Below are 95,391 nucleotides of genomic sequence, written 5' to 3' on the forward strand. Positions count from 1 at the left end.
CAATGGATGAAGGGTTACGTTTTGCAATTCGGGAAGGTGGCCGTACTGTTGGCGCCGGTGTTGTCGCTAAAATTATCGAGTAATAAGGTAAGATTGATGGCATGCGTGATAAAATGACGCATGCCAAATAATATAGGCCAGTAGCTCAATTGGCAGAGTGGCGGTCTCCAAAACCGCAGGTTGGGGGTTCGATTCCCTCCTGGCCTGCCAACAAACAAGTGACTATGAAAAGTTCGAACGAAGCTCAAAGTAATACTAAAGATATACTATCTTGGATGGCTATAGTTTTAATAACTTTAGCAGCCTTTTTTTGCACCTATAATTACACTTTATCGGCACCTATAGAGTCCATAATATGGCTTGTATGGTTTCTGTTAGTTATATTTTTGGCTTATCTAACCTCAGTAGGGAAGAAGGTGTTTCATTTTGCTCAAGAATCAAAAGTTGAGCTATTAAAGGTCGTTTGGCCTACACGTCAAGAAACAGTACAAACAACAACTATCGTTATTGTCATGGTTGCATTAACCGGATTTATACTCTGGGGAGTGGATTCAATAATGATGTGGGCAATTGCTAAAATAACTCATTTAGGGTGAATTCGGTGGAAGAACAAAAATCGAAACAATGGTATGTTGTACATGCCTATTCAGGCTATGAAAATTTTGTTATGCGCGAAATTGTATCACGCGCAAAACACCATAATTTACAAGATAAAATTGGTGAGGTTGTCGTACCTTCAGAAGAAGTTGTTGAGATGCGTTCAGGCCAAAAACGTAAGAGCACACGAAAGTTTTTTCCAGGTTATGTATTAGTGAACATGGTTATGGACGATCAAACGTGGCATATGATAAGAGCAATACCCAGAGTTTTGGGCTTTATTGGTGGAACAAGCCAAACTCCCACTCCTATTACGGATAAGGAAGCTCGAGCGATTATGCAGCGAGTTGAAGATGGAGTTACAAAACCAAGACCTAAGATTTTGTTTGAACCTGGTGAAGTGGTGCGCGTTAAAGAAGGTCCATTTGTTGACTTCAATGGTGTTGTTGAAGAAGTTAACTATGAGAAAAGCAGATTGAGAGTAGCTGTCCTTATTTTTGGACGCTCAACTCCAGTTGAACTTGAGTTTAGTCAAGTAGAGAAAACTTAGTTCGCTAAGGTGTTCCGATTAATAATCGCTTTACAAAAGATAAAGGTAATTACTTAATTCGGGGCTGTTTTATATATAGGGGAGCTAAGACTTAAGTAATTTATTAATTACTAAAAGCTAGCGTTTAACCCATAAGGAGTAATCATGGCAAAAAAAGTAGAGGCTTATATTAAATTACAAATTCCAGCAGGTAAAGCAAATCCAAGCCCACCTGTAGGGCCTGCCTTAGGTCAAAGAGGTGTTAACATTATGGAATTTTGTAAAGCATTTAATGCAGCTACACAGCAAATGGAGCAAGGGTTACCTACTCCTGTTGTAATAACTGTTTATAGTGATCGAAGTTTTACGTTTGTTACTAAAACTCCACCTGCATCAGTTCTTTTGAAAAAAGCTGCAGGTATTCAAAGCGGAAGTGGTACACCCAACACTAAGAAAGTGGCAAAACTTAACGTCAAACAGCTTGAAGAAATTGCGAAACTTAAAGAACCCGACTTAACTGCTGCAAGTTTAGCAGCAGCAGTTAGAAGTATTGCAGGTACAGCTCGCAGTATGGGTATTGACGTTGAAGGTTTGGAATAAGGGGGGGCGCCATGGCAAAAGTATCTAAGAAACAAAAAAATATTTTAGAGGTAGTTAAAACTGGTCACTTGTATAGTGCAAATGAAGCAATAAACATTTTAAAGCAGTTTGCTTCGACTAAGTTCCGTGAAAGCCTTGATATTAGTGTTAACTTGGGTGTAGATCCACGCAAATCAGATCAAGTTGTTCGTTCATCGACTAATTTGCCTAAAGGGACAGGAAAAGTAGTTCGAGTTGCTGTTTTTGCACAAGGCGACAATGCAACTAAGGCAAAAGATGCGGGGGCTGACATCGTTGGTTTTGAGGATTTAGCCGAAAAAATTAAAGGCGGAGTGATGGATTTCGATGTTGTCATCGCTACCCCTGATGCAATGCGTATTGTGGGCCAGTTAGGTCAAATTTTAGGGCCAAGAGGCTTAATGCCAAACCCTAAAGTTGGAACTGTGACTACCAACGTTGAAGCAGCAGTAAAGGATGCTAAGTCAGGACAAGTACGTTACAGAACAGACAAAAATGGGATTATTCATTGTTCTGTTGGAAAGGTTGATTTTACAGCAGAAGATATCATTGAAAATATTGTTGCATTGATTAATGATCTGAAAAAAGCAAAACCATCTTCATCTAAAGGACAATACTTAAAGAAAATCTCATTATCAACTACAATGGGTCCCGGCTTAGCTATTGATATTTCATCAATACCTGTGTAATATAGTCACCCATTTTTTAGGAATTCACGGCATAGATTTGGGTCCATGCCGTCGAAGACCGCAGGTGCTTATGCTTAATTTCCTGCGCAGACGGTGAACCGACTCCAACTTAGTTAAAGAGACGGCCACCATAACTGGCAAATCCTTGCGATTTGTATAAATTAGGAGGGTCAGTAACGTGACATTAAATTTAGCTGAAAAGAAAGCTGTTGTTGAAGAAGTGACTGCGGTCGCCTCAAAGGCTATTTCGGCAGTAGTTGCTGATTATCGAGGGTTAACTGTTAATCAAATGACGCATTTACGTAGTGAAGCACGTAAATCAGGTGTTTATCTTCGTGTTGTAAGAAATACTTTAACAAGAAGAGCATTTAAAAACACTGAATTTGAGTGCTTAAATGACTTGCTGGTAGGCCCGTTGTTTGTAGCTTTGTCATTAGAAGCTCCTAGCGATGCCGCAAGACTACTTAAAGAATTCGCAAAAACATTTGAAAAACTTGAAGTTAAAGCATTATCAGTGGGAGGCAAAGTATATTCAGCAGATCAAATTGATGCTGTTGCAAGCTTGCCAACACGCGATGAAGCTATAGCCAAGTTGATGTATGTGATGAAAGCGCCAGTTGAGAAATTTGTCAGAACTCTTGCTGAGCCACATGCTAAATTAGTAAGAACCTTAGCAGCAGTTAAAGATAAAAAAGCAGGTTAAGTCCTTTTTAATCAATAAATTAATTTTAAATCAGGAGCTAGTAATGGCTGTGTCAAAAAATGATATTTTAGAAACCATAGCAAATATGTCTGTTATGGAAGTAGTTGAGCTAATCGAAGCAATGGAAGAGAAATTTAATGTTTCAGCTGCCGCTGCTGCTGTTGCAGTTGCTGCGCCTGTAGCAGGTGCTGCTGCCGCTGTTGAAGAACAAACTGAATTTACAGTTGTTATGACTAGCTTTGGCGCAAACAAAGTAAACGTTATTAAAGCAGTTCGTGGTATAACAGGTCTTGGCTTGAAAGAAGCTAAAGATTTAGTAGAAGGTGCTCCTTCAACAATTAAAGAAGGTGTATCTAAAGATGAAGCTGCTAATATCAAGAAAGAACTTGAAGAAGCTGGTGCTTCAGTAGAAGTTAAATAATAAGGTTATATCAATGAGATAGGAACCCAGCCATGTTTTCATGGCTGGGTTTACGTGTTTGAAGTCATCAATAATTTACAGAGGAAACACCATGGCAGTTGCAGAAGCTAAACCTCAATATTCGCATGCTGAGAAAAAACGATTTCGCAAAAGCTTTGGTAAGCAGGCCGATAAAATGGCAATACCAAATCTGCTTGAAATTCAACTTAAATCTTATAGAGATTTTCTTCAAGCCGATAGCAAAGCAAATGAACACTTTAATACAGGACTACATGCTGCATTTTCTTCTGTGTTCCCAATAGATAGTTTTTCTGGTAATGCAAGGCTTGAATATGTTAGTTACAAGCTTGGTGAGCCAGCATTTGATGTTCGTGAATGCAAATTAAGAGGCTTAACTTATTCTGCGCCATTAAGGGTCAAAATAAGACTTGTTATTCTTGATAAAGATGCAAGCGAGGATCCTAAACCAATCAAAGATATTAGAGAGCAAGATGTATTTATGGGTGAAATACCTCTAATGACTGATGTTGGAACCTTTGTCATAAATGGTACTGAAAGAGTAGTTGTTTCACAATTGCATCGATCGCCTGGTGTTATATTCGAACATGATAAGGGTAAAACGCACTCATCGGGAAAACTGCTCTATTCTGCACGAATTATCCCTTATCGTGGCTCTTGGCTTGATTTTGAGTTTGATCCTAAAGATTGTGTATATGTTCGAATTGATAGAAGACGAAAGCTACCTGTTAGTATTTTACTTCGTGCTTTGGGATATGAGACTGAAGATATTCTAAGCGAGTTTTTTGAAATCACTAGCTGTCATCTTAAAAATGGTGAATATCATATTGATTTAATCCCACAACGATTACGAGGTGAAATCGCCTCATTTGATATTCTTGTACCCGAAACAGGTGAGCTCATTGTTGAGCAAGGGAGAAGAATTACTGCGCGCCATATTAAGCAAATGGAAAAAGCGCAAATGCAAGATTTGATCGTGCCTCGTGATTATTTGTCGGGTAAAACATTAGCAAAAAATATTATTGATACATTAACTGGTGAACTGGTTGCACAAGCAAATGATGAAGTCACTGATGAATTACTTGATGCTATGATCACTAGTGGTATTCATCAATTTGATATGATTTATACAAATGATTTAGATCATGGCTCTTACGTTTCTGATACGATAAAAATTGATCCTACTTCGAGTCAATTGGAAGCACTTGTAGAAATTTATCGCATGATGCGTCCTGGTGAGCCTCCAACTAAAGAAGCTGCTGAAGCTTTATTTAAAAATTTATTTTTTGTAGAAGAACGTTATGATCTATCTGCAGTTGGCAGAATGAAATTTAATCGTCGTGTTGGTAGAAAGAATGATGATGGTCCAGGTACACTGACCAAAGAAGACATCATGGCAGTTATCAAGACATTGATAGACATTAGAAATGGTATTGGAATGGTCGATGATATCGATCATCTTGGCAACCGTAGAGTGCGTAGCGTCGGTGAAATGACCGAAAATCAATTTAGGGTTGGTTTGGTTCGTGTTGAAAGAGCTGTTAAAGAACGATTAAGCTTAGTAGAGTCCGAAAATCTAATGCCACAGGATTTAATTAATGCTAAACCTGTGTCTGCTGCGATTAAAGAGTTTTTTGGCTCAAGCCAACTATCCCAATTTATGGATCAAGTAAATCCACTATCAGGAGTAACTCATAAACGAAGAGTTTCAGCTTTAGGACCAGGCGGTTTAACTCGTGAGCGTGCTGGCTTTGAAGTTCGTGACGTCCATACTACACACTATGGCCGCGTATGCCCAATTGAAACACCAGAAGGTCCCAATATTGGGTTAATTAACTCATTATCTGTTTATGCAAGAACAAATGATTATGGGTTTATTGAAACTCCATGTAGAAAGGTAATTGATGGTCGGGTTACGGATGAAATTGAGTATTTATCAGCTATTGAAGAAGTTGACCAGTATATTGCTCAATCAAGCGTAGCTCTTGATGAAGATGGAAATATTTTAGCTGATTTAGTTCCTTGTAGACATCAAAATGAATTCTCGTTAACTACACCCGATAAGATTAACTACATGGATATTTCGCCCAAACAGATCGTATCCGTGGCTGCTTCGCTAATTCCATTTTTAGAGCATGACGACGCAAACCGTGCGTTAATGGGATCAAATATGCAGCGACAAGCAGTCCCAACTTTGCGTTCTGAAAAGCCACTAGTGGGTACTGGTATGGAGCGTATAGTAGCTTCGGATTCAGGGGTTTCTGTTGTTGCCAAACGAGGTGGAATAATTGATTTAGTTGATGCTTCGCGTATTGTTGTGCGTGTGAATGATGATGAGACCACAGCGGGTGAAACAGGTGTTGATATTTATAATTTAACTAAATATTTCCGTTCAAACCAAGATACATGTATCAATCAACGTCCTATTGTTAAAACGGGCGACATTATTCAAAGAGGCGATGTTTTAGCTGATGGACCTTGTACTGACATGGGTGAGCTTGCACTAGGGCAAAACTTGCTGGTTGCTTTTATGCCTTGGAATGGATACAACTTCGAAGACTCTATCCTTATATCTGAGCGTGTTGTTCAAGATGATCGGTTCACAACGATCCATATAGAGGAGCTAACTTGTATTGCTCGCGATACAAAATTAGGGGCAGAAGAAATCACTGCTGATATACCTAATGTAGGTGAGTCAGCACTATCAAGTTTGGATGAATCCGGTGTTGTTTATATTGGAGCTGAAGTTAACGCGGGCGATATATTGGTAGGAAAAGTAACACCAAAAGGTGAAACTCAGCTTACTCCTGAAGAAAAATTATTGCGTGCTATTTTTGGAGAAAAAGCGTCTGATGTGAAAGACTCTTCGCTAAGAGTTCCATCGGGTATGAATGGCACTGTAATTGATGTGCAAGTTTTTACTCGGGATGGATTGGAAAAAGATGCACGTGCAAAAAGCATCGAAGAAGAACATCTTGCACGAGTACGTAAAGATCTTGTTGATGAGCGCCGTATTCGCGAAGAAGATATTTACCATCGCGTATCGAATATTATCCTAGATAAAGTAGCTACTGGCGGCCCAGGAAATTTGCGGCCCGGATCCAAAATAACGCAAGATTACTTGGAAAACATAGGTAGAAATAAATGGTTTGATATTCGCTTAGAAAATGATGCAATTAGCCAACAGCTTGAGCAACTCTCTAAGCAACTTGAACTATTGACTAAAGAGATGGAGAAACGCTTTAACGATAGTAGGAAAAAAATTATCCAAGGTGATGATTTAGCTCCTGGAGTATTGAAGATTGTTAAAGTCTATCTTGCTGTTAAACGAAGGATTCAGCCAGGTGATAAGATGGCTGGTCGTCATGGTAATAAAGGGGTTATCTCTATTGTTGTACCTGTAGAAGATATGCCACATATGGAAGATGGCACAGCTGTAGATATCGTATTAAATCCGTTAGGTGTACCTTCGCGAATGAATATTGGTCAGGTATTAGAAACACATCTTGGATTAGCTGCAAAAGGATTAGGAAATAAAATTGCACAGATGTTGGATTTAAAACAAAGTTCAGCTGAAATTCGAACTTTTTTGAATAAAATATATAATCACGATGGCATACAAAGAGTTAACCTCGATTGTCTAAACGATGATGAACTGTATCGATTGGCGGATAATTTGCGTGCGGGCGTGCCAATGGCAACACCAGTTTTCGATGGTGCTTCCGAAGCAGAAATAAAAAGCATGCTGCAGCTGGCAGACCTATCACCAGATGGAAAAACTATTTTGTATGATGGTAGAACAGGTAACCAATTTGATAATCCAGTAACTGTTGGATACATGTATATGCTAAAGCTAAATCATTTAGTTGACGACAAAATGCATGCCCGCTCAACTGGCTCATACAGTTTAGTCACTCAACAACCACTTGGTGGTAAAGCACAGTTTGGTGGACAACGTTTTGGAGAAATGGAAGTGTGGGCGCTAGAAGCATATGGTGCCGCATATACATTACAGGAAATGTTGACTGTGAAATCAGATGACGTTGGAGGTAGAACAAAAATCTACAAGAATATAGTCGATGGAGACCATCGCATGGATCCAGGAATGCCTGAATCTTTCAATGTACTATTGAAAGAAATTCGTGCCTTGGGAATAGATATAGAACTCGAACACGATTAACTTTTCAGCGATACATACTGATTAACAAATTTTTGGAGGCATAGACTTGAGTACTCTAAACGACGACCCAATGATTGAACCAATGAGAAAAGCTCCTGTAATGAGTGACCTACTAGGTATCCTCAAACAACAGGGACAAAGTGAAGAGTTTGATGCAATTAAAATCGCTTTGGCATCTCCTGAACTAATTCGTTCATGGTCCTATGGTGAAGTAAAAAAACCAGAAACTATTAATTATCGTACCTTTAAACCAGAGCGAGATGGATTATTCTGTGCTAAAACTTTTGGTCCAGTAAAAGATTATGAATGCTTATGTGGTAAATATAAACGATTGAAGCATCGCGGTGTTATTTGCGAAAAATGTGGTGTTGAGCTAGCTTTAGCAAAGGTACGTCGTGAACGGATGGGACATATCGAGCTTGCAAGTCCTGTTGCACATATTTGGTTCTTGAAGTCTTTGCCTTCTAGAATCGGTCTGCTTTTGGATATGACTTTAAGAGATATAGAGCGTGTTCTATACTTTGAAGCATTTGTGGTTGTTGATCCAGGTATGACTGAGCTTGAGCGTGGTCAATTGCTAAATGATGAAGCGTATCTGGATGCAATGGAACAATATGGAGACGAATTCGATGCACGTATGGGTGCAGAAGCGATTCGTGATCTACTTCGTCAGGTTGATCTGGAAGATGAAATCAAGAACTTACGTGAAGAGTTACCAACTACCAGCTCAGAAACGAAAATCAAAAAGATAACTAAGCGATTAAAGCTGCTGGAGGCTTTTTATGATTCAGGTAACAAGCCAGAATGGATGATCATGGATGTTCTACCGGTTCTTCCACCTGATTTAAGGCCTTTAGTTCCATTAGATGGTGGACGCTTTGCTACTTCTGATCTAAATGACTTATATCGACGTGTTATCAATCGAAACAACCGCTTAAAGCGTTTGTTAGATCTTAATGCCCCTGACATCATAGTTCGCAATGAAAAAAGAATGTTGCAAGAATCAGTTGATGCTCTTTTGGATAATGGTCGTCGTGGTCGTGCAATCACTGGTACAAATAAGCGTCCTCTGAAATCATTAGCTGATATGATTAAAGGGAAGCAAGGTCGTTTCCGTCAAAATCTTCTAGGTAAGCGTGTTGACTATTCAGGTCGTTCAGTAATTGTGGTCGGGCCTACTTTAAAACTGCACCAATGTGGACTGCCTAAAAAAATGGCGCTTGAACTCTTTAAGCCATTTATTTTTAGCAAATTAGAATTTAGAGGGTTAGCGACAACGATTAAAGCAGCTAAAAAGATGGTTGAGCGCGAAGAATCAGTTGTTTGGGATATTTTAGATGATGTAATTCGTGAGCATCCTATCCTACTTAACAGAGCGCCTACATTACACCGCTTGGGTATTCAGGCATTTGAACCAGTGCTAATTGAGGGTAAAGCGATTCAACTTCATCCTCTTGTTTGTACCGCATACAACGCGGACTTTGATGGTGACCAGATGGCTGTGCATGTGCCGTTGACATTAGAGGCACAACTAGAAGCTCGCTCACTTATGATGTCAACAAACAATATTTTGTCACCAGCTAGCGGAGAGCCAATTATCGTTCCTAGCCAGGACGTTGTGCTTGGTTTGTACTACTTGACTCGAGAAAAAGTTAATGCTTTAGGTGAAGGGAAAATTTTTGTAAGCGCTCAAGAAGCCCAGAATTTTTATGAAGCTGGACATCTTGATATCCATGCCAAAATCAAAATTCGTATGCCTAAAGAAAATGAATCGGGATATCATCTTGTTGAAACTACGGTCGGGCGTGCGATTCTTGCCCAGATCCTGCCTAAGGGTATGTCATTTGTGCAAATAAACCGTACTATGACTAAAAAGGTGATTACTAAGGTCATCGATACTTGCTATAGAACTTTTGGTTTGAAAGAAACTGTAATCTTTGCCGATAAGCTAATGTACACCGGTTTTAAGTACGCAACCCGTTCCGGTGCGTCTATTGGTATCGAAGATATGGAGATACCCGACGATAAAGCAAGTATTATCGATCATGCATATAATGAGGTTCGAGAAATTGAATCACAATTCCGTTCCGGTCTAGTAACTAATGGGGAGCGTTACAATAAAGTTATTGATATTTGGTCCCGTACTAATGAGTTAGTTGCCAAGTCAATGATGAGTAAGATCGCGACCGAACAAGTTACTAATGTGAAAGGTGAGCTAGTAAGACAGGAATCCTTTAACCCCATATTTATGATGGCTGATTCAGGAGCGAGAGGTTCTGCTGCACAAATTAGACAGCTTGCTGGTATGCGTGGATTGATGGCTGCTCCAGACGGTTCAATTATTGAAACTCCAATTACAGCAAACTTCCGTGAAGGATTAAATGTATTTCAATACTTCATTTCAACTCATGGTGCTCGCAAAGGTTTGGCTGATACGGCATTGAAAACAGCTAACTCTGGTTATCTGACGCGACGACTTGTTGATGTAGCTCAAGATGTGGTCATTACTGAGGATGATTGTGGTGTTGATACAGGTATTTTAATGCAACCATTGATTGAAGGTGGTGATATTGTTGAGCCACTTCAGGAGCGCGTATTAGGACGAGTAGTAGCTGCTGATGTTTACATTCCTAACCAAAGTGAACCTGTTGTCACTGCAGGAACCTTATTAGATGAGGCATGGGTTGAAAAGCTAGAAAAGCAAAGTGTCGATCAAATCTTAGTACGTTCGCCTATTACATGCCAAACTCGTTATGGATTATGTGCGAAGTGCTATGGAAGAGATTTAGCAAGAGGACATCTTGTTAATACAGGTGAAGCAGTAGGAATTATTGCCGCCCAATCGATTGGTGAGCCTGGAACACAGTTAACCATGCGTACTTTCCATATAGGTGGTGCAGCTTCAAGAGCAACAGCAGCCAATAATATTCAAATCAAAACTAAAGGGGTTATTCGTTTACATAACATTAAAACAGTAACTCATGAAAATAAAAATTTAGTTGCTGTATCACGTTCTGGCGAAGTGACCATAGTTGATGAATTTGGACGTGAACGCGAACGTTATAAAGTACCTTATGGTGCTGTAATTACAGTCCAAGATAATTCAAGTGTTGAAGCAGGACAAATTATCGCTACTTGGGATCCACATACACATCCTGTTATTTCTGAGGTTGGTGGTTATTTGAAATTTGTTGATTTAATTGATGGTATCACTATGAATCGACAAACCGACGAATTAACTGGTTTAAGTAATATTGTTGTTATTGATGCGAAACAAAGAAGCGCCGCAGGTCGAGACTTAAGACCGATGGTAAAATTGGTGACTGAGAGTGGCGATGATATTTATCTTGCAGGTACTAATGTTCCAGCTCAATATTACCTTCCTGTAGATGCGATCGTAAACTTTGAGGACGGTGGCCATGTAGGAATTGGTGATGTTATCGCCCGTATTCCTCAAGAACGATCTAAAACGCGCGATATTACTGGGGGTTTACCTAGGGTTGCTGATTTATTTGAAGCGCGCAAACCGAAAGATTCTGCGGTAATGGCGGAAGTTTCGGGAATGGTAAGTTTTGGTAAGGAAACAAAAGGTAAGAGAAGATTAATTATCAATGTTTCTGAAGATCAATGTCATGAAGAGCTCATTCCAAAATGGCGTCATATCTCTGTCTTCGAAGGTGAGCATGTAGAACGCGGAGAAATTATCGCGGAAGGAGCACTTAATCCTCATGATATATTACGTTTACTTGGTGTTGGTGCATTAGCAAATTACATCGTAAATGAAGTACAAGATGTATATCGATTACAAGGTGTGAAAATTAATGACAAACATATCGAAGTAATTGTAAGACAGATGTTACGTAAACGGGTTATAACTTTTGCTGGAGATTCAAAATTCTTGGCAGGTGAGCAGATCGAAGAAAGTGCTTTGCTGCAAGAAAATGACAGGCTTATTGCAGAAGGAAAACAAAGCGCCAGAGGTATACCTATATTATTGGGTATTACGAAGGCTTCCTTGGCTACCGAATCATTTATCTCAGCTGCTTCATTCCAAGAAACAACAAGAGTTCTAACGGAAGCTGCTGTAAGTGGTAAAGTAGATGATTTACGTGGCTTAAAGGAAAATGTGATGGTCGGACGTCTGATCCCTGCTGGAACAGGTTATGCCTATCATCAAGGTCGTAAAGTGAAGAGAGCTAAGGCTGCAGCTGGTGAGTACCCTGTACATACCGTAACTGCAAGTGATGTTGAGCATGCGTTGAGTGAAGCATTAAACGCAGATAATCAAGAACACTAGTTCGGATCGAAAACGGCAGATTAAAACTTGACAAATCTGCCGTAGCTATATAGAATCCGGCCTCCTTATGTATTCGAAATAATCAAAGAGACAGATCGGAGTTAAGTATAAATGGCTACTATTAATCAGTTAGTAAGAAAGCCTCGTGTGGACGTAAAGAAGAAAAGTAACGTACCAGCACTGGAATCATGTCCACAACGACGTGGAGTATGTACACGGGTTTACACTACTACACCCAAAAAACCTAACTCAGCTATGCGTAAGGTTGCTCGTGTGCGTCTAACCAATGGGTTTGAAGTAACATCATATATTGGTGGTGAAGGTCATAATCTTCAAGAACACTCAGTAGTTCTTATAAGAGGTGGTCGTGTTAAAGATTTACCTGGTGTGCGCTATCACACTGTTAGAGGTAGTTTAGATACATCAGGGGTTAACGATCGTAAACAAGGTCGTTCAAAGTACGGTACTAAAAAGCCAAAAGATAAAAAATAACTGATTGTAGGAAATTGAAATGCCTAGAAGAAGAGAAGTTCCCAAAAGAGAAATTTTGCCAGATCCAAAACATCATAGTGAACTGCTAGCAAAGTTTATTAACGTACTTATGGTTAGTGGTAAAAAATCTGTTGCTGAAAAAATAATCTATGGCGCTTTATCTGTTATGGAAGAGCGTCTCAAAAAGATGAAAAAAGCAGATGATGAGAGTGGTGAATCTGGTAGCACAAGTGGTTCAGCTACAGTTCTTCGCTACTTTGAAGAAGCCTTAAATAATGTTCGACCAAGCGTTGAAGTTCGTTCACGTCGAGTAGGTGGTGCTACATATCAAGTACCAGTTGAAGTCCGAAATGATCGAAGCATTGCCTTAGGTATGCGATGGATTGTTCAGGCTGCACGAACTCGCGGTGAAAAGGGAATGATGCTACGCTTAGCCGGGGAGCTGCTGGATGCTTATGAGAGTAAAGGTTCTGCAGTAAAAAAACGCGAAGATACTCATAAAATGGCAAAAGCTAACCAAGCATTTGCGCATTTTAGATGGAACTAAAAGAGAGGTAGTCAGTGTCTACTCCATTAAAACTATATAGAAACATAGGGATTGCAGCGCACGTTGATGCAGGAAAAACAACAACAACAGAGCGTGTGCTGTATTATACTGGTATGTCTCATAAGATTGGTGAAGTTCATGACGGCGCTGCAACGATGGATTGGATGGTTCAGGAGCAGGAACGCGGTATTACTATTACCTCAGCAGCAACAACATGCTACTGGTCAGGTATGGACAAGCAATTCGAACGACACCGCATTAACATTATCGATACACCAGGACACGTAGACTTCATGATTGAAGTAGAACGGTCGCTACGAGTACTTGATGGTGCAGTTGTGGTATTCGATTCAGTAGCTGGTGTAGAACCCCAATCAGAAACAGTATGGCGGCAAGCGAATAAATATGGTGTGCCGCGAATTGTATTTGTTAACAAAATGGATAGAATGGGTGCAAACTTCCTTAGGGTGGTTGGCCAAATCAAACAGCGTTTAGGATCTAATCCTGTCGTTGTTCAGCTGCCGATTGGCGCAGAAGAAGAATTTAAAGGAGTTATTGATCTCATCAAAATGAAGGCAATTCATTGGGATGAAGAAAATAAAGGTATGACTTTTGTGTATAAAGATATACCTGCTGATTTGAAAGAGCAATGTGAAGAATATAGAGCAATGCTTGTAGAAGCTGCTGCTGAAGCTACTGAAGACTTGATGGAAAAATATCTTGAAGGTGAAGAGCTTTCTGAAGATGAAATTAAAAAGGCACTACGACAATTAACTATTAGTAATGCGGTAGTTCCTGTATTCTGTGGTTCCGCCTTTAAAAATAAAGGTGTGCAAGCTGTTTTGGATGGTGTTATTGAATATTTACCTTCACCTACCGATATACCTGATGTTCAAGGTATCGATGAGCACGGTGAGGAAGCTTCTCGAGAAACAAGTTATGATGCACCATTTTCAGCTTTGGCTTTTAAAATTGCTACAGACCCATTTGTCGGAACTTTAACTTATTTTAGAGCATATTCCGGTGTTCTTAAAAGCGGCGATACTGTCTACAATTCAGTAAAAGGTAAAAGAGAGCGTATTGGTCGTTTATTACAAATGCATGCTAACTCACGTGAAGAAATTAAAGAAGTTAGAGCAGGTGATATTGCAGCAGCAGTTGGTTTAAAGTCAGTGACTACTGGGGATACATTGTGTGATACTGAAAAAGTAGTGATATTAGAAAGAATGGATTTTCCAGATCCTGTTATTGCTGTAGCAGTTGAGCCCAAAACAAAAGCAGACCAAGAAAAAATGGGTATTGCGCTTGGAAAGCTAGCTCAAGAAGACCCTTCTTTCCGTGTACATACTGATGAAGAATCAGGACAAACCATTATTGAAGGTATGGGTGAGCTTCATTTGGAAATTATTGTAGACCGTATGAAGCGGGAGTTTAATGTTGAAGCCAATGTTGGTAAACCTCAAGTTGCTTATCGAGAAACACTAAAGCAACCTATAGAACAAGAAGGCAAATTCATTCGACAATCAGGTGGTCGTGGTCAATATGGCCACGTCTGGTTGAAGATTGAGCCCCAGGAGCCGGGTAAAGGCTATGAATTCGTCAACGCAATTGTTGGTGGTGTCATTCCAAAAGAATATATACCTGCAGTTGACAAGGGAATTCAAGAGCAAATGCAAAATGGTGTTATTGCTGGGTATCCAGTTGTGGACGTTAAAGTTACATTATTTGACGGTTCCTTCCACGAAGTGGATTCTAGTGAAATGGCATTTAAAATTGCTGGTTCTCAATGCTTCAAACAAGGTGCATTACGAGCTAAACCAGTATTACTTGAACCAATAATGAGCGTCGAAGTTGTAACCCCAGAAGATTATATGGGTGATGTTATGGGTGACCTTAACAGACGACGTGGCTTGGTTCAAGGAATGGAAGACTCACCAGCAGGAAAAATAGTTAGAGCAGAAGTTCCACTCGCAGAGATGTTTGGTTACTCGACCGATTTACGTTCTGCTACTCAAGGAAGAGCAACTTATACTATGGAATTTTCTAAGTATGCGGAAGCACCAACTAACATTGCTGAAGCGATTATTAAGAAACAATAAAAAGTTAACGAGGTTATTGAAATGGCGAAGGAAAAATTTGAACGTAAAAAGCCACATGTGAATGTGGGTACGATTGGTCACGTAGACCACGGTAAGACCACATTAACAGCGGCGATTACCACAATTATGGCAAAGAAATTTGGTGGTATAGCGAAAGCATACGATCAGATCGATGCAGCACCAGAAGAAAGAGAACGAGGAATTACAATATCTACAGCGCATGTTGAATATGAATCAGCAAACAGACACTATGCGCATGTGGATTGCCCAGGACATGCTGACTATGTGAAGAACATGATTACGGGTGCAGCGCAAATGGACGGAGCGATACTGGTAGTATCAGCTGCAGATGGTCCAATGCCACAAACCAGAGAGCATATATTGTTGTCACGCCAAGTAGGTGTACCGTACATTGTAGTATTTATGAATAAAGCGGATATGGTAGACGATCCTGAACTGTTAGAACTTGTTGAAATGGAAGTTCGAGATTTGTTAAGCAGTTACGATTTTCCTGGGGATGACATACCAATTGTTGTTGGTTCTGCATTGAAGGCGTTAGAAGGAGATACTAGTGATATTGGTGTACCAGCGATAGAGAAGCTAGTAGAAACGATGGATTCATACATACCAGAGCCAGTACGAAACATTGATAAGTCCTTTTTACTACCGATTGAAGACGTATTTTCAATTTCTGGTCGAGGAACAGTAGTAACAGGACGTATCGAAAGCGGAATTATCAAAGTAGGCGAAGAGATTGAGATTGTAGGAATTCGTGATACGTCAAAGACGACCTGTACTGGTGTTGAGATGTTCCGTAAGTTGTTAGACGAAGGCCGAGCTGGAGATAACGTAGGTATATTGCTCCGTGGGACTAAGCGTGATGAAGTTGAACGTGGTCAAGTATTAGCAAAACCAGGTACAATTAAACCTCATACAAAATTTGAGGCGGAAGTATACGTTTTATCTAAAGAGGAAGGTGGACGACATACTCCATTTTTTAATGGATACAGACCACAGTTTTATTTTAGAACAACGGACGTAACAGGCACTTGTGACTTACCTTCTGGAGTAGAAATGGTAATGCCTGGAGATAACGTGCAGTTGACTGTAAATTTACATGCACCTATTGCAATGGATGAAGGGTTACGTTTTGCAATTCGGGAAGGTGGCCGTACTGTTGGCGCCGGTGTTGTCGCTAAAATTATCGAGTAATTAGAATGAGTAGCAATCAAAACATTAAAATAAGATTAAAGTCCTTTGATCATCGGTTGATTGACTTATCAACTCGAGAAATTGTGGAGACAGCAAAACGTACTGGTGCACAAATTCGTGGACCAATACCTTTGCCGATCCGTAAGGAAAAATTTACTGTATTGACTTCACCGCATGTTAATAAAGATGCACGAGATCAATATGAATTACGTACTCATAAACGCCTGGTCGTAATCGTACATCCAACTGAAAAAACAGTAGATGCTTTGATGAAATTGGATCTGGCTGCAGGAGTTGATGTTCAGATAAGCCTTGATGACTAAATTTTAAGGTGAAGAATATTAAAGAGGTGTTACAATGATGATCGGTTTATTAGGCCGTAAAGTCGGTATGACTCGTGTCTTCATGGCAGATGGAGTGTCAGTTCCTGTTTCTGTTGTTGAAGTACACCCTAATCGAGTTTCACAAGTTAAAACTCAGAGCATAGATGGTTATTCTGCGATTCAGTTAACAGGTGGTACGAAAAAAGCAGGAAAAGTAAACAAAGCTTTAACAGGGCATTTTGCAAAGGCTGAAATTGAAGCAGGCGATATGTTAGCTGAATTTTTAGTTGACTCAGAAGATACATTTAAGGCAGGTCAAGTGATTTCGGTTGCTGATGTTTTTACTGCAGGCCAATTCGTTGATGTATCTGGAACTACTAAAGGTAAGGGCTTTGCAGGTACTGTTAAGAGATATAATTTTAGAACACAAGATGCTACTCATGGTAACTCTAGATCACATCGTGTTCCTGGATCAATTGGTCAAAACCAAACTCCTGGCCGTGTTTTTAAAGGCAAAAAAATGGCAGGGCATATGGGGAATGTTCGTTGTACAGTTCAAAGTCTTGAACTCGTACGCGTAGATGCTGAAAGAAATTTACTTCTAATTAAAGGTGCTATACCTGGTGCACCTGGTTCAAGAGTAGAAATTAAGCCTGCAGCCAAAAAGCAAGCACGAGGTGAGTGATGGAAATTACTACTATAGATACAAAATCAACATTAGCACTAAACCAAGATGTATTTGCATACAGTTACAACGAAGGCTTGATTCATCAAGCAGTTGTAGCTTATATGAATAATGCTCGTAGTGGTAATAGCGCTCAAAAAACTCGCTCAGAAGTTAGAGGTGGTGGAAAAAAACCATGGAATCAAAAAGGTACAGGTCGTGCACGTGCTGGAACGATTAGAAGTCCTATTTGGAGAAGTGGTGGAGTAACATTTGCATCTAAAAAAAGAGATTATTCACAAAAACTTAATAAAAAAATGTACAAACGTGCATTACGTAGTATAATCTCCGAACTTTGCCGCACAGGCAACCTGTTAGTCGTTAGTGACTTTCAATGTGAAAGTAAGAAGACTAAAGATTTCATCAACAAAATGAATCAGCTAAATGTGACAAATGCTCTGATTATAATGACTGAAGTTGGTGAAAATGAATATTTTGGATCAAGAAACTTAATTGATTATGATATTTGTGACGTTACAACTGTAGATCCAGTATCCTTATTAAGATTTGAAAAAGTTGTTGTTACAGAAGCTGCAATTAAAAAAATTGAGGAACAGTTACAATGAACGCTGAAAGATTGTTGATGGTTCTACGTGAGCCACATACTTCTGAAAAAGCTACTGTCATAGCGGATAAGCTTAAACAGTTTACTTTCAAAGTATTGAAAACTGCAACTAAGACTGAAATTAAAATGGCGGTAGAAAATATATTTAACGTAAAAGTTAAAAATGTATCTGTTGTTAATGTGAAGGGAAAAACAAAACGTTTTAAACAAATGAATGGAAAGCGTAGTGATTGGAAAAAAGCTTTTGTAACTCTTCATGCAGATCAAGATATTGACTTTACAGCTACCGAATAAGGCAGATTAAGATGGCACTATTAAAATCTAAACCTACATCGCCAGGAAAGCGTGGCGAATTACGTGTGGTTCATCACCACATTCATAAAGGGAAACCTCACGCAGCTTTAGTCGAAAAGCTAAAGAAAACTGGCGGAAGAAATAACCAAGGTAGAATCACTGTAAGACATATTGGTGGTGGGCAGCGTAATCAATACCGTATTATTGACTTTAAACGAAATAAAGATGGTGTTGAAGCACGTGTAGAGCGCATTGAGTATGATCCAAATAGAACTGCTCTTATTGCTTTGATTGTTTATAAAGATGGTGAACGAAGATATATCATTGCTCCAGCCAATTTGAATGTTGGTGATAAGGTTGTTAGCGGAGCTGATTCACCTATTAGTATTGGTAACTGCTTACCATTGAAAAATATTCCTGTGGGTACTACGATTCATTGTGTTGAAATGAAACCAGGAAAAGGAGCACAAGTATTACGAAGTGCTGGTGCTAGTGGTCAAATTGTTGCGAAAGAAGGTGTTTATGCAACCTTAAGACTTCGTTCAGGTGAAATGCGTAAGATACATGTTTTATGTAAAGCTGTAATTGGAGAAGTTAGCAATAGCGAACACAGTTTACGCGCTTTAGGTAAAGCTGGAGCAAAACGTTGGAGAGGAATTCGTCCAACTGTACGTGGTGTTGCTATGAACCCTGTTGATCATCCACATGGTGGAGGTGAAGGACGTACTTCTGGTGGACGTCATCCAGTATCACCCTGGGGAGTACCAACTAAAGGATATAAAACCAGAAGTAATAAGCGCACTGATGGCTTCATTGTCAGAAGACGCAAGAAAAAATAATTATTGAGAGGATATCAAGTGGCTCGTTCTATAAGAAAAGGTCCTTTTGTTGACCATCATTTGATTAGCAAAGTTGAAGCTGCAATCGAATCAAAATCGAAAAAACCAATTAAAACTTGGTCAAGACGTTCAACAATTGTTCCTGAAATGATTGACCTTACAATTGCAGTTCATAACGGTAAAGATCATATCCCTGTGTATATTACAGATAATATGGTCGGTCATAAATTAGGTGAGTTTGCCATGACTCGAACATTTAAAGGTCATTCTGGTGACAGAAAGGCTAAAGGCAAATAAGAGGATATGATGGAAGTTACAGCTAAATTGAAAGGTGCTCCCTTATCCGCTCAGAAGGGCAGATTGGTAGCAGACATGATACGAAATATGAAAGTATCTGGTGCGCTTGATGTCCTCAAGTTTACACCAAAAAAAGGTGCACAATTAATGCTTAAGTTATTAGAGTCAGCTATAGCTAATGCTGAAAATAATAATGGAGCAGATATTGATGATTTAAAAGTGGGTATGGTCTGTGTTGATGAAGCAATGACTTTAAAACGCATTAGTCCCAGAGCTAAAGAACGTGCAAATAGAATTTGCAAACGTACCTGCCATATCACGATTAAAGTATCTGACGAGGAATAGCGATGGGACAAAAAGTTAACCCTATAGGCATACGCCTTGGTATTATTAAAGATTGGAACTCTAAGTGGTTTGCTGGTAAAAAATATGCTGAATTTTTGATTCAAGATATTAAGCTACGTACCGAGTTAAAAAAGAAACTTATGGCTGCTGCCGTGAGTAAAATTCTTATAGAACGTCCTGCAAATAATGCTGTAGTGACAATTCTTACCGCAAGACCTGGTATCATTATCGGTAAAAAAGGTGGTGGTATTGAGGCTTTACGTGCTGAAATATCAAGCAAATTAGGTGTTCCTGTTCACCTCAATATAGAAGAAATCAAAAAACCTGAGTTGGATGCTACGCTTGTAGCTGAAAGTATTGCTCAACAATTAGAGCAACGGGTTATGTTTAGACGTGCCATGAAACGTGCAGTGACTGGAGCACTTAAAGCAGGTGCTAAGGGAATTAAAATTTGCGTTAGTGGTCGACTCGGTGGAGCAGAGATTGCGCGAAGTGAATGGTATCGCGAAGGTCGTGTACCATTACATACCTTTAGAGCAGATATAGATTATGGTACAGCGGAGTCTAAAACTACCTACGGTATTATTGGCGTAAAAGTCTGGATCTTCAAGGGTGAAGTGTTACCACAAAAGAAAAGATCAACTGACAGTGCGCAGTAAGTGAGGATTAAGAATCATGTTACAACCGAAACGTACAAAATACCGAAAACAGATGAAGGGCCGTAATAGAGGTTTAGCTTTACGAGGCAGTAACATCAGTTTTGGTGAATTTGGTTTAAAGGCGTTAGAGCGTGGCCGTTTAACAGCACGACAAATTGAAGCTGCACGTCGAGCAATGACACGTCATATTAAACGTGGTGGAAAGATTTGGATTAGAGTATTTCCTGATAAACCGATTACCCAAAAGCCTTTAGAAGTAAGACAAGGTAAAGGTAAAGGAAGTGTTGAATACTGGGTTGCTCAGATACAACCAGGTAAGGTTTTATTTGAAATGGAAGGTGTGTCCAGAGAGCTTGCGATGGAAGCCTTTGATCTGGCTAAAGCAAAACTTCCTTTCAAAGTTATATTCGAGGAAAGGAAGGTGATGTAATGAAAAAAATTGATGAATTACGCAGTTTATCAATTGAAGAACTGCAAAACGAATTACTTACATTACGTAAAGAACAGTTAAATTTACGAATGAAAAAAGCAAGTGGCTCACTAGATAAAACACATCTTATCACTATGGTGCGTAAATCAGTGGCAAGAGTAAAAACAATGTTGACTGAAAAGGCAGGTAAGTAACATGTCTAATAGTGAATCGAATGCCAGAACATTAGTTGGAAAAGTTGTTAGTGACAAAATGGATAAAACTATAGTCGTGATGATTGAGCGCTCAGTGAAACATCCAAAATATGGGAAAATTATTAAGCGTAGATCTAAATTACATGCCCATGATGAAAATCAAGTATGCCAAATTGGTAATATAGTTAAAATTCGTGAGTCAAGACCACTCTCTAAAACAAAAAGCTGGGTATTAGTTGAAGTAATTTCTTAATCAACATTGTTGATTTACTTTTAAAACCCTAAAAGGCCTGATATAATCAGCAACCTTTTTCTGGTCGAAATCAGAGCTGGAGAATAAAATGATCCAAATGCAGACAGTGCTCGAAGTTGCTGATAATAGCGGAGCACGAAAAGTAATGTGTATTAAGGTACTTGGTGGATCACACCGAAGATATGCCCGAGTTGGGGATATTATTAAAGTGAGCATTAAGGACGCAATACCAAGAAGTAAAGTTAAGAAAGGTGCGGTGATGAAAGCTGTTGTTGTTCGAACAGCACAAGGTGTTCGTAGAGATGATGGATCTTTAATACGCTTTGATGGTAATGCAGCTGTGCTTTTAAATAATCAAAACGAGCCCATTGGTACTCGTATTTTTGGCCCTGTTACTCGCGAGCTACGAGAGAGATTTATGAAAATAATATCTCTAGCTGCTGAAGTTTTGTGAGAAGGATTGAGATATGAAACGTATTCAAAAAGGCGATGATGTAATTATAATCGCTGGTAAAAGTAAAGGTCATAGAGGAAAAGTCTTACGTGTGACTGAAAATGGTGTTGTTGTTGAAGGTGGAAATTTAATTAAAAAACATGTTAAAGCAAATCCACAAAAACCAGAAAACAAAGGTGGTATTGTAACTATTGAATCACCTATACACGTTTCAAATGTTGCTCATTATAATCCAAACAAAAAGAAAGCAGATAAAATCGGATTTAAATTTATTGAGAGTAACGGTATAAACAAGAAGGTCAGATATTTTAAGTCTGACAATGAAATAATTGACCGTGTTTGATTAGGTGATTGAAATGGCAAGACTTAATGAATTATACAAAAAAGAAATTGTCCCTATGATGATGAAGCGGTTCAACTATTCCAGCGTGATGGAAGTTCCTAAGTTGCTCAAAATCACTTTAAATATGGGTGTTGGAGAAGCAGTAGGCGACAAAAAAGTAATGAACCATGCAGTTGAAGATATGACCCTAATTGCAGGGCAAAAGCCAGTTGTTACAAAAGCTAGAAAATCAATCGCTGGATTTAAAATTAGGGAAGGATGGCCAATAGGGTGTAAGGTTACGCTCAGACGGCAACGTATGTATGAGTTTTTAGACAGATTGATTTCAATAACTTTACCGCGTGTAAGAGACTTTCGTGGTTTAAATCCTAAGTCCTTCGATGGAACTGGTAACTACAGTATGGGAATACACGAGCAAATCGTATTTCCTGAAATTGATTATGATAAAACAGATGGTATTCGTGGTTTAGATATTTGTATCACTACAAGTGCAAAAACTAATGAAGAAGCTAAAGCTTTATTAGAGGCCTTTAACCTTCCATTGAAAGATAGAGATAAAAAATAAGGGTGAAATTGTGGCTAAAAAATCAATGCTTATGAGAGAGCTAAAGCGAAGCAAACTCGTAGAGAAGTACCGAAAACGCAGAAGTGAATTAAAGAAGTTAATTAAGTCGTCAGATGATTTCCAAGTGATTATGGATAGTCAAGCTAAGTTAGCTAAACTTCCTGTTAATTCAAATGCGGTTCGTTTTAAAACTCGATGCCAACAATGTGGTCGTCCACATGGTGTTTATCGTAAATTTAGCCTTTGTAGAATTTGCTTAAGACAACAACTAATGGTTGGTAATATACCAGGCGGAAGAAAATCTAGCTGGTAATTTTTATTGGAGAACGATTGTGAGTATGCATGATCCAGTTGCTGATATGCTGACCAGAATTAGAAATGGTCAACAAGCAAAACATCAGCAAGTAACTTTAACATCTTCAAAACTGAAGGAAGAAATTGCGCGTGTTTTAAAAGAAGAAGGATATATCGAAGACTTCTTTATTGAATCACTAGATAACAACCTTAAATTAATGACAATTAAACTGAAATACTATCATGGTAGACCAGTTATTGAGTTAATAAAAAGAATAAGCAGACCTGGTTTGAGAGTTTATAAATCTTATAAAGAGCTAACCTCAATACCTGGTTTTGGTGTGGCCATATTGTCTACATCACAAGGTATAATGACCCATATATCTGCAAAGATGAAAGGCGTTGGTGGTGAAGTCATTTGTGAAGTGGCTTAATACTTGCGAGGAATAATATGTCTAGAGTAGCTAAAGCCCCAGTAATTCAACCAGCAAATGTAGAAATAACATTAGGTGAAGGTGAAATTACTGTTAAAGGGCCTAAAGGAACACTAACTCAAAAATTAAATCGGTTAGTGAAGGTGAGTAAAAACACAGAGACTAATCATATTGAATTTGCTCCAGCAGCTAATGATCCTAAAGCTTGGGCTCAAGCTGGGACTGCCAGGGCGATAGTAAATAATATGGTTAAAGGTGTTACTGAAGGTTTTGTCGTAACTCTTGAATTGGTTGGTGTCGGTTATAGAGCGCAATCAAAAGATAAATCAATTACTTTATCTTTAGGTTATTCTCATCCTATCGAGTACCATTTGCCAAAAGGTGTATTAGTTGAAACCCCTAGTAATACAGTAATTTTACTTAAAGGTGTTGATAAACAGATTTTGGGGCAAGTAGCTTCTGAGATACGTGCATTTCGTCCACCTGAGCCCTATAAAGGTAAAGGTGTTAAACTTGCTGGTGAGTATATTGTTCGTAAAGAAGCGAAGAAGAAATAAGGTTTAAGTTATGAATAAACACAACTCACGTATTCGACGTGGATTAAAAGCAAAGGCGCTGATTCGCAAATCGGGTAGAGCAAGATTAGTAGTTTATAGAAGTGGCTTGCATATCTACTCTCAAATCGTTCAAGCAGACAAGCTTGGAGATAAAGTATTAGTTACTTGTTCAACTAATGATAAAGAGATACGAGCCAGCCTAGCCGGTAAATGTAAAGTAGAACAAGCCAACTTAGTAGGTAAGTTACTCGGCAAACGAGCAGGTGAGCAAGGAATTACCGAAGTTGCGTTTGATCGTGCTGGTTATAAATATCATGGCCGAGTGAGAGCTCTTGCAGAAGGTGCTCGCGAGGCTGGATTAGATTTTTAAGGAACAACTATGGCATTCGATGAATCATCACCTAAATCAGATGGGTACCAAGAAAAATTAGTATCAGTTAATCGTACAGCTAAAGTTGTGAAGGGCGGTCGTGTTTTCGGCTTTGCTGTTCTTGTCGTTGTTGGGGATGGCAAAGGCAAAGTTGGATTTGGTAGAGGTAAAGCCCGTGAAGTTCCAATTGCTATTCAGAAAGCAATGGAACAAGCGAAGAAAAACATGGTTTATGTTCCTCTTAATGGCTCAACTATTTATCATGAAATTACCTGGAATTATGGCGCTTCTAAAGTATTTATGAAACCAGCTAGTGAAGGTACAGGAATTATAGCTGGTGGTGCAATGAGAGCGGTACTTGAAGTTTTAGGGGTCCAAAATATATTAGCTAAGAGCATTGGATCTACAAATCCAAGCAATATTGTACGCGCTACAATTGGTGCTTTGACTAATATTGGTACTCCTGATTATGTTGCTGCCAAGCGTGGTAAAACTGTTGAAGAAGTTATGGCGGGCTAATTATGGAAAACAAAATCAAAATTACTTTAGTTAAGAGTATTATTGGTAGAAAGCCTAAGCATATTACAATTGTAAAACAATTAGGCTTAGGTAAAACCAATTCAAGCGTAACTCATAACGATACTCCAGCAATACGCGGTCTTATAAATCAGGTTAATTACCTATTGCTGATTGAGGAGAGTGTATAATGAATTTAAATTCACTATCACCTGATCCAGGTTCACGTCGCCCTAAAAAAAGATTAGGACGAGGTATAGGATCAGGATTAGGAAAAACAAGCGGAAAAGGACATAAAGGCCAAAAGGCTAGAGCCGGTGGTTTCCATAAGATTAACTTTGAAGGCGGACAAATGCCTATTCAAAGACGTCTACCAAAGATGGGATTTAAATCACGGGTTGGAAGAACAGTTGATCAAGTTTGTTTAAGTGAACTTGCACAAATCACTGCTGACGTGATTGACTTAAATGCTCTAAAAGATGCTGGCATCGTCAGTCGTAACATCAAAGATGTAAAAATAATCTTATCTGGTGAATTAACTACTGCCATAAAACTTAAAGGTTTAAGGGTCACTAAAGGAGCTCGTTCAACCATTGAAGGTTTAGGCGGCAGCGTAGAAGAGTGATTATGAAAAACCAAAAACATAATACAAGCCAATCACGTGGGGGATTGGCTGAGCTAAAATCAAGATTGTTGTTTGTAGTCTTAGGTATTTTAGTTTATCGATTGGGTGCTCATATTCCTGTACCAGGTTTAGATCCTGCTCGACTAGCTAATTTTTTTAATGAACAACAAAATACTATTTTTGGCTTGTTCAATATGTTTTCTGGCGGAGCTTTATCACGAGTTACAGTTTTTGCTATTGGGATTATGCCCTATATTTCTGCATCGATTATCATTCAACTTTTTACAGTCGTGTCTCCAAAACTTGAACAGCTAAAAAAGGAAGGTGAATCTGGCAGAAGAAAAATAAATCAATATACGCGCTATTTGACGTTATTGTTATCTATTTTTCAATCTTTAGGGATGGCTCGATGGCTAGCTGGGCAACAAATTGCTTTGCAAGCTGACTTCTCATTTTATTTTACTGCAGTAGTTACATTAGTTACCGGTACTATGTTTTTAATGTGGCTTGGTGAGCAAATTACTGAAAAAGGCGTTGGAAATGGTATATCGCTAATTATTTTTTCAGGTATTGTCTCAAGTATGCCTACTGCGATAGCTTCTGTTCTTCAGCAAGTTAAAGAAGGTCAAATGCAAGCTCTAACTTTAGTTATTATTGCAGTGGTTGTTGTAGTAGTAACAGGGTTTGTGGTATTTATGGAGCGTGCACAGAGGCGTATTAGAGTGAACTATGCTCAAAGAACTCAAGGAAGAAAAGTCTATGCTGCTCAAACAAGTCATTTGCCTTTAAAGATTAATATGTCTGGAGTCATACCGCCAATTTTCGCATCAAGTATTATATTACTGCCTGCGACTTTAGCACAGTTCTTTTCACATTCTAAAGGTATGGGTTGGTTGGCTGATGTTGGAATGGCTTTATCACCAGGACAACCGTTATATTTAATCGTTTATGCAGTGGCTATTGTGTTCTTTGCATTTTTTTATGCTGCATTGGTGTTTAATCCCAAAGATACGGCAGATAATTTAAAAAAATCTGGTGCATATATTCCTGGAATTAGACCAGGAGAGCAAACCACAAAATATATTGATGCTGTGATGACTCGTTTAACATTAGTAGGTTCAATATACTTAGTTTTGGTCTGTCTCTTACCTCAGATTTTAATGTATACATGGCATGTGCCTTTTTATTTCGGTGGAACGTCATTGCTGATTATCGTAGTTGTTATTATGGATTTTGTAGCTCAGGTGCAAGCTCATTTAATGACACAGCAATATGATTCTTTAATGAAAAAGGCTAATTTTAAAGGTACGAAATTACCTGGTCTTTTATGATCTTTATCGGAGTTAGGAATGAAAGTAAGAGCATCTGTAAAGCGAATTTGTCGCAATTGTAAAATTATTAAAAGAAGTGGCACGATACGAGTTATTTGTAAAGATGCCCGACATAAACAAAAGCAAGGTTAATTTCTTTGCTTGATTTAATTCTATAAAAATAGTATTCTTCTGTCCCTTTCGACAGAACAAATAACGTTCGGAGAAGTTAATGGCTCGTATTGCAGGAGTAAATATACCTGATCACAAACATCTTGTGATTGCTTTAACAGCAATTTATGGTATTGGTAAACCTACATCATTAAAACTATGTTCTACGGTTGGAATTGATCCTTCAACAAAGGTATCAGAGCTAACTGATGCTCAACTTGAGTCATTAAGAACAGAAATAGCAAAAATTACCGTAGAAGGCGATTTACGACGTGTTGTGACAATGAACATTAAACGCCTTATGGATCTAGGATGTTACCGTGGTCTAAGACATAGAAGAGGGCTGCCAGTACATGGTCAACGTACAAAAACTAATGCACGTACAAGAAAGGGCCGCAGAAAAGGCACCACCGTTTGATATTTCATGTTAGGATAGTAAGATGGCAATAACAAAGTCAAAACAACAAAAAGTACGCAAAAAGGCAAAACGTGTTGTATCAGATGGTATAGTACATGTTCATGCATCTTTTAATAATACCATAGTGACTTTTACCGATAGGCAAGGTAATGCACTTTGCTGGGCAACATCCGGTGGATCAGGTTTTAGAGGTTCAAGAAAAAGTACTCCTTATGCTGCACAAGTTGCTACCGAGCGTGCTGCTGCTGTTGCTAAAGAATATGGTATGAAATCTGTAGCTGTATTTGTTCATGGTCCTGGTCCTGGTAGAGAGTCCACTATTCGTGAATTAATATCTCAGGATTTCAAAATTGTTGAAATAACCGATGTTACTGGTATCCCACATAATGGGTGCAAACCACCGAAAAAACGTCGTGTATAAGACTCAGGAGTAATTAATGGCTAGATATCTTGGTCCAAAATGTAAGTTATCACGTCGTGAAGGTTGTGATTTATTACTTAAAAGTGGTGTCCGTGATCATAAATCAAAATGTAAATCAGAAAAGTTACCTGGACAACATGGTGATAAGAAACCCCGTTTAAACAGTTATGGTTTGCAGCTTAGAGAGAAGCAAAAAATTAGACGGTTGTACGGTATTCTTGAAAAGCAATTTCGCGGTTATTATAAAATGGCTGCACGCATGAAAGGTGCTACAGGTGAAAACCTGATGGTCCTTCTTGAAAGACGTTTAGATAATGTCGTTTATCGTATGGGTTTTGCAAGCACACGTGCTGAAGCACGTCAATTAGTAACGCATAAAGCCATACTAGTTAATGATAAAATAGTTAACGTTCCATCTTTTTTGATAAAGCCTGGTGATGTTATCTCTGTGCGACAAAGAGCAAAAAATCAAGGCCGTATTCAAGCTGCTTTAGCTTTGTCTGAGCAAAGAGTACCATGTGATTGGCTTACTGTAGATAATTCTTCGTTTAAAGGAACTTTTTCTACAGCACCAACGTTAACTGACTTATCTTCAGACTACAACGTAAACTTAGTTGTAGAACTTTACTCTAAGTAAGCTCGGAGAAATAGCTGAATGTATACTGAAATCAATGAAATGTTGACACCAAATGTTCTTAAGGTCCAGGCTGAGTCGCCTTTTAAAGCTAAAATAGTTTTAGAGCCTTTGGAGCGTGGCTTTGGTCATACTCTCGGCAATGCTTTGAGACGTATATTATTATCATCTATGCCTGGAAGTGTAATTACAGAAGCTTCAATTGAAGGTGTTCTTCATGAGTACAGTACAATTGAAGGTGTACAGGAAGATGTAGTGGATATATTACTGAATCTAAAGTTAGTTGCACTAAAAATGACAGTAGGCGATGAGTCAGTAATTACTCTTAATATGCAAGGTCCTTGTCAAGTTACTGCTGGTGATATTCAATTATCTCATGGATTAGAAATTATTAATCCAGATCTTGTTATTGCTAATTTGAACGAAAAGGGCAAATTAAATATGACAATGAAAGTTGAACGAGGGATAGGTTTTCATAGTACCGATTCATTCATTGGGCATTTTGATGATGAAATAGAAAGAAAATCTGTTGGTAAACTCAAAATTGATAATAGTTTCTCGCCTGTTAAGAAAGTAGCATATTATGTTGATAGTGCTCGAGTTGAAAATCGTACTGATTTAGATAAGCTAACTATTGAATTAGAAACTAATGGGACAATTGATTCAGAAGAAGCAATCCGTATTTCAGCAAGCATTCTGCAACGACAGTTACATGCTTTTGTGGATATGAGGTTTGAAGAGTCACGATCTGATCAGAAGGAACGAAATGATTTTGATCCTATTCTTTTACGTTCTGTTGATGATTTAGAATTAACTGTTCGCTCAGCAAATTGTTTAAAAGCAGAAAATATTCATTATATAGGCGATCTAGTACAACGAACTGAAAATGAACTTTTAAAAACTCCTAATCTTGGTAAAAAGTCTTTAACTGAAATTAAGGATGTTTTGGCTTCCCGTTCATTATCGCTTGGTATGAAGCTTGAGAATTGGCCGCCAGCAAATCTTGGCGAATAAAAGTTTAGGAGTTTTGTTATGCGTCACCGTAATTCAGGCCGTCGTTTTGGCCGAACAAGTAGCCATAGAAAGGCTATGTTTGCAAATATGTGTTGTTCCTTAATTGAGCACGAATTGATAAAGACTACTTTGCCTAAAGCAAAAGATTTACGTCGTTATATAGAGCCTTTAATCACTGTATCTAAAGTTGATTCAGTAGCAACACGTAGACATGCGTTTGATATATTAAGATCAAAATCTGCAGTAGGTAAGTTGTTTACTGATTTAGGTCCACGTTTTGTAAAACGTCCAGGTGGTTATATACGTATTATTAAATGTGGTTTTAGAGATGGGGATAATGCACCTATGGCAATTGTTGAGTTATTAGACAGACCAGTCTCTAGTGCTGATGCTGAAGAATAACGTAATTGTTTTATAATTTAAAACTACCCGCACATGCGGGTTTTTTTATAAATATCTTCTTGAAAATGTACTGTAAAAGTTATTTTATCCGTATCGACAATGATATTTACCTCAGCTATAAAATTTTGTGGCACCTATTTTGAGATATTTTTATGTCGAAACTAAAAACTATTCACGATTATTATGATCCTTTGAAATTTATTAAAAAAATTCACACTCAAGAAGGTCTAGTTAATGCGCAGGAACTCATCGACTATCTAAATAGAGCATATCGTCATGCTATAAGGAAAATATTATTAGCATATCCTGCATCTTTTGCAGAGGGTTCGCCAATATTTGATCTTTGTATTGATGTTATCTTAAACAACAATGATTTAACTAAAGTAACTATAAAGTGGATTGAAGATCAAATAAATAAAAATCAGGAACTAGTTCCACTCAAAAATTTAAAGCCAGAGGATCCTAATATTGACAAACTCCAATTAATAAAAGCAGTTACAAGGGCTCATCAATACAATTTAGTAGTTAGTGAAGATGTAGTTGTTTTTGTAAATAGTGTCCTCGCTCTTGAAACGATATTAAATATGGAATATGCATTGGGATTTTTTGCTTTTGCGGATAAGAGTGATCCGGAAAGGAAAGCGGCTATTGCGGCGTTAAAAGAAGCCTTAAAGGACAAACCAGCCGATCTTTTATCACATTTATCAACCTTTCGTAGAGGTAAATTAGGTAGTGAGATTAGAGTCTTTGTAAAACAAGGCATGGCAGATAAATTATTGGATGGCAAAACAGTCCGTACTGTAAGTGATTTTATAACGGAGTTACACACGCAAGTGAATTCTAATTTGGCTCCAACTGTCAGTATAGCTTGATGAACGTAATAACGCTTTGGCAGCAGATTTTCAAAAGTTACTTGCTAATGGTATCCGTTCAAGTAATGGCGTCAACTTAATGAGTTATTGTAAGCTGGAGCTGAATGAAATAAAGCCCAACATAACAGGCTTTCCAAAAATTTTGGCTTTATTTCATTTAGCTCCAGCCTACCCTTAGTGAATAGTCAAAATAAGATTCAGAAGGGAACATCGTCATCTAATTGATCAAAAGCATCTTGTGGAACTTGTTGTGCAGGTTGTTGTTTTCCAAAGTTCTGACTAGTTGGTGCAAATTGATTCTGTTGGATATCATCAAAACTGGATGATGCTCCTCCTTTGCTATCTAACATTTGTATGTCATTTGCAACAATTTCAGTTGTATATCTATCTTGCCCTTGCTGATCTTGCCATTTTCTGGTTCTTAAGCTGCCTTCGATATATAGTTTTGAACCTTTACGAACATATTCACCTGCAATTTCACCTAAACGATTAAAACATACCACCCGATGCCATTCTGTTCTTTCTTGTTTTTCTCCAGTGACTTTATCTTTCCATGTTTCGCTAGTAGCAATTGAGAGTGTAGTCACTGCATTACCGTTGGGTAAATATCGTACGTCAGGATCAACACCTACGTTACCAATGAGTATTACTTTATTTACTCCACGTGCCATTTAATTTTCTCCTATATGCGAAAGTTAGGAGAAGAGTATACCTAATTTATATAGTGCTTGCACTCTGGGATTGACCCGGCTTTTAATTGAGAATGATGTCATTTTCTCTTTTATCTATTGAGTCTCACACTAAGTGGTGGTTTAGAATCAGTTTAAGGAGAAAATTGAATGAACTTTTATTAGGTTAAAGAAATGATCCAAATGACTTCATGAACAATAAGGTCATTATGTACTAACCTATTGCCTCAATGAAAGGTGTTGCCGAAGGATAAAAAAAGTACAAATTTGATGATTAGTAATCTAAATTAATATTTGATTAATGATTATTGATTATAATAATTAATTATTGGTCATTTGAGTTTGATTATTGCTATGAAAATATTATATGTTCCTTTTTCTTTAGAAGATGCTTTAGGTGATTTAGAGAGCAAGGCCAGTAAGTGGCGTAAGGATTATGAATCCAAAGGTAAAGAGGTTGTTGTTATCTATCACGATAGTCCAGCAATTGCTGAAAGAGAGAATATTAAAAAAGCATTACAGGACGGAAACTGTCAAATTTATATTTTAAGTCATGGTATCGATAGCCCCGAGCTAGTTGTAGCTAATCAAGCAAAGTATGATGAGGATTATAAGGAAATGGCTATAGAAGAAGTGGCTAACCGTTTTAAAAATGATTTAGTTATCGAAGGATTTAGCACGGATAATATTGCAAAATTATATTTTTGTGATGCATATGCAAAAAAAAATAAACCACGTCAAATGGCTGAAGAGTTTCGCAAACAATTAGGTGAGCCACTTCAATCAATGGAGATAAAATACTACTCTGATGTGAGTATCTGCGCGCCAGGTATGGGAATAGATGATTTGTTAAGCTCCAAACGCGCAGTTCGATCATTCCTAATGAAAAATGATCTGTTTTGTTTTGATTTAATGTGCGCAGTTGGTCGTGCACGAGAGTTTCGCCAAGGATTGAATGCAGTAGAAAGTAGAGCATCAGATCATGCCTTCTTTGCTAGTGCTCCCGAAGCAATAAAATTCCCCAAGTTTTCCCATCCTATTTTAACCCAATTGGCCCAAGGGTTAGTGAAAATGGTTCAGAGTGATAAAATATTGGCAAAGAACCAATCAGAGATTATCAATGAGTTACTTCTTAGTCTGCCACGTAATCTTTCGGATTATTTAGTTGACTCTTTAATAGTTGGTGGGAAAAACTTAAAATTTGAGATGCGCATCAATAAAAAGAATCTTGAAGCTTTTTTAATGAAATCAGGTGTTATTGATAAGCCCATAACTTCTCCTGTAGAGAGTACCACGCCTAAACAATCCTGGATGGATGAGGATGATTATTTTGGAAAGGTTAATACTCTATTGGAGCCCCTAAATGTAGATGGTTTTTTAGCGTTGACGGATTATGACGAAATACTTGACATGGAAGAGCAATTAGGGCATAAATCCCATCCGATATGAAGTCAATTTGCGCGTTGAGAATGATATATTTATATATCCCATTTAAGAGCAATGAAGGGAATAAAAAATTAATCAAACATGCGAATCAATGGTACAAAACAGCATATGAAGGATATGCTGTTCCATGCACCATTTTGAGCGCGGATGATCTATTTCCTGTACTTCATGAGTCTAATCAAAAAAGCAAAATTTATGTATTAACTTATGAAGCGGGTGAAAAGACTGGAGAGCTAGCGCCTGTACCCAATTCAATTTCATGCAAAACTATTGATACCAAGAAATTAGTCGAGCGCTTATTGGAATCACGGTTACCTGAGACAGGTCCTGTGGAAATCAAATTATGTGTTCGCCAATATGTGGATAATAGCGGTTCACTGATTTCTGCTGAATTAATCAAAGAGCATTTACAGAATAGAAATTATAAGAATTCCGAATTATTCGTTCGCGTCCAGAGTTCTACAGAGCCTTTTCCAGGAGAAACAAGCAAACTGAGCTATCGTACCATAAGTGGTCGCATTCCTTTGTTTGTCAAAGTAAATGAAGTAGATAATGAAATCGAAAATGCAGATTTCCCCGAGCCAGAAGCAGATAATAGTGTTAAGAATTTAATCTTTTGAAGAAAGAACTTTCTCTGCACTACCGGCAATATAATGCTCTTTATCAATACGTAAATAAATAACTCCTTCTTCTTGGGCTAATGCGACTTCAATAATTCCACGAGTATTTAATAACTGCGATAAAATATCTTCTTTTTTTTCAGACCAAGGATAATGAAGGATAAGAGTAGCACTATAGAGATTAGGCTTCATTGCTCCGGCAACAATTAACCATATAATGCCTAAAACAGCGTTGGTAATAAAGATACCTTGACTGCCATTCCATTGAAATAAAATACCCGCAACTGCCCCACCTAGAAAAAGTCCGAGAAATTGGCTTGTAGAATATACGCCCATAGCGGTCCCTTTACTTTTAGGGTTTGCCTGTTTGGAAATAAGTGATGGTAATACAGCCTCAAGGATGTTAAAAGCAATAAAATAAATCAGCATAATCAAACACAGCCCAAACCAATTTTGGCGCATATAAATGAATGATAATTGAGTTGCTGTGATTATAAAAACTGATGAAAGAAAAACACCTTTCATTCTTTTCTTCTTTTCAGCAAGCACAATGAATGGGATCATGAGAATGAACGAAAGCAGCATAACCGGTAAATAAAAATGCCACTGCTGGGTCAAATGACCTTGCTCCACTTGTTTTCTTAAGATAAAAGGAATAACAAAGAATGTGGATGTGAGAATAAAATGTTGGCAGAAAATACCAAAATTAAGGCATTGTAGTTGTGCGTTAAAGACTACATGTTTTAATAACGTCGGGTTTGTTTCACTATCAACATGAAAGCGTTCTTTCATGGGTTTGGGTATTATCCAATGAAGCAGGATAATACCTAATAGGGCTAATAAGGTAGTAAGGTAAAAAATTCCTGCTAGGCCAAAATAATGGGTAACCGCTGGGCTAACTACCATTGCTAGACTAAATGATGTTCCTATGGTCATGCCAATAACCGCCATAGCTTTAGTCCGTTGTTCCTCCGCGGTTAAATCTGCGAGCAATGCAATGAGCACACTGCCAACTGCTCCAGTTCCTTGTAGCGCTCGAGCAACTACCATCCCATAAATGGAATGAGTTAATGCTCCAATTAAACTGCCACAAGCAAATAAAAGTAAGCCTACGGTGATCATAGGTTTTCTACCTAATTTATCCGAGAGCATACCAAAAGGCATTTGCATTAATCCTTGAGCAAGACCATATATTCCAAAGGCAAAACCTACCAAAGCAGGTGTTGAGCCCTGCAAATCTTCCGCATAAATACTAAATACAGGGATTAAGAGAAACAAACCTAACATACGAAAGGAAAAAATTGCGGCAATAGGAAATACAGTTTTAGACCAAGAAAGCTTCATTCATTAATATATATATTATCTAATCGTGTGCCGATAGTACAAAGTTAACACTCTAGAAACAAGATATTTAAAAATTTAATGTGCTAAACATTGCTTTATCGGAGAATACGCACGAAAATGTAGGTTTTTTAGTTATTCATCTAATGGTGTTAACTTAATCAATTGTACAAATTTTTGTGAATTAAAAATTGAGGAATGCTATGAGTTTAGTTTTTGCAGATAAAGTAGGATTAATTACTGGCGGTGCTCGAGGCATCGGTAAAGCAACTGCATTAAAGTTAGCTCAAGCAGGGAGCGATGTAGCTGTTGTTTATTACAATAGTTCTGATGAGGCTCAAGCTTTGGTTGATGAAATTCAGGCTATGGGCCGTAAAGCAATTGCTTTACAAACTAATGTAGCGGATCCTCTGTCCGTAAAAGAAATGTTTACCCAATTCAAAGAACATTTTAATCGGCTTGATTTTTTAATTAGTAATGCTGCCAGTGGTGTTTTAAAACCAGCCCTTAAGATGTCTACCAAGCATTGGCGCTGGTGTCTGGAGACCAATGCTCTGGCATTAAATCATTTGGTAATTGAAGGACGTCCGTTAATGCCTAAAGGTGGGCGCGTTATTGCTTTATCAAGTCTTGGTGCTCATAGAGCGATTCCTAATTATGCGTTTATTGGAGCGTCTAAAGCTGCTCTTGAGGCTTTAGTGCGCTCTTTAAGTCTTGAGTTAGCGGTTGATGGGATTACCGTAAATACTGTTTCTGCTGGGGTGGTTGATACAGATGCATTGAAGTATTTTCCTAACAGAGAGCAGTTACTCGATGAATATCAAGCCCATTCTTTATCAGATAGACCGTTGACGACACAAGATGTAGCCAATGCTATTTATCTGCTGTGTTTGCCCGAAGCTGCAATGATAAATGGGCATACTTTATTTGTTGATGCAGGATATAGCCGAGTTGGTTAATATTCCATCTTTTTTATGCTTTATGCCTTTAACAAAAAATATGATATAATTTTGGGCTTTGTAAATTAGCTGATTTCTGAGGACAATATATGAATGTAGCAGATGTTTATCCTAAAGTTAGGGAAATAGTTGCTGAGGTACTAGTGATTGACGAAGAAGAAATATCTCTTAACAGTCGGTTAATAGTAGATCTAGGCGCTGAATCTATTGATTTTCTTGATTTAGTTTTCCAATTGGAAAAAGAGTTTAAAATTAAAATTCCTCGTGGTCAATTGGAAAAGAATGCACGTGGTGATTTAGCAGAGAATGAATTTGAAAAGGGCGGTGTTATTACTGAGGAAGGACTAAAAGCGTTACAAAGTTATTTGAGCGAAGTTCCCGCAGAGCAATTCAAGCCCAATATGAAAGTGAATGAAATACCCATGCTTTTTACAATAGAAACATTTTGTAAATTAGTTGTTTCTGCAGTTAAAGAGCAACAAACTGCTGCAACTGAAGCTTAGTCTCTCAGTTGTTTATTTATCTTGGTCAATAGGGTTTAGATACTAATGAGATTTTTATTCGTTGATCGTATAGTTGAATCATTTCCTGGCCAGTTGATTCGGGGGATGAAACACATTACTCAAGAGGATACATTTCTCACGGTTGATGAACAGGGACGTCCTTGCTTTATCCCTTCTTTAATCGGAGAAACACTAGGTCAGTTAGCGGCATGGAATGTGATGCACCGTTTAGAGTTTACTCATAGACCTGTTGCTGGAATTGTTGCTAAGGCCGCTATGCACAGACACGCATATGTGGGAGAAACTTTATTATTAGAATCATTCATTGAGCGAATTGAAGATTCAGTAATGCAATATCATAGTATCGCACGGATAGGCGATGAAATGGTTTTTACTCTTGAAGGTGCATTAGGGCCTTTATTGCCTATGGATGAGTTTATCGATCCTGATGAGGTGAAACGGCAGTTTTCTGAAATTAATAGGCCAGGTGATTGGTCCAGTCTGAGTTTGGAAAGTACGCCATTATTAAATAGCGATCTCATGATAAACATGGAATTGCCGCTGACATCGATGACTTTTGATAGAGTTTGTTCCTGTGAGCCAAGAGTCAGTTTAATTGCTGAAAAGCGAATTACTCGTGCAGCTCTTTATTTTGCAGATCATTTTCCTAGAAAACCAGTATTACCTCTAACGGTATTATTGGAATGTAAGTTAAACTTAGCGCGAGAATTTGTTGCACGTTCAGGATATACGTTAAGCTATAGCGTCAGCGAACTACGCAAAATAAAAATGAATGAGTTTGTTCATCCTGGTGATGTTCTTGAGTGCTATGTAAACGTCAAAAAACAAACAGAAGAAGAGTTGATTCTCAGCTTTCGTAGTGAAGTTTTAGGTAAACGTGTTTGTGTAGTGGATGTGGTGCTTATTCCTAGAGGTAAATAAAAGTGAAAAAACGTCGAGTAGCAATTACAGGTTTAGGGGCAATTTCACCTATAGGTCTTGATGTCCAATCCACGTGGTCCAATTTATTGAGAGGGCAGTCGGGAATTGCTGAAATTAAACAATTTGATGCGAGTGCTTTTCCAACTTATATTGCAGCCGAAGTGAAAAATTTTATTCTTGATCCCAAATTGTCCTCAAAACGTACTCGTTTTTCCATGACATTTACTCAATATGCTCTTGAAGCCGCCCAACAAGCGTTCAATGATGCGGGTATTTTACCCACCGATAAGACAGCGTCACGTTGGGGTGTGGTTACAGGTAGTGGCATGATGACTGCAGAGTTTGACTACCTCTCACGGTTCCAACAAATAGGTGCACCAAATGGTGAAGCAGATTGGGGGCAGTTGCTTGCGAATACACAAGAATTTTATAAATTATCAGACTTTGGTAAAACTACGCCCAATTCAGGCTTGTCTTTATTAATCCAACAATTTGGAATCAGGGGCTACGCATCTTCCGTTCATACGGCATGTGCTTCAGGCGGACAGGCTTTAGGGCTGGCCATGCAGGTAATTCGTCGAGGTGAAGCTGATTTCATGTTGGCAGGGGGATTTGATTCTATGATTAACCCTTTAGGATTATCTAGCTTTTGTTTATTGGGTGCTTTATCAACCTATAATAGTACTCCAGAGACTGCAAGCCGACCTTTTGATGCAACCCGTAATGGTTTTGTCTTAGGTGAAGGGGCTGCATTTTTAATTTTAGAGGAATGGAGTAAGGCAAAAGCGCGAGGCGCCTCTATTTATGCGGAGCTCGCTGGTGAAGGGAATTCTTTAAGTTCTTATCGAATTACTGACTCACATCCCAATGGTGATGGTGCAATCCAAGCAATTGAACGCGCTCTTCAAGATGCAGGAATCAAGGCTTCTGATGTGGATTATATTAATGCACATGGAACATCGACTAAAATGAATGACTTAAGTGAGACCAATGCGATTAAAGCCGTGTTCGGTGAACATATTTCAAGTTTGCCGGTAAGTTCAACTAAAAGCCAAACTGGGCACTTGATCGCTGCAGCAGGAGCACTTGAAGCTGTTTTAGCGGTTAAATCTATAGAGCAAGCACAAATACCTAAAACAGCGAATTTAACTACACCGGATCCTGAGTGTGACTTAGACTATGTGGTTGATGGACCGCGAGAACGATCCTTAGGCGCGGTGTTATCTAATTCTTTTGGGTTTGGAGGCTCTAATAGTTGCTTATTGTTTAAGCATCCTGAGTTTGAAGGAGCAGGCCAATGAGTCAGAACAATAGAGTATTCATTACTGGACGAAGCGCATTAACCGCATCAGGAGCTACTGCCGATGCCACTTGGGACGCAATTATTTCCGGTAAAAGTGGAATTGCAGAAATAACTCAATGGGACTTATCACAATGGCCTCATCGTTTAGGTGGAGAATTAAAAGAATTTAATCCTGCAAAAATGTTGCCGGATCGAAAATTAGTCAAGGTAATTTCACGTCAAGATGTGATGGGAATTAATGCTGCAGTTCAGGCAGTAGAGCATAGCCAGATGATCCCTTATCGTGATGCGCTTGAAACTCCTAAAGAGTTTAATGAGCAGACTGCGGTTTTCGTAGGATCGCCTGGGAATAAATATTTTCAACAATATGATTTTTTACCTTTGTTAGCAAAAGCTCAAGGTAACATGCATCATTTTGCAGAGCATTTATTTGAAACAGTACATCCTATGTGGTTGTTACGTATATTACCTAATAATGTGCTTGCATATACTGGTATTACCTATGAATTTAAAGGTCCTAACCATAATGTAACCAATCATGCTGTTGGGGGAACACAAGCTTTATTGGAAGCATATCATGCGATAAGTAGCGGACAGGCAGAACGAGCGGTAGTAGTGTCTTATGATATGGCTGTAGAACCACAATCTTTGTTTTATTATGAGCAATTAGGTGTGTTAAGTCATCGCCATTTAAAACCGTTTGATGAAGAGCATGATGGTACAATTCTAGCTGATGGTGCTGCTGCTTTAGTATTAGAAAGCGAAGCAAGTGTTCGTGCGCGTTCTGCGGTTTGTTATGGGGAAGTTCTCGGTGGTTTGTCAACGAGTGAAGCACAAGGATTATTCTCTTTAGATGCAAGTGGTCAACAACTCGCAGATTTAATTCAACGCACGCTGGAATCTGTAACATTAAATCCAGAGGATGTGGGTTTTATTGTTGCTCATGGGAATGGGAATAGCAAATCAGATTATAGTGAATCACAAGCGATACAAAGAGTTTTTGGCCACCAACGACCTGTAACTGCATTTAAATGGTCTACCGGACATACTATCTGTGCCTCTGGATTGATTGATGCTGTTCTGGCTACTTGCGCGCTTGAATCAAAATGTATTCCAGGAGTGGCTAACTTTCAACGTATTGCGCCAAGTTGTGATGGTTTGTCAGTAAGTGCAGAGCATCAATCTTTAAAAAGCCCTTATGTATTGACCATTAATAGAGGATTTGCCAGTATGAATGCATGTTTGGTGATTAAAGCTTGTGACTGATTTGAAACAAACAATTAACGAATTGCCTGTAAGCCTACTAGGGCGTTTTGTCTATCAATTTTTACCCTACAAGCGGCAAATAATTATGGCAAATATTGATCGCGTCTATGGTGATCAATTAGATGTCGGCCAAAAGAAGCGACTTGCTCTATCTTATTACTCACACTTACTTAAATCTTTTAAAGAAGCACTACAATTGCGTTTTATGTCAGAAGAAACCTTACGGAATCAAGTAGAGGTTCGTGGTCATGAGAAGATGTTGGAGGTTGTGGCACAAAAAAAAGGAGTTTTAGTTCTTACCGGCCACTTCGGTAATTGGGAAGTAGCTCCTATAGGTGGAGTTTTAAATTTTAAAGAATTTCAAGGACAGTTTCATTTTATCCGAAGAACTCTATCCATTAAGTTTATTGAGCGAAGCTTATTTAAGCAATATTACCAAGTCGGTTTAAATGTGATACCGAAAAAGAATTCACTGGATAAGGTTTGTGCTGCATTGGAAAAAAATCATGCTGTGATTTTTGTTCTTGATCAACATGCCTCCTTAGCTAATCGTGATGGTATCGCAGTGGAGTTTTTTGGTACAAAAGCCGGAACTTACCGAAGTCTAGCAACTCTATCTCGTTATACCGGTGTTCCCGTTGTTCCGGCCGCAGGTTATAGGTTACCTAATGGCAAACATGTTTTAGAATTTTATGATCCTATTCCTTGGAAAGATTATGACACTGCTGCAGAATCTCTTTATCATAATACCCTAGCATATAATCAAGCTTTAGAGCGTATTATTTTAGCTCATCCTGAACAATGGAACTGGATGCACAAGCGCTGGAAGCTCAAACTTTAATACCATTCTCGTAATAGATCTCTAATGAGTTACTGATGTACTAAATGTAGGAACATGTTCCACTTTAAAACTGTCATCTTCTTCTTTAGGTGGATTTCCTATTTTAGCCAAGAAACATCCAGCCAATTGCCAAGCTGTTTGTGCATACTCTGATGCTTCATTTACATATTCAGATAAGACTTTGGTTGTGCTTTTTACAAAATCGGAGGTCTGAGCATTTTTAATGAGTTTTGGAATGGGTGTAACCACTAATTCTGGCATAACACAATTTAACTCCTCAGAAATATAGCGAAGTTGATCTGAATCCTCATTGATTTGTGTCAGTAAAAAATTGACCTCGTCGCGTGATTTTTCTTTTATCATTATCTCCAATAGGCGCAATTGATTCATGACAAAGGGATTTTGATTCTCATTTAGCCAACGGAAAAGTGCGGGGTTTTCTTCCTTTTTACGAATCACATAATGATATAAGTTATGGAGTTTTTTTCGCGTTTCAAGTTCATTTTTAGGCATTGTTTGTAATGAATAAATATCCAACGCTTTCATGATGTCTTCAAATTTTTCTTGGGTTAATGGAAGATTTATTTTGTTTAATAAAATAAGAAGATCTTTCTCTGGTTCATTAATAGAGAGCAATTTTTTTACATGCTTTCGAGGCGATTTTTTAGGTGACTCCTCAAGAGTCCATGATTCCGGAGCTACATATTCAGGTAGATTGGGTTTAAATAAACCTGTCCAGCCATAAGTCCAGCATCGTTTTATCAATTTGATTACACCCGAAAAAAAACCTTGTTCTTTAGTAAAGCTTAACTCCAGTCTTGCTTCTGATAAAGCTTTTTGGGCAATTTGAATAATTTCCGGATTTTTTTCGGAATTGAGGTTTTTTAGGGCTAAGGTACATAAATCGACTACTCTTTGGTAATTTTCTTTTCCACCGCGTAGACCAAAATAGCGAATAATTCTTTTTGCATCAAATAAAAATAATTGATAACTAATTTGTTCATCAAAAAAAGAAGGATAGTTTAAAAAAGTTGTAAAGATTGCTTCTTTCACTGTTGTCTCTAATTCAGGACGTGTCAACATAAAGCCGAGATGATGTATTGCTTGAGAACGGCTTTTAAAATTATCAGAATGGTGATAATACTCCATATAATCATGGAGTAATTTGCTTATGGATTCAGAGCTTCCCTGATAATGTATTAAAAAATATTCAAAACAATTAATGGATTTGTTGCGTTTGATTAATCCGCTTATAAATGGACTTTCATCAGCTCCCCCAAGTTGCTTATTTTGCTCTTTAAAGGATTCAGGAACTACTGGATTTAAATTAATATTTTGGACCATTCTTTGCAGATTGAGTTGATTATTTTGGTAAAATAATGCGATGTTTCCTTCTTGGGCATTTGTTCTTAGATAGCGATTTGTTAAGAAAGCGGTTTTATTAGCCAGCTCTTTGAAGGCAAGTTTATCATTTAAGAAAAAAAGTAATTCAATTGCAGAAGGTGAAAAAGAGTGATTTTTTTCTAATAATTTTTTCGTTAATTGATTAATATAGGTAGCAAGTGCTTTGTTGTAATGACCATTAAGGTAAAGGCGGATTGCTAAAATCAAATGAGACTCTTTGTTGGCATGTTCTAAGAATCTTTGAGGGATATAATGGAACAATTCAAAGTGCTCAATAATATTAATAATCATCGCTTCTTTTTGGTTCGGTTCTATTTTGCTTAATTCATCAATAATGTTAGTTCCTGCCAATTTCATTAGATGAGCTAATAGATAATGGGCATTAGGCATGGTCGCAAAATGGTTCATCCAGTACACAATAAGTTCGTGCTTTGCATATCTTCCAATTAAAGCTTCTGTTTGTTCTCTAGTAAGTAGGTGAAAATGAGGAACAGAACAAAGAATACTTACTGCAGCCTCAGGTTCTAATTCGTTTATCATCGCGTTTGTGAGTATTTTTAAATCGAGTTGATGTATCAATGCATTAAGGCGAGACGGGGTATGATTATCACGAATGGTTAATCGATGTAACAAAGAAGTGCCTTTTAGAGAATCCAAATACTCTTTTTGACTTAACAGATATATGATTAATAAAGATTTTACACTTGAGTTTTGGACGATTTGAATGGAGTCAATGATTTCTGGTAATGTCAAACATCCTTTTTTGAGTGTGGTTAAAAAATGTGCTTGGGATGCTGTATTTTTATTAATTGCAGTTAAATATTCTGGATTTCCCATAGCTGCTTTGAATAAATCAATGTTTTGTATTTTGCTTCCTGTCATAGCCCTCTCCTATAGAACTCACATCGGCTTCCAATTTAAAGGTGAAAGGTACGAGTTGAGCCTTCATTCAGAATAACTCTTTGTAAAAAAAATTCAATACTTGTGTTAATTTTGCCTCAGTATAGGACAAATTTTTTGTCCTATATCACATAATTGTGTTGTTATTGGCAGATTTATATGAAGTGATTTTATATCCTGGGCTAAGTTTATAAGAGCGAGAACACGAAGAAAGGGATCGCTAAAATAATGTGCCTTCATAAACAAAAACAGCAGGGCCAGTTAAGCAAATTGGTTGATTAAACTCTGGCCAATCAATCAGCAAATCACCGCCAGGTAAAGTAACTGTTATTTGTTTATCCATCTTATAATATAAACATCCTACTGCCGCGGCTGCAACGGCTCCACTGCCGCATGCTTGTGTTTCCCCACAACCCCGTTCAAAGACCCTTAATTTAATATGTTGCGGAGTTACAATTTGCATAAATCCAACATTTGCTTGCTCGGGAAAACACGGATGTAGGCTTATTTGTTTTCCCAAAGTAAGCACAGGAGCTGCTTGTATATCCTGAACCAATAAAACAGCATGAGGATTACCAACGCTTAGAGCATGTAAGAAAAGCGTTTCATGGTTTGAAAGCTCTAAAGTGTATTTTTCAGATTGCTCTTTAGCCAGGAGAGGGATATCTCCGGGTGCTAATTTTGGAATACCCATATCCACACGTACATGTTGATCGGCATTAATATGTAAATTCATTTTTGTTGTTTTAGTGGCAATTGTTAAATGGTTTTTATCGGTTAAACCATAATATTTGGCAAATAATGCAAGGCAGCGTGCTCCATTTCCACATTGTCCTACTTCTTGGCCGTCAGCATTAAAAATTCGATAATTAAAATCAACTCCTTCTTGATAGCTGGATTCAATCAGCAAGCATTGATCAAAACCAATGCCCGTATTACGTTGAGCCATTATAGCTATTTGTTGAGGATTGAGGTTTATATGTTGATTAATGCCATCAATCACTATGAAATCATTGCCTAAACCATGCATTTTGGTAAATCTAATGGCCATCATTTTTCCTATTGAAAATTATCTAACTGGTTTTATTTAGAAGTCCCGTTATTTACTTGGAGCATTTTTTGTCGATTCTGGCAAATAAAGTGGTCCTTTTTGTCCACAACTTGATATAAATAAAGTGATGCCAATTACCAATACTAAGTGTAGTCGTTTCATTAAAAAGAGTCATTAATTATGAAAAAAAGAGTATTTACCACTTATTGGCGTAAAAATTCAAGTAATATAATAATATTGGTTGTTTTTATTTTGCCCGTATTTGTCACTTATTTTTATGAGGTTATTTTTTTTAAGCACAGTATTTAAAGGGTATAACTTGCACTGTGCTTATGCATTAGCGATAATTTCTCTTTTTTGTCAGGGGATTGGTTTTGAATGTGTTTATAAATGAGTCTGGAGATCACGCTCAAGCATGTGTTATTTGGATGCATGGATTAGGTGCTGATGCTTCTGACATGATGGGTTTAGTTGATCAATTAACAGTTACTGATATCGTGTTACGCCATGTATTTATCAATGCGCCTCAGCGTCCGGTCACGCTTAATGGCGGAATGGTTATGCCTGCATGGTATGATATTATGGGTATGAAATTAATAGATAGAGAAGATAAAGAGGGAATCGAGCAGTCTGAATTGTTGATTCGAAAAGTTATGGAGGAGCAATTAAACGACGGTTTTTCATACAATCAGATTTTTTTAGCGGGCTTTTCACAAGGAGGGGCTATGGCATTACATACAGCTCTTCATACCCCAGCTCAACTCGCTGGAGTGATTGCTTTGTCGGCTTATTTGCCTCTAGCGGCACATAATAGGCCAAAACTCGATAAAAGTACGCCTTTTTTTATAGGGTCTGGGCAATTTGATCCTCTTGTTTTGCCTCAATGGACTGAATTAAGTAAAGATTGGCTATTGAATCAAGGATATAAAAATATTTCTTATTATCAGTATCCTATGGAACATTCAGTTTGTTATGAAGAAATTAAAGAGCTTAGCTTTTGGTTAAAACAAGTTACGGGAGAAGCGTAATGCCCATAGTGAAGAAATCACGAACTGTTAACTATACGTGTGAGCAAATGTTTGCTTTGGTGAATGAAGTAGAGCATTATGCGGAGTTTTTACCTTATTGTTCTGAAAGTTTAGTGCATCACCGTGATGAAGATGAAGTCCAAGCAACTTTGGTGATTGGTGCTGCAGGAATGAGTAAATCGTTTACTACACGTAACAGACTCCAAATTAATAAAATGATAGAAATTCGGCTTGTTGATGGTCCATTCAGTCATTTAGAGGGTTTTTGGCGTTTTGATGAAGTAGAAGAAGGGTGCAAAGTTTCTTTTGACTTGGAATTTGAATTTGCTGGACGTATGTTTTCTATGCTTCTTGGGCCAGTATTTGAGCAGGTTACTGATAAAATGGTAGATTCTTTCTGTGAGCGAGCAAAAACAATTTATGGTAAAGATTGAAGTTGTTTATGTGCCTTTAAAAAAAACTGTAGTACATAAGATACTTGAGCTCAAATTAGGGGCGACAGTTTCTGATGCCCTTCATGCATCAGAAATATACGTCACTTATCCTGAGACACGTAGTTTTCCTGTTGGCATTTTTTCAAAACAAGTCTCTTTGGATCAAGTACTTAAAGAAGGGGACAGGATAGAAATATACAGGCCGTTGATTTTGGATCCTAAAGAAAATCGACGGAAAAAAGCAAAAGTTCTTTCGGAAAAAAACAAATCGTAATCTTAGGATGCAACAGAATTTGAGTTTTTACGTAAGGATAAAGCCCGAAAGCAATAAATCCCAATTAGAAGAACGTGAGTTCGATATAAAAAATTTTATATCGAACTGATTTTGTTTGGAATTGCCATTTATTCTTGATTGATGTCTGGTTGTGCGAGTGCTGTCCCTACACCAGGGTTTAGTTTGTCGCGCTCTATACGAGTCAGTCTATCATTATGGAAATATAAGCTCACAGTAGACATTTTGATAGGTCCGTGGCCTCTACGCCAAGTATAGGCATAATCCCAGCGATCATGATTAAATACAGGGCTTAGTAAGCTCGTTCCCAATAATATAGCGACATCATTCTTACTCATTCCGATCTTTAAACGGTCAAGAGTGGATTTTGGTAATAAATTTCCTTGTTGTACTACGCGTCGAGAAAGATCGAACGAGGTACAATGGGTTAGGGTTAAGGTAAGTACAATTCCTAATAGAAAAATTATTATTCTCATTTTTTTGCCTATCGTGAAAAATTTCGCCATAATAACACGTCAGTTAATGAAACACACCTGCAATAGTAAAGGCAACTTTATTGCATTGAGGAGCACTAATGGAAGAAAGTAAGCAGCTAAAAAATGCTGGATTAAAAATTACTTTACCACGTTTAAAAGTATTGCAAATCTTGGAGCAATCTCCAAATCATCATTTAAGTGCAGAAGGAGTTTATAAAGCATTGCTTGAGACTGGGGAAGATGTAGGGCTTGCCACAGTATATCGTGTGTTAACGCAATTCGAAGCTGCGGGATTAGTTACTCGTCATAATTTTGAGGGAGGACATTCAGTATTTGAATTGAGCCAAGGAGAGCATCATGACCATTTGGTATGCATAAGATGTGGTTGTGTGGAAGAGTTTGTTGATGAACTAATAGAGCAAAGGCAGAAAACTATTGCTGATAGAGCTCATTTTCAGATGACGGATCATGCTTTAAATATTTATGGAATATGTCCCAAGTGTCAACAATTAACCTGAGTTCGAGGTTTTATAGTTCTTTTTTACCGAGTAGGAAAAAAGTTTTTACAGTGCCTATCCCTTTCATTTCTAGAGTTCCTCTCGGTTCCATAATGAATTCATCTTCAAGCATAAAAGCCATTTTTTCTGAAATATGAATTTTATTAGGAAGGGAGGTTTCTTCCAATCGGCTCGCTAAATTGACTACATTCCCCCATATATCATAAACAAATTTTTTATGGCCAATAACACCTGCAATTACAGTGCCATAAGTGATGCCGATACGAAATTGGAGTTGCATTTTATTTTCTTGATTAAACACCATCATTTTTTCCAGGATAGCTAGGGCATAGTTTGCTATATTGATGGCATGCCTTGTTGTTTGTTCAGGAACACCTGATACAGCCATATAGTTATCACCTATAGTTTTTACTTTTTCAACATGATATTTTTCAGTGAGGAGATCAAATTCAGCAAATAGACGATTTAGGATATTTACCGTTTTTTTGGCGCCTAATTGCTCTGTTAGCTGAGTAAAATTGATAATATCTGCAAACATGACACTGGCTTGAGAAAACTCATCAGCAATATCCTCCTCACCCATTTTCAAGCGTGATGCGATAGGTTCTGGCAAAATATTTAATAGTAATAAATCATTTTCATCATTAGCTTTTGAAATTGATTTTAATGCATGAATAATAAAGAAGATCATGAGTATTGTTGATAAAAATGTAAATAATAGGGTCAAAGTAATAACTTTTGACATCTTAGCGTCAATTTTTTCATTGCTAAGTAAAGTTCGATAATCTACATGCTCAAAAAAAGCCTGCAATGGTTTCATTATATTTAATTTTGCCATTAAGTATTCATGACCAAAAACCAGATTTTGGGCGAGCTTAGGGTTAGGTTCTCCGATAATAGTATAATTACCTTCTTTATCTTGATATTTCCCTTCGATCATATTCATCGCTTTAACTTCGGTCTTTACCAGCTCATTACTTTTATTTTCAACCTCTGTCAGCAATGCGAATTCTTTCAGGCTGAAATTATGCTCTAGCATCATTGCCGCGATGGACTTTTTTTCGCCATAAGGTTGGGGGCGTTTATCGTCAATTATTAAATCCCAATAAATTTCATCATAGTTTAATGGCCTAGGTGATTGTCCCGCCCGTATTGACAGAATTTCATTATAATAATCGCGGTATTTCTTTTCGCCAGTCATCACATAAAGTCGTACCATATCCGTTAAGTCATCAGAGCTTTGGCGAAGGCCGTCAGCGATTAGATAAGATTGATAACGTTCATTGGCGTCAATATTTTCTTGTATAGCAATATGTTTTAATGAAAATAAACTTATGATTAGACCCAAAAGCGAAAGAGTCAGGAAAAAGAAAAAGTACTTTAGGAAGTAGGCATTTTTAAGATTGAGCTTGGTTATTCGCATTTTGCTCTAAAGTGTTGTCATCTTACGTTGAAGAATAGCTTATTTATATTAATTGAGCTATTTCTAATAACCGATTTTAAATGCTATTCTAAAAGAAAGCGATAGCATATTTATCAAAGGAATTTTTAGAACTCAGACTCGGGTTTTAATTTAACTCAGGGATTTATTCATGAAACTATTATTCTTAGGAGCTGGTAGTGGTTTGGGAACGGATTCTAAAAATTTTCAATCAAATATGCTTCTTCTCACTGATAAAGGTAAAAAATTATTAATAGATTGTGGCACGGATATTCGTTTTTCATTATCTCGAGCTCATTATATCTCTCATGATATTGATGCAGTTTACATTAGTCATTTGCATGCTGATCACGTTGGTGGTTTAGAGTGGCTTGCATTTCAGCGTAAATTCGCTGTTCAGAGTGAAGCACCTCAGTTAATTATACATGAACACTTAGCTCATCCACTATGGAATAATAGTCTCAGTGGTGGTTTAAGAACACTTAATGAGAAAGAGGCTACATTGAATGATTTCTTTAGAGTAACTATTGTTAATGACGGTCAAATTTTTCAATGGGAAGGATTACAGCTGAATTTAATTAAAACAGTTCATATTCACTCTAATAAGAGATTAATACCTAGTTATGGTTTGTATATAAGGTATCGCGACAAAAATTTTTTTATCACTACTGACACACAATTTACACCGGATCGGTTTAAAAAATATTATCATGAAGCATCATTGATTTTTCATGATTGTGAAACGCTGGAGGTCCCTAGTGGAGTGCATGCTCATTTTAATCAATTAGATACACTTATTCCTGAGATTAAAGCGAAGGTTTGGTTATATCACTATAATGATGGCAAACTACCTGATGCTGAGTCCCATGGTTTTCTTGGTTTTGTTCAATGTGGTCAAATAATCGAGCTTAAGTAAATAATTGACTATAATTTAATTATTCTAAAAAGTTGTAATTGGTGCCCTATATGAAACAAAAAACTCAAAATAAAATAGACAAAGAGAGTTTTTTTGTATTATTGAAGGGAACATTAGTCTCTATTCCTTTTAATGTGATTGGCGCGGCCTTACTTAGTTTGGACTTTCTTTATCATAATGTGGCCAATCGTATCGTATTTTCTTGGTTTGGAGCCATTTTATTTCTCAGCATAGGGCGTTTAATTTTCAATCGAGTAGTAATTGTAAAAAAGTATTATCAGACCCATTTTGATTTAACTCTTTTTCTTTTTCTTGTATTTATTTTTGTGACTGGTTTAACTTGGAGCGCTGCATTTTTTATATTTTTACCCATCACAAATAGCACACAACAAGCCATTCTTGCTCTTGTACTAGGAGGTTTGTCAGCAGGTGCGATTGCTTCATTAGCAATCTATCTTGCTGCTTTTTATGCTTATGTATTACCTATGCTTGTACCAATCATTATTTATAACCTTTATTTGTTGCAACCAGATAAAGTAATCACTGGAATTTTATATTCCATGTTTTTGATTATGGTGTGCATCACGGCAAGAGTAAGTTCTGGGTTGCTGCATACTACATTCAAGCTAGGTAGGGAAAAGGATATTTTAATTAAAGAATTAAAACTTTCTAACCTCAAGCTGGAAAAATCTATTGAAGAGGCTAGAGCTATGTCCATTACTGATTCGTTGACTGGTTTATATAATAGACGCTATTTTGATATGATTTTTCATAATGAATTCAAAAAGGCACAACGCAATCAGTATGCTATAAATTTGGTGCTTATTGATATCGATAATTTTAAATACATCAATGATACTTTTGGTCATCCCTCTGGAGATGACTTTTTGATTTATGTTGCAAATTCACTAAAAATATCTGCAAAACGAGCAAATGATATTGTTTTTCGTTTAGGTGGAGATGAATTTGCTTTAATTTTATCAAATATGCGCCCTACTGAGGTCCTGCTTTTTTGTGATGCGTTACAACAAAGATTTAGCAATAACAATCAGTATACAAATGTTACCATGAGTATGGGAATTATCAGTATTGCTTCATTTCATTCGTTGGATCTGCAAACAGTGATTTCCGCTGCAGACCAAACATTGTATCAGGCTAAAAAAGATGGAAAAAATAAAATTATTGCAAAAGTGATTAATTGATAATTTTTATTTCATTTTATTCTTAAAATTTGGTCTGTTTCATTGTTATAATGCCTTCTCCTTTCATTAGTGGTATGGATAGTTATGTGGATTGTATGGATTGCACTCTCGCGACCTTACACGTTTATTGTAATGGCTCTTATGCTTCTTATTATTGGGCCTTTAGCAATTATGCGTACTCCCACGGATATTTTTCCTGATATTGATATTCCAGTTGTTAGTGTAGTGTGGACTTTCACCGGATTACCGCCTGATGAAATGAGCGCGCGTATTACCTATGTTTTTGAACGTGCGGTAACTACTACGGTTAACGATATTGAACATATTGACTCTGAATCACTCAATGGGGTGAGCGTTGTAAAATTATTCTTTCAAAAGGGCGTAAATGTGGATATGGCTCTGAGCCAAGTCACTGCAATCTCACAAACCATATTAAGAAACTTGCCGCCAGGGACTTTACCTCCGTTAATTTTAAGCTATAAAGCGTCAACTATCCCTGTGTTACAACTTGTGCTATCGAGTCCAACTCTTCCTGAGCAGAAGTTAAATGATTTAGGAACTAACTTTATTCGTCCTCAGCTTGCAACCGTTCAAGGAGCGTCATTACCTTATCCTTATGGTGGAAAGGTCCGGCAAATTATGGTTTATCTTGATATGCAAGCAATGCAAACCTATGGTATTTCGCCACAAGAAGTGAATCAAGCAATACTTGCACAAAACCTTATTATTCCTGCTGGTACGGAAAAAATAGGTCAATATGAATATGTGGTTAAACTCAATAGTAGTCCCATTAATGCGGTTGAATTAAATGATGTGCCTGTTAAAACAACGCCAGGTCGAGTATTGTATGTGCGTGATATAGGTCATGTACTTGACGGATTTGCACCACAAACAAATATTGTCAGAGTAGATGGACGTCGCGCGGTAATGATGTCCGTAGAAAAAACTGGAAGCGCATCAACTTTGGATATTGTACACCGTGTTAAGAACTTAATCCCTAAGATAAAAGATATGATGCCTAAGGCGCTTAACTTATCTTATTTTGGGGATCAATCGATATTTGTCACGGCAGCAATTCATGGAGTAATTACAGAAGGAGCGATCGCTGCTGCATTAACTGCGTTAATGATCCTTCTCTTTTTGGGTAGTGTACGGAGTACTTTGATTATCACCTTGTCTATTCCTTTATCCATTATTACATCGTTAACCGTTCTTTCTGCACTAGGCGAAACAATTAATATTATGACCTTGGGAGGCTTAGCTCTCGCAGTGGGCATTTTAGTTGATGATGCTACAGTAGCCATTGAAAACATTAATTGGAATTTAGAACAAGGAAAAGAAGTAGAGCAAGCGATTCTTGATGGAGCAAAACAAATAGCGATACCTGCTCTTGTCTCAACTTTATGTATTTGTATCGTTTTTGTCCCCATGTTTTTTCTGGGAGGGGTTGCACAATACTTATTTGTACCCTTAGCGGAGGCGGTAATTTTTGCGATGCTCATGTCTTATATATTATCACGTACCTTAGTGGCCACTTTAGCGAAATATTGGTTGCGCCGGCATGAATATGAAGCTGAAAATGGAAAAAAGAAAAATTTACTAGCTCGTGTGCATGGGAAATTTGAGGAGAAATTTGTCCGCTTACGCTCACGGTATCTTGAGGCACTCTCTTGGTCATTAAATAATGCTAAAGCTTTTATTGTCTGTTTTTTGGGGGTTGTGGGTATTTCAATACTCTTGTTAGGGCCATGGTTAGGTTCAAATTTCTTTCCTAGCGTGGATGCCGGACAAATGAAATTGCATATTAGTGCTCCCACAGGGACACGAGTAGAAGAAACAGCAAAGATTGTTGATGATATTGAAAGACTTATTCGCAAAGTAATTTCTCCTAAAGACTTGGATAGTATTGTTGATAATATAGGATTACCTACAAGTGGAATTAATTTGTCTTACAGTAATTCGGCTACAAATGGACCAGAAGATGCCGATATTTTAATTTCTTTGAAAGAAGGGCATCGACCTAGCTCTGATTATCAGCGTGAACTCAGAGTCGTTTTACGAGATCATTTTCCAGCGGTGACTTTTTCCTTTTTACCGGCAGATATTGTTAATCAAATTATTAATTTTGGCTTACCCTCTCCGATTAACATTCAGGTGATTGGTTTAAAGAAAGAAGAGAATATGAATTATGCTAATAAATTATTAAGGGAATTAAAATTAATACCCGGTCTCGTTGATGGACGGATAAGACAAAAAAATAATTATCCTGAGTTTTTTGTTGCTGTTGATCGGAGTTTGGCACGCGAAGTTGGGTTTACTCAGCAAGATATTGCTTCTGATTTGTTATTGGCGTTGTCAGGTAGTTTTCAAACGACACCTACCTTCTGGCTCGATACGAAAACCGGAGTTTCTTATCCTGTGGTAACTCAGGCGCCACAATATGTGATGAGCTCATTAAATGATTTGAATAATGTGCCTATTGGAACTTTAAGCTCGCCAAGTCAACTGCAAATTTTAGGTGCTTTATCCACCGTGAAACGTACATGGACTCCAGCAGTTGAGTCTCATTACGATGTTCAGCCGGTGATTGATATTTTTGCAACAACACAAGATAGAGATTTAGGAGGAGTCACAAAAGACATTGAACGCGTTATCGAGCAAACTAAAAAAGATGTTCCTAAAGGATCCTCTGTAGTCGTTCGTGGCCAAATTGATACCAAACAACATGCATTCAGTGGACTTTATTGGGGATTGGCTTTCTCGATTTTACTTGTTTATTTATTGATTGTTATCAATTTTCAATCTTGGACTGATCCGTTCATCATTATTACTGCCTTACCTGCTGCAATTGCTGGAATTACCTGGATGCTATTCCTGACTCATACCTCCATAAGTGTGCCTGCTTTGACCGGAGCAATTATGTGTATGGGGGTGGCAACGGCAAATAGTATTCTTATTATCAGCTTTGCTAGAGATCATCTAGCATCTGAAAATAACCCAATGAAAGCTGCTCTTGAGGCAGGACTGACACGTTTAAGACCGGTGATGATGACTGCTTTAGCGATGATCATTGGTATGTGTCCGATGGCCTTAGGTTTAGGCGACGGAGGGGAGCAGAATGCTCCATTGGGGAGAGCTGTAATTGGTGGGCTATCCTTTGCTACTATAGCCACACTCTTTTTTGTCCCCTCTGTTTTTTATGTGATTCATGAGCGGAAATTGAAGAAGAAACAAAAACAAGGGAAAGAGCATGCTTAAACGAATTCAAACTCATTTGCAAAACCCCAAGCATAGGCGACTTCTTATCGGACTTTCTGTGTTTTTAATTATTCTCCTCATTATCTTTCTCACGCGTATTTCTGCAGCCATTCGTTTGCGCAATGAAACCATAGCTAACGCTGTTCCTGTAGTAAAAGTAATAACAGCACAACAAGAAAAGGGCGTTGATCGCATCATTCTACCAGGCAATGTGCAGGCATGGCATAATTCTCCTATTTATGCACGCACAAATGGATATGTTAAAAAATGGTATGTGGATATTGGAAGTCGTGTGAAAAAAGGTGATCTACTCGCTGTTATAGAAACCCCCGAACTGGATGCACAAGAGCGCCAGGCAAGGGCTGATTTAAAATCAGCAATTGCCAATAATAAATTAGCACAAATTACGGCTAAGCGTTGGCGTAATCTCCTGAAAACAGAATCCGTATCAAAACAAGAGACCGACGAGAAGGTGCTGAATGCTGCTGCGCTTGATGCTGCGGTTTTTGCTTCCCAGGCTAATCTACAACGCTTACAAGCGTTAGTCGGTTTTGAACGTGTTATCGCTCCATTCGATGGAGTTATTACAGATCGCGCTACGGATATAGGTGATTTAATTGACTCGGGAAGTAGTTCCTCACTTCCACCTTTATTTCGCATTGCACAAACCAGTCCTTTGCGTATTTATGTAAAAATTCCGCAATATTATTCTACCCGGATTAAACCCAATATGACGGTCAAGCTGCATTTTACAGAGCATCCAAAGCAGACATTCACTGCTAAATTATATCAAACGGCTCATGCTATTGATCCTAAAACGCGTACTTTACTGGCTCAGTTTACTACGCCAAACAAAAGTGGAGAGCTATTACCTGGTGGCTATACAGAGGTCTGGTTTACTTTGGATATTCCACCAAAAACAGTGATGCTACCGGTTAATACTTTATTGTTTCGTGCTCAGGGCTTACAGGTGGCTGCTTTAGATAAAAACAATAAAGTTGTATTAAAGTCAATTACTGTTCGTCGTGATTTTGGCTCGAAGATTGAAATTGCCACAGGCGTTCTGCCAGGTGATCGGATTATATTAAATCCTTCGGATGGTATTACCAATGGAGAAACAGTACGGGTTGTTTCATGAATAGATTTATTAGTCTAGGTATATTTATTTTTACATTGGCAGGTTGTTCGTTAGCACCAAATTATCAGCGTCCTGCGATGCCCATTCCAGAGCATTTCAAAGAGCCAGGGCAATGGATAGAAATTAAATCAACACCCCGACTTGTTGCCCCGGATGGTTGGTGGGAGGCTTTCCACGATCCTGTTTTAAATGATTTACAAACACAACTTAAAGTAGCAAACCAAGATTTAAAATTAGCTTATGCTCGGTTTCAAGAAGCAGTTTCTCTAGTTCAAGTGGCTCGCTCCAATTTTTATCCTACGATTCAAGGCTTATTGAACGGTAATAGAGAGCAAACGTCACAAACTATAGCAAATGCTGCTTCTAAGCCTCTTTTTAATAACGCTTTATTGGGTGGTTATCTCACTTATGAAGTTGATGCTTGGGGAAGTATTCGTAATTTAGTAAAAGCAAGTGAAAGTCTTGCTCAGGCAAGTGCTTCTGATATGGCTTCAGTTCGTTTGAGTTTACAGGCAGAACTTACAAATAATTATTTTGCGTTACGAGGGGCTGATGAAGCACAACGTATCTTGGATACTACGGTTATAGCTTATCAAAAAGCACTTTATTTGACAAAATATCGATTTCAAGGAGGAGTTGCGCCTATTGCTAGTGTTGATGAGGCTGAAACGCAATTAGAAAATGCAAAAACGTTAGCCGCTGACAACCGATTAAAACGAGCTCAGTTAGAACATGCAATTGCGGTTTTAGTCGGACAAATTCCGAGCAATTTTTCATTAGCTCCAGGCAAACTACCCAGGAGTTTTCTTGCAATTGGTCCTAATTTACCTTCAACTCTTTTAGAACGTAGACCCGATATTGTGGCAGCAGAATCCCGCGTACAAGCTGCGAATGCAAATATTGGTGTCGCGCGCGCAGCTTTTTTTCCCGTGATTAATTTAACGGGAACAGGGGGTTTTCAAAGTCAGAGTTTGTCAAATCTGTTTTCGAAGCCCAGTCTCTTTTGGTCTCTTGGACCTTTTAGTTTATTAACGTTATCCCAACCTTTAGTCCAGCAAGTGATCTTTGATGGTGGTCGTTTACGTGGATTATTAAATCAAGCTAAAGCCCAGTACTTTGAAACAGTAGCACAGTATCGGCAAACGGTACTTACTGCATTCCAAGATGTAGAAGATAGTCTTATTGCCATTCACCAGTTAGATAAAGAAATTCACACTCAAACAGCGGCAACTTATGCTGCCAAAAGAGCCTGGAATCAAGGGATATATCGATATAAAGGTGGGTTAGTTACTTTTCTGCAAGTAGTGGTTGTGGAGAATATAGCATTACAATCAGAACTTTCATTGGTCAATATACGTACGCGTCGCCAAGTTGCCAGTGTGCAATTAATTAAAGCTCTAGGGGGTGGTTGGTCTTTGGATATGGGACAAAGAAGAACCATTCCAACTCATACAAACAAAACCGATTCTAATCAAAATAAGAACGAAAATTGATTGTGCTAATCCTTTTTTATCCCCTTGAAGGTGATCCTTCGATTCTTTTATTAAATAAACATTAACAATTCAGAACAATAACCGAAGAGGGTATTTGGTATTGTCTTATCCATTTAATAAAGCATTCATCCTGTTTATTTAAAATGAAATAAAGAGACAATAGAACATGGTTCATGATGACTACTGTAAGCCAAATTCAAAAGATAACAAAACAATTACCACTGTATCAAGTACATCTCGATGGTAGTTTACAATCTAAACTTGCTAAAGTGCGTATCCGTAATGAGGAGGATCCACTAAAGCTCATTGCAGTAGTGGGTGATTTACAACATGCTGCGTATAAAGCGATAGAAGAACAATATGCTAAATTTGATCCTAAGGCAAGTAAAGACGAACAGATTAAATTTTATAAAAATATAATCCATATTAAAGCTCAATTGAGAGAGTTGGAATTTGTACATTTGGAATTAACAAAAGAATTAAATGAAAAAAAACTTATCTATGTTAAAAATGAAGAATCAATTTCACTTAATGAAAAATATATTTTAGATGGACTCAAAGAAAAAACACCAAAAGAAATCGTACGAGAAAATTATTATCAATTATTGGAAAAAATAGGCGAAAATAAGAAATTAAAAGAAAGTGATCGAGCATTTATTAATTCACTTCTCATGCAAATAATCGCCAAGCCAGAAGGCCAAAATTTGATTGTTAAGCTCAATTGGTTGTTAGAAACAAAAGCCGCAAAACTAAATATGGCCCCCAGCCAAGAGTTTGGATGTTCCTCATCATTAGCTGGAGCAGCAAAAGAACGTCTGGATTATTTAGATAGTTCATTAGATGAATCTTCATTAAAAAATATAATAAAAAAAGCAACAATGACCTCAGAAGGTACAAAAGATGTCTCAGTTCTTATGGATATGAATTATCTCAAATCCATGGCATTTTTAAATACTGAGTCGTATGCATCTCCTGAAGTCGGATTAACTGATCTTGGACCACCATTTATTTTATTAGCTCATGAGCTAATTCATGCTACTCATAATGTAACAGGAAGTGCACGAGGGAATTTTAATTCATTTTATGAAGGGATTGATAAAACCGATGATTATTTGCTAGGACTGCTTTATCCAAAGGAAAGTGAAAAAAAAGTAGGTGATGCAGCAGAAGAATACTGGACCATTGAGGCGGGTCAACTCTGTGAAAATAGCTTGCGCCGAGAGCATGGATTTTCAGACCGAACGGGCCATGTATCTGCAGAACCGGGAAATGACGCTATCCGTGACTTGTACCATATTGGACTCGCTCGAAATTATGATCCTGATATGTTAGAGAAATTAGAGGCGCACTTTAACGCACAGCAGAAACGGTCGCCAGAGGAGCTAGAAAAAATTGATGAAGAGGATAATGACGTTAAAAATATATTGAAAATAGAGAAGTTTCAATTACAAATCTGTTCGGTACCAGATGTTATCCATGAACTGAAAAGAATGTCTCGTTCTGTAGATCGTTATAATAAAATTTTTGACAAATGGAAAAATGATGCCCCAGTACGAGAACACTTTTCACCCGAAGAAAATTGGATGTCGTTATTAACCACACTCCCAATTACTCTCACTAAAACTTTAATGGCGGTGTGTTCTTTAAATCAATCTGGATTAAGTCAAGATGAAAACATACAGTTGTGGAAAAATGCTCTTTCCGAAATGGAAGTCGATCCTGAAGATCTACAAAAAATAATTAACAGTTTACAAACTTTAGAGCGTGCTTTCAGTTCTTGTATGCCAGCAGATTTTAAAAATGATCATATGGCATCAATAAGTTGTTTTAGAGAGGTATTGGAAGAGCATACGGCTTCATTGCAACATTCTTTTACCGTGTAGCAGAGGGGTATTTATGAGAATTGATATATCGACTTTAAAACCATTATTTGATTTTTTACATGCTCAAATGATCAAACAAGATAGTTTAGCAAGAAAAAAATGTTTTTCTCGTTATGCTGCATATTACAGATCTATTTCAAATCACCTTGTTGAGGAAATAGTAATTATCCAAAAAAATGAAGCGTTAGTAATTAAGAAGTTACTCGAGCAACAAACTTCTCCTCGTTTACAAGAGGAGAAACAAAACTTACTGTTACACATCAATAAAGTACTGAATAATACTGCTCACTATATGGCACTGATGCAGTGTGTTTTGGATAGCTTTAAAAATGGATTTGGTCATTGCCAAGAACATGCTTCACTAGTGAGTTTGGCCTTATTAAAGCTAAATGGGGTAAATTGCAGCCCTCTGATTGAAAATATTTGCATCCAATCAAAAAATTCATCAGAAAATCATGAGGTAGTTGTTTTGAATAGAAAAGATGACAGCGATATTCAAGATCCCAGAACCTGGGGAGAGGATTGCTTGGTTATTGATTCAAGTAATTATTGGGTTGAAAAAATTCACAATATTCCAGAAGGAGCCGCATTATATAATCTATTAAAATTAGGTGTGGATATTTGTAAAGTCAACATATCAGTACTGCACCAAAATGATATGGAGCTCAATTTATTGACTCAGTTTAAGGAAAATCCGGAACATCCTTTTCATCGTATTGAAAAAATGACTTTTAATTGTTTCATGAAAGAAGTAACTGATTTTGTTGAGAAGCATACAACAATAATGTTATTGCCTGCGCTTGATTTGGAAGAAGAAGAGTGTCGTTTTACGCCCTAACCCTATTCCCTCATTCATTAAACCTAGAAAAAGCAGTAGAACCCAACTGCTTTTTCTAGGTTAATTTTATACAAAGAATATTTTTACTGATGACTGTTTAATATTTGATCTTTATAAGGACCAATCATTTGTGATTGGATATCCAGGAAGATAACGTGTGTTCGACAAAATAATATCTTGATTTATTTTTAGGAATTCTATAAATAACGTGAGTTCGACGTAAAAGGTATTTCATGCCTCTTCCGTTGGTAAACGAAATTTTAAATTTTAGTCCCGTGTAAAAGATAATGAAAAAGTTTTTTATAGTTAAAATATGGACTAGAATAATTTATGTAGAGCAATAAAAATAAAGAGAGGAAAATCATGAATATATTAAAAAAAATAGCAATGATGAGCATTGTTCTAGCAACACTAGGACTTTTGAGTGCTTGTGGAACTGTAAGTGGATTTGGTAAAGATGTGTCTCATGTGGGTAAAGATATTCAACGAGCAGCACAATAAAACTTTTCTTATATCCAGGAGCGGTTATTAACTAACCGTTCCGAATCTGTGTAAAATGTGTAGACTGCTGCTTGCAACTGTATCTTCTGCTTTTATTTAGACCTGGATCTCGTATAAATGCTGCGCCTTTTACATCGAACTCATGTATTGGAAAAGTCTGACTTCTCAAGAGGGGCTATTCCTGGCATCACTTGGATTCTACGTTTTTTTTCCCAAAATTCTTTAGGTATATAGGGCTGCCATTGCCATGTCGGTAGGTCATAATTTTGTGCTCGAAAAAGTTCATTTAAATGATCAATTAGCGCGTTTTTATCAGATAAATCAGGAGTGATTTGAATGGTAAACTGATTTAATGTGTCCTGTTTGATGGCGTAATCGTCAAATTCGAATGGAAATGAGGCCATTTTTTGACGAATTAAATCAGCAAAAATAGGTAGTACCTTTGTTCCTTTGGTGGCATAACAAATATCACCTACACGTCCTTCTATTCCTGCTAACTGTGTAAAAACATTATTTGATTTCTCTTCAATCAAGACATCATCCAAACGATAACGAATTATTGGCTGTGTTGTGCGTAATAAATCGGTAATAATAGGTACAAATCGCCTATCATCCAACCATTCTTTTTCAATCATTAAATATTCTTCATTCATTAATAAATGATTATTTTCTTTGTTACTAATTGCTAAAAAACCTTCTGTACACTGATAGACCTGAGATACTTGGCAATTAAATGCGTTACTTATAATGAGTTCATCACCAGCCTCTAAAACCTCCGCCACTGCAAATATTTTTTCAGGGTTAATGGATAGACAATGCTTTTTTTTAGCTAAAGTCAATAATACAGAGGCTGGTGCGGATAAAATAGTCGGTTGTATTTGATTGAGGCGATCCATATGATTTTCAAAATTTTCAAATAAATCAAAAAAATGAAATTGAATTTTTTTGCTTTTATTTAGATTGGTGTACAGTTTGTTATTTGCTCTGAGGAAGAAAGCAATCCGTTCTTTTTTCTTTAATCCTTTTGGTAGGGCTTTGGCCATTAAAATACCAGACCAGGCGTCACGTTCTTTAGCACTGACAAGAAATAATCCGCGACTTCCTGAGGTTCCAGAGGAAAGCCCCACTGCAATACCCTTAATTAACGCTGAAAAGTCACGTGTACGTTCTGCATTTAATGCTAATTCTAAGGCTTGGTCTTTTTTTATTTTTTGAGTATTTATATCATCAAAATGTTCCATCATTATTTTTTTATTTATAATTGGCCATTCAGCAAAGGGTTTATCCAGATAAGGTTGATAAAAAGGTGATTTATATAAGGTTGTTTTTACTAAATGAGTAAATTTTTTTTCTTGATAGACAGATAATTGCTCACGCGATTTAAAACGTTTTTGCAGATATAGCGTTTTAAAATAATAATAAAGAAGCCTGAGAATCATGATTTCTCCACAAGGCGAGTACGTATCTGTTGGCAATGAGAGGGAATAATATCTATAGTTTTATTTGTTTTAAAAAGCTGATGTAACTTTTTTATGGTCTGTTGATAAGCTTCTTTATTGTCATGAATTAAGTAAGTGAGATTGCTTGGAAACACCAATTCCTTAAATGCTTCTTGATGCCAGCAACTGTCTGCAACTAAAAAAACTTCTTGAGTTGTTATTTCGGGAGTCTGACATCGTGAACTTTTAAAATACAAACCAATTTGTCCTTTAGCATGTCCTGGTAAAGGTATGGCAATCAGGTGCTTATCATCAAAAAGATCAAATCCTCTTGTAAACGGTGATAAATTGGATTCAAGTTGTACTTCATTTTTTAAAGGAATCAGGCGTTCATAAAAATCTTTAGGGAGCAGTCCTGGTAAAAATCCTTGGAGTAAGGCTTTAATACCTTTTTTGTGGTATATAGTGTTTATTGCATCCGCATGACAAAAAAATTGGGCATTAGGAAAATCGTTTAAGCCACCAATGTGATCGGCATGGAAATGTGAAATCACAATTGCTTTAATTTCAGCGGCAGAAATATTTTTTTCCTCTAATTGTTGTTTCAGTGATTTTTTTAGGGTCACAGGAGTTAAACGCCTATAAAGCGAAAATGGAAATTTTTGAGTGAGTTCATAAAATCGGTTACTGTAGCCAGTATCAAATAAAATATAACCTTGTTTAGGGTGTTTTATTAAAGCACAAATTGCTGGATATTCACATTGCTTCAAATGACCGTTTTTTAAGGTCATTCGTTCACAATGTCTGCAAAAACCTGCTTCAAATAATTGATATTCGATCATGATGCTTGATACCACTGGGCAAAACGTTCAATGCCTTGCTCAATATTTATTTTAGGTTGATAACCTAAATCTTTTTGAGCTGCCTCAATATTTAAAGTTTGGCCCAAAGATAAAACCGCTGCACTGTATTGAGTTAAGCGTGGTTCTTTGGCGATAAAAGGTAAACTAAAGATTTTTTCCATGCAGGCAGCATATGTTTTTGCAATAGAATAAGGAATAAATTTGGGTGTAAATGGTTTTTGTAATGCCTGAAAAAGTTGTGTTAGGATGGCGATGAGTGTTTGGGGTTCATTATTGGTTATATTGTATTTTTTACCACAAAACCGTTGGTCTGCCCGGGCCGCTAAGAGCAAACTTTCTACAACATTTTCTACATAAGTAATGTCAATCACATTTTTTCCATTACCAATAATAGGTAAGACACCCTTTTTTTCATTCCTTAATAGACGAGGAAAAATGGCGCGATCATATGGACCAAAAATAGCGCGCGGGCGCACAGTAATCACATTCAGATTTCTTTCCTGATGCGCTTTATCCACTAGAGCCTCCGCGAGTAATTTAGTTTTTACATAATAATTAGCGGGCTTTTGGGGCAATGCTGTATCTTCTTTGATGTTATATTGCTCCGTGAAATTAAAATAGATACTGGGAGAGGAAACATGTACTAATCGCGCATTTTCTGGGGTTGCTTCGATGATATGTTGTGTGCCTGCTACATTGGCATCGTAAAAATCTGTATAACGACCCCAAGGGCTGGAACGTGCGGCACAATGAAATAGGGTTTGGGCATTTAGTGCTGTATTTTTTAATTTGATTTTATCGGCTAAATCTACGGCAATAAATTGAGCTCCTAGCTTGGCAATCACTTTGCCCAGTTGCTCATTGCGCCCCAAGGCAATTACCTCATGACCTTCTTCCACTAAGCGTTTGGTTAAATTTATTCCGAGACAACCTGTTGCTCCAGTAACGACACAAATCATCTTAGTACTCCAAAATCATTCCACCAGCTGCTATACCGGCACCAGTACCCAATAACAGCACCAATTGTCCGCGTTGCAATCGATTTGTATCGATAAGAGTAGATAAGGCTGTAGGGATAGACGCTGCAATTTGATTCCCATGATATGGGTAAATGGAAACAAATTTTTCAGGAGGAATATCTAATCTTTTTTGGATGTGATGCATTGCAAGCAAACTTGCTTGATGTGGAATAAACCAATCAATATCCTGCATTCTTAATTGGGCTTTATTTAATAAATTGTTTAAGAGGCTATCTAGCAGTTTAGATGCTAATTTGAATACTCTTTTTCCTTCCATATGAAATAAACCCTGCTCTCTGTTTTTAAGAGGGTCTTTTGCTGGCAAGCGAGTTCCTCCTGCTTCTATTTGACAGAATGTAGAACCAACACTATGTGTTTCGTGATGTGCCGATAAAATGCGACTACAACCGTCACTTTTTTCAAGCACACATGCAGCTGCTCCATCACCTAAAATGGTACAGGTTTCCATATCTTGCCAATTGAGTCCAGCGGAAGCAATATCACTGGAAACAATAAGAATACGGTTAAATCGACCTCCTTCAATTAAATAAGAAGCAATATCTAAGGCACTCACGAAACTTAAACAAGTACTGTTTACATCAAAACAAGCAATTCCCGATTGTTCCAATCCTAATTGCTTTTGGATTAATACCGAAGTACACGGAATGGCTTGCTCTCCTACACCACAGGCACTGATGATGGCATCAATATTGGCTAATTTAATATGTGCTTGTTGTAGCGCACAGAGAGCAGCTTGCGCTCCCATGTAGGAGGTTGTTTCATCGGGTGAAACAAAATGACGTGAAATGAGCCCCGACTTTTTTTGCACACTTCCTTTGGGTAAATTGAGTTTTGTATCTAATTCTGTGGAAAAAACTTTGTTTCTAGGTAAATAACGCCCCATTCCAGTAATTTTTACAGCAGGCATATTTGGTCCTTAATTGTTAAAATTAAAAGCCATTTAAATTAGGTAGCTTTTGCCTTAAATTTGAGGAGAAAAGGACTGTATCTTGTTCAGCCTTTAAATGATTCAATATTATACTTCATGATTGCTATTTGCTCAATAATTGTTTCGCTTCAATTTAATGGATGAGTAAGATCCGCAAAACAAACTCTGAAACTGTCAACTCCTTCTAATTCATGTTAAATTAGTCACTAATTTTACATTATTGGCAAGGGATTGTAATTAGTGTTCGGTTCAAGACTTCGTACAAGAATGTTAAGTGGCATATTGTTCAGCACCTTTCTTCATACTTCTTGTATGGTTGGTCCAAACTTTCACTCTCCTGCACCACCAAAGGTCAAACGCTATACCGAAACACCACTACCTAAGAAAACGGTAAAAACTGCTGGGCCAGGAGGCCAAGAGCAAGTATTTATTACCAACAAAGACATTCCTCTTTTATGGTGGGAGCTTTATCGTTCTCCTGAAATCAATCAATTAATACATACAGGCTTGGCCAACAGTCCCACTTTAGCAGCCGCTTCTGCTGCGTTACGCCAGGCCCAAGAAAATTTAAAAGAGCAAATCGGTAATTCAATGTGGCCTGCAATAGATGTTACTGATTCGGTGCAGAGACAGCGTTATTCAGGGGTGCAAATAGGTCAGCCAGCGGAGAGTGTTACCTTTAATCTTTTTTATACTTCGTTTAATTTATCCTATACCTTGGATGTTTTTGGTGGTGCTCGACGACAAATCGAGTCATTGCGAGCACAGGTTGATTATCAACAATTTGAAGTCATCGCTGCTTATCTAACGTTAACCTCTAATATAGTGACTACTGCTACAGCTGTTGCTTCTTATCAGGCACAAATTGAAGCAACACTTGAATTGATTCAGGCAGAACAGGGAATTCTAAACCTCTTAAACAAACAATATCGCTTAGGTGGTGTTTCGAAAGAAAATGTGCTTACACAACAAACCTTACTGGAGCAATCAAAAGCGACTTTACCTCCATTACAAAAAAGTTTATCTCAGGCAAAACATGCATTATCTACTTTAGTAGGTACATTTCCAGATGCTCCCTTACCAACTATTCGTTTAGACCGTTTAAAGTTACCTACAGAATTACCTGTGAGTTTGCCTTCAAATCTTGTTCGTCAACGTCCCGATGTACGTGCTTCTGAAGCATTATTGCACGCAGCATGCGCGCAAGTAGGTGTTGCTACAGCCAATTTATTTCCACAATTTACTATTAGTGCTAATGAAGGATGGCTTAATACTTCTTTTGCCAATCTTTATACAGCACGAAATAATACATGGTCGGCAACAGGTATGGTGCTGCAACCTTTATTTCGTGGAGGCGCCTTGCTCGCACAACGACGTGCTGCAATTGCTGCTTATCAACAAACAGCAGCGCAATATCGACAGATCGTGTTGCAGGCTTTTCAGAGTGTGGCTGATGTTTTAAGAGGGTTAGAATTAGATGCCCGTACATTACAAGCTCAAATAAGAGCTGAAGACGCAGCACGAGCTTCTCTTAATTTGACACTCAAACAATATCGTTTAGGTGCAGTCAGTTATATCAATTTATTAAACGCACAACAGCAATACCAACAGACGCGTATTAGTCGTATCCAAGCGCAAGCTACACGTTATAACGATACGGCGGCGTTATTCCAAGCTTTGGGTGGAGGCTGGTGGCATAAACCCTGGTGTGTCAAAGAGTGTCTATGATGAAAGAGATTTTCTTAAAAAAACAAATGATCATTATGCTAATTGCTGTAGGTATTCTTTTTTGTCTTGTTTTCGGTTGGAAAGCCTTTAGCGGTTATATGCTAAAAAAATATCTTTCTCAATCTCAGGCACCAGCAGTTACTGTTTCGACAATGAAGGTTGAAACTTCTTTATGGCAACCCACTCTAAAAGCAGTAGGCAGTATGCGTGCTGTTCTTGGTGTGAATGTGACGACTGAGCTTGCTGGTATGGTGCAAAAAATCTATTTTACACCTGGTTCAGCTGTTCAAAAAGGTTCTGTTCTAGTGCAATTAAATGCGGGTACAGAGTTGGGATTACTGCATTCACTGCAGGCACAAGTTGAATTAGCAAAAATTACTTACAAACGTGATAAAGCTCAATATGCTGTGCGTGCAGTGAGTAAACAAACGCTCGATACAGATGAGTGGAATCTTCGAAATTTGCAGGCTCAAGTTGAAGAGCAAGCTGCGACCGTAGCAAAGAAAACCATCCGCGCCCCTTTTTCAGGGCAGCTGGGTGTTAGAAATGTTAACCCAGGACAATATCTTAATGTAGGTGATACCGTAGTCAGTTTACAGGCTTTAGACATTCTTTACGCCGATTTCTTTTTACCACAACAAACATTGGCTCAGCTCAAGTTAGGACAGACAGTTAGGATTGTTACCGATACTTTTCCAAAGCAAGTTTTTCAAGGGAAAATTACTACAATTGAGCCTAATGTAGATAATTCGACTCGTAATGTAGAGGTTGAAGCTACCCTTCCTAATCCCGATCTTAAGTTGAAACCAGGGATGTTTACCCAAGTCGAGGTGGATGTAGGAAACAAGCAAAGTTATCTTACTGTACCGCAATCAGCAATTACGTTTAATCCTTATGGAGATATTGTTTACTTGGTTAAAGACAGTGGAAAAAAAGATAATAAAAATCAACCGGTTCTTGTTGTGAAACAAGTTTTTGTCACTATTGGTGATACACGTGGTGATCAAATTGCCGTGTTAAAGGGCTTACACGAGGGGGATGTTGTAGTGACGAGTGGTCAATTGAAGCTCAAAAATGGTAGCCAGGTCGTGATCAATAATCAAATACAACCCAGCAATGAGGCATCACCAGCTGTTATTGAGAAATAAATCTAAGGATTGTCATAATGCGGTTTACGGATATTTTTGTAAAAAGACCAGTACTCGCTACAGTAATTAGTTTAATGATTTTAGCAATGGGTTTACGCTCGATTAGCTCTTTGCCTGTCATGCAGTATCCATTCACACAAAATGCTATTGTAACAGTTACTACGACTTACACTGGTGCCGATCCCGATGTCATTGCCGGATTTATTACAACCCCACTTGAAAATTCCATCGCTCAAGCTAATGGCATTGATTATATGACTTCCATTAGCGCTTCCAGCACAAGTACGATTACTGTTAATCTTCTGCTGAATTATGATCCTTTAAAAGCTTTGTCCGATATTACGACCAAAGTGAATGCGGTATTAAATCAGTTACCTCAAAACTCACAACAACCCGTAATTACCGTTTCTGTAGGGCAAACAATTCATTCTATGTATATTGGTTTTTATAGCGATGAATTACCCATTAATAAGGTTACCGATTATATAATTCGCGTAGTTCAACCCAAACTTCAAGCAATTAGTGGTGTACAGAATGCTGAAATTTTGGGAAATCAGACCTTTGCTTTACGCGCTTGGTTGGATCCTGTGAAATTAGCGGGTTACGGAATTTCTGCTGCAGAAATTGGTGCTGTATTAGCGAATAACGATTTCATTTCCGCGGTAGGGCGCACTGATGGTCAAATGTTTGTACAAAATTTAACTGCTAGTACTAATCTTACGGATGTGAATCAATTTAAGAAAATGGTTATTAAAGCGCAAAATGGAGCCATAATCCATTTAGAGGATGTGGCTACTGTTGATCTAGGGGCGCAAAATTATAATACTTCAGTGAGCTTTGATGGGCGAAAAGCAGTTTATATAGGCATTATAGTAGCCCCTTCAGCTAACCTTTTGACGGTAATTGATGACATTAAAAAAGTATTTCCTACAATTCAGGCACAATTACCACAAGGTCTAAAAGGAAAAATTGTTTATGATGCGAGTTTATTTGTCCACTCCTCGATTCATGAAGTAGTTCTTTCTCTATTGGAAGCATTTCTTATTGTTACCGTAGTTATTTTTATATTTCTTGGTTCCATTCGTTCTGTTTTTATTCCACTTGTTGCTATTCCTTTATCGCTTATTGGTGCATTTTGGGTGATGTTGATTTTGGGGTATTCAATCAATCTACTCACCTTATTGGCTTTAGTGTTAGCAATCGGTTTAGTAGTTGATGATGCTATTATTGTTGTAGAAAACGTACAACGACATATAGAAGAGGGGCAAACCCGATTAAAAGCAGCTTTGTTAGGTGCGCGCGAATTGGCAAATCCTATTATTGCTATTACTGTTGTTTTAATTGCAGTTTATTTACCTATTGGTTTCATGGGGGGGTTAACAGGTGCTTTATTTACAGAATTTGCTTTTTCTCTTGTAGGTGCTGTAACTGTCTCAGCTGTCATCGCATTAACCTTATCGCCAATGATGTGTTCCAAATTACTTAAGTTTGGAGAGGGGGAGTCTAAAGGTCATTTTATGACCTATATTGATAATTTATTTAAAAAACTGGAGTATGCTTATGAACGAGTGCTCACTTCTACTTTAAATCATCTGCCGGTTGTTATTGTTTTTGCGGTGATCATTCTCGTGAGTAATTATTTTCTTTTTATCACTTCGGATTCAGAGCTTGCACCACAAGAAGATCTTGGGGTGATTATTTCCCAAGTTACTGCACCTGCAAATGCGTCATTAGCACAAACACAACTCTATGCAAATCAAGTGAGGGAAATTTATAAAAAATATCCAGAAGCTGATCATATTTTTCAAGTTGATGGGCAGCAAGGATTAAATACCTCTATTATTGGCATGGCTTTAAAGCCTTGGGGCCAACGGCAACGAACAACAAATCAGCTTCAACCTTTAATTCAAAAGGAGCTTAATCAAATTGCTGGCGCTAAAGTAGCAGCTTTCCAGTTGCCCTCATTGCCAGGAGGAGGTAGTGGGCTTCCTATTCAATTTGTTATTACAACGACAGAGTCATTTGATAATCTGAATGTGGTTTTACAAAATATTTTAGATAAAGCGTATAGTTCGGGATTTTTTGCATACATTGATCCTGATCTCAAAATCGATAAAATTCAAACAAAGGTCCAGTTAGATCGCGATAAAATCGCTGAGTTTGGTTTAACCATGCAAGATATCGGCAATTTATTTGGTTCTGCTTTGAGCGAAGGATATATTAACTATTTTAATTACGCCGGTCGTTCTTACCAAGTCATCCCTCAGGTTAAGAGAGATACTCGTTTAAATCCAGAGCAACTATTGGATTACTACATAAAGACTGCATCCGGAGCATCTATTCCTCTTGCTACTGTTGCCCGCTTACAACGACAGATTGTTCCTGAATCGTTAAACCATTTTCAGCAACTTAATTCAGCAACAATTTCCGCAGTTGCATTTCCTGGGGTGACTATGGGACAAGCGCTTGGTACCTTGGCGAATATTGCCAAACAAACGTTGCCTCAAGGCTATTATATTGATTATGGGGCTCAATCACGACAGTTTATTCAAGAAGGCTCAAGCCTAATTATCACTTTTTTCTTTGCTTTAATTATTATCTTTTTGTCATTAGCAGCTTTATTTGAAAGTTTCCGTGATCCCCTGATTGTTTTAATTAGTGTGCCTATGTCCATTTGTGGGGCAATGATTTTTGTAAGTTTAGGTGTGGGGCAGGCCACACTGAATATTTACAGTGAAGTGGGTCTTGTTACACTAATTGGATTGATTAGTAAGCACGGTATTTTAATCGTGCAATTTGCTAATGAATTACAAGCCAAAGGTCAAAAAAAGTTAGAGGCGATTAGAGCTGCTGCTGCCATAAGGTTGCGCCCTATCTTAATGACTACAGCAGCAATGGTATTGGGGGTGATTCCCTTAATTTTTGCTACCGGTGCTGGTGCTGAGAGTCGCTATAATATTGGCTTAGTCATTGCAATGGGAATTTCGATTGGAACATTATTTACTCTTTTTGTTGTACCCTCTATGTATTTATTATTAGCAGCAGATCATGCGAAAAAAACAGCTCTTGAGTCTTTAGAGGACGAAGAGTCTTTGGGGTAATATGTAGTGGGCTAAACAAGGTGCAGCCCAACAAGGCTGTCTCTTGATCCTATCTCATCAAGAGACAGCTGTTTGCGCAGAGGGTGACGAACTTCTCAATACTGTCGCCTTCCGCAAAAGCGGAAGGTCTAAAAGTAACAAAGCTTTGCTCTAAACTTCACCTTGCAGTCATACGCTTACGAGACCCCCTGCTTACGCAGAGGGTGACGATGCTCTCAATACCGTCTCCTTCTGCAAAAAAAATAATTGGATCCTGTTTTATTTGCGATAGACAAGATGTGTAGAAGATGCAGCCCAACAAGGATGGATCCTACACCATTAATAGATCAATTTAGGCCGTAGGAGCGGTAATAAGGATAGGTGCCTCATATCTTTTTGCGATACCTTCTGTAGGTGCAGAAGCAAATAAACCAAAACGCTTTGTCAGTTCGCTAATTTCAGGAGGATTATGTACTGCATTCGTGACACCATCCAAAAGCTTTTTGCGAGTCGGAGTATATAAATGCAATGCTTCTAACAACGATAAGAAACATATTTTTAAGAAGTTGAAACTAAATGTATTTGTTTGCCTATGCTTAAGAATAATGCGTTCAAAGTTAGGATCTTTAACTTTACTTTTAATCAGCTCCAAACGTTCTTTTACCTCTAAATGGGGATTTTCAGCAATTGCCTCAAGTTCCTTAATCCGCTTACTTTTGTTGTTTAATGTTTTTTCACTTTCAAACAAAGAGTTATTATTTTGTATTTGTACTGTAGAATAACTAAAATAATTTTTAAATTGCGCCAAAGCAACTCGGACTGAATCGAGATGATAGTATTCAGCATAATATCTTTTCTCAAAAAGGCTAATTTTTTCTTTTAATCGTTTTTGTATGTTCAAATTAATATCGGCTGCTGTTTTTGATTCAGCGATGATGTTATCTCTGAAATTCAGCACGTATTTTTCTAACTTAGTCTGATATTCTTTATCCGTATATTGTAGGCCAATGTGGCGATTGCAGAAGCTTGCAAAATATTTATCAAAAGCCTCGGTAGTATATTGCTCAACAAACTTAATATGTTCTATTGGTTGGATCTTTGTTAAATCGGTAAGATGTATTAATTTTTCTTCTGCTGTTGCCAGTCTCATTTGATGAGTTGCTTTTAAACCCAAATAGTAATGATGGCTTGCTTTAATTAAGGCTTCAATTTCAGTAAAATTGGAATCATAAGTTTTAAGTCCAGCATTACAAAGATCATCAAGTTTATGATCTTCTGGATATGGGCTTGGCTCAATGTTAATTTTTTTATCGAGCTTTAGTTTCGCAAGCTTAGGAAGTGCTTTTTGATAAGCTTCGCGTAATTTCTCTTCATCTCTCTTTAATTCTTCTGGTGAAGGAATCATACTTTCAGGGTCATTATAGACCTCGTAGCAGTGATATAAATTTTCAATGTCCTTATATTCTTTCTCTAATTTTTTTAAGTATTTTTTTGCATCTCTAATTTGATTGTTAATGAGGTTTGTTCTTTTTATTAAAGGTTCTTTATCACAAACTAATGAAATATGTGTTTGAGAATGCAAATCAAGCGGATGCAGTAGTCCTTTAAAAAATTCATCCGTTATTTTTCTTAACGGATCGGATAATAATCCAGGCTCTAGCCCTAATCGTGTTTCCCAGCGATCTGCTTCAAGAAGCATTGGTGTAAATAGTGTAGAACGCATTTGGCCTAAATTGTTAAGCACTGCATCATGAGAAGTTGTTGTAAATTCATTGAGTTTTTGGGTAAGCTCTTGATACAAATAGATCATGTTTGGTGTTTGCAGAAACAATTTGAAATAAGAGTCAGAACTATTGATTATGCTTTCAATATATAATGTGGCTTTTTTAGCATGAATATGTAAATCGTTAAGCTCCTCTGTAGTGAGGTAATTCGTATTTTTTAATGCTCGAATATGTTTAGGGCCTATATAAAAGGCATTAAGCACATACCAAAGTGCATTGTTTTTTACATGAGGTGAGCCATAAGAAACTTGCTCTGGAGCAACTTGGTAGGCATCTGATTGTTCTTGGAAGGTTGCATAAAGAGCTTGAGCTTTATCCTGCAATTCGCGTGCGATGAATCCTAAGTGAGGATCTGCAACCAATCGCTGACTTAACTTTATGATTTCATTAACATGTCCGTAAGCTTTTAATAAATGAGAGACATAAAGACTTTTTGCATCTTTATTATTTAAATTTTCTAGCTCTAAAACGATTCCTTCCAGATGAAACAAACTATTGAATATATCTTTTAAAGCACAGAGTTGTCGGCTTTGTGCTAATCTACTGTTATCATCCTCCATTTCGGGGAATGGTACTTTCCCTTGGGCAAGTAATTCAGCACGCATTACATTGTTTAACAATTTTTTTGTGGTTTCAGAGAAATAGGATTCTAATTGCGGTGTTAACTCAGCACGCATTGCTTTATTAAACAGTTTGGTGACTTCAAATAAGGATTCTCTAAATTTATGGATGGCTTCGGAATAATTGGTGTGTTGAATGACATAATGAGCTCTTTTGTTTGTTTTTGAGTTTGGAAGCTCATGGGAATCATTTTCAAGAACAAATTTTTCTTGAGCCAAATCATAATAAGTTTGGGATCTGCTTTGCCAATTTCGATGGGTTGTTCTAAAAAAGTCTTGAAAATGACGGTTTAAGTCTTTGAATGTTTGTGTCGATGGCTTATCGTTGCTGTTAATTTTTCTATTTGATAATAAAGCAACAAAATATTTATCAAACTTTAACGCATCTTCTTTTCTTTCTGCCGGAACAGCGCCAATGAGGTAAGGTTGAAAAATACTATAGAGATTGCGGCATTGTTCTTTTACTTCTGGAGCTAGATCATTAAGAAGTAATTTATTTCCTCTCATTTGAGGCGTTATAAGCCCCATAAATTGAGAGTATGCATTACGAACAACTAAAAATTTATTATGTTTATTTCGATACCACTGCCACATGTCAAGAGCTTGATCAGCACTTAACTGTTCCGGATTTTGAAGTATTTTATTACTTTCTTCTGTCTTAAAGTGAAGTTTTGCATCTTGTTCACGTTTGCTCTTTAAGTTTTTTGATTCATCTTCGGAAAGAAAGCTTTTTTTCGAAAAGTCATAATAAGCGTCGCTTTTATCTTTCCATTTTGTAAAAAACTCTTTATCTTTTTTATTTTTCCACTTATTAAAGTACTCTAGAACGTCTTTATCCAATTTCAAAAATAAAGAAGTAGAGGGAGCATCTAATATATCCAAGGGCTTATTTGCAAATAAGTCTACTAAGTATTGCTCAAAACTTTGAGTAGAATCTTTTAGATTAGGTGATACCATCAATTTGAAATAGGGTTTAAAAATTTGATACAGATTTTGGCACTCATTTTTTACGTCTTCATCAAGATTAGTGAGAAGTAAGCTGCTGCCGTAAATCTCTGGCTTCACTTCGATTTGTTTTTTTATAAGCTGCGAAAAACGAGCATACGCAGCTTGAACTTTTTGAAGTTCAGTTTTGTCAGACCATTCATAATTGATTTGATCAAAAAAATCGTGGATATTTTTATCAAGATTTATAAAAAGCTTCGTAGTTGGCGATTTTATATTTTTCTTGGAGAAAACAGCAGTTAAATATTGTTCTAAGCTTTTAGCAGAATCTTGATATTGAGGTGAGGCAAAAGAACTCAGATAAGGTTGAAAAATCGTGTATAAATTTTGGCATTCTGTTTGTAATTTACTATCAAGTTTGTTTAAAGCTAAGTTGTTCTCTAAATCAGGATATGCTGCTATTTGTCTTTTTATTATGTAGGCAAAACGAATATAGGCATTTTGTATGCGTTGAAATTCGGTTTTCGTAAGCTTAAATTTCTTATTGCTGTCTTTTTCAATTTGTAGGGGTCTGGACTCATCAAGAGTATATACACTTTCTTTTTCACTGTAAGGAAATAGAAATAACTTGGTGTTTTTGTGGATTGACTCAATGAGATCTTTGTTTAAATTAATATGAAAAATCTGGCTGTTTTCCGCTTTTGTAATTAAATCTTCCATAGCCTTTTGTTTTGCTAAAACAAAGCTAATATGGTCTGCAGGAATTTGTCCACGAATCCAACGCCAGGGTTTTTTTAGATAAGAGTTCCAGTCTTCTTTTTCTGAACCGAGCTTTTCAATAAGTAAAGCATTTAAATCAATGTCCAATTGAGACATATAAGGACTAATGAGTTTATAATTTCTTATCAGCTCTTCCTTTACCTCCTCAGGAAACTGATACATACGAAAGTCTTTATAACTAGGATCATTTAATAGTGCGAAAAATTGAGCACAAGCTTCCCGAGCTTTTTGGATTTTGTACAATGCTTTATTGGCTTTATCAATTCGTTTATAAGACATTTCCAATCTTGATTCGATAAAACGCGAATCTTCAATCTCAAGCAGTTCTGCTCCTTTTTCTTTAAAGTCTACTGCTTTTTTAGGTAAATAAAGTATGGCCTCATAGAGTACTTTTATTTTTTCCATTAAGGGAACAGATAAAGTTCCCGGTTTTAACATGGCATGGTCTTCAATTTTGTCCACCAAGCCAAATAGAGTTGGTATTAGGTTATATTTTAAATAGGCTAATTTATCCCGAACTAAATCTTGGGATGAATCACTAAGTTCTCCCATTTGCTCCAAAGAGCTCATGGATAAGGTGATAATATTGCGAATAATATGAATGTAATTTAAGAACTTAAGTGAAACAAAAACACTACCGCCTTTTAAATTCTCTAAATCATTCAATAAGTGCAGTGCAGCATTTTGTAACTCATCCAGCTTTTTTTTGTTTAGTTTAGGCTCTGATTCTTTAATTTGGGATGAAAACTTTTGAATGTGCTGGGTTAATTGATCAATATAACTGGGTAAGACAGCACTAAATTGGGTCAGAAAATCATAGTCTACATCTCCATCAAGTGGGCGCATTTGATCGGCTGTAATCCCTGCTATCTTACCTGCATTGTAAGCCAATGGTTGAGGTTTTAATGCTTTTGCTATCGCTTTTTGTTCTTCGACATGATTTTCTGCAAAACTTTGGATTTGACTAAATAAGGGCACTAGGACTGCTAATTCCTCATTAAACATATCTCTTAAATCGACATCTAAATGAGTCAGCAAAAAGCTTGCTTCGTACGCTGAATTAATCGTCTTATCCCATAGTGATTTCAAATCCGTATAGGGTTGTTTTCGAACATCAACATTTTCTAAATCTAAAAAGGTTTGGCGCCCATGATATAGTGCATTAATGAGTTTCTTAATTTGAGAAATGTTATCAGGATCGAGAGAGTAATTAGTAAACGGAGCCCATTGAATATGGCCTTTTCTTGCAACAGCTGAAAGTATGTCTGGCTTGAGTGCATTTAATATAAATGGGTTAGTGTGTTTCTTTTTTGCAGTAATATTGATAATTTCAGGCATCAAGGACTCTAAGTCTTCAAAAGAAAGCTTAGAGTTTGGATTCATCTTAAGTTCTTCTTTTTTTATGATGTCCGTTACCAATTTTCCATTGGGATCAATTACCGTATATTCAAATCCCTCATCTAATAAACGAACATAAAAAAATCCTTTTTGTGGTCTCGTCTTGTCAGACATTAAAGCAAGGTTATATTTAAAAGGAGAGGGGGCAGCTGGCTTTTCTAAGACCGCATTTTTAATCTGCTCCCCATTAGGAGCTATTACTGAATAGACAATTTTTCCTTCATCTTCTCTAATATAGAGCTTACCGGCTTCTAATTCTGTTTCATCAGCCATGAAACAGAGCTCATAGCGCGGGAAATAAGGAATCAAACGTGGACTAACGTGTTTACTGTAGAGAATTTCAAATAATTTTGTATCAATGCGCTCTAGTTCTTTTGATATCTGGTTTCGTTTAAATGACTCTAATAATTTTATATATTCTTCAATCATTACAGATAACCCAAAGATAAGATCTAGAGTATTTTACAGAACAATACTTAAGTTAGTATTAAGAATACTTCAGTTTGGCAATATTTTCATCTAAAATTACCGATAAATCAATGAGTAATCCTAAAAAAAGCTCCTATGGAGAGGGTTCACCTATTAGATCTCTTGTATATCCTGTGAATTTTGTTTTAGCAGAAGGCGCAACCGTTTCGAGAAGCGGAGTTTACATGGAGTAAATGGGCACCGCAGAAACGGTTGCAACACAGTAATAAAGTAAAAGATATAGGTTATGCAAGAGCTCTGCTGGATGTGGGTAGATGATAACTTTAAGAACGGACTTTCACTGAGAGTTCTAAAATAAAATCAGCAACTTCTTCAAGAAACTCAGGGTAATCAGTGAAGGCTTTAATATGAATCGGTTTGGTAATTCTTTCTCCTGTAATTTTTGATTCTTGGATCATTGTTTCTACTAATGCTCCTTCCGAACAAACAAAATAGACATCTGATTCGGGTCGGCGTAAAAATTGTGCCTGAAAGGATTTAAAAGCAAGAGATACTTGGCATCGTTTTTGGTGTGCATGATAAAAACCATGCAACCCTCCTGCGAGATCAGCGCCTACTGAAAGAGCACCAAAATACATGGAATTCAAATGATTGCGACTTCGTCGAGTCAGAGGCAAACAAATAATTATTTCCGTAGGATTAAGTTTTATGATGCGAGGTTTTAAGTAGCCAATCATAGGCACTTTAAAATGACCGAACTTCCAAAGAAAAAATTTAAAACGAGTTAGGAGGTTCATGGATTATCCTTTTTTAACATATCGACACTTTGAATGACGAAACGATCAAAAGGTTTTGTGACTACCATGGAAAAGGCAACCATCTCATTTAATTCAGAGACTAATACTACTGAGTCTACACGCCAATATTGAACTCCATTAGCAACCCATTGATTCTCAATAAATGGTTCTTTAGCAAATTTAGGGTGGAGAGTAAGCCGTTGTTCTTTAACAACCTTTACATATCCTCCCAAAAAAGCAACCAACGCGCTCCATGCATTATCCGAATAATTTTTACGAAACTCGGTGCGATCTCTTGTTTTATAATTGTAATCAATAGATAAAGTATCTAGGATGATTTGTTTTACCCATTGACATACTTCGGCATCAGTTTGCGCGGAAACGCTAAGTGAGGATGTGAAAAGTACTACGAATAGAAGCGTTTTTTGTAAAAGAGATTTCATTTTAAAATCCTTTTTTTAGTCCAAGTTAAAAGTTACTAAGTTTATATATTCATTGTATCATACAAAACCGCAGCCTACGCTCTGCGGTTTGTCTTCAGAAGCTAGGAATCTCTGTGCGAGACTCCCTGGATCCTGCAGACAAGCTGCAGGACTTAGAAGCAAGCAGTTTGTCCAGATTTATTAAGAAGTTACTTTATTGTAGCATAACCTGTGAATTAGGAACAAAGTAGATTCAAACTGCGGATCAAAAAAATGAGCTAAAAATTAGACCTATTGGTGTAGATGTTTATTTGCCCTACACACTCCACATTTTTATCTTATTATCTTATAATTCTTACTCTCTTTAAGTAAAAAAACCATAGACTATTTAACTCATTTATTGACTATGCATCTTATCTCTATACGGGGCGCAAGAACCCACAATTTAAAAAATCTCGATTTGGATTTGCCTCGCGATAAAATGATCGTAATTACGGGGCTATCTGGTTCGGGTAAATCTTCGTTAGCTTTTGATACTTTATACGCAGAAGGACAACGTCGCTATGTAGAATCTCTATCTGCATATGCCCGACAATTTTTGGCCATGATGGAGAAACCTGATGTTGATTCAATAGAGGGATTATCACCCGCAATTTCTATTGAGCAAAAGGCAACTTCGCATAACCCTCGCTCTACAGTAGGGACTATTACTGAAGTTTATGATTACCTAAGATTACTTTATGCTCGAGTAGGAGAACCTCGTTGCCCTACCCATCATATAAGTTTGCATGCACAGACCATTAGCCAGATGGTGGATCAGGTTTTGGCTTTACCTATGGATAGTAAAGTAATGATCTTGGCTCCAGTGGTACGTGAGCGTAAAGGGGAGCAGGTTCAACTGTTCCAACAATTACAAGCTCAAGGTTATGTACGAGCTCGTATTGATGGAGAACTTTATGAATTGGATTCTCCTCCTAAATTGGGTTTACGTACGAAACATACCATAGAGGTAGTGGTGGATCGGTTTAAAGTGAGACCAGAGATCGCCCAACGTTTAAGTGAGTCATTTGAAAATGCTTTAAATTTGGCCGAAGGTCTTGCTCTTGTGGTATCAATAGATAATCAGTTTGATGAACTCGTATTTTCTTCAAAGTTTGCATGTTCTGAATGTGGTTATAGCCTTAGTGAATTAGAGCCCAGACTTTTTTCGTTTAATAATCCAGTGGGGGCGTGCCCTGCGTGTGATGGATTAGGTGTGGATCAATTTTTTGATCCAGAACGAGTAGTTCATGATCAAACGGCAAGTTTAGCAGAGGGTGCGATTCGTGGCTGGGATAAAAAAACCACTTATTATTACTCCATGCTGGAATCGCTCGCGCAACATTATAAGTTTGATACACATACTGCGTTTTGCGATTTGTCTGAAGAAATACGTCAAATTATTTTATACGGTAGTGAGCAAGAAATCATTGAATTTCATTATCATAGACCTAATGGTGGTTATATGATAAAGCGACATTCCTTTGAGGGTATTATTCCTAATATGCAACGCCGTTATCGCGAATCTGATTCAGGAATGATACGTGAAGAGCTTGCTAAATACTTATCGTCCAGACCTTGTTTGAGCTGTCAAGGCGCAAGATTACGTCTTGAAGCACGGCATGTATTTATTGATAATAAAAATTTACCTGAAATTTCCGCTTATTCAATTGAACATGCGTATGATTTTTTTAAAAACTTGCATATGACAGGATATAAAGGTGAAATTGCAGCAAAAATTAATAAAGAAATCGTTGAGCGATTAGGTTTTCTTGTTAATGTAGGTTTAGATTATCTTTCATTAGCTCGTAGTGCTGAGACTTTATCAGGCGGTGAAGCACAACGCATCCGTTTAGCCAGTCAAATTGGCTCAGGGCTTGTTGGGGTGATGTATATTCTGGATGAGCCATCTATTGGATTACACCAACGTGACAATGATCGGTTATTAAAAACCTTAATGCATTTAAGAAATCTAGGGAATACAGTGATTGTTGTAGAACACGATGAAGATGCTATTCGAAGCGCCGATTTTGTTTTGGATATAGGTCCAGGGGCGGGTGTCCATGGCGGTGAAATTGTTGCATATGGCACACCTCAAGAAGTGATGCAAAATCCTGCTTCCTTAACCGGCCAGTATTTATCAAGAAAGCAATCGATTGCCATTCCTGTAACTCGATTAGCAGTTAATCCAGAAAAAATGATTCATTTAAAAGGAGTGGTTTGTAATAACTTACTTGGCATTGATGTAAGTATTCCTTTAGGTTTAGTAACCTGTATTACGGGTGTTTCTGGTTCCGGTAAATCCAGTTTGATCAATGATACTTTATATCCTAGTGCTGCAAATTTGTTAAATAGAGCAAGTTTATATACTCCTGGATCAGTTAAAGAGATTTTAGGATTAAATTTATGCGATAAAGTGATTGATATTGATCAGAGTCCAATTGGCAGAACTCCTCGTTCTAATCCTGCTACGTACACGGGTATCTTTACCCACATCAGAGAGCTGTTTGCGGCTACCCCTGAATCACGAGCTCGTGGTTATCAGCCAGGGCGTTTTAGCTTTAATGTACGCGGAGGCCGCTGTGAAGCTTGTCAGGGAGATGGGCTTATTAAAGTTGAAATGCACTTTCTTCCTGATATTTACGTTTCATGTGATGTATGCAAAGGCAAGCGCTACAATAGAGAAACATTGGACATTCAGTATAAAGGAAAAAATATTCATGAAGTTTTGGAAATGACCGTTGAAGATGCGAGTCATTTTTTTTCGGCCATTCCCGTACTGGCTAGAAAATGCCAAACTTTGATGGATGTAGGCTTGTCATACATCAAATTGGGTCAAAGTGCAACGACTCTTTCTGGAGGAGAGGCTCAGCGCATCAAGTTAGCGCGTGAATTATCCAAACGTGATACAGGAAGTACTTTATACATACTTGATGAACCAACCACGGGGTTACACTTTCATGATACCAAGCAGTTATTGGCGGTTCTATTTCGTTTGAGAGAGCAGGGAAACACCATTATTATTATTGAACATAATTTGGATGTGATTAAAACAGCGGATTGGATTATTGATTTAGGCCCTGAAGGAGGAAGTAAAGGGGGGCATATAATAGCAACTGGAACCCCAGAGCAAGTCGCTGAATGTAAGCATTCTTACACAGGCCAATTTTTGAAACCTATTTTAACATTCGTTTAGTATATAAAAGGCATTTCTATGCCTTTTATGTTCGAACTCACGTTATCAGTTAACGTTCGTTTTAATAAGATTGAATTTTTTTAAATTATGATACAGATAAAAACTTATAGGTAGAAGCAAGGCCCAAGTAATTCCTACAGAAAAATAGAAAGGATAACTTTGTTCGATAATCACAATATTACAGGCGGCACCAATTTTGTAAGCAAATGGCATGAAAAAAAGAGTAGGGAAAAACCAAATAAAATAGTAGCGCGTCAATTTTTCATTAAGAATAATCAAATTTAAGCCAAAGCTTAACCAAATACATACCATCCATGGCGCTGTAAAATAAGGAGTAAAAGGGTTTGCTTTAAAATAAATGTAATTTTGGTACAACCAAATTGCATCAGTAATACAACCAATTAAACCAATAAAAAGTGCAAAATAAAGCGCCTTTAAGTAGGGTAATCGATTAATAAATTGCCAGATAATTTGTATCGCAATAATCAAAAAGCCAATAATTGGTCCAAGATATACGGCATTTTGTGCCGCAAAGTAAAAGCAGGCTATCCAACATAGATAATAAGATAAAAAATGGATGCACCACCCTAGTTTGCTTTTATTCATCGTCTTAATTACACTGTTTTTTTTATAATTTTCGGTCTATAACTTAATTGTAGGAAATTTTGCATAGGAATAAAAATGAGTATTTTTATTGTTCTTATAATTATAGTAGTGCTTCTATTGATATGGGCTATTAGTATTTACAATAGTTTGATTCAACTCATTGAAGCGATTAATAATGATAAAAAGCAAATCGATATCCAACTGGATCGCCGATTTAAAGTATTTGAGTCTTTGATTGAGGCTGTAAAAAAATACATGGATTACGAGCAAACTACTTTAAAAAATGTAGTGGCTTTACGTAATCAAGCTCAAGTAGCAAAAGCTTCAGGAGATGAACAAGGACGTATTGCTGCAGAAAACCAAATCTCACAAATTGCATCGGGCCTTAATGTAGTATTTGAGCAATATCCTGACTTGAAAGCAAGTCAAAACGTGATGCAATTGCAAGAGGAAATAGTCAATACCGAAAACAAATTAGCCTATTCTAAACAAGCATATAACGATGGTGTAGAACGTTATTATGCGAAGAAAAAATCATTTTTTGAATCAATAGTAGTCTCAATATTTCATTCTGCTTTAGATAAGGATTTTGTTTATTGGGGACTTTCTGAGGAGCAGATTAAGATTAAAGAAGACTATACTGTAAAATTTTGAGTTTAGAATATGAGTCTTGAAGATTATGATAGTGAAGTTGTAGATTGGCGCGAGCAAATTCGGCACAATAACCGCAAGACATTGTTGACGATGATATTTTATGTTGGAATTTATTTTGCGGTTGGTTGTGTTGTTGATATTGCTTTATTACAAGCACTTTATTTTCCTCATATTACGCTTGAGCAAAGTGTTCTCGCATTGATACGGCTACAAGTTATTCCTTATGGAACAATTCTGATGGTTGGCTTTGCCGTTGTTTCATTAATCATCACCTACGCGTTTTATGATCGGATTATGCTCTTGGGCACTGAGTATCGAGAAATTACCCCAGAAACGGCCAATAATTTACAAGAGCAACAACTCTATAACGTCGTGGAAGAAATGAAAATTGCAGCAGGTTTGGAGTACATGCCCCGTGTATTCATTATTGAAGCTGATTATATGAATGCTTTTGCAAGTGGTTACAGTGAAAAGTCCGCAATGGTTGCAATTACTCGGGGCTTAATGGAAAAATTAGATAGAGCAGAAGTACAAGCAGTGATGGCTCATGAACTGAGCCATATTCGCCATCTTGATATTAGATTAACTTTAACCGTAGCTGTCTTAAGTAACATCCTTTTAATGGCAGTTGATATTTTATTTTATTCCGTGCTTTTTAGAGGGAATAATGAGCGACGCGAAGATAATCGATTGTTCATGGTTATTGTGATTCTCCGCTACCTCGTGCCGTTAATTACGGTCTTATTAACTTTATTTTTAAGCCGAACCCGAGAATATATGGCGGATGCTGGATGTGTGGAATTAATGCGTAATAATGAGCCTTTGGCTCGAGCCTTATTAAAAATAAGTGTGGATCATAAGCAATATGCGACACGTTATGCACAAGAATACGGTAATACGCCCCATGAACAAGTAAGGCATGCCTCTTATCTTTTTGACCCTTCAGATATTGATCCTGTAACGTCACTTAACACGGCATTTGCAACCCATCCTACCATCGATCAACGCTTACGAGCATTAGGATTTAAACGTAAACAAGAAAAATAACTCTAGAACTACCATCCTTTGCTTGTGCAAATTAACTCATATGCTTTTACAATTTTTTGAGTTTTCTCATTGGCCATTTTAATCATTTCTTGGGGTAAACCTTGAGCGATTAATTTATCAGGATGGTTTCGGCTCAATAAACGTCTGTAGGCACGTTTTACTTCTTGTTTGCTTGCGTTAGGTGAGATCTCCAGAAGTGCATAAGCATAATCCAAATTTGTTTTAGTGGATTGATAATTATATCTGCTGTATGAAGAGTAAGACTCAGATGATGAGTGTTGTTGTGATTGTTGGTCGTTATCATTAGGTTGTTCATAGGAATAATTACCAAAATCCTCATAAAAGCGATATTGTTTGTGGAGTGGTGCAAAATCCAGGTTGGAAAAAATAACATCCAGAAGTTGAATTTTTTTTGTACTAAGGCCATTAGTTAAAGCTGCTCGATATTGAATATCGAGAAATAACTTGAGTAAGTCGCGATTATCTTTGCAGGCCTTTTTTAATTTTTCGAGAATCCCATTTAAGTTAAATGTGGGTTGTTTGCCTTCATTAAACAAGCGCTTTGCTAATGTTTTTTGTTCCTTACTTAAACGCATTTCATCCATGAGTTGACGCGCGATGTTTAGTTCATTTTCTGTGACGCGACCATCCGCTTTAGCCAAATGCCCCATAATGGAAAAGGTAGCCTCAAAAAAAGTCTGTTGGACGACTTTGCGCTTTTCACTGTAATAATACCAATGTGGGTTGGAATAATATTGAGATAAACCTCTATCAAAAAAATTGCCTATTAAAAGACCAAATAATGCTCCTGTGGGTCCGGTAATCAGGTAGCCAAAAAATGCACCAATAATTTTTCCCCACCAGGTAGTGATTATAAAGAAGTCCCGAAAAGTCATTAGTAAGGATCCTTTAAAATGATGTCAATTTATCGCCTTAAACCCTATTTTAAGTATATACTGTCGCTTTTGGGTTTGGTTTTATATGCGATTTTTTTACTCTTTTTTAATGTATTTGCTTATCCCTTTTATTTTAATACGATTATGGTGGAAAGGGAAAAGCTTACCCGCTTATCGAAAACGCATCGCAGAACGTTTTGGACTCAGTAAATATGAGTATAAACCGGTTGATGTTTGGGTGCACGCGGTTTCTCTAGGAGAAGTTATTGCTGCTATTCCTTTGATTGATGCCATGCTTGATAAAAATTGGTCTTTATTAGTGACGACGATGACCCCAACTGGTTCAGAGCGAGTACAGGCTCATTTTGGTAACAAGGTAATGCACCAATACCTGCCTTATGATCTTCCCGGTATATTGAAGCGATTTTATCAACGCACTAAACCTCGAGTTGGTGTGATTATGGAGACAGAATTATGGCCAAATTTAATTTATCAGGCACGAACTGCTCGAATCCCTTTATTTCTTGCTAATGCACGTATATCGGATGATTCGTTACAAGGATATAAAAAAATTAAATATCTCATTAAACCTATTTTAAATCAATTCGCAGCTATTTTGGCACAGGGAGAAGAGGATGCACGACGATACATTACTTTGGGAGCCCGAGAAGAAATAGTACATGTTTTGGGGAATATGAAGTTTGATTTACAAACTAAAAGTATAGAGAGTCAGCGTTTTAGCCATTTAAAAGGATACTGGGGCGCTGCACGCGTCACAATTATTGCAGCAAGCACTCATGAAAATGAAGAGGCTCAGATTTTGTCTCAATTAAAACGACTGCAACAAGCAATTCCTGACGTGATCTTATTAATTGCTCCACGTCACCCCGAGCGTTTTCAAGCCGTTTATCAATTATGTATTCAATCGGGATTTAAAACAGGGTTGCGTTCTGATTTGCAAACCCTTTGTCCGGAAAACGAGATTGTTGTACTCGATAGTTTGGGTGAGCTTTTAGGGTTATACCAAATTAGTGATTATGCTTTTGTAGGAGGAAGTCTTGTCCCAGTAGGTGGGCATAACGTTTTAGAGCCTATTGCGATGAATGTTCCCGTGTTAAGTGGCAATCAAATTCATAACTTTAAAGCCATTTGTGATGAGCTAAAGGCAGCTCAGGGCATGTTATTAGTGCAGAGCGCAAAGGAAGTTATTGATGGAATTATTAAGTTACATACAGATCCCACGCTTCGAAAACAGATGATTCAAAATGCTACTGCTGTTTTCGAGAAGAATAAAGGTTCGGTTGTACGACACTTACACCAAATTGAAGCGGTGATGGTCTGATGCCGCTTGGATTTCCTACTTTGTTTCGACTAAAAATTCGATTGGGTCGTATCTTGACTATTGCGCACATTAAGCAGCTCTAACAACCAGATTCATCCAATCCTTTTCCATCATAATGAGGATTGGCCATCTTTATAGGATCAACCAGTAAACGTCGTTGTGAATTTTTATATCTCCAAAATCATCATGTTCGATACGAAAATTATCTTTTTTCATGCGAATATCCTTCACGGTTATTAAACCTTCCCTAATTTCCAAATATAGCCAAACAACTTCAAAATGCTAAGTTTCCAGCAATTGGAAATTATCATTAATTAAGCCATCTAGGTATCTCTGATTATTTCCAGATCTAATCATAAGTTGATAATCTATCGGAGATTGCGTGGTTTGTCCCTGAGAGCTGGTCATAAAATATGACCAGCTCTCAGGGGGCCTGGCAGCGGAATACAGGAGTATTTCGCTAAAACACTGGAACACCGCGGATAAGTCGCGGGGGTCGGTAGAGAAGTGCTCAAGAGACAGTTGCTTGCAACCGGCTTCATTTTTGCACAGAGCCGTCAGCAACTAAAAAAACAGAATAAGACTAGATCTCTTTCACTGAAGAGCATGTATTTTACGAGCCTTGATTTTGTTTCTCTTTAATTTCTGACAAAGTTTTGCAGTCAATACATAAAGTTGCAGTAGGTCTTGCTTCCAAACGCTTGAGCCCAATTTCAATACCACATGCTTCACAATAGCCAAAGTCTTCATTTCTCAATCGTTCTAATGCATCTTCAATTTTTTTGATGAGTTTACGTTCCCGGTCACGTGTGCGTAATTCGATACTAAACTCTTCTTCTTGACTGGCTCTGTCTGATGGATCGGGAAAATTGGCAGCTTCGTCTTTCATATGTGTCACAGTACGATCAACTTCTTCCATTAATGATTGACGCCAGGCTAACAATATTTTTTCAATATGTGCTAACTGCTTTTCATTCATATATTCTTCCCCATCAGCTTCCTGATAGGGGGTAATTCCCATGCTACCTATTGTGTCGCTTTTCACGTTGTATTGTCTCTCATTATTTTTATCAATTATTTGTTCGGTCATTTTAGTCTCCTTCCCCAGTATTTTAACCTGGGACTACAGAAAGGAAAGAGTTTAGGTATACCAAAAAATTATTGTATCATCAATAATATTATCGCCAACCGCCACTTACCCTGCCATGACCCTGGATGTCTTGCCAACATCGTATACCGTTATATCCTAATTTGTTAAGTATAGCTTGTACTTTAAATTTTTGATCAAATCCATGTTCAAGCAAAAGCAACCCTTGGGGTAAAAGGTATTCATAACCGCGCTCAATGATACATTGTAGATCAGCTAAGCCTTCTTGACTACTCACTAGTGCATTTCGTGGTTCAAAACGTAGATCGCCTTGTTGCAAATGCGGATCGTTTTCTGAGATATAAGGTGGATTGGCCACAATACTATGGTATTGGCGCTGCGGAATTCCATTAAACCAGTCTGATTCGAAAAAGCTTATATTTTTTATTTTGTGGTTTTGTGCGTTTTCTTTTGCAACGTTTAGTGCTTCTTGATTGATATCACATGCAGTAATTTTCCAGTTTGGCCTTTCTTTGGCTAATGCTAAAGCTATGGCTCCACTTCCAGTGCCTAATTCAAGAATATGAGTATCAGGCTGGTTGGGGATGAGCTCCAAGGCTAACTCTACAAGTAGTTCCGTTTCATGGCGTGGAATTAAAGTCTGTTCATTTACTTTTAAATTAAGAGACCAAAATTCACGTTGACCCGTAAGATAGGCAATGGGTGTTCCTTGCGCCCTTTGGGCCATTAAATGTTGAAACGTAGCTAATTGTTCTGATGTAAGTAATTTTTCGGGATGTGCAAAGAGGTAGGCTCTGGTTTTATCTAAAACATGACCTAATAAAATTTCTGCTTCTCGCTCAGGATTTTGTGTTAGAACGGCGTGAATACTAATCATTTCGTCCTAGTTCTGCAAGTAATTCTGCATGATATTCACGCTTTAAAGGCTCAATCACTAAGGATAGCTTACCTTCCATTACATCATTCAATTGATAGATCGTCAGATTAATTCGATGATCCGTTAAACGGCCTTGAGGATAATTATAAGTTCGAATGCGCTCTGAGCGATCACCCGTGCCAACCAACGATTTACGAGTTTGTGCCTGCTCTTTTTTCTGTTTGCTTTGTTCCGCATCCAACAAGCGTGTTTTAAGTAAAGACATCGCTTTAGAACGATTTTTATGTTGAGAACGTTCATCTTGACACTCGACAACTACGCCAGTGGGTATATGGGTAATACGAATAGCAGAATCTGTTTTATTGACGTGCTGTCCACCAGCTCCTGAAGAGCGATAGGTATCAATACGTAGATCATCTGGGTTGATTTGAATGTCATCAATTTCATCAACTTCGGGTAAGATAGCAACAGTACAGGCAGAAGTATGAACACGTCCTTGTGATTCAGTTTCAGGAACACGTTGTACACGATGCGCTCCAGATTCAAACTTGAGCTGTGAATAAACAGCATTACCACTAATACGCGTGATAATTTCTTTATATCCTCCATGTTCGCCATGACTTGCACTAATTAATTCCTGTTGCCAGCCTTGTTCTTCTGCATAACGAATATACATACGATAAAGATCGCCGGCAAAAATCGCAGCCTCATCTCCTCCTGTTCCTGCTCTGATTTCCAGGTAAATGTTGCGTTCGTCATCAGGATCTTTGGGAATTAAATGCCATTGCAATTGTTCGTCAAGATCGTCCACTTGTGCTTTGGCGCTTGCTAATTCTTCCTCTGCCATAACAGCCAGTTCTCTATCCTCTCCTGCAAGTAACTCCTCTAAAGAAACCACATTATCTTTTGCTTCGAGGTAGGCTTCGTAACAAGTCGCTATAGGTTCTAATTGTGCGTATTCTTTGGATAAGGTTTTAAATTGATTCTGATCAGCAATAATTGATGCTTCAGATAATAAGCGTCCCACTTCCTGATAACGCTCTAGCATTTGCTGCAGTTTTAGTTCAAGAGATTTCTTCATAAGATGATTGACGTGTTGTTGTAGTAAAAAGATATTGTGCTAAGGTAAATAAATCTTCTCGGCCATCTTTGGCTATTTGTCTTAAACCTGTTGTAGGATTATGGGTAAGTTTATTCACCAAACGCTCACTGAATTCGTTTAAAACGAGTTGCTGACATTGCCCCGCAGAAAGTTTTTTTAAGGCACGTTGCAATTCTTTTTGTGCCAGATTGTACATTTGATTACGATACTCACAAATAACTTTTTTGGCTTTAAGTGAACGGTGTTTGCGAATGTAATTATTTAGTTCTTCATCGACTAATTGTTCTGCATGTAATGCAGCAAGGCGTCTTTCTTCGATACCTTTTTCTGTCATAGCTTGTAAATCATCGATATTGTAAAGATGTACTTGTGCAATCTCTTTGACATTGGCCTCAATATCTCGAGGAACTGCTAAATCTAAAAAAAACATGGTGGTATGATTTCTTTGCTTTAATGCTTGTGTTACCAAATCTTTATTAATAAATGGAATGGGACAAGTTGTAGCAGAAACAACAACATCTGCTTGATACAGATATTGGGCAATATTACTGATGGGAATCGCTTTTCCATTGAACGTTTTAGCAAGTTTCTCTGCGTTTTCTTGTGTTCTGCTTGCTACCATAAAGTGGTTCACGCCTTGTTGGTGTAAATATTTTGCAACCAATGAAGCAGTTTCACCTGAGCCAATTAAAAAAACATTGAGCGATTTGTAGTCTGTAAAGAGCTGGCCGATGAGTTGAACCGCAGCATAGGCTACTGAAACAATATTGGTCCCTATGCCACTTCGTGTGCGTACACGCTTTGAAGCACTAAAAACATATTCGAAAATTGGACGTAACTCTGCGTTTATAGAACCAAGGTTGCACGCATATTGATAAGCTTGTTTCATTTGGCCAAGAATCTGTGGCTCGCCAATCATCATGGAATCCAAACCACTGGCGACACGCAAAAGATGTTTTATTCCTTCTTGACCTTTATGTAAATACAAAAAAGGAGTCAATGATTCAGGTGATAATTGATGTTCTTGGGCAAGCCAATGTGTAAGAATCTGCGGATCCTGGGTATCACAATAGATTTCTGTGCGATTACAAGTAGATAAAATAGCGGCTTCGTTTACCCCAGGGAGATTGAATAAACTGTTGAGTAAAGAATCTTGGGTAGCCGGAACTAAAGCGACTTTTTCACGCACGTTTATTGGAGCAGTTTTATGATTTAGTCCGCAAGCAACAAACACCATAGGATTATGAATTATTGAATTTGAAATTATTGAGTTAATCGGAGAATTGTAAACGATTAGTTATTAAATTTGTAGAGTACTAAGGCTATATTTATCCTAAATTCGGCAGTTGAATCTACTACGAGGGCTCACTGCACTGATTTTTCTGATTTTCTATCGATGGCGTTTCGCCCATACGGTTAGATTAAAACCCATAAAAATCAACACATTAGATTTTATAGTTATGATTCAACTACCGAATTTAGGATTATTTTAAAATATCCTTTTGTAAAATTAAAGTACATTACTATTTTGCCGCTAACAATAATAGAGGGTTTTTGTTCAAATGCCCAAGTTGACGGGGGGAATGAATCATGGACATAATCTTACAAGGCGAGCATAGTGGTGAAGAAGCAGCTCAAAGTTTGGCACGTGTATTAGAGCTATTTAGAGAACGTTATCATATCGCGGGGTTTCGTGAAATCCATTTAACAGTAACTTTGCTTGATGAGCAGGGGGATGATGTGGAGTTAATTGATAGTGAATCAAATCAGGCATATCGAATTTTTGAAGTGTACCGTCAAGGATATGAACTCGGTTCAAATAAAGGAAAAAAAGTTCCAGTATTGCAATTAGTTGTTGATAACACACGTACACGATAAAGGAGTGACTTATGCTTTTGGCAATTATCGCCATAATACTTACATTAATACTTGTAGTAGGGATACATGAAGGTGGGCATGCAGTATTAGCACGTCTTTTTCAAGTAAAAATTAAAAAAATTTCCATAGGATTTGGTAAGCCTCTATTACGTTGGCGAGGCAAAAGTGGTTGTGAATGGGTATGGGCTTTCTTTCCTTTGGGTGGGTATGTTCAATTAGAGAATACTCGAATCAGTCCTGTAAAACCAGTGGAATATCCGGGCTGTTTTGATAAGAAGCCAATTTGGCAACGTATCTTTATTTTGTTAGCTGGAGCAGTTGCCAATCTCATCACCGCTTGGTTTGCTTTTGTCCTCGTATTCTCTATAGGTCTTAGTTATCACTTACCTGAAATCAAAGGCGTACAACCCAACAGCACTGCTGCTCAAGCAGGGATGCTTCCAGGCGATAAGTTTGTATCTATTGGCGACTATGCTACCCCAACCTGGAGTGAGGTGGGCATGCAATTGGTAATTCTTTGGGGAAAAAAAGACATTCCAGTAGTGCTTCATCGGAGCGATGGCAAAGAGGCCAAAGCAGTGCTTGATTTAAGTCATGTGCAATTTCGTGGAGCAAAATTATCTTTATTGGCACAATTAGGTATAGAGCCCAATTTATCTGCAGCGAAAAGTGATTTACGTGCTTCATCATTTTTTGATGCAATGCATCAAGCTAATGCAACGATGATGCATATGATTTACTTTTTTCTGATGATATTAAAGCAGTTATTTTCGGGTGTAATCCCATTTTCTGCATTGCTAGGCCCTATAGGCATTTTTGCTGCTTCAATAGTCTCATTGACCCAAGGAATAGTCGTTTTTATGTTTTTTATAGCGACTTTAAGTCTTGCCGTAGCGGTGATTAACTTATTTCCTATTCCGGGATTGGATGGTGGTTCTATAGTCTATGCAGTAATTGAAAAAATTCGTGGTAAGCCTGTATCAGTAGCTATGGAGCTTTTATTGCATCGCTTAGTGTTTATTGTGTTCTGCGTGGTATTAGTCCATTTATTAATGAATGATTTACAAAGACTTTAAGTCGCTATTTATCGATAGTTCTTGCGCAACACCAAACATCTACTTGGGTGACGCCGGATTTCTTTAAAGAGAGTGCCAGCTCATTTGCGGTATTGCCTGTGGTTAGCAGATCATCGATAATGGCCACATGCTGATAAGGGAGCTTTTTAGTAATAAAGGCATTGCATAAATTTTTTTTCCTTTGTTTTCCATCCAGACTTGCTTGAGGTTTCGTATTGAGAACTTTTTGACAACTGAATAAATCGCAAGGAATCTGTAGTCTTTTGGCTAAAGAACGTGCTAGGACTGCTGCTTGATTAAATCCACGTCGTTTGAGTCGTTGTGGGTGCATAGGAACGGGAATTAAACATTGGGGCAGCTCTGTAGAACTTGGTAATGATTTAAAAATTAAATAGCTTAAAAAAGAAGTAAGATAAAGACCATCATGATATTTAAATTGATGTAAAAGACTTCGCAGTGGTTCTTCAAAAACATAGTTAATAATTGTTCGATCAAAATACGGTGTTTTTTTAATGCAATGTCCACAGGTGAGAAAATGAGCGTCTGGTAATGGATAAGCACAATGGCGGCAACCAGGACCTAGTAAGGGCATGAACTCGATACAATGCGGGCACACCGCCATTTTACTGTGATGCGCTTGATTACATAAAATACATATTGAGTATATGCGTAAACTTTGTGTTAAAATCCCTATTTTTTGGCGCACAAGCGTTGGATTCCTTTAATCGTCCCTGGTTTTATAATGGCTGTTATCAGTGAAATTAGCAAGGCATTTAATCGACATGCCACCGAATATGAACTTGCTGCCAAAGTGCAGCAAGAAATTGGCGTTCGTTTATTAGAGCGATTGTACTATTTAAATATGAAACCGCAACGCATTTTGGATTTAGGTTGTGGCCCTGGTTTTTTTTCCTATGAATTAATGCAGATGTATCCAAAGGCACAAGTTGTGGGTTTGGATTTAGCACAAATTATGTTATTGCAGGCTCGAAAAAAACAAAGTTGGCGTCGTCGCTGGTCTTTAGTTGCAGCAGACATGCAATGTATGCCTTTTGCCGATGGAGCGTTTGATTTAGTTTTTGCGAATCAAGTCGTTCATTGGGGTGATCACTTAGCTCAGGTTTTTCGAGAATTAAATCGAGTAATCAAGACGAATGGATGTCTAATGTTTACTACATTAGGACCTGATACATTTAAGGAATTAAAAGCTGCCTGGTTTGGAGTGAATCGTTACGAGCATGTTAATGAATTTGTTGACATGCATGACGTAGGTGATTGTTTGCTGTCCGAACATTTTTTAGATCCAGTAATTGATATGGAGTTGTTGGCAGTGCATTATGAAAGTTTGCCTAAATTGTTGCAGGCTTTAAAGACTCAAGGAGTGAAAAACATTAATTCCAAGAGGAACCAAGGATTGACAGGGAAAACAGCTTGGCAACAATTTGCACAAAACTATGCCACAATGCAAACTGACAAAGGAAAATACCCCCTTACTTATGAAGTAGTTTACGGGCATGCCTGGAAGGGGGGGCAAAGAAAAACAGAGTTAGGGATAGAAACAAGAATTCCTGTATCACAAATAGTGAAGCAAAAAAGTTAGAGATAAGAATCTCCAAGAGGCTAGAATCGATTACTACGTTCTTGTAAGTCTTTAGTTAAATCAATTAATACACGTGCTTTCTGACCAAATAGGTTTAATGCATCAAGCGCAATTTGATAATGTTTGCTTATTTCTATCTCTAATTTATCTTTAGTATACAACGTAGCAAAAGTAGTTTTTTTGTTTGCTAAATCAGAGGAACGTCCTTTACCCAAAAATTCGGCTGGAGCATAGTAATCTAAATAGTCATCTTGCATTTGAAAAACAAGTCCAATGTGGTTGGCATAAGATCGCAACGCCGCTTGATACGTGTCGGACGTTGCCTGCGCTTTCAAAACCATTTCGATACATGCAAGGATAAGTCGTCCCGTTTTAAGATAATGGATTTCTTTGAGTTGTTCATCATCAATCGCAGATTTTGCTAACTCAGATAAATCCAAGCTTTGTCCGCTTACCATTCCATTGATACCGATTGCTGTAACGAGCTCTTGAGTGATGGAAATGACTTGTTCCGGTTGCACTAAGTGTGGGAGATGCGTTAAAAGCACTTCAATGGCTAATGCTTGCATGCCATCACCTGCTAAAATCGCAGTTGCTTCATCAAATGCCTTATGGCAACTCGGTTTTCCGCGACGTAAATCATCATTATCCATTGCTGGAAGATCATCATGGATTAACGAATAACAATGAGTTAATTCTACTGCGGCAGCAATAGCATCCAAAATTTTTAGATCCAGATCAAGCAAGCTTCCGGTAAGATAGACTAGAATAGGTCTTATTCTTTTGCCACCAGGAAAAAGAGAGTAGTCAATTGCAGCGCGTATGGTTCCTGCAGGCACAGGGGATTGAACAATAATTTGCTTCAGAAATTCTTCATGTCGTTTTATGTAATTACTAATCACTTAATTCTTCGTCCGAGCTGGATTCAGCGGTAGTTAATAGCTCTATTTTTTGTTCTGCTTTCAGCAGTGTATCTTGACAATGTCGTGCCAGACTTATTCCCTTTTCAAATTGTTTGAGGGAATCCTCTAAAGAGAGCTCTCCCTTTTCTAATTGCCTGACAATCTCCTCGAGTTCCGTTATCGATTGTTCAAAATGGAAGCTTTTGCTCATAGAACTTGTCCTGATTGTGCAAAATGTACTGATTATACTGGGTTACCCTAAGGATTCAACCCAAAAATGCAATTGATTTTAAAGCAAGTATGATTTTAAACCTAAGCGCAGAGCTTAAAGCTTCTCTATAGTAAATCGTGTATAGTACTTACAACCCAATCTAATGGAATCAAGATGAAAGCAAAAACCCAATTTATATGCAATCAATGTGCCGCAATTTTTAAACAATGGGCGGGGCAATGTACACAATGTAGTGCATGGAATTCGATTGTTGAAGAGGGAGTGATGCCCGCGAGTCGAAATTCTCGCAGTGGATCTTGGGTCAATCAGCGTTCCGTTATCACTGCTGTTGAAGACGTGGTTATGGATAAAGAAATACGCATGGATTGTGGTTTATCCGAGTTAAACCGAGTACTCGGTGGTGGTTTGGTTTATGGCTCAGTGGTTCTAATTGGAGGGGATCCTGGCATAGGCAAGTCTACCTTATTATTGCAAACACTCGCCAATCTTTCCCTCCAAGAAACGGTGCTTTATGTCACGGGTGAAGAATCCTTACAGCAGGTTGCTATGCGGGCAAAACGTTTAGGACTGCCTTTAGCAGGACTCCGGCTTTTAGCAGAGACACAAGTTGAATCAATTATTGTACAAGCACAAAAGGAAAAACCCAAAATTATTGTGATTGATTCGGTACAGACTATTTTTACAGAAGCGATAAGTTCTGCGCCGGGTGGCGTTAGTCAGGTCAGAGAATCGGCAGCACAATTAGTGCGTTTCGCTAAGATGACACAAACCGCTGTATTTTTAGTAGGTCATGTAACCAAAGAGGGGGCGTTGGCAGGACCACGAGTTTTAGAACATATGGTTGATAGTGTTTTATATTTTGAAGGGCAAAATGACAGTCGTTTTCGAGTCATTCGTACCATTAAAAATCGTTTTGGAGCAGTTAATGAATTGGGTGTCTTTGCGATGACAGATAAAGGTCTAAAGGAAGTGGCGAATCCTTCAGCAATTTTTTTATCACGTCAACCAGAGCCTACTTCAGGAAGTGCAGTGATGGTTACCTGGGAAGGATCACGTCCTATGTTAGTGGAGGTACAAGCATTAGTGGACGAAGCACATGGACAGCAATCCAAGCGCGTTACCGTTGGTCTTGAATCGAATCGTTTGGCTATATTGCTTGCGGTTTTACACCGGCATGGAGGAATTGCCACTTATGATCAGGATATATTTATTAATGTTGTAGGTGGCGTGAAGGTTACTGAAACAGGCTCAGATTTGGCTGTATTAGCTGCAGTGGTTTCTAGTTTGCGTAATCGAGTTTTTGATCGCGAAACAATTATTTTTGGTGAGGTGGGATTAGCAGGGGAAATCAGGCCTGTACAAAGTGGACAGGAGCGTTTAAAAGAAGCAGCAAAACATGGTTTTAAACGCGCTATAATTCCTTTTGCTAATGCACCTAAGCAGAATAATTCTTCGATGGCAATAGAATCTGTTAAGTACCTGCATGAAGTTTTAGAAAAAATGTAGGACTGATTAAAGTTGGTACTTTTCTTAAAAAAAGCGTCACCCTCTGCGAAAAGCAGGGGGGCTTATAAGGAGATGTTGCAAGGTGATGTTTTGACGCACGATTTGGTGCTTTTAGACCTTCCGCTGTTGCGGAAGGCGACGGTATGAAAAAAGCGTCACCCTCTGCGGAAAGCAGGGGGTCTCATAAGGAGATGCGGCAAGGCGATGTTTTGAAGCACGATTTGGTGCTTTAGACCTTCCGCTGTTACGGAAGGCGACGGTATGAAAAAAGCGTCACCCTCTGCGAAAGCAGGGGGTCTAATAGGGTATGATTGCAAGGTGAAGTTTAGAGCAAGGTTTCTGCTATTAGACCTTCCGCTGTTGCGGAAGGCGACGGTATTGAGAAGTCCGTCACCCTCTGCGGCAAGCAGGGGGTCTAATAGCGTATGACTGCAAGGTGAAGTTTAGAGCAAAGATTTGTTACTTTTAGACCTTCCGCTGTTGCGGAAGGTGACGGTATGAAAAAAGCGTCACCCTCTGCG

At 37.7% G+C, this 95,391-nt stretch carries 96 protein-coding genes and 1 tRNA gene; 74 read left to right on the plus strand and 23 right to left on the minus strand.

Going from position 1 to position 95,391, the window contains the following annotated elements:
• From Lgra_RS17360 to Lgra_RS01990, 43 genes are all read left to right on the plus strand, one after another.
• A partial coding sequence (locus tag Lgra_RS17360; protein ID WP_078767514.1) for an EF-Tu C-terminal domain-related protein occupies window positions 1-83 on the plus strand: 83 nt, incomplete at its 5' end.
• 51 nt (window positions 84-134) lie between these two features.
• Window positions 135-210: transfer RNA gene (locus tag Lgra_RS01790), tRNA-Trp, on the plus strand.
• A gap of 14 nt (window positions 211-224) precedes the next feature.
• Window positions 225-596 carry a preprotein translocase subunit SecE gene (secE, locus tag Lgra_RS01795; protein ID WP_058497581.1) on the plus strand — a complete coding sequence of 124 codons (372 nt, stop codon included), beginning with the start codon at window positions 225-227 and terminating at the stop codon, window positions 594-596.
• A gap of 5 nt (window positions 597-601) precedes the next feature.
• Window positions 602-1,147 carry a transcription termination/antitermination protein NusG gene (gene nusG / locus Lgra_RS01800; RefSeq protein WP_083502835.1) on the plus strand — a complete coding sequence of 182 codons (546 nt, stop codon included), beginning with the start codon at window positions 602-604 and terminating at the stop codon, window positions 1,145-1,147.
• A gap of 144 nt (window positions 1,148-1,291) precedes the next feature.
• Window positions 1,292-1,726 carry a 50S ribosomal protein L11 gene (gene rplK / locus Lgra_RS01805; RefSeq protein WP_058497582.1) on the plus strand — a complete coding sequence of 145 codons (435 nt, stop codon included), beginning with the start codon at window positions 1,292-1,294 and terminating at the stop codon, window positions 1,724-1,726.
• A gap of 11 nt (window positions 1,727-1,737) precedes the next feature.
• Complete coding sequence (gene rplA, locus Lgra_RS01810; protein WP_058497583.1) at window positions 1,738-2,433, plus strand: 50S ribosomal protein L1; 696 nt, start codon at window positions 1,738-1,740, stop codon at window positions 2,431-2,433.
• A 178-nt stretch (window positions 2,434-2,611) separates the two neighbouring features.
• Window positions 2,612-3,136 carry a 50S ribosomal protein L10 gene (rplJ, locus tag Lgra_RS01815; RefSeq protein WP_058497584.1) on the plus strand — a complete coding sequence of 175 codons (525 nt, stop codon included), beginning with the start codon at window positions 2,612-2,614 and terminating at the stop codon, window positions 3,134-3,136.
• Window positions 3,137-3,179: 43 nt separating this feature from the next.
• On the plus strand, window positions 3,180-3,557 hold the full coding sequence (rplL, locus tag Lgra_RS01820; RefSeq protein ID WP_058497585.1) for a 50S ribosomal protein L7/L12: 378 nt from the start codon (window positions 3,180-3,182) through the stop codon (window positions 3,555-3,557).
• A gap of 91 nt (window positions 3,558-3,648) precedes the next feature.
• Window positions 3,649-7,755: a DNA-directed RNA polymerase subunit beta gene (gene rpoB / locus Lgra_RS01825; protein ID WP_058497586.1), complete on the plus strand. Its 4,107-nt coding sequence runs from the start codon at window positions 3,649-3,651 to the stop codon at window positions 7,753-7,755.
• A gap of 100 nt (window positions 7,756-7,855) precedes the next feature.
• Window positions 7,856-12,052: a DNA-directed RNA polymerase subunit beta' gene (rpoC, locus tag Lgra_RS01830; RefSeq protein ID WP_058497660.1), complete on the plus strand. Its 4,197-nt coding sequence runs from the start codon at window positions 7,856-7,858 to the stop codon at window positions 12,050-12,052.
• A gap of 111 nt (window positions 12,053-12,163) precedes the next feature.
• Window positions 12,164-12,544, plus strand: coding sequence for a 30S ribosomal protein S12 (rpsL, locus tag Lgra_RS01835; RefSeq protein ID WP_004450478.1), 381 nt, complete (start codon window positions 12,164-12,166; stop codon window positions 12,542-12,544).
• A 19-nt stretch (window positions 12,545-12,563) separates the two neighbouring features.
• Window positions 12,564-13,091 carry a 30S ribosomal protein S7 gene (rpsG, locus tag Lgra_RS01840; RefSeq protein ID WP_058497587.1) on the plus strand — a complete coding sequence of 176 codons (528 nt, stop codon included), beginning with the start codon at window positions 12,564-12,566 and terminating at the stop codon, window positions 13,089-13,091.
• A 14-nt stretch (window positions 13,092-13,105) separates the two neighbouring features.
• Window positions 13,106-15,190, plus strand: coding sequence for an elongation factor G (gene fusA / locus Lgra_RS01845; protein WP_058497588.1), 2,085 nt, complete (start codon window positions 13,106-13,108; stop codon window positions 15,188-15,190).
• 21 nt (window positions 15,191-15,211) lie between these two features.
• A complete protein-coding gene (tuf, locus tag Lgra_RS01850; protein ID WP_058497589.1) occupies window positions 15,212-16,402 on the plus strand; it encodes an elongation factor Tu in 1,191 nt (396 codons plus the stop codon).
• 5 nt (window positions 16,403-16,407) lie between these two features.
• Window positions 16,408-16,725 (plus strand): 30S ribosomal protein S10, encoded by a 318-nt coding sequence (gene rpsJ, locus Lgra_RS01855; RefSeq protein ID WP_003633094.1) that lies wholly within the window; start codon window positions 16,408-16,410, stop codon window positions 16,723-16,725.
• A gap of 34 nt (window positions 16,726-16,759) precedes the next feature.
• Window positions 16,760-17,410, plus strand: a complete 651-nt coding sequence (gene rplC, locus Lgra_RS01860) for a 50S ribosomal protein L3 (protein WP_058497590.1) — start codon at window positions 16,760-16,762, stop codon at window positions 17,408-17,410.
• Window positions 17,410-18,015 carry a 50S ribosomal protein L4 gene (gene rplD, locus Lgra_RS01865; protein WP_058497591.1) on the plus strand — a complete coding sequence of 202 codons (606 nt, stop codon included), beginning with the start codon at window positions 17,410-17,412 and terminating at the stop codon, window positions 18,013-18,015. The genes rplC and rplD overlap by 1 nt, the downstream gene beginning before the upstream one ends.
• Window positions 18,012-18,308, plus strand: a complete 297-nt coding sequence (gene rplW / locus Lgra_RS01870) for a 50S ribosomal protein L23 (RefSeq protein ID WP_027272068.1) — start codon at window positions 18,012-18,014, stop codon at window positions 18,306-18,308. The genes rplD and rplW overlap by 4 nt, the downstream gene beginning before the upstream one ends.
• A gap of 11 nt (window positions 18,309-18,319) precedes the next feature.
• Entirely contained in the window at window positions 18,320-19,147 is an 828-nt protein-coding gene (gene rplB, locus Lgra_RS01875) for a 50S ribosomal protein L2 (RefSeq protein WP_058497592.1), read from the plus strand.
• 18 nt (window positions 19,148-19,165) lie between these two features.
• Window positions 19,166-19,444 (plus strand): 30S ribosomal protein S19, encoded by a 279-nt coding sequence (rpsS, locus tag Lgra_RS01880; RefSeq protein ID WP_003633088.1) that lies wholly within the window; start codon window positions 19,166-19,168, stop codon window positions 19,442-19,444.
• Window positions 19,445-19,453: 9 nt separating this feature from the next.
• Window positions 19,454-19,789 carry a 50S ribosomal protein L22 gene (gene rplV, locus Lgra_RS01885; protein ID WP_058497593.1) on the plus strand — a complete coding sequence of 112 codons (336 nt, stop codon included), beginning with the start codon at window positions 19,454-19,456 and terminating at the stop codon, window positions 19,787-19,789.
• A 2-nt stretch (window positions 19,790-19,791) separates the two neighbouring features.
• Window positions 19,792-20,448, plus strand: a complete 657-nt coding sequence (gene rpsC, locus Lgra_RS01890) for a 30S ribosomal protein S3 (RefSeq protein WP_058497594.1) — start codon at window positions 19,792-19,794, stop codon at window positions 20,446-20,448.
• Window positions 20,449-20,464: 16 nt separating this feature from the next.
• Window positions 20,465-20,878 (plus strand): 50S ribosomal protein L16, encoded by a 414-nt coding sequence (gene rplP, locus Lgra_RS01895; RefSeq protein ID WP_003633085.1) that lies wholly within the window; start codon window positions 20,465-20,467, stop codon window positions 20,876-20,878.
• On the plus strand, window positions 20,878-21,072 hold the full coding sequence (rpmC, locus tag Lgra_RS01900; protein ID WP_058497595.1) for a 50S ribosomal protein L29: 195 nt from the start codon (window positions 20,878-20,880) through the stop codon (window positions 21,070-21,072). Before rplP ends, rpmC begins: the two co-directional genes overlap by 1 nt.
• A 1-nt stretch (window position 21,073) precedes the next feature.
• Entirely contained in the window at window positions 21,074-21,325 is a 252-nt protein-coding gene (gene rpsQ / locus Lgra_RS01905) for a 30S ribosomal protein S17 (RefSeq protein ID WP_058463862.1), read from the plus strand.
• A gap of 88 nt (window positions 21,326-21,413) precedes the next feature.
• A complete protein-coding gene (rplN, locus tag Lgra_RS01910; RefSeq protein WP_003633077.1) occupies window positions 21,414-21,779 on the plus strand; it encodes a 50S ribosomal protein L14 in 366 nt (121 codons plus the stop codon).
• A gap of 13 nt (window positions 21,780-21,792) precedes the next feature.
• The gene (gene rplX / locus Lgra_RS01915) at window positions 21,793-22,122 is read left to right on the plus strand and encodes a 50S ribosomal protein L24 (protein ID WP_058497596.1); all 330 of its coding nucleotides are present in this window, start codon (window positions 21,793-21,795) and stop codon (window positions 22,120-22,122) included.
• A 13-nt stretch (window positions 22,123-22,135) separates the two neighbouring features.
• A complete protein-coding gene (rplE, locus tag Lgra_RS01920) occupies window positions 22,136-22,687 on the plus strand; it encodes a 50S ribosomal protein L5 (protein WP_058497597.1) in 552 nt (183 codons plus the stop codon).
• Between the two features lie 10 nt (window positions 22,688-22,697).
• The gene (rpsN, locus tag Lgra_RS01925) at window positions 22,698-23,000 is read left to right on the plus strand and encodes a 30S ribosomal protein S14 (RefSeq protein ID WP_058497598.1); all 303 of its coding nucleotides are present in this window, start codon (window positions 22,698-22,700) and stop codon (window positions 22,998-23,000) included.
• Window positions 23,001-23,025: 25 nt separating this feature from the next.
• Window positions 23,026-23,415, plus strand: a complete 390-nt coding sequence (gene rpsH / locus Lgra_RS01930; RefSeq protein ID WP_202967160.1) for a 30S ribosomal protein S8 — start codon at window positions 23,026-23,028, stop codon at window positions 23,413-23,415.
• 17 nt (window positions 23,416-23,432) lie between these two features.
• Complete coding sequence (rplF, locus tag Lgra_RS01935; protein ID WP_058497600.1) at window positions 23,433-23,972, plus strand: 50S ribosomal protein L6; 540 nt, start codon at window positions 23,433-23,435, stop codon at window positions 23,970-23,972.
• Between the two features lie 10 nt (window positions 23,973-23,982).
• Entirely contained in the window at window positions 23,983-24,342 is a 360-nt protein-coding gene (gene rplR, locus Lgra_RS01940; protein ID WP_058497601.1) for a 50S ribosomal protein L18, read from the plus strand.
• Between the two features lie 9 nt (window positions 24,343-24,351).
• On the plus strand, window positions 24,352-24,861 hold the full coding sequence (rpsE, locus tag Lgra_RS01945; RefSeq protein ID WP_058497602.1) for a 30S ribosomal protein S5: 510 nt from the start codon (window positions 24,352-24,354) through the stop codon (window positions 24,859-24,861).
• 2 nt (window positions 24,862-24,863) lie between these two features.
• Window positions 24,864-25,049, plus strand: coding sequence for a 50S ribosomal protein L30 (rpmD, locus tag Lgra_RS01950; RefSeq protein ID WP_058497603.1), 186 nt, complete (start codon window positions 24,864-24,866; stop codon window positions 25,047-25,049).
• Complete coding sequence (gene rplO, locus Lgra_RS01955; RefSeq protein WP_058497604.1) at window positions 25,049-25,483, plus strand: 50S ribosomal protein L15; 435 nt, start codon at window positions 25,049-25,051, stop codon at window positions 25,481-25,483. Before rpmD ends, rplO begins: the two co-directional genes overlap by 1 nt.
• A 2-nt stretch (window positions 25,484-25,485) precedes the next feature.
• Window positions 25,486-26,814: a preprotein translocase subunit SecY gene (gene secY, locus Lgra_RS01960; protein ID WP_058497605.1), complete on the plus strand. Its 1,329-nt coding sequence runs from the start codon at window positions 25,486-25,488 to the stop codon at window positions 26,812-26,814.
• Window positions 26,815-26,832: 18 nt separating this feature from the next.
• Window positions 26,833-26,946 carry a 50S ribosomal protein L36 gene (rpmJ, locus tag Lgra_RS17365; protein WP_010946099.1) on the plus strand — a complete coding sequence of 38 codons (114 nt, stop codon included), beginning with the start codon at window positions 26,833-26,835 and terminating at the stop codon, window positions 26,944-26,946.
• A gap of 79 nt (window positions 26,947-27,025) precedes the next feature.
• Window positions 27,026-27,382 carry a 30S ribosomal protein S13 gene (gene rpsM, locus Lgra_RS01965; protein WP_058497606.1) on the plus strand — a complete coding sequence of 119 codons (357 nt, stop codon included), beginning with the start codon at window positions 27,026-27,028 and terminating at the stop codon, window positions 27,380-27,382.
• A 22-nt stretch (window positions 27,383-27,404) separates the two neighbouring features.
• A complete protein-coding gene (gene rpsK / locus Lgra_RS01970) occupies window positions 27,405-27,803 on the plus strand; it encodes a 30S ribosomal protein S11 (protein WP_003633055.1) in 399 nt (132 codons plus the stop codon).
• A gap of 16 nt (window positions 27,804-27,819) precedes the next feature.
• Complete coding sequence (gene rpsD / locus Lgra_RS01975; protein ID WP_058497607.1) at window positions 27,820-28,440, plus strand: 30S ribosomal protein S4; 621 nt, start codon at window positions 27,820-27,822, stop codon at window positions 28,438-28,440.
• A gap of 18 nt (window positions 28,441-28,458) precedes the next feature.
• The gene (locus Lgra_RS01980; protein ID WP_058497608.1) at window positions 28,459-29,451 is read left to right on the plus strand and encodes a DNA-directed RNA polymerase subunit alpha; all 993 of its coding nucleotides are present in this window, start codon (window positions 28,459-28,461) and stop codon (window positions 29,449-29,451) included.
• A gap of 18 nt (window positions 29,452-29,469) precedes the next feature.
• Window positions 29,470-29,853, plus strand: coding sequence for a 50S ribosomal protein L17 (gene rplQ, locus Lgra_RS01985; RefSeq protein WP_058497609.1), 384 nt, complete (start codon window positions 29,470-29,472; stop codon window positions 29,851-29,853).
• A 152-nt stretch (window positions 29,854-30,005) separates the two neighbouring features.
• A complete protein-coding gene (locus Lgra_RS01990; RefSeq protein WP_058497610.1) occupies window positions 30,006-30,725 on the plus strand; it encodes a hypothetical protein in 720 nt (239 codons plus the stop codon).
• A 197-nt stretch (window positions 30,726-30,922) separates the two neighbouring features.
• Here the strand turns inward: Lgra_RS01990 and ssb are convergent, their stop codons facing one another.
• Entirely contained in the window at window positions 30,923-31,396 is a 474-nt protein-coding gene (ssb, locus tag Lgra_RS01995; protein ID WP_058497611.1) for a single-stranded DNA-binding protein, read from the minus strand.
• Window positions 31,397-31,768: 372 nt separating this feature from the next.
• Here ssb and Lgra_RS02000 point away from each other — a divergent pair, with 372 nt between their 5' ends.
• Together Lgra_RS02000 and Lgra_RS02005 are read left to right on the plus strand one after the other, a co-directional pair.
• Window positions 31,769-32,863 carry a hypothetical protein gene (locus tag Lgra_RS02000; RefSeq protein WP_058497612.1) on the plus strand — a complete coding sequence of 365 codons (1,095 nt, stop codon included), beginning with the start codon at window positions 31,769-31,771 and terminating at the stop codon, window positions 32,861-32,863.
• 20 nt (window positions 32,864-32,883) lie between these two features.
• A complete protein-coding gene (locus Lgra_RS02005) occupies window positions 32,884-33,480 on the plus strand; it encodes a hypothetical protein (protein WP_058497661.1) in 597 nt (198 codons plus the stop codon).
• Here the strand turns inward: Lgra_RS02005 and Lgra_RS02010 are convergent.
• Window positions 33,469-34,824, minus strand: coding sequence for an MFS transporter (locus Lgra_RS02010; protein ID WP_058497613.1), 1,356 nt, complete (start codon window positions 34,822-34,824; stop codon window positions 33,469-33,471). The two genes, Lgra_RS02005 and Lgra_RS02010, sit on opposite strands and share 12 nt — an antisense overlap.
• A gap of 200 nt (window positions 34,825-35,024) precedes the next feature.
• On the opposite strand from Lgra_RS02010, the gene fabL reads away from it, so the two are divergent.
• The 6 genes from fabL (at window position 35,025) to Lgra_RS02040 (ending at window position 40,635) form a co-directional block, all read left to right on the plus strand.
• Window positions 35,025-35,780, plus strand: coding sequence for an enoyl-[acyl-carrier-protein] reductase FabL (fabL, locus tag Lgra_RS02015; protein ID WP_058497614.1), 756 nt, complete (start codon window positions 35,025-35,027; stop codon window positions 35,778-35,780).
• Window positions 35,781-35,869: 89 nt separating this feature from the next.
• Window positions 35,870-36,283, plus strand: coding sequence for an acyl carrier protein (locus tag Lgra_RS02020; protein ID WP_058497615.1), 414 nt, complete (start codon window positions 35,870-35,872; stop codon window positions 36,281-36,283).
• Between the two features lie 45 nt (window positions 36,284-36,328).
• Window positions 36,329-37,225, plus strand: coding sequence for an ApeI family dehydratase (locus Lgra_RS02025; protein WP_058497616.1), 897 nt, complete (start codon window positions 36,329-36,331; stop codon window positions 37,223-37,225).
• Window positions 37,226-37,227: 2 nt separating this feature from the next.
• On the plus strand, window positions 37,228-38,526 hold the full coding sequence (locus Lgra_RS02030) for a beta-ketoacyl-[acyl-carrier-protein] synthase family protein (RefSeq protein ID WP_058497617.1): 1,299 nt from the start codon (window positions 37,228-37,230) through the stop codon (window positions 38,524-38,526).
• Complete coding sequence (locus Lgra_RS02035; RefSeq protein WP_058497618.1) at window positions 38,523-39,794, plus strand: beta-ketoacyl-[acyl-carrier-protein] synthase family protein; 1,272 nt, start codon at window positions 38,523-38,525, stop codon at window positions 39,792-39,794. The genes Lgra_RS02030 and Lgra_RS02035 overlap by 4 nt, the downstream gene beginning before the upstream one ends.
• A complete protein-coding gene (locus Lgra_RS02040; protein WP_058497619.1) occupies window positions 39,787-40,635 on the plus strand; it encodes a lysophospholipid acyltransferase family protein in 849 nt (282 codons plus the stop codon). Before Lgra_RS02035 ends, Lgra_RS02040 begins: the two co-directional genes overlap by 8 nt.
• Window positions 40,636-40,656: 21 nt before the next feature.
• Here Lgra_RS02040 and Lgra_RS02045 read toward each other — a convergent pair whose 3' ends face one another.
• The 3 genes from Lgra_RS02045 to lptM form a co-directional block, all read right to left on the minus strand.
• Entirely contained in the window at window positions 40,657-42,921 is a 2,265-nt protein-coding gene (locus Lgra_RS02045) for a hypothetical protein (protein ID WP_058497620.1), read from the minus strand.
• Window positions 42,922-43,159: 238 nt separating this feature from the next.
• Window positions 43,160-43,990, minus strand: coding sequence for a diaminopimelate epimerase (gene dapF, locus Lgra_RS02050; RefSeq protein ID WP_058497621.1), 831 nt, complete (start codon window positions 43,988-43,990; stop codon window positions 43,160-43,162).
• Between the two features lie 48 nt (window positions 43,991-44,038).
• Entirely contained in the window at window positions 44,039-44,152 is a 114-nt protein-coding gene (lptM, locus tag Lgra_RS18575) for an LPS translocon maturation chaperone LptM (RefSeq protein ID WP_083502836.1), read from the minus strand.
• Window positions 44,153-44,364: 212 nt separating this feature from the next.
• On the opposite strand from lptM, the gene Lgra_RS02055 reads away from it, so the two are divergent.
• Genes Lgra_RS02055 through Lgra_RS02065 form a run of 3 tightly spaced genes read left to right on the plus strand, consistent with a single transcriptional unit; the run spans window position 44,365 to window position 45,726 of the window.
• Complete coding sequence (locus tag Lgra_RS02055; protein WP_083502837.1) at window positions 44,365-45,018, plus strand: alpha/beta hydrolase; 654 nt, start codon at window positions 44,365-44,367, stop codon at window positions 45,016-45,018.
• Window positions 45,018-45,452 (plus strand): type II toxin-antitoxin system RatA family toxin, encoded by a 435-nt coding sequence (locus Lgra_RS02060; protein WP_058497622.1) that lies wholly within the window; start codon window positions 45,018-45,020, stop codon window positions 45,450-45,452. Before Lgra_RS02055 ends, Lgra_RS02060 begins: the two co-directional genes overlap by 1 nt.
• A complete protein-coding gene (locus tag Lgra_RS02065; RefSeq protein WP_058497623.1) occupies window positions 45,439-45,726 on the plus strand; it encodes an RnfH family protein in 288 nt (95 codons plus the stop codon). The genes Lgra_RS02060 and Lgra_RS02065 overlap by 14 nt, the downstream gene beginning before the upstream one ends.
• A 128-nt stretch (window positions 45,727-45,854) precedes the next feature.
• Here the strand turns inward: Lgra_RS02065 and Lgra_RS02070 are convergent, their stop codons facing one another.
• Window positions 45,855-46,250, minus strand: coding sequence for an outer membrane protein assembly factor BamE (locus Lgra_RS02070; protein ID WP_058497624.1), 396 nt, complete (start codon window positions 46,248-46,250; stop codon window positions 45,855-45,857).
• Window positions 46,251-46,318: 68 nt separating this feature from the next.
• Between Lgra_RS02070 and fur the strand changes: the two genes are divergently transcribed.
• On the plus strand, window positions 46,319-46,738 hold the full coding sequence (fur, locus tag Lgra_RS02075; RefSeq protein WP_058497625.1) for a ferric iron uptake transcriptional regulator: 420 nt from the start codon (window positions 46,319-46,321) through the stop codon (window positions 46,736-46,738).
• Window positions 46,739-46,748: 10 nt separating this feature from the next.
• Here the strand turns inward: fur and Lgra_RS02080 are convergent, their stop codons facing one another.
• Window positions 46,749-48,161 carry an adenylate/guanylate cyclase domain-containing protein gene (locus Lgra_RS02080; protein ID WP_058497626.1) on the minus strand — a complete coding sequence of 471 codons (1,413 nt, stop codon included), beginning with the start codon at window positions 48,159-48,161 and terminating at the stop codon, window positions 46,749-46,751.
• 169 nt (window positions 48,162-48,330) lie between these two features.
• Here Lgra_RS02080 and Lgra_RS02085 point away from each other — a divergent pair, with 169 nt between their 5' ends.
• From Lgra_RS02085 to Lgra_RS02120, 8 genes are all read left to right on the plus strand, one after another.
• Complete coding sequence (locus Lgra_RS02085) at window positions 48,331-49,095, plus strand: MBL fold metallo-hydrolase (RefSeq protein WP_058497627.1); 765 nt, start codon at window positions 48,331-48,333, stop codon at window positions 49,093-49,095.
• Between the two features lie 50 nt (window positions 49,096-49,145).
• On the plus strand, window positions 49,146-50,297 hold the full coding sequence (locus Lgra_RS17195; RefSeq protein ID WP_065231743.1) for a GGDEF domain-containing protein: 1,152 nt from the start codon (window positions 49,146-49,148) through the stop codon (window positions 50,295-50,297).
• Between the two features lie 84 nt (window positions 50,298-50,381).
• Complete coding sequence (locus tag Lgra_RS02095) at window positions 50,382-53,555, plus strand: efflux RND transporter permease subunit (RefSeq protein ID WP_058497628.1); 3,174 nt, start codon at window positions 50,382-50,384, stop codon at window positions 53,553-53,555.
• Window positions 53,548-54,693 carry an efflux RND transporter periplasmic adaptor subunit gene (locus tag Lgra_RS02100; RefSeq protein ID WP_058497629.1) on the plus strand — a complete coding sequence of 382 codons (1,146 nt, stop codon included), beginning with the start codon at window positions 53,548-53,550 and terminating at the stop codon, window positions 54,691-54,693. The genes Lgra_RS02095 and Lgra_RS02100 overlap by 8 nt, the downstream gene beginning before the upstream one ends.
• Entirely contained in the window at window positions 54,690-56,186 is a 1,497-nt protein-coding gene (locus Lgra_RS02105; protein ID WP_058497630.1) for an efflux transporter outer membrane subunit, read from the plus strand. The genes Lgra_RS02100 and Lgra_RS02105 overlap by 4 nt, the downstream gene beginning before the upstream one ends.
• Window positions 56,187-56,359: 173 nt before the next feature.
• A complete protein-coding gene (locus Lgra_RS02110; RefSeq protein WP_058497631.1) occupies window positions 56,360-58,069 on the plus strand; it encodes a type III secretion system effector protein in 1,710 nt (569 codons plus the stop codon).
• A gap of 13 nt (window positions 58,070-58,082) precedes the next feature.
• Window positions 58,083-58,907 (plus strand): hypothetical protein, encoded by an 825-nt coding sequence (locus tag Lgra_RS02115; RefSeq protein WP_058497632.1) that lies wholly within the window; start codon window positions 58,083-58,085, stop codon window positions 58,905-58,907.
• 363 nt (window positions 58,908-59,270) lie between these two features.
• Window positions 59,271-59,408 (plus strand): entericidin A/B family lipoprotein, encoded by a 138-nt coding sequence (locus Lgra_RS02120; protein WP_058497633.1) that lies wholly within the window; start codon window positions 59,271-59,273, stop codon window positions 59,406-59,408.
• A gap of 140 nt (window positions 59,409-59,548) precedes the next feature.
• On the opposite strand, the gene Lgra_RS02125 is transcribed toward Lgra_RS02120, so the two are convergent.
• From Lgra_RS02125 to Lgra_RS02140, 4 genes are read right to left on the minus strand one after another with little or no spacing between them, the layout of a single operon-like run.
• Window positions 59,549-60,847, minus strand: coding sequence for a F390 synthetase-related protein (locus Lgra_RS02125; protein WP_058497634.1), 1,299 nt, complete (start codon window positions 60,845-60,847; stop codon window positions 59,549-59,551).
• Window positions 60,844-61,689: an MBL fold metallo-hydrolase gene (locus Lgra_RS02130; RefSeq protein ID WP_115385456.1), complete on the minus strand. Its 846-nt coding sequence runs from the start codon at window positions 61,687-61,689 to the stop codon at window positions 60,844-60,846. Before Lgra_RS02130 ends, Lgra_RS02125 begins: the two co-directional genes overlap by 4 nt.
• Window positions 61,686-62,669 (minus strand): NAD-dependent epimerase/dehydratase family protein, encoded by a 984-nt coding sequence (locus Lgra_RS02135; RefSeq protein WP_058497636.1) that lies wholly within the window; start codon window positions 62,667-62,669, stop codon window positions 61,686-61,688. Before Lgra_RS02135 ends, Lgra_RS02130 begins: the two co-directional genes overlap by 4 nt.
• Window position 62,670: 1 nt before the next feature.
• Window positions 62,671-63,657 (minus strand): beta-ketoacyl-ACP synthase III, encoded by a 987-nt coding sequence (locus Lgra_RS02140; RefSeq protein ID WP_058497637.1) that lies wholly within the window; start codon window positions 63,655-63,657, stop codon window positions 62,671-62,673.
• A 261-nt stretch (window positions 63,658-63,918) separates the two neighbouring features.
• Here Lgra_RS02140 and Lgra_RS02145 point away from each other — a divergent pair, with 261 nt between their 5' ends.
• Genes Lgra_RS02145 through Lgra_RS02155 form a run of 3 tightly spaced genes read left to right on the plus strand, consistent with a single transcriptional unit; the run spans window position 63,919 to window position 69,655 of the window.
• Entirely contained in the window at window positions 63,919-65,406 is a 1,488-nt protein-coding gene (locus Lgra_RS02145) for an efflux transporter outer membrane subunit (RefSeq protein WP_238584329.1), read from the plus strand.
• Window positions 65,406-66,554 carry an efflux RND transporter periplasmic adaptor subunit gene (locus tag Lgra_RS02150; protein WP_058497664.1) on the plus strand — a complete coding sequence of 383 codons (1,149 nt, stop codon included), beginning with the start codon at window positions 65,406-65,408 and terminating at the stop codon, window positions 66,552-66,554. Before Lgra_RS02145 ends, Lgra_RS02150 begins: the two co-directional genes overlap by 1 nt.
• Before the next feature lie 17 nt (window positions 66,555-66,571).
• A complete protein-coding gene (locus Lgra_RS02155) occupies window positions 66,572-69,655 on the plus strand; it encodes an efflux RND transporter permease subunit (protein ID WP_058497639.1) in 3,084 nt (1,027 codons plus the stop codon).
• 331 nt (window positions 69,656-69,986) lie between these two features.
• Here Lgra_RS02155 and Lgra_RS02160 read toward each other — a convergent pair whose 3' ends face one another.
• From Lgra_RS02160 to Lgra_RS02170, 3 genes are all read right to left on the minus strand, one after another.
• Entirely contained in the window at window positions 69,987-75,590 is a 5,604-nt protein-coding gene (locus tag Lgra_RS02160) for a hypothetical protein (protein WP_058497640.1), read from the minus strand.
• Between the two features lie 323 nt (window positions 75,591-75,913).
• Window positions 75,914-76,387, minus strand: a complete 474-nt coding sequence (locus Lgra_RS02165) for a PaaI family thioesterase (RefSeq protein WP_058497641.1) — start codon at window positions 76,385-76,387, stop codon at window positions 75,914-75,916.
• A complete protein-coding gene (locus Lgra_RS02170; protein ID WP_058497642.1) occupies window positions 76,384-76,830 on the minus strand; it encodes a DotI/IcmL/TraM family protein in 447 nt (148 codons plus the stop codon). The genes Lgra_RS02165 and Lgra_RS02170 overlap by 4 nt, the downstream gene beginning before the upstream one ends.
• A 385-nt stretch (window positions 76,831-77,215) precedes the next feature.
• Here Lgra_RS02170 and uvrA point away from each other — a divergent pair, with 385 nt between their 5' ends.
• Window positions 77,216-80,044, plus strand: coding sequence for an excinuclease ABC subunit UvrA (uvrA, locus tag Lgra_RS02175; protein ID WP_058497643.1), 2,829 nt, complete (start codon window positions 77,216-77,218; stop codon window positions 80,042-80,044).
• A gap of 45 nt (window positions 80,045-80,089) precedes the next feature.
• On the opposite strand, the gene Lgra_RS02180 is transcribed toward uvrA, so the two are convergent.
• The gene (locus Lgra_RS02180) at window positions 80,090-80,650 is read right to left on the minus strand and encodes a DUF2878 family protein (protein ID WP_058497644.1); all 561 of its coding nucleotides are present in this window, start codon (window positions 80,648-80,650) and stop codon (window positions 80,090-80,092) included.
• A 75-nt stretch (window positions 80,651-80,725) separates the two neighbouring features.
• Between Lgra_RS02180 and Lgra_RS02185 the strand changes: the two genes are divergently transcribed.
• The gene (locus Lgra_RS02185) at window positions 80,726-81,304 is read left to right on the plus strand and encodes a LemA family protein (RefSeq protein ID WP_058497645.1); all 579 of its coding nucleotides are present in this window, start codon (window positions 80,726-80,728) and stop codon (window positions 81,302-81,304) included.
• 9 nt (window positions 81,305-81,313) lie between these two features.
• Window positions 81,314-82,351, plus strand: a complete 1,038-nt coding sequence (gene htpX / locus Lgra_RS02190; RefSeq protein WP_058497646.1) for a zinc metalloprotease HtpX — start codon at window positions 81,314-81,316, stop codon at window positions 82,349-82,351.
• 8 nt (window positions 82,352-82,359) lie between these two features.
• Here the strand turns inward: htpX and djlA are convergent, their stop codons facing one another.
• Window positions 82,360-83,247, minus strand: coding sequence for a co-chaperone DjlA (djlA, locus tag Lgra_RS02195; protein WP_058497647.1), 888 nt, complete (start codon window positions 83,245-83,247; stop codon window positions 82,360-82,362).
• Window positions 83,248-83,332: 85 nt separating this feature from the next.
• On the opposite strand from djlA, the gene waaA reads away from it, so the two are divergent.
• Window positions 83,333-84,589 carry a lipid IV(A) 3-deoxy-D-manno-octulosonic acid transferase gene (waaA, locus tag Lgra_RS02200; protein WP_058497648.1) on the plus strand — a complete coding sequence of 419 codons (1,257 nt, stop codon included), beginning with the start codon at window positions 83,333-83,335 and terminating at the stop codon, window positions 84,587-84,589.
• A 613-nt stretch (window positions 84,590-85,202) separates the two neighbouring features.
• Here the strand turns inward: waaA and dksA are convergent.
• The 4 genes from dksA to hemA all read right to left on the minus strand — a co-directional run bounded on the left by dksA (window position 85,203) and on the right by hemA (window position 88,913).
• On the minus strand, window positions 85,203-85,679 hold the full coding sequence (dksA, locus tag Lgra_RS02205; protein WP_058497649.1) for an RNA polymerase-binding protein DksA: 477 nt from the start codon (window positions 85,677-85,679) through the stop codon (window positions 85,203-85,205).
• A gap of 88 nt (window positions 85,680-85,767) precedes the next feature.
• Window positions 85,768-86,574, minus strand: coding sequence for a peptide chain release factor N(5)-glutamine methyltransferase (gene prmC, locus Lgra_RS02210; RefSeq protein WP_058497650.1), 807 nt, complete (start codon window positions 86,572-86,574; stop codon window positions 85,768-85,770).
• On the minus strand, window positions 86,567-87,655 hold the full coding sequence (gene prfA, locus Lgra_RS02215) for a peptide chain release factor 1 (RefSeq protein ID WP_058497651.1): 1,089 nt from the start codon (window positions 87,653-87,655) through the stop codon (window positions 86,567-86,569). Before prfA ends, prmC begins: the two co-directional genes overlap by 8 nt.
• Window positions 87,639-88,913, minus strand: coding sequence for a glutamyl-tRNA reductase (gene hemA / locus Lgra_RS02220; protein WP_058497652.1), 1,275 nt, complete (start codon window positions 88,911-88,913; stop codon window positions 87,639-87,641). The genes prfA and hemA overlap by 17 nt, the downstream gene beginning before the upstream one ends.
• Window positions 88,914-89,266: 353 nt before the next feature.
• Here hemA and Lgra_RS02225 point away from each other — a divergent pair, with 353 nt between their 5' ends.
• Together Lgra_RS02225 and Lgra_RS02230 are read left to right on the plus strand one after the other, a co-directional pair.
• On the plus strand, window positions 89,267-89,554 hold the full coding sequence (locus Lgra_RS02225; RefSeq protein WP_058497653.1) for a hypothetical protein: 288 nt from the start codon (window positions 89,267-89,269) through the stop codon (window positions 89,552-89,554).
• An 11-nt stretch (window positions 89,555-89,565) separates the two neighbouring features.
• On the plus strand, window positions 89,566-90,630 hold the full coding sequence (locus Lgra_RS02230) for a M50 family metallopeptidase (RefSeq protein WP_058497654.1): 1,065 nt from the start codon (window positions 89,566-89,568) through the stop codon (window positions 90,628-90,630).
• 4 nt (window positions 90,631-90,634) lie between these two features.
• Here Lgra_RS02230 and Lgra_RS02235 read toward each other — a convergent pair whose 3' ends face one another.
• Window positions 90,635-91,336 (minus strand): ComF family protein, encoded by a 702-nt coding sequence (locus Lgra_RS02235; RefSeq protein WP_420795194.1) that lies wholly within the window; start codon window positions 91,334-91,336, stop codon window positions 90,635-90,637.
• 36 nt (window positions 91,337-91,372) lie between these two features.
• On the opposite strand from Lgra_RS02235, the gene bioC reads away from it, so the two are divergent.
• Window positions 91,373-92,230: a malonyl-ACP O-methyltransferase BioC gene (bioC, locus tag Lgra_RS02240; protein ID WP_058497655.1), complete on the plus strand. Its 858-nt coding sequence runs from the start codon at window positions 91,373-91,375 to the stop codon at window positions 92,228-92,230.
• Between the two features lie 20 nt (window positions 92,231-92,250).
• Here bioC and Lgra_RS02245 read toward each other — a convergent pair whose 3' ends face one another.
• Both Lgra_RS02245 and Lgra_RS02250 read right to left on the minus strand, forming a co-directional pair.
• Window positions 92,251-93,132: a polyprenyl synthetase family protein gene (locus Lgra_RS02245; RefSeq protein ID WP_058497656.1), complete on the minus strand. Its 882-nt coding sequence runs from the start codon at window positions 93,130-93,132 to the stop codon at window positions 92,251-92,253.
• Complete coding sequence (locus tag Lgra_RS02250; RefSeq protein ID WP_058497657.1) at window positions 93,125-93,343, minus strand: exodeoxyribonuclease VII small subunit; 219 nt, start codon at window positions 93,341-93,343, stop codon at window positions 93,125-93,127. Before Lgra_RS02250 ends, Lgra_RS02245 begins: the two co-directional genes overlap by 8 nt.
• A gap of 174 nt (window positions 93,344-93,517) precedes the next feature.
• On the opposite strand from Lgra_RS02250, the gene radA reads away from it, so the two are divergent.
• Window positions 93,518-94,870, plus strand: a complete 1,353-nt coding sequence (gene radA / locus Lgra_RS02255) for a DNA repair protein RadA (protein WP_058497658.1) — start codon at window positions 93,518-93,520, stop codon at window positions 94,868-94,870.
• The last annotated feature ends 521 nt before the right edge of the window (window positions 94,871-95,391 follow it).

It is taken from the genome of Legionella gratiana (assembly GCF_001467695.1).
Classification (GTDB): Bacteria; Pseudomonadota; Gammaproteobacteria; order Legionellales; family Legionellaceae; genus Legionella; species Legionella gratiana.

Bases quoted from the DNA above. Each gene is read 5' to 3' on its own strand.
- lptM (WP_083502836.1), bottom strand. From the start codon at position 44,152: ATGAAACGACTACACTTAGTATTGGTAATTGGCATCACTTTATTTATA.
- Lgra_RS02135 (WP_058497636.1), bottom strand. From the start codon at position 62,669: ATGATTTGTGTCGTTACTGGAGCAACAGGTTGTCTCGGAATAAATTTA.
- rpsE (WP_058497602.1), top strand. From the start codon at position 24,352: ATGGCATTCGATGAATCATCACCTAAATCAGATGGGTACCAAGAAAAA.
- Lgra_RS02010 (WP_058497613.1), bottom strand. From the start codon at position 34,824: ATGAAGCTTTCTTGGTCTAAAACTGTATTTCCTATTGCCGCAATTTTT.
- Lgra_RS02225 (WP_058497653.1), top strand. From the start codon at position 89,267: ATGGACATAATCTTACAAGGCGAGCATAGTGGTGAAGAAGCAGCTCAA.
- rpoB (WP_058497586.1), top strand. From the start codon at position 3,649: ATGGCAGTTGCAGAAGCTAAACCTCAATATTCGCATGCTGAGAAAAAA.
- tuf (WP_058497589.1), top strand. From the start codon at position 15,212: ATGGCGAAGGAAAAATTTGAACGTAAAAAGCCACATGTGAATGTGGGT.
- Lgra_RS02080 (WP_058497626.1), bottom strand. From the start codon at position 48,161: ATGCGAATAACCAAGCTCAATCTTAAAAATGCCTACTTCCTAAAGTAC.
- Lgra_RS02160 (WP_058497640.1), bottom strand. From the start codon at position 75,590: ATGATTGAAGAATATATAAAATTATTAGAGTCATTTAAACGAAACCAG.
- rplF (WP_058497600.1), top strand. From the start codon at position 23,433: ATGTCTAGAGTAGCTAAAGCCCCAGTAATTCAACCAGCAAATGTAGAA.
- Lgra_RS02005 (WP_058497661.1), top strand. From the start codon at position 32,884: ATGATATATTTATATATCCCATTTAAGAGCAATGAAGGGAATAAAAAA.
- Lgra_RS02105 (WP_058497630.1), top strand. From the start codon at position 54,690: ATGAATAGATTTATTAGTCTAGGTATATTTATTTTTACATTGGCAGGT.
- rplX (WP_058497596.1), top strand. From the start codon at position 21,793: ATGAAACGTATTCAAAAAGGCGATGATGTAATTATAATCGCTGGTAAA.
- Lgra_RS17195 (WP_065231743.1), top strand. From the start codon at position 49,146: ATGAAACAAAAAACTCAAAATAAAATAGACAAAGAGAGTTTTTTTGTA.
- Lgra_RS02170 (WP_058497642.1), bottom strand. From the start codon at position 76,830: ATGAAATCTCTTTTACAAAAAACGCTTCTATTCGTAGTACTTTTCACA.
- rpmC (WP_058497595.1), top strand. From the start codon at position 20,878: ATGAAAAAAATTGATGAATTACGCAGTTTATCAATTGAAGAACTGCAA.
- Lgra_RS02130 (WP_115385456.1), bottom strand. From the start codon at position 61,689: ATGATCGAATATCAATTATTTGAAGCAGGTTTTTGCAGACATTGTGAA.
- hemA (WP_058497652.1), bottom strand. From the start codon at position 88,913: ATGGTGTTTGTTGCTTGCGGACTAAATCATAAAACTGCTCCAATAAAC.
- Lgra_RS02035 (WP_058497618.1), top strand. From the start codon at position 38,523: ATGAGTCAGAACAATAGAGTATTCATTACTGGACGAAGCGCATTAACC.
- uvrA (WP_058497643.1), top strand. From the start codon at position 77,216: ATGCATCTTATCTCTATACGGGGCGCAAGAACCCACAATTTAAAAAAT.
- rplA (WP_058497583.1), top strand. From the start codon at position 1,738: ATGGCAAAAGTATCTAAGAAACAAAAAAATATTTTAGAGGTAGTTAAA.
- rplK (WP_058497582.1), top strand. From the start codon at position 1,292: ATGGCAAAAAAAGTAGAGGCTTATATTAAATTACAAATTCCAGCAGGT.
- Lgra_RS02185 (WP_058497645.1), top strand. From the start codon at position 80,726: ATGAGTATTTTTATTGTTCTTATAATTATAGTAGTGCTTCTATTGATA.
- radA (WP_058497658.1), top strand. From the start codon at position 93,518: ATGAAAGCAAAAACCCAATTTATATGCAATCAATGTGCCGCAATTTTT.
- rplV (WP_058497593.1), top strand. From the start codon at position 19,454: ATGGAAGTTACAGCTAAATTGAAAGGTGCTCCCTTATCCGCTCAGAAG.
- rpsD (WP_058497607.1), top strand. From the start codon at position 27,820: ATGGCTAGATATCTTGGTCCAAAATGTAAGTTATCACGTCGTGAAGGT.
- Lgra_RS02180 (WP_058497644.1), bottom strand. From the start codon at position 80,650: ATGAATAAAAGCAAACTAGGGTGGTGCATCCATTTTTTATCTTATTAT.
- dapF (WP_058497621.1), bottom strand. From the start codon at position 43,990: ATGGCCATTAGATTTACCAAAATGCATGGTTTAGGCAATGATTTCATA.
- ssb (WP_058497611.1), bottom strand. From the start codon at position 31,396: ATGGCACGTGGAGTAAATAAAGTAATACTCATTGGTAACGTAGGTGTT.
- Lgra_RS02000 (WP_058497612.1), top strand. From the start codon at position 31,769: ATGAAAATATTATATGTTCCTTTTTCTTTAGAAGATGCTTTAGGTGAT.
- dksA (WP_058497649.1), bottom strand. From the start codon at position 85,679: ATGACCGAACAAATAATTGATAAAAATAATGAGAGACAATACAACGTG.
- Lgra_RS02165 (WP_058497641.1), bottom strand. From the start codon at position 76,387: ATGAACCTCCTAACTCGTTTTAAATTTTTTCTTTGGAAGTTCGGTCAT.
- djlA (WP_058497647.1), bottom strand. From the start codon at position 83,247: ATGACTTTTCGGGACTTCTTTATAATCACTACCTGGTGGGGAAAAATT.
- Lgra_RS02140 (WP_058497637.1), bottom strand. From the start codon at position 63,657: ATGCCTGCTGTAAAAATTACTGGAATGGGGCGTTATTTACCTAGAAAC.
- rplW (WP_027272068.1), top strand. From the start codon at position 18,012: ATGAACGCTGAAAGATTGTTGATGGTTCTACGTGAGCCACATACTTCT.
- rplN (WP_003633077.1), top strand. From the start codon at position 21,414: ATGATCCAAATGCAGACAGTGCTCGAAGTTGCTGATAATAGCGGAGCA.
- Lgra_RS02060 (WP_058497622.1), top strand. From the start codon at position 45,018: ATGCCCATAGTGAAGAAATCACGAACTGTTAACTATACGTGTGAGCAA.
- fabL (WP_058497614.1), top strand. From the start codon at position 35,025: ATGAGTTTAGTTTTTGCAGATAAAGTAGGATTAATTACTGGCGGTGCT.
- rpsJ (WP_003633094.1), top strand. From the start codon at position 16,408: ATGAGTAGCAATCAAAACATTAAAATAAGATTAAAGTCCTTTGATCAT.
- rplE (WP_058497597.1), top strand. From the start codon at position 22,136: ATGGCAAGACTTAATGAATTATACAAAAAAGAAATTGTCCCTATGATG.
- rplP (WP_003633085.1), top strand. From the start codon at position 20,465: ATGTTACAACCGAAACGTACAAAATACCGAAAACAGATGAAGGGCCGT.
- rplR (WP_058497601.1), top strand. From the start codon at position 23,983: ATGAATAAACACAACTCACGTATTCGACGTGGATTAAAAGCAAAGGCG.
- rplD (WP_058497591.1), top strand. From the start codon at position 17,410: ATGGAAATTACTACTATAGATACAAAATCAACATTAGCACTAAACCAA.
- rpsH (WP_202967160.1), top strand. From the start codon at position 23,026: ATGCATGATCCAGTTGCTGATATGCTGACCAGAATTAGAAATGGTCAA.
- rpsM (WP_058497606.1), top strand. From the start codon at position 27,026: ATGGCTCGTATTGCAGGAGTAAATATACCTGATCACAAACATCTTGTG.
- prfA (WP_058497651.1), bottom strand. From the start codon at position 87,655: ATGAAGAAATCTCTTGAACTAAAACTGCAGCAAATGCTAGAGCGTTAT.
- rpsQ (WP_058463862.1), top strand. From the start codon at position 21,074: ATGTCTAATAGTGAATCGAATGCCAGAACATTAGTTGGAAAAGTTGTT.
- rpmD (WP_058497603.1), top strand. From the start codon at position 24,864: ATGGAAAACAAAATCAAAATTACTTTAGTTAAGAGTATTATTGGTAGA.
- fur (WP_058497625.1), top strand. From the start codon at position 46,319: ATGGAAGAAAGTAAGCAGCTAAAAAATGCTGGATTAAAAATTACTTTA.
- Lgra_RS02070 (WP_058497624.1), bottom strand. From the start codon at position 46,250: ATGGCGAAATTTTTCACGATAGGCAAAAAAATGAGAATAATAATTTTT.
- rplO (WP_058497604.1), top strand. From the start codon at position 25,049: ATGAATTTAAATTCACTATCACCTGATCCAGGTTCACGTCGCCCTAAA.
- rpsC (WP_058497594.1), top strand. From the start codon at position 19,792: ATGGGACAAAAAGTTAACCCTATAGGCATACGCCTTGGTATTATTAAA.
- Lgra_RS02230 (WP_058497654.1), top strand. From the start codon at position 89,566: ATGCTTTTGGCAATTATCGCCATAATACTTACATTAATACTTGTAGTA.
- Lgra_RS02020 (WP_058497615.1), top strand. From the start codon at position 35,870: ATGAATGTAGCAGATGTTTATCCTAAAGTTAGGGAAATAGTTGCTGAG.
- Lgra_RS02125 (WP_058497634.1), bottom strand. From the start codon at position 60,847: ATGATTCTCAGGCTTCTTTATTATTATTTTAAAACGCTATATCTGCAA.
- Lgra_RS01980 (WP_058497608.1), top strand. From the start codon at position 28,459: ATGTATACTGAAATCAATGAAATGTTGACACCAAATGTTCTTAAGGTC.
- Lgra_RS02065 (WP_058497623.1), top strand. From the start codon at position 45,439: ATGGTAAAGATTGAAGTTGTTTATGTGCCTTTAAAAAAAACTGTAGTA.
- Lgra_RS02250 (WP_058497657.1), bottom strand. From the start codon at position 93,343: ATGAGCAAAAGCTTCCATTTTGAACAATCGATAACGGAACTCGAGGAG.
- Lgra_RS02025 (WP_058497616.1), top strand. From the start codon at position 36,329: ATGAGATTTTTATTCGTTGATCGTATAGTTGAATCATTTCCTGGCCAG.
- rpsL (WP_004450478.1), top strand. From the start codon at position 12,164: ATGGCTACTATTAATCAGTTAGTAAGAAAGCCTCGTGTGGACGTAAAG.
- rpmJ (WP_010946099.1), top strand. From the start codon at position 26,833: ATGAAAGTAAGAGCATCTGTAAAGCGAATTTGTCGCAATTGTAAAATT.
- rpsG (WP_058497587.1), top strand. From the start codon at position 12,564: ATGCCTAGAAGAAGAGAAGTTCCCAAAAGAGAAATTTTGCCAGATCCA.
- rpsK (WP_003633055.1), top strand. From the start codon at position 27,405: ATGGCAATAACAAAGTCAAAACAACAAAAAGTACGCAAAAAGGCAAAA.
- Lgra_RS02120 (WP_058497633.1), top strand. From the start codon at position 59,271: ATGAATATATTAAAAAAAATAGCAATGATGAGCATTGTTCTAGCAACA.
- htpX (WP_058497646.1), top strand. From the start codon at position 81,314: ATGAGTCTTGAAGATTATGATAGTGAAGTTGTAGATTGGCGCGAGCAA.
- waaA (WP_058497648.1), top strand. From the start codon at position 83,333: ATGCGATTTTTTTACTCTTTTTTAATGTATTTGCTTATCCCTTTTATT.
- rplQ (WP_058497609.1), top strand. From the start codon at position 29,470: ATGCGTCACCGTAATTCAGGCCGTCGTTTTGGCCGAACAAGTAGCCAT.
- Lgra_RS02045 (WP_058497620.1), bottom strand. From the start codon at position 42,921: ATGACAGGAAGCAAAATACAAAACATTGATTTATTCAAAGCAGCTATG.
- Lgra_RS01990 (WP_058497610.1), top strand. From the start codon at position 30,006: ATGTCGAAACTAAAAACTATTCACGATTATTATGATCCTTTGAAATTT.
- Lgra_RS02095 (WP_058497628.1), top strand. From the start codon at position 50,382: ATGTGGATTGTATGGATTGCACTCTCGCGACCTTACACGTTTATTGTA.
- secE (WP_058497581.1), top strand. From the start codon at position 225: ATGAAAAGTTCGAACGAAGCTCAAAGTAATACTAAAGATATACTATCT.
- secY (WP_058497605.1), top strand. From the start codon at position 25,486: ATGAAAAACCAAAAACATAATACAAGCCAATCACGTGGGGGATTGGCT.
- Lgra_RS02150 (WP_058497664.1), top strand. From the start codon at position 65,406: ATGAAAGAGATTTTCTTAAAAAAACAAATGATCATTATGCTAATTGCT.
- Lgra_RS02115 (WP_058497632.1), top strand. From the start codon at position 58,083: ATGAGAATTGATATATCGACTTTAAAACCATTATTTGATTTTTTACAT.
- bioC (WP_058497655.1), top strand. From the start codon at position 91,373: ATGGCTGTTATCAGTGAAATTAGCAAGGCATTTAATCGACATGCCACC.
- Lgra_RS02085 (WP_058497627.1), top strand. From the start codon at position 48,331: ATGAAACTATTATTCTTAGGAGCTGGTAGTGGTTTGGGAACGGATTCT.
- rplB (WP_058497592.1), top strand. From the start codon at position 18,320: ATGGCACTATTAAAATCTAAACCTACATCGCCAGGAAAGCGTGGCGAA.
- prmC (WP_058497650.1), bottom strand. From the start codon at position 86,574: ATGATTAGTATTCACGCCGTTCTAACACAAAATCCTGAGCGAGAAGCA.
- Lgra_RS02110 (WP_058497631.1), top strand. From the start codon at position 56,360: ATGATGACTACTGTAAGCCAAATTCAAAAGATAACAAAACAATTACCA.
- Lgra_RS02155 (WP_058497639.1), top strand. From the start codon at position 66,572: ATGCGGTTTACGGATATTTTTGTAAAAAGACCAGTACTCGCTACAGTA.
- Lgra_RS02100 (WP_058497629.1), top strand. From the start codon at position 53,548: ATGCTTAAACGAATTCAAACTCATTTGCAAAACCCCAAGCATAGGCGA.
- rplL (WP_058497585.1), top strand. From the start codon at position 3,180: ATGGCTGTGTCAAAAAATGATATTTTAGAAACCATAGCAAATATGTCT.
- rpoC (WP_058497660.1), top strand. From the start codon at position 7,856: ATGAGTGACCTACTAGGTATCCTCAAACAACAGGGACAAAGTGAAGAG.
- rplC (WP_058497590.1), top strand. From the start codon at position 16,760: ATGATGATCGGTTTATTAGGCCGTAAAGTCGGTATGACTCGTGTCTTC.